Genomic DNA, 113,261 nt, shown 5'->3' on the forward strand with positions numbered 1-113,261 from the left:
TGCTGCCATCGGCGCAGGTCTCTTTCTTGCTGGTACTCTCTTTGATTCCGGCCATTGGCTTGGTCGTATTATTCGGGCGACGCATTGCGCTCAGACGAGCGGCGGGCAGCACGGCCCGCCTACACGTCAGACTCGTGTTCTTTTTCTCTCTATTGGCTGCGGTTCCGACTATTTTGGTGGCAGGCTTTGCTGCTTTTCTGTTCCAGTCCGGGGTTGATTTCTGGTTTTCTGACGAGCCTCGGAATCTGATGGATAACGCCAATGAACTGGCTCAAGGGTACTACGATCAGAACCAACGACAGGTTGCCGCTGAAACAGTTGCCATGGCAGGTGACATTCGGTTCTATCTTCAGCAAGGCGGTGCAGTCACCGAAGATCAATTCGGAGACTTCTACGCCCTGCAAATGACCGGCCGGGAACTGACTGAAAGTGCAATATATCAATTGGTGAATGACGGGTCGATCCGTACGGCGGCCATGTCAAACCTTTCGCAAGACAATGATACCAGCGATGCCATTGCAGCCGCGTTGCCAGCCATCGACCAGGGCGAACTGGTATGGGTGAACGGCACTCCTGAAAGGATCGAGGCGCTTGCCCCGGTTGATCGCGAGGCAGGCATATATCTCTATAATGCTCGAAGCGCTGAAGCGGGGCCTTTTGAATATTGGGAGAATGCGCAGCGCGTGGCCAACAGTTTTGAAGCGTTGACCGCGGAGGCGCGAACACTGCAGCTCCGGTTCAACCTTGCATTGTTTGTTGCCAGTCTTGCTTTGGTCAGTCTCGCGGTCTGGTTTGCGCTGCGATTTGCTGATCGTCAGGTAGAGCCGCTGACGGATTTGGTCGTAGCTGCCAATAAAGTGGGGGCTGGCAATTTTGCATTGCGGGTTGAGGGGCGGACCGGTGCAGATGAAATCGGGATGCTCAACCGCGCATTCAACCGCATGACGCAGCAACTCGACAAACAAACCCGCGCATTGGTCGATGCCAATAGCCAACTTGATGAGAGGCGCGCATTTATGGAGGCCGTACTTGAATCGGTCACCGCGGGTGTCATCTCGATTGATGCGGATCACAAGGTCTTGCTGATCAATGGTTCGGGGCAAACGCTGCTTTTCGACGAGGCGACGCCGAGCGAAGCATTCGGCATGAAACTGGGAGATGTCTCTCCTCAGATCGATGCAATGATTGACGCCGGTCTGTCGAGCGGCATCGTTACGCATTCCAAGGGCACCGAACTGCTGACCCTTGCCGTCAAGATCGCGCCGGAGAATGACGGTCATGTGATCACATTTGAGGACATTACGCGGCAACTGCTGGATCAACGTCAGGCGGCATGGTCTGATGTGGCGCGGCGCATTGCGCATGAAATCAAGAACCCGCTTACACCGATCCAGCTTGCAACCGAACGTCTCAAGCGACGCTATCGTCGACAGATCGAAAGCGATGGTGATTTGTTTGACGAACTCACCAACACCATTGTTCGTCAAGTAGGTGACCTTCGCAAGATGGTCGATGAGTTTAGCTCGTTTGCTCGGCTACCAAAGCCTACCTTCCGGCATGAGGATGCATTGGACCTCTTGCGCCAGTCGCTTTTTCTTCAAGAGGTCGCCCACTCAAATATCGACTTCGATCTTTCTGTAGAAGACATGGATACACCGGTCATCAATTGCGACAGGCACCAATTTGGGCAGGCGATGACAAATGTGCTCAAGAACGCCGTCGAGGCGGTCGAGGCGCGAGCAAAGACGGAAGAGCCGGATTATCGCGGCAATATATCGGTGCGGATGTCTGGAGACCTTAGCCACGTCACGGTCGCGATCGAAGACAATGGCGTTGGACTGCCGCAAGAGCGCGAGCGAATAACCGAACCCTATATGACGACGCGTGAGAAGGGCACAGGCCTTGGACTCGCAATCGTCAATAAGATCGTCGACGAGCACGGCGGCGAGATGAGTTTTTCCAGTGGGGCAGATGGCGGTACGCGCGTTGTCATGCGCTTTGCGCGCGACCCGCTGGAAAAGGGCGTCGACCATCCACATGAAACGATTACCAAAGAGGGACAGCCCTGATGGCGCTTGAAATCCTTGTAGTTGATGATGAACGTGACATCCGAGACCTGGTTTCGGGCGTGTTGAGTGATGAAGGGTACGAATGCCGCACCGCCGGCGACAGCGCGAGTGCGCTCGCCGCCATAGATGAGCGTCGGCCCAGCCTCGTTCTGCTCGATGTTTGGCTCCACGGCAGTGATATGGATGGCCTTGAAGTGCTCGACGCGATCAAGCAGCGCGAACCGGAGCTGCCGGTGATTATCTTCTCCGGCCACGGTAACATCGATACAGCTGTGTCGGCTGTTAGCCGCGGGGCTATGGATTTCATTGAGAAACCCTTCGAAGCTGAACGCCTTTTGCTCTTGGTCGCGCGTGCGACAGAAACTGAGCGCTTACGTCGCGAGAACACTCAATTGCGCGAGGGCTTTTCGCGGGGTGAAGAATTCACCGGAAACTCATCTGCGATTAATGCGGTCAGGGCGACGCTTAAGCGAGTGGCAAATACCGGCAGTCGGGTCTTGATCTCAGGCCCCGCTGGGGCGGGGAAGGAAGTGGCGGCTCGACTGCTCCACAGCTGGAGCCCGCGTGCCGACCACGCATTTGTAATCGTCAATTCCGCCCGAATCACACCGGAACGGTTCGAGCAAGAGCTCTTCGGCGAAGAGAATGATGGCAAATTGGTGCGCCCCGGATTGCTCGAGTTGGCGGATGGTGGAACCCTTTACCTTGACGAAGTGGCTGACATGCCACTTTCGACCCAGGCACGCATCCTACGTGTTCTGACAGATCAAAGCTTCGTGCGCGTTGGTGGAAGTCGGCAAATCGGTGTCGATGTGCGCGTTGTCTCGTCAACGTCGCGAGATCTTGCCAGTGAAATGGAGGAAAAGCGCTTTCGCGAGGATTTGTTCTACCGCCTCAACGTTGTGCCTGTTGAAATACCTTCACTGGCTGACAGGCGCGATGATATTCCTGCTTTGGCTGAACATTTCTTCACGCGTTATGCCAGTGATCAGGGGTTGCCGGCACCTGGAATTAGCGATCAGGCGATGGCCGCGCTTCAGGCATATGATTGGCCCGGAAACGTGCGTGAGCTCCGCAATTTGGTCGAGCGCACGATTATCATGACGCCGCGCGAAGAGTTGGAGAACATTGAGCCTAACATGCTTCCTCCGGAGATCACCGGTGAGAATTCAGCGGTTGAGCCTGACACTCCGACCTTGGGCGGTGTGATGGGGGTTCCCTTGCGCGAAGCTCGCGAGAGTTTCGAGCGTGAGTATCTTTCAGTGCAGATTCGTCGTTTTTCAGGAAATATCTCCAAGACTGCGACCTTCATCGGAATGGAGCGCTCTGCCTTGCATCGAAAGCTCAAGTTGCTTGGCATGACCGACCGAAAGACGAAATCAACGGAAGAGTAGCCTCTCGAACTGCCAAGTCGCGAGATTGGCATTGCAGGTGGCGCGTGAACTCGCCATGATAGAGGCAGGACAGACGGGAAAACACGCTGGCCTGCGGACTGCAAAGGTGGCCGCCAACAAATTATAGGAGACACAACGATGTCTGAAGGGCGTACCCTCTCTGCCCGCCCGCGTAATGATGCTGCTGCACCACAGTCAGGTGGAAAGCAGGCAAAGCTTCAAGACGCGTTTCTTAATCTTTTGCGCCGCAACAAGACGACTGTGACGGTCTTCTTGGTCAAAGGCGTTAAGCTGCAAGGCATTGTCACGTGGTTTGACAATTTTTCTTTGCTGCTTCGCCGCGATGGCCAGTCACAGCTGGTGTACAAGCACGCGATCAGCACAATTATGCCTGGTCAGCCGGTCGATGCAGAACAGTTCGCGAATCAAGGCGGTAACAATCGGCAACGACTATTGCAGGATGTGTTCCTTTCGCGTGTGAGCGAGAGCGAAGTCGAAGTAACGATGTTCCTGGTCAATGGCGTAATGCTGCAAGGCAGGATCGCGGCTTATGATCTGTTCTGCGTCTTGCTGGAACGTGATGGCTTCGTGCAACTCGCATATAAGCATGCGGTTTCCACGATCCAGCCCGCTTCGAATGTTGATCTCAGCGTTGATTGGGAAGGCGAGGAAGACTGAGTTTCGACGACAATTTGCTGGACGATGTTACTCGTGGTGCACGGGCTATTGTCCTTTGCCCGGATATCCGCGGGCAAGCCTATGTGATCGATGCGGCAGAGCGGCTTGAAGAAGCCTGCGGTCTAGCGCTTGCTATTGGTGTGGTGGTCGAAGACGCGCGGATCATTCCTGTCCGCACTGTGCGTCCGAACACTCTGTTTGGTTCCGGGCAGGTAGATCAGATCGCGACAGATTGTGAACTTCACGAAGCAGAGTTGGTCATTGTCGACGGTGCGCTGTCACCGATTCAGCAGCGCAACCTTGAAGAGAAACTCAAGCGTAAGGTGATTGATCGCACCGGTTTGATCCTTGAGATCTTTGGCGAGCGCGCCGCGACTGCCGAAGGCAGGTTGCAAGTTGAACTTGCGCATCTCGACTATCAACAAAGTCGACTGGTGCGCAGTTGGACTCACCTCGAACGGCAGCGTGGTGGCTTTGGCTTTCTTGGCGGTCCCGGTGAGACGCAGATTGAAGCCGACCGGCGAATGATTCGTCAGCGCATGGCTCGCCTGCGTAAGGAGTTGGAGCAAGTGCGCAAGACGCGGACCTTGCACCGAGCGCGTCGGGGAAGGGCACCCTGGCCGGTGATCGCTTTGGTTGGCTATACTAATGCCGGGAAATCAACGCTGTTTAATCGCCTCACAGGGGCGGATGTGATGGCAGAGGACCTTTTGTTCGCCACGCTAGATCCAACTATGCGCGCAATCGAACTTCCAGGGATCGAAAAGGCGATCCTTTCCGACACCGTCGGCTTCATTTCTGACCTTCCAACCCAGCTCGTGGCTGCCTTTCGCGCAACCCTTGAGGAAGTAACCGGTGCGGACATCATCGTGCACGTGCGCGACATGTCCAATCCCGCGCATGAAGCGCAGAAGAAACAAGTCCTCTCAGTTCTTGCGGACCTTGGTGTTGTGGACGCCGAGGGCCAAGTATCCGGAATTCCGATAGTGGAAGCTTGGAACAAGCTGGATCTGGTTACGACAGAACGTGCGAATGAATTGCACGAAATGGCAAACGCGCAAGGCGACGCCATAGTTCTATCCGCGCTCACGGGTGAAGGCGTAGACATGCTGCTTCAACTCATTGGTGAGATGCTTAAAGTAGAGGCAACAGTACTCGAGATTGAATTGCCAGCAAGTGACGGGCGCAGGATCGCGTGGTTGCATGCACATGGAGAGGTTCTGGGAGACGTCGAGGTCGGGGAAGGGGAGAAGGGGCCACTTCGGCGCTTAACCGTTCGGCTCAATCCCAAGCAACGGGGTCAGTTCGAGCAATTATGAGCGGGCCTCAGCAACTTTGACCTGTTGCCAAAGTTCTTCCTGCTCTTCCAACGACAGTTTATTGAATCTTCCGTCGCCAAGCGTTTCCATCGCACGAAAACGACGTTCAAACTTGGAATTTGCCGCGCGCAATGCGTCTTCTGCGTCAACACCGTAAGCGCGCACCAGATTGACCGCCGCAAACAGCAAATCGCCAGCTTCCTCGGCTTTCTCTTTGTCCGAAGTGGCGTTGGCAAGTTCCTCACTTTCCTCGTAAACTTTGGCAGTTGGACCTTTCGTGTCGGGCCAGTCAAACCCAGTCCGTGCGGCACGCTTTTGTAGTTTTTGGGCCCGCATCAAAGCTGGAAGAGCTTTTGCAACACCATCCATAGCGCTTGTTGCGCCTTTTTCGTTACGTTCCGCGGCCTTGATCGCTTCCCATCGGGTTTCGCCCATGGTTCCGCTCTCGTCACCGAAGATGTGTGGGTGGCGGGCTTCCATTTTGTCAGAGATGGATCTGGCAACATCTTCAAAGGTGAATTGTCCATATTCTTCAGCCATCCTGGCGTGAAAGACCACCTGTAATAGAAGATCGCCAAGCTCGTCTCTTAGATCTGCCAGATCCTCGCGCTCGATGGCGTCGGCAACTTCGTAGGCTTCCTCGATTGTGTATGGCGCAATCGTTTTGAAATTTTGGGCAAGATCCCATTTGCATCCATTTTCCGGATCGCGCAGTCGCGCCATGATTGCCAGGAGACGATGGAGTTGGGCGTGGTCATTTTTTGAGGGGGATTGGGACATGGTGACGATTGCGATACCAGTGATATATGAGAATGATAATATATATTATGTTAAATAAAGCATCGGAGTTACAGTGTCATTCCCCTTTACTGACGAAACTCTATGATGCTGAAAAATAGAGCTACCGCGCAGAAAATAGCCCCCCAAATCAGCGTCATACGTAACGCTTTTGACCAACTTAGCCTGAACGATGCGAGAGCGCTGCCAGCTAGAACAAGAAATCCAAGCAGACTGACAATTCGAACCACTTCATATTCGTTCATGCGACAAGCTCCAGGCCGTCATAGCCAACGATGACATGATCGGGCGTCTCTGCGGCTAATGTGGCGTAGTCCATGCTCTTATCCAAGTGGCTTAGAACCAGTTTTCCGGCGTCTGAACGCTCTGAAAGTTCGATCGCCATGGCGAGATTGGCGTGCGTAGGATGAGGATCGCGTCGCAAGCAATCGCTCACTAGAATATCAACACCCTCGCAAAGATCGATCATGTCTTCAGTTATTTCTGAATAATCAGTCATATATGCGAGACTCTTTCCATCGGATTCAAAGCGAAATCCGGTGGTTTCGCCAGGGCCATGCGGCATCTGACACCATTCCACACCAAATCCAGCGTGCATTCTTAATCTATCAAGCGTCTCAAGTGTCGCGATAGTCGGATAGCCGTGCTGACCTGCAAAGATATATCCGAAGCGCTGACGCAGCCGATAAGCAGTATCTTTAGAAGCAAAGCCAGGGATCGGTCCACCTCGCCCGTACCTCAGGACGCGCAGATCATCGATGCCGTGGCAATGGTCAGCGTGATCATGCGTCCAGAACACGCCATCAAGTCGGTCAATCCCGTTAGTGAGCAACTGCTGCCGCAAATCCGTCGATGTGTCGACGAGAACCCTAGCGCCGTCATTGCTCTCGACAACTATCGAAACCCGTGTTCTACGATTGCGTGGCTCATTGGGGTTACAATCACCCCAGTCGTTGCCGACCCTTGGTACGCCAGTCGACGTACCTGAACCGAGCATAATCAGCTTCAAAACTTAGCCTTGCTGAACAATTTCCGGAAGTTTTCTGTCGTATAGTCAGCAAGATCACTGACATCATCACCACGCAGGCCAGCCACGAATTGCGCAGTATTGGCTACAAACGCAGGCTCACAAGGTCTCCCGCGATGCGGAACAGGCGCGAGAAAAGGACTGTCGGTTTCTACCAATAGGCGATCACGCGGAATTTCCTTCGCAATTTCCTGCAGTTCCTTGGCATTCTTGAAAGTCACGATCCCCGACAAAGAGATGGTGAGGCCCATCCCTAGTACACGCCTTCCAAACTCGGCCGAAGCGGTGAAACAATGGATGAGGGCAGGGAATGCCCCCTTCCCCAGCTCATCTTCAAGGATCTTGAGCGTATCTTCTTCGGCGTCGCGGGTATGGATGATCAGCGGAAGGCCGGTCTCACGCGCCACGCCGATATGCATGCGAAACAAGTCGCGTTGCGTCTCTCGCTCCGAATTGTCGTAATAATAGTCGAGTCCGGTCTCGCCAATTGCAATCACGCGCGGGTTCTCGGTCGCGCCGAGCAGCACATCCCGGCCCAGATCAGCATGCTCATCCGCCTCATGCGGGTGAATGCCGACGCTGGCCCAAACGTCTAGCTCTCGTTCGGCGGTGCCAACCACCTTATCCCATTCGCTTTGACGGGTCGAAATGTTGAGAAACTGCCCTACCCCAGCTTCGCGAGCCCGAGCTAGAACGCCTGCCTGGTCTTCGACGAGACCTTTGTACTCAAGGTGGCAATGGCTATCGACCAGCATCAGGCGGCGCTTTCTTCCTCTGATAGTTCCAAACGCGGGAAGATCGGGGTCGGTTTCCCGATGGTGAAGCCGCTTTCTACAAGCCGTGCATACCAAGTGTTGTCATTCAGGCTTTGGTAGCTGCGCTCATCGTCAGGGATACCGATTTGATCAAGCAAAGCCTTTGCTTTCTCAGGAACGACTGGCTGGATCGCGATTGCAAGATCGCGCAACGCCATGAACAGAGTTTGCAGAACTACTTTCATGCGTTCAAAATCAGTCTTGCGCAGCGCCCAAGGAGCTTGCTCATCGACATATTGATTGCAGGCATAGACGGCTCGCAGCCAGGCTTCGATGCCTTGCGAGAAAGCTAGCCGCTCGAAATCACGGGGTAGTTCCGTGAGGCACGTGTCGCGGACAATGCCCATCAGGCTCCTGTCGGGTGCCGCCGGGGTCAATTCTTCAAGCTTGCCATCCATATTCTTCGCGATCATCGACAGTGTACGCTGCGCCAGATTGCCAAAGCTGTTGGCGAGCTCGGCATTGGCGCGCGTCACGATAGCTTCAGGTGAATAGCTGCCGTCTTGTCCAAACGCGATTTCGCGCATGAAGAAGTAGCGTAGATTGTCGACGCCGAACTGCTCCGCGAGCGCCATCGGGTCCACCACATTGCCCGCGCTCTTGCTCATCTTTTCCCCGCCGCGCGCCAGCAGGAAACCGTGCCCGAATACCTGCTTAGGCAAAGGCAGGCCTGCACTAATCAAAAATGCGGGCCAATACACCGTGTGGAAACGCACGATGTCCTTGCCGATCATGTGAATGTTGGCCGGCCAGTAGCGCTGGAACATTTCGCCGTCAGCGTCAGGGAAACCGACGCCGGTCATATACGTCGTGAGCGCATCCACCCAGACGTACATCACATGGCCTTCGCTATCTGGCACGGGAACGCCCCAGTCAAAGCTGGTGCGAGAGACGCTCAGGTCCTTGAGGCCGCCTTCGACAAAGCGCATCACTTCATTGCGGCGGCTTTCCGGTCGGATGAAGCCTGGATTGTCGCGGTATAGCGCGAGCAGTTTGTCTTGATACTTCGACAGGCGGAAAAACCAGGTTTCTTCAGCGGTCCATTCCACAGGCGTGCCCTGCGGGGAAAGCTTTTCGCCACCCTCGCTCTCTGCGAGCTCACTCTCGTCGTAGAATGCCTCGTCGCGAACCGAGTACCAGCCTTCATAGCGATCAAGATAGAGGTCGCCATTGGCCTCCATGCGCTTCCACAGCTCGATGCTGGCTGCGTGATGGCGTGGTTCAGTCGTCCGTACAAACTCGTCGTAGGATAGGTTGAGCTTATCAGCCATGTCGCGAAAATGACCTGACATTTCGTTGGCCAGATCGATCGTTTCACGGCCTATGTTTCGCGCGGTCTGATCCATCTTGAGACCGTGCTCATCGGTGCCCGTGACGAAACGGACATCGCGGCCCATCAAGCGTTGGAAGCGCGCCATAACATCCGTAGCGATACCCTCATACGCATGTCCGATATGCGGCCGTCCGTTGGGATAGTTGATCGCAGTAGTAATATAGAATGGTTTAGCCATATGCCGGCTCGCTAGCGGCACCTGCGCTGGCAAGCAAGCTGGCTATTTCACCCACCAGCAAGCCATTGTCGAAATTATAAGTGGGTGCTTTGGCCGCAAGCTCGACCAAAGCGCTATGGGCGTCGATTATGGCCGTTCGTTTTTGGGCCGGCGCATCGGCGACTTGCTTTGCCAAGATTGTACGTCCCAACTCTATCACCGCTTGAATGCGTTCGCGGCTCGGGCGGGCTCCGATGGCTGCAGTTAACTCGGACCGCAAAGCCATACCTGGATCGCTCATAGTAACGAGCTTTTGCATGACCTGCGCCACAGGTCCTAGCTTCATTTCGGAAAACCTCATTGCGGCACCAAGTGACCCGCCTGCGAAGGCAATTGCCGGATCAGAGGGGTCGCTTACCCCTAGATGTTCCGCAATTCTGTCACGACTGAGCAGGGGGAAGCGCAATACGCGGCAGCGCGAACGGATCGTTGGAAGCAAACCTGCAGGGCGGTGAGTGACGAGCAAGAAGAAGGTCCCCTGCGGAGGTTCTTCCAGGCTCTTCAAAAGCGCGTTTGAGGCTGGCCGCTCCATATCATCTGCGGGGTATATGATCACCACTCGACGCGAACCGAGCGTAGGACGTGTGGTCAACCGCTGCTGCATCATACGGATCTGATCAACAGCGATATTACGCTTCACCTCGTAGGGTTTGCCCTCATCGCGTTTCTTTTCTTCGCTCTTATCCTTGGGAAGATGTGTAAGAATCAGGATATCGGGGTGATCGCCTTTTGGTTGCTGGACACCTTCTTCAGCCACCAATTCTTTTGCGGCGGTCAACGCAAAGTCGTGTTTGCCCAGGCCTTCCTTACCGGCAAGGATCCAGCCGTGATGCATCCGCCTGCCTGCAGCAGCGTCGCGCCATTCACGCCAGGCATCGGTATGATTGGGCCATTCCATCGCGCTCAAGCGTCCAGCAAGGTGGTCAGCGCGTGCATAACTCGTCCATGCACTTCATCAGGAGAGCCGCTGGCGTCAATCACCGCGAACCCGTCAGGATCCTCTGCAGCATACCGACGGAATGCATCAGCGACTGCACGATGATACTCGGCGTCTCGGCCACCAATGGCATCTGAATTGTCACCGTCGCGTTCCGCCAGACGCGCCGCAACCTGATCTTCCGCCGCTCCCAAAAGGATTGTGAGATCGGGCCGCAATCCCTTGCTCCCAATTTGATGTAGCGCGGAGATTGCCTCGTCGCCCAACTCTCCCGCCCCGCCTTGATAGGCTCTGCTTGAATCAACAAATCGATCTGACACGACCCATTCGCCACGTTCGAGCGCTGGAACAATTCGGCGGGCCACATGATCTGACCGGGCCGCGGCAAAAAGCAAAGCCTCGGCTTCAGCACCCCACCCCTCGCCCGGTGGATCAAGCAAAAGGGAACGAATAGCCTCAGCTCCGGGCGTTCCGCCCGGTTCCCGGGTCAGGTCAGTGGTGATGCCACGTGCACGCAATGCCTCGACAAGCAGGCGCGCTTGAGTGGATTTTCCGGCGCCTTCGCCGCCTTCCAGTGCAATGAACTTCCCGCGGATCATAAGAACCAACCGATAATACCGTTTATGATGCGCGCAAGAGGGCCAGCCTTTCCCACGTCTTCAGAAGCGTAGAGTGGGATTCGCGAAGTCGCCATCCCTTCGACCGCGATTTCCAGCTCTGCAATCTCTTGACCCTGGGCAACCGGCGCACGAATTGGGCCATCATAGCGGATGGAGAGCTTTATTTGCGCTTCGGCGCCCTTGGGGAAGGCTGCTGCCACGAGCCGCGGGTTTACCAGTGAAACATGGCGTGTGTTACCGCCTTGAATGCGCGCTGTGCCTATAACTTCGCCAGGTTCAAAAAGCTTCTTACTTTCGAAGTTGGAGAATCCCCACTCCATATAGCTCCGGGCTGCTCGTGCTCTGACCGAACCGGATCGAGTTCCAGCTACGACCAGTATCAACCGCCTGCCATTACGCTCCGCAGAACCCAGCACTCCATAACCTGCTTCGTTGGTGAAACCGGTCTTTATCCCGTCACCACCATTGAGACGTCCGGTGAACGGTTCATGGTTTGCTTGTGTGATCCCACGGTAGGTCAGCTCTCGCTTCCCGAAGTACTGGCGATAAAACCCGGGATATTCCTGCACCATGGCTTGCCCAAGCAGCGCCAGATCACGCGCGGTTGTGAATGTCCGGCCCTCATCCGGCCATCCGTTTGGGGTCCCAAAGTGGCTGTCTTTCATCTTCAAAGACCGCGCAGAAGCATTCATCAATTCTAACCACTTACCAATGGATCCCGCCGCCCCTTCCGCCAATACCGCGGACGCATCGTTGGCCGATACAGTTGTGATGCCCAGCAACAATTGCGAGACCGTGGGCCTTTCGTTGGCGTTTAAGAACATTGTGGAGCCGCGTCCGCCCCACTCTTCAAATGCTGGGCGAGAAAACCGCAATCTCTGGCCTGCCCGCAATTCTCCACTTTCGAGCAGTTCGAACGCGACGTAGGCGGTCATTACCTTGGTGATTGATGCCGGCATGAACCGGCGGCCTTCGTTGCGCGCGTGCAAGATTTGCCCGCTAGACAAATCAACCAACATCGCAATGGGCACGTCAGTTTCTGACGGGATTTCACCAGCATCTTGTGCCGAGAGGTGCGTTGGTGAGGCGAACAAGAGCAGCAGTGATCCAAACCTGCCGGCAATTGTTGAAAATATGCTCAAGAATCCGCTCCATACCGCTTTGCTCAGCCTATAATGGGTTCGCGATCGACAAGCGATCGATTGCGCTAGGCTTTCCCCCTTATAAGTTCGTACTGAACTAACGCGCGATTTCGTCCGCCAGAAGGCCAACGCTCATCGCGTAATAATTGGAGCAGTTGTACTCCAGGATTGCACGGTAGTTGCTTGTCAGCAGCCATGCCGGTGTACCGGGACCGTCCGGCTGGAACAGCGATGCCAACACATCGTCACCGATTACCCTTTGTGGGCGCACGCCCAATGCGCGCCATTCGTTCACCGTTTTCCATTCGCTATGACGTTCGTGAACGCGCGAACAAACCGGCGATAAAAGCTTGGTTCGAAGTGAATCGACATCAAATCCAGCCGGAACTGTAGCAGGAACACCCCATGGCTGCCCTTCCCGCCACCCCGCGTATTTCAGATAGTTACCGATGGACGCGAAAGTGTCCGCACGATTAGTGAAGATGTTGGCCCGCCCGTCACCGTCACCATCTTGTGCCAGACGCAAGTAAACACTGGGCAGGAACTGCGGGTTGCCGAATGCGCCGGCATAGCTTCCGACGAGCTCCTGCCGCGAATACCCCTTGTCAGCCACCTTCATTAAAGATATGAATTCGTTGGAAAAAAGCTCCCTTCGGCGTCCCTCCCATGCTAGGGTAGCAAGCGACCTCGCGAGGTCAAAACTACCCCGGATACGCCCATAGCTGGTTTCATGCCCGAAGATTGCGACGATAATTTCCGCAGGAACGCCGTACTCTGCCTCAGCAGCCATCAAGGCCGATCGATTTTCGGCAAATACCTCGCGTCCACCTCTGATTCGAACACTGTTTACGTGGGTATTGATGTAGGGAGCGAGCGCGGGATAGCCTCGTCGCGTTGGGCGGCCCGGCTGGCCGCGATCAAGCCGAATGACACGATCATTAGGTGTCAGGCCCTCAGTCATTCTTTGCAGTGTTGCCTCGCTGACTCCTTCAGTGCGCGCGCGCGCAATCAAAAGCTGAAGATATGCATCGAATGATATCTCGCCCAGTTCGCTTTCAGGGGCGGGCGCTGTTTGCCCTAGGGCGGGCTCTGCCAGAAGAGATGAAAGCACGGCTGTCGCGGCCAGGAGCAAGGGCTTCAGAGTCATAAGGTTACAATGTCATATGACATTTGAACCGTCCATGATTCTGGTAGCAGATCAGCGCGCGCGGCATGGATTTCAACGGGTTTTTCGCACGAATGATGCTGGACCCCTCGTTTGCAGGTGACAACGCTGAATTCACACGCTAGCGGGGGCATCGAGCGGACAGGTGGCAGAGCGGTTGAATGCACCGGTCTTGAAAACCGGCAAGGGTGCAAGCCCTTCGTGGGTTCGAATCCCACCCTGTCCGCCATTACTTTCAAGGAAAGTTCAACGGCCCCGTTTGATGATCTCATCCATCATCTGGCGCAGTTTCGGATCCCAATCCTTGCGCAACTCACGCACTTTGGCGATCAACTCGTCGTTTTCCCAAGCAGGAACGTCGATCTTATAGACATTCGCAAATTCGATCATCGTGCTACGATCTGCTTCCTCAAATGTATCGGCCATTGCTTGTGCAGCCTGCCGGTCGTGGCCCAGCGCCTCGTAGGCTGAACGCCCGATCCGGATTGCGCCGTCGTAGGTTTCGCGAATGATGTCGCGGCAGCCGATGGCCCACAGTTTAAACACGTGATCACGGTCAACAGCGCGGGCGATAACATGAACCTTCGGAAAATTCTGGACGACGTAGCTTACCAGCTTGTCAATCTGTTCCTTGTCATCAAGCGCGACGATCAGGAGTTTTGCCTTTGCAATGCCTGCGCTTGCGAGCAGATCGGGGCGTGTCGCATCGCCGAAGTAAGCGCGCGTACCGAACTTCTCCATATTGGCGATATGGCGCGAATCGTAGTCGATCACTGTCGCTTTGTATCCGGCCGCTTCAAGCATGCGATCAACGATGCCGCCAACACGACCACGCCCTGCTAGGATGATATCGTTGGCTTCATGGATGTCGTCCGCTTCTCGCTGTGAACCGCTTGCGTACCGCGGCGCGATGACTCGCTCATGCAATATGAACAAAAGCGGTGTCAGCAACATCGAGAACGCGATCACCAGCAGTAGTAGACTTGCCCCTTCTTGAGAGAGTACCGCATTGCCCAAGGCGAAGCTGATCAAAACGAAGCCAAATTCGCCTGACTGTGCCAGACCCAATGTAAAGAGCCACCGATCCTGGCCATGCAGTTTGAACGCTTTGCCGATCACGAACAGGATCGCCATCTTGGTCGCAAGCAGCACGGCAGTCCAAAACACCACTGCGCCTGCCAAATCATAGGCCAACGCAAAATCTATTCCCGCACCGACGGTGATGAAAAACAGGCCCAGCAACAGTCCCTTGAACGGATTGATGTCAGCCTCAAGCTCATGCCGGTATTCGCTGTTCGCAAGCACAACACCCGCGATGAATGCCCCCAAAGCCGGTGAAAGCCCCACCAGATACATCAACAAGGCGATACCAACCACGAACATCAAAGCAGCAGCGGTGAAAAGCTCGCGCAGTCCTGCCATGGCGATAAAGCGGAAAATGGGGCGCGTCAGATATGTTCCGATTAGAACAACCACACCGACCGATCCGAGAGTCACGATCCCGGCAAGCCATGCGGGAAGCCCTTCGACCAGACTTGGACCATGCGAGCCTTCTTCGCCGCCTTGTCCTGCAGCTTGCGCCACCAACTCTGGTGCGGCGAGCAGCGGCAAGACCGCGAGTATGAAGATCACCGCTACATCTTGGACAAGCAACACAGAGAAGCTTGCCTCACCGCCTTGCGTCTTGAGCAACCCTTTCTCTTCGAGCGTTTGAAGCACGATTGCCGTGGATGACAATGCAAGTATCATCCCGATAGCAAGCGCAGTGCGCCATTCATTGCCGCTGAGCATCGAGATACCAGCCAAGATCAGCGTGGTCAGGACCACTTGCCCGCCACCAAGTCCAATCAGACGTTTACGCATGGCCCACAGTCGCTTCGGTTCAAGCTCGAGGCCAATGATGAACAGCATCATGACTACGCCGAATTCGGCGAAATGTTGAAGTTGGATTACGTCGACACTCAAGAATCCGAGCAATGGCGAGAGCGCCATGCCGGCAAGCAAATATCCAAGTACCGATCCAAGCCCAAATCGGCTAGCGATCGGTACAGAGACAACCCCTGCTACGAGCAGGATAAAAGCGAGCAAGAGGAATTCGGTCATACTCCGCTATTCCTCACGTTCGCGTCAAAGGTCAAATGTGGAGCGCCTTGCCATAGGCTGCCAGCACGCTTTCATGCATACTCTCGCTGATCGTCGGATGCGGGAATACGGTTTGCATCAGTTCGGCTTCGGTTGTTTCGAGAGTTTTGCCCACAGTGTAACCCTGGATCATCTCGGTCACTTCCGCGCCAACCATATGCGCGCCCAGCAGCTCGCCAGTCTTTGCATCGAACACGGTTTTTGTGAAACCTTCCGCTTCACCCAAGGCAATCGCCTTGCCATTGCCGATGAAGGGGAAATTTCCGACCTTCACGTCGTAGCCAGCCTCTTTGGCCTTTGCTTCGGTCAAGCCAACGCTGGCGATCTGCGGATGGCAATAGGTGCATCCCGGGATTGCATCACGGTTGAGCGGGTGTGGGTGAACGTCTTTGTTGCCCAGCTCCTGTGCGATTGCCTCGGCCGCAGTCACACCTTCATGCGAAGCCTTGTGTGCGAGCCATGGCCCAGGCGTGCAGTCGCCGATTGCCCAAAGGCCCTTTGACTTGGTGCGGCCATAGGGATCGATCTGGATGAAACCGCGATCCATGTCGGCCAGCTTTTCCAGCCCGATGTTCTCGGTGTTGGGCACGATGCCGATGGCGACGATGCAGTGACTGAACTCCTGCTCGCTGACCTTGCCATCCTTGGCTTTGATCTTCGCTTTCACGCCGCTGGCAGTGGCTTTCAGGTCCTCTACTCCTGCCCCAGTCATGATCGTCATGCCCTGCTTGGTCAGGCTCTTTTCGAGGAATGTCGAGACATCCGCATCTTCGACCGGCACGATCCGGTCGAGCATTTCGACTACGGTCACGTCTGCACCCATGTCGTTGTAGAAGCTGGCGAACTCAATCCCGATGGCGCCGCTGCCAATTACCAGCAGCTTTTTTGGCATTTCGGGCGGAGTCATAGCGGTGCGGTACGTCCAGATGTGGTTGCCATCTGCGGGTGCAAACGGCAGATCGCGGGCCCGTGCGCCGGTGGCGACGATGATGTGTTTTGCGTTGAGCTTTTCCTCACTCTTCTCGCCTTTTACAGTTAGCGAAGTCGGTCCGGTCAGCGTCCCCTCACCCATATGCACGGTGATCTTGTTTTTCTTCATCAGATGCGTGACGCCCTGATTGAGCTGTTTCGCAACGCCGCGGCTGCGTGCCACAACGGCTTCCAGATCAGCTTCGATCGCGCCGGCAATCTTAAGACCGTAATCCTTAGCATGCTGCGCATAGTGCAGGATCTCTGCCGAACGCAGCAGCGCCTTGGTCGGGATACAGCCCCAATTGAGGCAGATCCCGCCCAGGTTTTCGCGCTCGACGATAGCTGTCTTTAGGCCCAACTGCGCGCAGCGAATTGCCGCCACATAGCCCCCAGGTCCGGAGCCCAATACGATTACATCATAAGAATTGTCAGCCATCTCTATTTCCTTGGAGAGGTTCTATTGAATGTTCTGTGTCATCCGGACCGGGCGCGGATTGCCGTCATCATCGGCCAGCACAAACACGAAGGTGCCTCTGCAGACTAACTGGGTTGTCTCGCCATTGCGCTCGCGAGAGATGCCCTCTGCGGCGATGGTGATCGAGGTGTTTCCCTCACGCACAATCTCGCAATAAATGCTCAACTCGTCACCGAGTGCCATGGCCGCAGGAAAGGCAAAGTCACTGGCGGCGACGACATTCGCACGCCCCTGCCCCGTGCGGCTTGCAAGCGAGCCAGCGCCCAGCGCCATTTGGCTCATCAACCAGCCGCCGAAAATCCCGTTATAGGGATTAAGGTTTTCCGGCATTGCTGTGACACGGATTTGGAGTTCGCCTTGCGGCATGGCGCTAAACCACCAGCCCCATGGGGTTTTCGCACAGCTGCTGGAAGGCCTGCATCAGCTGCGCACCGTCTGCGCCGTCAATTGCGCGGTGGTCAAAGCTGCCCGTTGCGCTCATGACAGTTGCGACTGCGAGCGCGCCATCCTTCACCACGGGGCGCTGCTCACCAGCGCCGACCGCCAGGATCATGCCCTGCGGCGGGTTGATTACCGCGTCGAATTGTTTCGTGCCGAACATGCCTAGGTTGGAAAGCGAGGCCGTGCCGCCCTGATACTCGTGCGGCTGCAGCTTGCCGTCGCGTGCCTTGTTCGCGAGTTCCTTCATCTCGGTGCTGATCTCGGCGAGACCCTTGCGCCCAGCATCGCGAATGATTGGCGTGATCAGGCCCGAAGGCGCCGCGACCGCAACCGACACGTCCTCGCGAGTGTATTGATGCAGCGTATCGCCCTGGAAGCTGACATTGCACTTCGGCACGCGTTTCAGCGCACGTGCGAGCGCCTTGATCAACAAGTCGTTGACCGACAGTTTCACGCCATCCGGCTCAAGCGAGGCATTCAACTGGCTACGCAGCTTGAGCAGCGCGTCGAGCTGCACATCCACAGTCAGGTAGATATGCGGTACCGTCTGCTTCGCTTCGGTCAGGCGGCGCGCGATGACCTTACGCACATTGTTGAGCTTCTGCTCTTCGTAGGGCGCATCCAGATCGCCACCGAGCTGCGGCGTCGGTGCTGGAGTTGGCGCAGCCGCTGAAGCAGCAGGTGCCGCTGCGGGCGCCGCGCCTGGCTGCGCACTTTCGACATCTCCCTTAACGATGCGGCCGTTCGGCCCACTCCCAGTGACGGTTGAAAGGTCTATTCCTCTTTGCGCGGCAATGCGCTTTGCCAGTGGAGATGCGACAATGCGGTCACCTGATGCAGCGGGAGCTGGAGTGGGTGCAGGAGCTGCCGCGGCTTCTGGCGCGCTGCCTCCGCCCGCTGCCTCAACATCACCCTTTGTGATCTTTCCGCCCGGTCCAGTTCCGGTGATCGAACTCAGATCGATGCCGTTTGCTTCCGCTAGTTTGCGCGCAGTGGGCGTTGCAGCCGGTCCGTCATCAGAAGGTGCAGGCGCTGGCGTGGCTGCGGGAGCTGCCGCAGCTGCTTCGGCATCTTCGCCCTCTTCCGCCAGCACAGCGATAACCGTCCCGACCTTGACGTTCTCTGTCCCCTCTTCAACCGAGATCGAAACCAGCGTGCCTTCATCGACGGCTTCGAATTCCATCGTCGCCTTGTCAGTTTCGATTTCGGCCATGATATCGCCGGCCTGAATCCCGTCACCAGGCTTTACAAGCCACTTGGCGAGCGTCCCTTCTTCCATGGTGGGCGAGAGGGCTGGCATCTTGATTTCGATCGGCATCGCGAGAGAGATTCCCTTTCCTTTACGCAACGGAAAGCCTCTGCCTAATTCACAGGCTTGGGGCAAGGACCTTGCGAAGAATACGTTTTCAGATGATACCCTAGGGCAAAGGAGTGCCGGGGTCATGCGGGTCTTTTTGGTAGTTATTGACGAGACTGACGAAGCGCGATCCGCATTGCGATACGCTGCACGTCGAGCTGCAGCCGTTGAAGGCGCAGTGCATATACTGGCGCTGGTACCTCAACAGAATATCAGCGCGTTTGGCGGCGTTCAGGACACTATTGAACAAGAAGCCCGCGATCGCGCGGAGATGCTTGCGCATGGTGCGGCCGGTAGCCTGATGGCGGAGATCGGCATTATGCCGTCAATCTCGGTTGTTATGGGCGGTGGTCAGCGCGTTATCCGGGAATTTCTGGACCAGCATGACGAAGTAGCTGCACTGGTTTTGGGGGCCGCGCGGGACAGTAACCCTGGGCCGCTTGTCACCCATTTCTCTACACATGCGGGCACTCTGCCGTGTCCGCTTTATGTCATTCCCGAAGGGTATGATGAAGCAGCCAAAAGGGCTGACCGCTAGCGCTTTCGGCGCCCTTGATGCCGAATATTTGCAGGGCGTCCGCGCTTGTTGGTCATGAACTTGCCCTTCTTTTTATGTCCGTATCTTGGCGCCGGACGCGCCCCGCGCGGTTCGATTTCCTGCCCGTCAGCGTCAACAGTCACGAACTTCAATGAGCCGGTCAATGGATTGGCTTCAGCGAGCTTGAGCTGCAGCGTGTCACCCATGGCATAACGAGTGCCGCTGTCTTCACCGACAAGCGCCTGCGCAGCCTCTTCAAAACGGAAATGTTCGCGACCAAGTGTGGAGACAGGGACCAGCCCATCACCGCCCAAGCCGATGATGGTCGCGAAGAAGCCGAAGCCCTGGACGCCCGTTATTCTGGTCTCGAATATTTCCCCGACCCGCGCAGACAGCCACGCAGCGACGTAGCGGTCGATTGTTTCGCGCTCCGCTTCCATTGCGCGGCGTTCGGTCTGGCTAATTGCATCGGTAATCTGTTGGAGATTGCTGCGATCGCGGTCCGACAATCCGGTGAAATCGGGCACGTCCAGATCAGTTTCTGGCTGTTCCAGCTTGTACGCATCAACCAGCGCGCGGTGAACCAAAAGGTCTGAATAGCGGCGGATCGGCGATGTGAAATGGGCATAACTGCCAAGCGCCAACCCGAAGTGTCCAGCGTTCTGCGGCCCATAGTACGCCTGCATCTGGCTGCGCAGAACCGCTTCCATCACTTGTGCCTTCTCGCCCTCGTCGCTCACGTCCTTGAGCATCCGATTGAAGAGTGAGGGTGTGATGACCTGCCCCAGAGCAAGCTTACGCCCGAAGGTGGCGAGGTAATCGCGCAAGGCGATCAGCTTCTCGCGCGCGGGTGGTTCGTGCACGCGGTAAACTACCGGTGCGGTCTTGGCCTCCAGCGCCCTTGCCGCCGCGACATTGGCTGCGATCATGAAATCTTCGACCACACGGTGCGCGTCGAGCCGTTCGCGCACAGCGATCTCGGCAATCTGGCCTTTTTCATTGAGGACCACGCGGCGCTCTGGCAGTTCAAGTTCCAGCGGGTCGCGTGCATGGCGCGCCTTCTCCAGCGCGCGCCAGCAACTCCAGAGATCGACAAGATGCCGGGGTGCCGAGCCATCATCGATAGAAGCCTGCGCGTTTTCGTATGCGATATTGTGATGAATGCGCACGATCGCTCGCGTGAAGCGCGTCTTGTCGACGGCCCCATCTTTGTCGACGTGCAAATGGCAAACCATCGCTGCCCGATCTTCACCTTCCTTCAAAGAACAGACATTTGCGCTTAGAACCTCTGGCAGCATCGGAACAACCCGATCAGGGAAATAGACCGAATTGCCACGTTTGCGTGCTTCCTTGTCCAGTGCGGTTCCTGGTCGGACGTAGAAAGAGACATCGGCAATCGCGACAATTGCGTTGAAGCCGCCCTTACCGTCTGGCTCCGCCCAGATGGCATCATCATGATCGCGTGCGTCCGCTGGATCAATGGCGACAATGGGTATCTCGCGTAGATCCTCCCGGTACTCCTCGCTCAATCTGAGCTGAGCAGCCACCTCCGCTTCGCGCAGCGTATCTTCTGCGAAGACATACGGAATGCCATGCTTGGCAATGGCAATCAGACTGAAGCTTCGTGGAGCGAGCGGATCACCGATCACTTCAATGACTTTGACACCCGAACGTTCAGAACGCCCCACTCTCTCCGCAATTACCAGCTGTCCTTCTTCGGCCTCGCCCAAATCAGCGATAGGGGAGGAATTGCGAATGCGTTTGTCGACTGGCGCGAGCCAAGCCTTACCGCGACCGTCGATTTCAACAACGCCCATTAGGCCCTCGGTGCGCACGGGCAGCTTCTTCATCGGGTGCGCAATCCAACCGCGCTCGGTTTCCTCGGTCCGTGACAGTACGCGATCACCGCGCTTCAGCGCAGGCATACGTTTCCCGCCGCGACCCTTCATCTCCCGCATGGTGAGACGCGGCGGTTTGCCCGGCGCATCGGGAGACCAGTTGTCAGGGATGGCAATTGCTTCGCCATCCTCGATCTCGACCACACGCAGCACGGTCACCTTGGGTACTCCACCCATCCGGTGATAGGCGGTCTTCTTGCCATCAATCAGGCCTTCTTCGGCCATATCCTTGAGTAGTCGCTTAAGCGCGATCTTTTCCTGACCTTTAAGCCCGAACGCCTTGGCCAACTCGCGCTTGCCCGCTGGCGTATCGGACGTTTGCAGGAACTCGAGAACCTGTTCCTTGCTGGGAAGGCCTGAAGGTCGCCTGGCAGGTCGCTTCGCCAAATCAATAAGCCTTGGCGATCAGTATCCGCTCGACCGCAGGGTCACCGGTGAAGATACAGATGCCATCTGCTGGCTCTGCCTCGCGCGGAACATTGCGGATCGTCAGCTTGTGCGCCTTCAATGTCTCTACCACCTTCTCCAGCGCATCGCCGGTGGGCTTCGACCATTGGACTTCAAGCCAGCCGGGGTACTTGGTTGAGCCATCGTAGAACGCCGCGACCTCGTCGAGCGAAGTCACACCTCGAGTGATGTTCGCATCGCGGCACGCGGCCGCTTCATCGAAAAGTGATTGCTGGATGTTTTCAAGGAGCGTTGCCAATCCGGCCACGGCCTCATCGCGCGGAGTGAAAGCGAAATTGGCCTTGCCATTTTCCATGTTCCACAAATTGTCGCGGCGGATCATCGCGACCTTGCTGTCGTTCATGTCTCGCGGGCCCACTTCCATGATGACAGGCGCGCCCTTGCGCACCCAGTCCCAACGCTTGGCGGCGGCTTGCCCTGGCTTTTTGTCGAGCAGCACACGAACCGGCTCGCCCAAGGAATGTAGCGCAGCAATCTCCGCGCGCAGGCTCTCACAATAGGCGAGAACGGCTTCGTCTTCATCCTTGCCGCGCAGCATGGGCAAGATCACAACCTGATGCGGCGCAATGCGTGGAGGAACCCGCAAACCGTCGTCATCGCCGTGCGTCATGATTACGCCGCCAATCATGCGCGTCGACACACCCCAACTGGTAGTGTGGCAGTATTGTTCGGTGCCTTCACGGTCCTGATACTTGATCCCTGCTGCATGCGCGAAATTGGTACCAAGGTAATGTGACGTGCCGGCCTGCAGGGCCTTGCCATCCTGCATCATGGCTTCAATCGACCAGGTCTCTACAGCACCGGGGAAGCGCTCGTTTTCCGGCTTCTCACCAGCGATGACAGGCAACGCCATGTCTTCCTCGGCGCAAGCACGATACATTTCCAGCGCGCGGTGCGTTTCCTCTAGCGCCTGCTCGCGGCTCTCGTGCGCGGTATGGCCTTCCTGCCAAAGAAACTCGCTGGTGCGCAGAAACATCCGCGTACGCATTTCCCAGCGCACGACGTTGGCCCATTGGTTGGTCAGCAGCGGCAGATCCCGCCAACTTTGCACCCAGCGCGCCATTGCATCGCCGATGATCGTTTCAGAGGTTGGACGAACGACCAATGGCTCTTCAAGTTTGGCCTCCGGGTCCGGCACAAGCCCGCCCTTCCCATCGGCGATCAGGCGGTGATGTGTAACCACCGCCATTTCCTTGGCAAAGCCTTCGACATGCTCGGCTTCGCGCTCAAAGTTCTTGAGTGGAATGAAGATCGGGAAATAGCAGTTCTGTACGCCTGCTGCCTTGATCCGGTCATCCATTAAGCGCTGGATGCGCTCCCAAATGCCGTATCCCCATGGCTTGATCACCATGCACCCGCGCACGCCCGATTCCTCGGCCATGTCGGCTGCTGAAATGACTTCCTGATACCAGGCAGCGAAATCGTCTTCACGCTTGGTGTTGAGGGCGTGGCGGATATTGGACACGTGTTTGGTATTCCTGCTGCGGCGACGGCTCTTTCCGACGCGCGATTGTTCTCACTTGCTCAGTTCGTCGAGCTTCTTTTGCATTTCGGCCATCTGTTTGCGCAGCGCATCAATTTCAGAGCCTGCGTTCTCTTTCGCCTTGCCACCACTCTTGCTTGATCCTGGCATTAGCACATCAGTAGCGGCGCGCATCATGGCCATGTTGGTTTCGTGAATCTTTGCGAAAGGCGTATTGCTGATCCCCTTCTCAAACGCCTCGCGGATCTTACCCTGGTTCTCGCGGAAATTGGTCATCGCCGCTTCGAGGTAGCTTGGCATCATCGATTGCATCGAATTGCCATACATGCTGATCAGTTGGCGCAGGAAATTCACTGGCAGCATCTGCTCGCCACCGCTCGCTTCCTCATCCATGATAATCTGAGTCAGAATGGAATGGGTGATGTCTTCGCCGGTCTTAGCATCCAGTACTTGAAAATCGACATCCTCGCGCACCATCCCGGCAAGGTCGTCGAGCGTAATGTAGCTAGAGGTACTGGTATTGTAGAGACGCCTGTTGGCGTACTTTTTAACGATGACTGTATCGCCATCTGCTGATTTTTTCTTAGCCATTATGCTGCGGCCCCCATTCTAATTATGCTGCGCCTTAGCACTTGCAGCATGTGCAGCGCAACATGGCGCGGTCACGGTTTAAACCGCTGTCCCAAATTGGTGAGCAATTCGTATTGCGGGATGCCGCTTTGCTGTGCTGCTTCAGGCAGCGAGTAGGGTAGCGAGACCCAGTCGCCCTCTTGTAACGAAGGAGCTTGTTCCAGACTGATGACGATCATGTCCATAGAGATCTTTCCAAGAACCGGCAGCATTCGATCCTCATGCATCAGGGCCCCCTTTTCGCGCCAAGCTTGTAGGTAACCGTCTGCATAACCAAGCGATACAACACCAACAGTCAAATCTGTGCTTGCTGTGAACGTTGCGTTGTAGCCAATGCTTTCGCCCGCTTTGATCTCGCGCGTTTGAATGATCGCGGCTTCAGGATAGGCAACTTGGCGAATCTGGCCGCGCAGCTCCTTGCGTTGGCATCCGCCAAACAACGAGAGGCCTGGGCGGGTAAGGTCGAAGTGGTAGTCGCTGCCCAGCGCGATACCCGCGCTGTTTGCCAGGCTTGTCATTTGGTGGGTAACCGATGGTATCACATCTCGAAATTTGGCGAGCTGCTGCACATTCATTTCGTGATCTTCGTCAGCGCAGGCAAGATGCGACATGAGTATACGCACATCGAGCTTCCCCACGATTGGATCACCGACTTCTTTCGGAGACAGCCCAAGACGGTTGATACCCGTGTCAATCATCAGGTCGCAAACCCCTCCTCCGGTATCAATCCAGCGCTTTGCTTGGCCTATCGAGTTGATCGTTGGGATTGCGCCGATGTTACGCGCGTACGCTGCATCTGCATCTGTTGCGGGGCCGTGCAGAACAGAGACGCTCTCTGGTGGCACATGACGTGACACAGCTTCGACTTCGCTCCAATGCGCTACAAAGAATTGTCGGCAGCCGGTGTCGCGAAGTATTGGCACGCATGTGTCGACTCCCAAACCATAGGCTTCGGCTTTGACTGCTGCTCCTGTAATGGTTTTACCCGACAATGCATCAAGAGCACGCCAGTTTTGTGCTAATGCATCAGAGTCGATTGTCAGCCGCAGGCTTGGCGGAGGTCTGTCAGCCATGCTCGTCTTCGAAATCACGCGGCGGGCCGTCAGGTATTCCCCACCAAAGCACCAATACGCCAAACGCAACGACCACCCATGTGTACCAAAGGCCGGAGTATATATTGCCTGTGCTTGCCACGATTACACCAGCGATCAGGGGTAGGAAGCCGCCTAGGTAGCCTGCTCCGATGTGATAGGGAATCGACATCGAACTGTAACGAATGTTGGGCGGAAACATTTCTGACAAGAGCGCTGCAACCGAACCGTATGTTAGCGCCGAAAGCATGCCGAGTCCCAGCAAGATGGCTACGATACCGAGGATATTGGCCGCGCTGGGTTGTTGTTTGCTGAAGTCGAAACCGAATTCTGACAGAGCGCCGCGAATACCCGCTGTACGTGCGCTGCCATCGTCAAACCACTCTTGCTCTAGCGTTACATTCTCGCCGCCGGCAAGCAAGCGCAGGTCAGTTGCGGGCTCGACGGTATATGCAACACCGGCAGCCGTCAGTGTTTCAAGCACCTTTCCGCACTCTGTCTGATCGCGGTTGAACATCTCTGCAAACGGATCGGTGGTGCATCCACTGCCCTGAACCACAATCGGCGTCTCCTGCGCCGCGCGCGAGAGGCCCGGATTGGCAAGGCTTCCCATGCTCCAGAAAGCGGGAAACAACAGAACAAGCGTTAGAACTGCGCCGATCATGATCGGTTTCTTGCGCCCGACAGAATCCGACCATTTCCCGATCAGGACGTAAAAAGTCATTGCGATCAGGCCAGAGAAAAACAGAATCAATTCCACTGTCAGATCATCAACGTGCATCGGCCCGCGCAAGAAGCTCATGCCTGAGAAAAATGCGGTGTACCAAATCGTAGTAAGAATGCCGGTAACACCGAACAATGCGACAAAGATGCGTTTCTTGTTTCCAGGGTAGGTAAAACTTTCCTTGAACGGATTTCCGGAAATCTTGCCCTCTGCTTTCATCGCCTGGAAGACAGGGCTCTCTGACAGCATAAGGCGCATCCACAGCGAGATGACCAGCAGAATAATCGACAGCAGGAATGGCACACGCCAGCCCCATGCCTGGAAATCATCTTCGGGGATCAAAAAGCGGCACGCCAAGACGACGGCGATGGACAGAACAAATCCGCCTGCGACGCTGGCTTGAATAAAGCTGGTGTAAAAACCGCGCTTCTCTGGAGGGGCATGCTCGGCAACGTAAATCGCAGCACCGCCATATTCTCCGCCAAGGGCAAGCCCTTGTATAACACGCAGGAGAATGACGATAATCGGCGCGGCAATTCCGATAGTTTCGATTGTTGGGATCAGGCCTACGCCGGCAGTCGCAATGCCCATCAGCGTAACGGTGACAAGAAAGGTATATTTACGCCCCAGCTTGTCGCCCAGAAATCCGAACAGCACTGCGCCAATCGGGCGGAATGCAAAACCTACAGCGAACGTGGACCAAACCAGCAAAAGACCCAGTGTTTCATTATCGGTATCGTAGAATGCATCCTTGAGGATGTAGGCGAGAGTGCCGTAGATAAAGAAATCATACCATTCGAAAACCGTTCCGGCGGAACTGGCCCCGATTACTAGCTTGATTTCCTTTTCGGACGGTTCGCGTATCGTCGCACTCGCGCTTTCTGACATGGCTGCTGCACTCTCCCCAGTTCATGTGCGGGGCAAAGCTCTAGCGCGTGTCTCGCTCCTTTGAAAGCGCCTGAATTGACGCCTTCCACGGCAGGACAATGGCGCCATGGCGACCAGTGTGTTCCCGAGCCGGGGAAAGTGCTTGGATAGCCGGCCAATCAGGCAAGTCGGCTTTTTCTTGCAACCACCTTTCGATAGCGTTCAATGAAACTGTCGCGGCCTCTAAATTCAAACCTGCTGCAGAGCGCGCGAAAATTGCGGCGGCTGCTTGGCCAACTGCACAAGCCGAAACGGATAAGCCCAGTCTTCCAATTGCGTCTCCGCTGTCGAGATCTATACCCAGGCGAAGCATGCCCCCACATGTTCGCGATCGTACTTCGGTCAACAGGTCCCAGTTGCCCGAAAGGGAATATTGCGCCAATTCCGTTGCCAACGAAAGCAAGTCTGGAGTGTAAAGCTTTGCCGCCTGGTTTGGGGGCATTATTCGCGCTCTGCATCCTGGCGCAGCTTTTCGCGGCGTTCCGCAATAATGTTGACCAGATCGCTCGAAGCTGAATCAATCACCGGGTATGTACGTGCAGTCGTGATCCAGACAGGACGGCCTTTGTATCCCCACATGCTGTCAAAACCGAGCGCGATGACCGAGAACGCAAATACCATGATAAGAGCGCCTTTGATTACGCCAAAGCCAAATCCTAAAACCCGATCAATTGGGCCCAGAATCGAATTGCGCGATGCCTCGCCCACATTGTTTGCGATCACTTTCATGGCCGCATAGGGGATCAGCAAAAGCAGTGCGAATGCCAGGATCGAAGTCGCCGGTTCGACGTCAAGGTACTCGTAAAGGGCCTCTGTCAAAGGTGTGTGCAAATAATAGATAGCAGCCGCAGCCAATGCCCAAGCCGCGAGCGAAAGCACTTCCTGCACTAGACCACGCAAAAAACCGCCAACCGCCGCAACTCCGACGATAATCAGCACGATGATATCAAACCCGTTCATGGGCTCACGAACTATGCTTTTGACATCACGCGGTCAACGAGGTTCGCGACTTGTCCCACGCCTTGATAGGAAAGCTTTGGTGAACCGGTTTTTGCATCGGATGGACCGAATGCAGCCGAAAATCCAAGCTTCTGAGCCTCTTTGACCCTCAACGCCGCGTGGGCAACCGGGCGTACCTCACCTGATAAGGAAATCTCGCCAAACCATACTGACTTATCTGGCAGCGGTTGATCTGCCAGTGCGCTTACCAATGCGGCCGCTACGGCCAAGTCTGCGGCGGGATCCGAAAGTCGGTATCCACCCGCGATGTTGAGATAGACCTCTGCTGAGCTGAAATTGAGCCCACATCTTGATTCCAGTACTGCGAGCAGCATCGCTAGCCGGCTATTGTCCCAGCCCACCACGGCCCGACGGGGCGTTGCTCCAGATTGTAGCCGTACGATGAGTGCCTGAATTTCGACAAGCACCGGGCGCGTACCCTCAAGCGCGGGAAAAACCGCGCTGCCGGCCAGAGGTTGATCGCGGCCCGAAAGGAATAGCATTGACGGGTTGGCGACTTCCTCCAGCCCTTGTTGCTCCATTGAGAAAACACCGATCTCGTCGACTGCACCAAAGCGGTTCTTGAGCGCGCGAAGTATACGATACTGGTGACTACGCTCACCTTCGAAGCTCATCACCACGTCGACCATATGTTCCAGAACACGGGGGCCGGCAATGTTCCCATCTTTGGTGACGTGACCCACGAGCATCAACGCTACGCCGTTTTCTTTCGCGTATCGGATCAGTTCGAATGCGCAGCCTCGAACCTGACTGACTGTCCCCGGCGCACCTTCGATCGTGTCGGAATACATCGTCTGGATCGAGTCAATAACGAGTAGCGTTGGTGCGTCCATCTTACCCAGTGTGGTCAGGATGTTGCGCACCGAGGTCTCAGATGCGAGCTGGATCGGAGCATCCGAAAGCCCGAGCCTGGCAGCGCGCATTCGGACCTGCCCCGCAGCTTCTTCACCGCTGACATAAACGACGCTGCCTCCATTCTTTGCGATGGTTGCAGAAGTTTGAAGCAAAAGAGTCGATTTACCGATTCCGGGATCACCGCCCATAAGCACAGCTGATCCGGGAACCAACCCTCCCCCAAGTGCTCGATCAAATTCAGCTAACCCGGTCGTACGGCGTTGAGGCAATTTAGTCGGTGCATTCAGTTCTTCAAAGGCGAAAGCCCGACCTCCGCTGGAAAGGTCATGCTTTTGTGAGAAGACTGTTGCGTGAGCATCCTCAACCATTGTGTTCCATTCCGCGCAATCAGGACATTGTCCTTGCCAACGGTGCGCTACGCTGCCGCATGCCTGACACACAAATCGCTTTTTCGCTTTCGCCATGACTTAGCTGTTAGCGAGAACATAAGCGGAACGCAATTGCTATCGCGCGCCAATCCCGTAAGAATATCAATATGCACCAGAAGGAACTTCGCATCGCATTGGTCTGCTATGGCGGCGTGAGCCTGGCGGTTTACATGCATGGGGTAACAAAAGAGCTATGGCATCTCGCGCGAGCTAGCCGTGCGTATAATTCAGCAGAGGTTCCAGACGGTAAGGTTGCGAAGGTTTATCGTGACCTCTTGGCTGAGATCGAAACAAGTCAGAATCTGCGGTTACGCGTTCTCCCCGATATTCTAACCGGCGCCAGCGCAGGTGGGATCAACGCCGTGTTTCTATCGCAAGCTATCTATGCTGGTCATTCGCTTGAACCGCTTACGGATCTATGGCTCGAGAACGCAGACGTAGAGAAGCTGCTTGATCCTGATGCGCGCCCAATGTGGAAGTTCGCAAAGTTTTGGGCGCAACCGATCGCATGGTGGCTGTTTAAGCGACCAGGCAACGTTGTGTCTGAAAGCGTCGCACCGGAGACACGTGACGAAGTGCGGCGCAAAGTTTCGCGCTTTGTGCGCGGTCGATGGTTTCAGCCACCCTTCTCAGGCGACAACTTCTCCCAGCTACTGTTCGATGCGCTCAAGGCTATGTCCGACGAGGAGCCTGGACCTCCGCTCCTTCCGCCGGGCCATCCGCTTGATCTTCTAGTGACCGCGACCGATTTTCATGGGCATGTCGAGTTGTTGCGGTTGAACAGTCCGAAAGTCGTCGAAGAGAGCGAGCATCGCCTTCCTATCGGTTTTCGAGCAACAACGCCTATCACCAGTGGGCCATCGCTGGCTGACCCCCTAGAGTTGACTATGGCCGCTCGTGCGACCGCGAGTTTTCCCGGCGCATTCCCTGCCTTCACTTTAGATGAGATTGATCGTCTGGCTCAGAAACGAGATCACCCTTGGGTTTCCCGCAGCTCTTTTCTGGAGCGAATTATGCCGACGCATATACGGCATGGCACGATGGAACACGTCGCGCTGATCGACGGCTCAGTTTTAGTAAATGCTCCCTTCGAAAGTGCGATCGAAGCCCTGCACGCTCGGCCATCGCATCGCGAAGTTGATCGCCGATTTGTCTATATTGATCCGAGACCAGACCGAATCGCGAGCATGAAGGATGCGGATAAGCAGCCTGTCGGATTCTTTGCAGCGATATTCGGGTCGATATCCAGCCTTCCTCGCGAACAACCCATCCGGGATAACCTCGAGCAGCTTGAGCAGCAGTCGCGTGATGCCGAGCGTTTGCAGCGAATTATCGGTGGGATGCGACCAGAGGTAGACCGCGTGGTCGAAAAACTGTTCGGGATGACCTTCTTTCTTGATAGCCCCACCCCGGGGCGGCTAGCCTCTTGGCGCAACAAGGCACAGCAGGCCGCAGCAATGCAAGCTGGCTTTGCATACCATTCCTATGCCCGGACAAAATTTAGCGGGATTGTCGAACGAGTCGCACAGTTGGCCTATGAGGCCGCACCTCAGCTGGGGCTGCCTGACTCTCGACCGATAGAAGATGCCTTGAGGCGGGAGCTCAAGGCCAGGGGACTTGAAACTCTCTCTGATCCAAAAGGCGGTGCCAACGAAGACGCGATAAACTTCTTTCGCTCTTTTGATCTTGGCTTCCGCATTCGCCGACTTCGTTTGCTCATCCGGCGTTTGTCGCGTGATTGGGAACGAGATCCCGACATTCCCGACGATGCTCTCGATCTGGCACGCGAGCGAATGTATGACATTTTGGGGTTCTATTTGGACCAGGATGCTTTCGAGATGTTCGGGCAAAGGTTTAACGACCTTGCAGCTGATGTAATTGCCAACCCGGGTACTCTGCTCGATTATTTGGAGAGCGCGCAACACCTTCCATCAGTTGATGTTCGTGCAGAGTTACTTCTCTGCGAGTCTCTGCAAGAGATGCCGAAGTCACTGCGCCGGCGAATGCTGCTGACGTACTTGGGTTATCCATTCTACGATATCGCGACCTTGCCCCTGCTCCGGCATGAGAACCTCAATGAATATGATCCGATCAAGGTTGACCGTATTTCACCAGATGATGCGCCGTCCATCAGAGATGGAGGAGCACGTTCAACTTTGCGCGGAATCGAGTTTTACAATTTCGGCGCCTTTTTCAGCCGAGCCTATCGCGAGAATGACTATATTTGGGGGCGGTTGCATGGTGCCGAACGGATGATCGATCTCGTTTGTTCAACGCTTGAGGGAACGATCGATGCCAGCAAATGCCGAGCCTTCAAGCGGGCAGCTTTCGAGGCGGTTATTGAAGAAGAACTAGAGGCAAAGCGTTGCCGACAAAGCCTGCTTCACAATTTACAAAACGAAATTTCCGAGAAGTTCGGCGAGAATTGAATATCGGTCTAGTTCAGACTCTTCCAAACCGCCTCGATGAAGCGATCCTCGCTGATGAAACCTTCACCGCGTTCAAAGCTGTCAAGTGGTCGTAAAGCCTGAGCTTCTTCAAGCGTAGATCCAGAATCGCGAAGCGCGCGAATCCGGGTTACAGCCTCACCGACTGTGTTTCTGAACGCCACCAACTCTGACTTGTCGGACATGGGACCATGGCCTGGAATAACCTTCGTTTCCGCGTCCATCATGTTGATTGCTGCGTCGAGTGAGAAAAGCATGTCTTCAATATCGCCGCCTGATTCAACATCGACAAACGGCCATCCGGGAATCTTGAAATACAGATCGCCCATATGAACGATATTCTTCTCTCGCCAGCGGACGATGCTGTCACCGTCGGTATGACCACCCCCAACAAACACGACATCAATCGTGTCCCCGTTGAGATGGAGTGTGACGCCGCGGTCATAAGTTACGACCGGTAGTGCAGCTCTGGGTGAAGGCGGTATGACCCGCTCGCCGCGTGTCTGTTCATTGGACATGCGGACACGGACATTGTCATGCGCGAAGATAGTCGCACCGGTACTTCCGAAATGCTCATTCCCGCCGGTATGATCGCCATGCCAATGCGTGTTGACGACATATTTGACCGGAGATGCTCCCAGATAGGCGACTGCTGTTTCAATCTTTTCCGACAATGGTGCGAATTGGTCATCGATGAGGACCGTTCCATCCTCGCCATGACTGACTGCCATATTTCCACCGGCACCAAAGAGCACGGCAACTCCTGGAGCAAGCTCCTCAGAGGTGATCTCAACTTCACTGAAGTCACGCTGGGCCACCAAAGGCGAGACCACAATGAGCGATGCTGTTATCAGTGCTGCAGCGATGGTGCGTTTCATGACTAATCCCCTCTGTTTGCCAGAGGCTTAGGCTTGAAACTGTTGAGAGTCGAGGAACCTGAAAGGGTTAGCCGCCGAAGGCCTCTTTCATCCGATCAAAAAAGCCTTTGCTTTCGGGACATTCGTCACCTGTTTCGGTTTCGCGGAACTGTTGCAGCAATTCCTTCTGCTTCTTCGAGAGTTTGGTCGGGGTTTCGACCGAAATTTCCACCACCAGATCGCCGCGTCCACGCCCTTGTAACACCGGCATCCCGGCGCCGCGCACGCGCAATTGCTTGCCCGACTGGATCCCTGCGGGAATTTCGACCTTGTTGTCGTCTCCGCCAAGATCGGGGATTTCGACTGACCCACCCAACGCGGCGGTCGTAAAGCTGATCGGAACGCGCGTAAGCAGCGTCGTCCCTTCGCGTTGGAATACTGCGTGGGGTTTCACATGCACAAATATATACAGGTCGCCTGCCGGCGCACCACGGGGTCCGGCTTCGCCCTTCCCGGACAAACGAATGCGTGTGCCCGTATCAACGCCAGCAGGAATTTCCACTTCCAGCGCGCGAGGTTTGTCAACGACGCCTTCGCCTCGGCAGTCCCCGCAAGGATCTTCGATAACGGCGCCGCGCCCGTGACACGTTGGGCATGGCCGCTCAACCACGAAGAATCCCTGCTTCGCGCGCACTTTTCCGTGACCATCGCACATGCGGCATTCGCGTTCGCTGGTTCCCGGGGATGCGCCGGAACCATCGCAAGTTTCGCAACTTTGGGAGACTTCGATTTCCAACTCGACGGTTTTTCCGTGGAAGGCATCGTCCAAGCTGACTTCAAGGTCATACCGAAGGTCTGCCCCACGACGAGGTTGAGCTCGCTGTCTTCCTCCGCCGCCGAACGCGCTGCCAAATATAGTCTCGAAGATATCGCCTATGTCGCCGAAATCGCCTTGGGCTCCGCGGCTTCCACCCCCACCCGACATGCCCTGAGTATAGGCCGCATGGCCATATCGGTCATATGCCGCACGTTTCTGCGGGTCCTTTAAGCAATCGTACGCTTCGTTGATGGCTTTGAACTTCGCCTCGCATTCAGCATCGCCCGGATTTCGATCTGGGTGATATTGCATTGCGAGCTTGCGATATGAGCTCTTCAACGTGCTGCCATCAGCATTCCGGCTAACGCCAAGCAGCTCGTAATAATCGATATCAGTGGCTGACATTCTACTTTTCCCTGCCCAAACCTGTGCCGCCACCAGCGCAATAAGCGCCAGTGGCGGTCAGATTTTCCATCAGGACATCAGCCCTTGTCTTCGTCTTTTTCTTCGCTTGAGCTTTCATCGACTTCTGAGAACTCAGCGTCGACAACCTCTTCGTCTGCAGAACTGTCAGAAGCCGCTTCAGCGCTCGCATCCGGACCCGCAGCCTGCTCTTTTTCGTAGATCTGCTGACCCATCTTCATTGCAGCTTCAGTCAATGCTTGAGCCTTGGCATTGATCGCATCCACATCATCGCCTTCAAGCGCGGTCTTGGCTTCCGCCAGCGCCGCTTCGACTGCGGACTTGGTATCGGCATCAATGCTGCCACCATGTTCTTCAAGCTGCTTCTCAGTCGCATGCACCAGACTGTCTGCCTGATTGCGTGCTTCTGCAGATTCACGACGCTTCTTGTCTTCTTCCGCGAACTTCTCTGCGTCCTGCACCATCTGGTCGATATCGGAGTCAGAAAGGCCGCCTGAAGCCTGAATCTTGATCTGCTGTTCTTTGCCAGTGCCCTTGTCTTTTGCCGACACGTTAACAATCCCGTTTGCATCGATATCAAACGTGACTTCGATTTGCGGAACGCCGCGTGGTGCAGGCGGGATACCAAGCAGATCAAATTGACCGAGAAGCTTGTTATCAGCGGCCATCTCACGCTCGCCCTGGAACACCCGGATCGTCACGGCATTCTGGTTGTCCTCGGCAGTTGAGTAGACTTGTGTCTTCTTGGTCGGGATCGTCGTATTGCGATCAATCATACGGGTGAAGACACCGCCGAGTGTTTCGATACCCAGTGATAGCGGAGTAACGTCAAGCAGCAGAACGTCTTTCACGTCACCCTGCAGGACGCCAGCCTGAATGGCGGCACCCATTGCAACCACTTCGTCGGGGTTCACACCGGTGTGAGGCTTCTTGCCAAAGAACTCTTCTACGACTTCGCGTACTTTGGGCATACGGGTCATGCCGCCGACCAGAATCACCTCATCGACGCCGCCCTTGTCCATACCGGCGTCAGCGAGCGCTTTCTTACAGGGTTCCAGTGTGCGCTTAACCAGATCGCCAACCATCTTCTCAAGGCCTGAACGAGTGATCGTTTCAACCAGGTGAAGCGGTGTGGAAGAACCATCTTCCATGCGTGCGGTGATGAACGGCAGGTTCACTTCGGTTTGCTGCGAGCTCGAAAGTTCGATTTTCGCTTTCTCAGCTGCTTCTTTCAGACGCTGCAGCGCAAGCTTGTCCTTGCGCAGGTCCATGTTCTCTTTTGTTTTGAACTGGTCTGCCAGCCATTCGACAATCGCGCTGTCAAAATCTTCACCGCCAAGGAAAGTATCGCCATTGGTCGATTTCACTTCAAAAACGCCATCACCAATCTCAAGGATCGAGATGTCGAAAGTGCCGCCACCAAGGTCATAAACCGCGATGGTCTTACCGTCGTCTTTATCAAGACCGTAGGCCAAAGCAGCAGCAGTTGGTTCATTGATGATACGCAGGACTTCGAGACCAGCGATCTTGCCAGCATCCTTTGTCGCCTGACGCTGTGCATCGTTGAAGTAAGCCGGGACGGTGATCACCGCCTGCTCAACTTTCTCGCCGAGATACTCTTCTGCGGTTTCCTTCATCTTTTGAAGAATGAAAGCTGAAATCTGCGAAGGCGAGTAATCTTCACCGCCTGCTTTCACCCATGCATCGCCGTTGCTGCCTTTGACGATATTATATGGGACGAGTTCCATGTCCTTCTTGGTCATTGGATCGTCGAAGCGGCGCCCAATCAGGCGCTTTACCGCATAAACGGTGTTGTCAGGGTTGGTAACAGCCTGACGCTTTGCCGGCTGTCCAATCAGTCGCTCACCATCCTTGGTGAAGGCGACAATTGAAGGTGTTGTGCGTGCACCCTCAGAGTTTTCGATGACCTTGGGTTTGCCCCCATCCATTACCGACACACAAGAGTTGGTGGTGCCGAGGTCGATACCGATTACTTTACCCATCTTTATACGTTCCCATCAGTTCAATTCATGGACACCGCGCATTGTGCTTTCCAATATAGGCAAAACAGCTCGGCGGCTCAGTCCGTCAGGTGTGTTACTCGGGTGATATAGGTGCGGTTTTGCTTGGCACAAGGGAGCAGGCGCACTAGTTTTTGCATGTTTTGACGGGAGAATTCTCACATGAAATTTCAGAATTTGGCCTCCGCGGCGTTGCTGGCATCCAGTCTTGCTCTTGTGGCCTGCAGTCCCGAGCCTGAGGCAGTCGCAGAAGCAGAGCCCGAAGGTATTCCTGGAATGAGCGTAGAAAACGCGCGGCTTGTGCTGGCCCCAGTCAGTGGTAATCCCGCGGCGGTTTATTTCGACCTGAAGTACGATGGCGATAAAGGTCTGTCGATCCGCCGCGCGGATGTATCAGGGGCTAGCGAAGCTCAGTTGCACGCTTATGGCGAATGGGAAGGCAAGATGCAGATGGCAGAAGCCATGCCGATCGCTATTACCAAAGGTACTGAGATAGCGTTCAAGCCAGGCGATTATCACGTGATGGCATTCGGCCTTCCGGACACGCTTGCTGCGGGCGACACTGTTGAGGTCACACTGACTGTATCGGGCGGTGATAAATACAGTTTCGATGCAGAGGTTCGCGCAGCAGGGGATGAGCGCTGAACCATTCGGGCGCAGTTATAAATTTGAGCACAGAAAACGCCAGCTGCCCTGTGGGCGGCGAACGTGATCTCACTCCCGGCGAAGTGAAACTGGCACAGTCGGTTTTTGGCACTGCAATTGACTATGATGCGGTAACTATACGCCGCCGCAAATGGTTTCCATTTCAGCCACGTCATGTCACGATGGCACCGAGCGGCCATTTGCATTTTCATCCCGAGGGCAATGCCTACTGTGCCGACTTTTCGAGTGAGTGCCTGACCCGCCAGGGTTTCTTTATTCACGAGATGTCGCATGTGTGGCAGACACAAACGCGCGGAAAGTGGCATCTGATCTTCAATCGGATGCCATGGGCACGTTACGATTACACGCTCAAGCCCGGATGGCAGCTGACTCGATACGGCATTGAGCAGCAGGCAGAGATCATTAAGCACGCCTTCTGGTTGCGGAATGGAGCCAAGGTAGCTGGTGTTAGCGACGCATCCGCGTATGATCTGTTGGTGAACTTTCCGGGAGCAGGGACAAAATGACATCTGACAGTTGGACAATCCGGCCCTTTGCGCCTGCAGACGCTCCTGCATTTGCCGCTTTGAACCGGCGCTGGATCGAAGAGATGTTCGGGATGGAAGAGAAGGATGTTCGTCAGCTCGAACATCCCAAGGATGCCATCCTCGATCCGGGCGGGTTTATCGTTGTGGCCGATGCGAATGGCTGGATCATGGGGACAGGTGCTATCCTGCCGGCTGCCAATCCGCCTGATGACGGCCGCAATTGGATGGAAGTGATCAAGATGGCGACTGATGTCGCAACACAGGGCCGTGGTATTGGTTCAGCGGTTCTCGCCAAGTTGCTGGAATTCGCGCGGGAGCAAGGTGCCGATGCGGTGTGGCTTGAGACCAACGAGAAACTGGAGGTGGCCACCGCGCTTTATGAAAAGTTCGGTTTCAGCAAGCTTGAGGGAGAGGATGTTTGGCCCTCACCGTATGACCGCTGCAACCTGCAGATGGTTCTGGAGCTCTAGTTTTCCACCGTGCATGCTTGAGTGATCAAGTTTCAATTGATACCATTTACTTGTCCAGTCGGCCCAACCCGCGACTGGCCAATGAGTCACTCAAATGGAGATCAAAGACTACGGTTTAAGCCGCGAGCGCGGCTACCTTTCGCACTATGAAATCGACGAGATCACTTTGCCTTCGCGCTTCGAGGGTGTCACACAGGCAGCTGGTAATCTTTCAGCACTGATATCAAGCGGGCGCGTGCGCCATTGGCTGGATCAGCTTGATGATCCAAAACTCGAAGAATGGGCGCTTGAAGCCGCCGAAGAGGAGGTCCGCACCGCGATGGTGCATTACTCCTTCCTCGTGCAGAGCTACGTTTGGGGCGAAGCAACGCCGCCCGTTTCTCTTCCGGCCAATCTGGCCCGGCCGATGGTAGCGATATCCGACCGTCTGGGCCAAGCTCCACTGCTTCCCTATTCCGGCTATGTTCTCGATAACTGGGCGCGGCTCGACAAGTCCGGCCCGATCACGCTCGACAACATCTACATGTACCAGAACTTCGTTGGCGGCGATGACGAGAACTGGTTCGTGATGATCCATGTCGCAATCGAAGCCGAAGCCGGGGTTCTGCTCGACAATGCGGCGAAACTTGTAACGGTTGCGAAGAACGGCGATGCCGCAGAAGCAGAGCGTTTGCTCATCGAAATGGATGAGGCTTGGGAGCGCATCTACACACATTTTGCGCGTATGACCGAGCGCTGCGATCCCTACTGCTATTTCCACCGCGTGCGGCCCTACATCCACGGCTGGGCGAACAATCCAGCGCTTAAAGGCGGCGGACTGATCTACGAAGGCGTCGAGAAGCTTGGTGGGAAACCCCAGGCGCTACGCGGCCAAACCGGTAGTCAATCCAGCATTGTCCCGGCAATGGACGCGCTTTTCAACGTCGGTCACTCGGACGATCCGCTGAAGAGCTTTCTTGACGAACTCCACCATTACCGCCCGGTGCAGCACCGCCGCTTTATCGAAGATCTGGCGGCGCAATCGACCTTGAGAGCGTTCGTGTCAGCGTCAGGTTCGCAATCTTTGAAGGATGCATTCAACGCATGCGTCGAGCAAGCTGCTCGTTTCCGCACGCGGCATCTGGAATATGCCGCAAGCTACATCAACAAACAGGCGGGCAGCATCGCTGGCAATGATCCCGATGTCGGCACCGGCGGCACACCCTTCATGAAATATCTGAAGAAACACCGCGACGAAAACCGCGAGCAAGTTGTCGCCTGACGCAAAAGAGGCCGCCCCAACGTTGGAGCGGCCCCTTTTTTGTCCGGAGTTAAGCTCAAAGAATGAAAGTCAATCCGGCGCTGATTGTCCACGGGTCGAGATTGTGCTTGGTGCGGATGATCTCGTCATCGCCCACGCGGAAAGTCGCATCGGTACCGATGAAATAGCGCTTCACGTCGACGGAGACGCCAAATCCGGCTTCTTCGATCGGGATGTCGAACCCGGCTTGCAGCGCAAAACCGAACTCGTTCGAAAGATCGGCATCGGTCACGCCAAGTCCGACCAGGTCACTGCCCTCGTCTTCACCGAAGAACATGAAATAGGCCACGCCAGCGCCGACATAAGGTTTCACACCGCCCAAGTCGAAATGCGCCTTGGCTGTCACCGTACCCGGGATAAGGCGCAGGTCGTCGACCAGTTCGACACCGTCAAGCGCCCCAGTGCCGTCGACGTCGTGTCGCGCCATGCCAGCGATCGTTTCAATCGAGAAATTGTCTGCGACAAAGTACTCGATCGCAAAGGTTGGAATGAACTCGTCGGTTGCGCGTGTGTTTGCACCTGCAGGCAGACCGAAATCGTCAAGTTCGACTTCATCGATTTCACCGTCCGGCAGAACCGCCGTACCCAAAACCTTGATCTGGATATCACCTGCATCTTGGGCCATTGCCGGCGCCGAAACACTGGCCGCAAGTGCAGCTAAGAACGTCAAAGAAACTTTCTTCATTGTAGAAAATACTCCTGGAGAAAATGCCGCGAGCGGCACTCAAACTCCCTTTCCGGAGCATTCAACGTGATATGCTATATCATGTTCCCGAAAATCGGATCTCGTTCTCGAGGTATTGAAGGTTAATCCAGCTTCTTCGCCACGCCTACCATGGCCGGACGAAGCAAGCGATCCTTGATCATATAGCCGCTCTGCATTTCCTGAACGATAGTGCCTTCCTCGGCCTCATCGGTCGGGACTTCCATCATTGCCTGATGCTGGTTCGGGTCGAGCGGCAGGCCGACCGACGCGATACGTTTCACGCCATGCTGGCCAAAAACCTTCTCCAACTCGCGCTGAGTGGCTTCGATACCCGCGACAAGACCTTTCATCTTCTCGTCTTCGCGCAAGCTCTCAGGAATCGCCGCAATGGCACGTTCAAGGTTATCTGACACGCTCAGGATGTCGCGAGCAAAACCGGTCGCGGCATAGGCACGCGCGTCCTGCACATCCTTCTCGGCACGGCGACGAACATTCTGCGCTTCGGCCTTTGCATAAAGAATGTCCTGTTTGGCGGTTTCCAGATCGGCTTTGAGTGCATCCAATGCCTTCTCGAAGCCGTCTTCAAATGCTTCGTCTTCACCGTTGTCCAGAAACTCTTCCGGCACGCCTTCGAGCTCTTTCTTCACCGCATCATCGTCTGCTTGCGATTTGTCGTTGTCGATCATGTTCTCAAAATTCCAAAGCTATCCGATAAGCTTGCCCAGCGATCGGGCGGTCAGGTCAATCATGGGAATGACGCGGGCGTAATTCAACCGCGTGGGGCCGATTACACCGAGCACGCCGACCACCCTTCCCTCACGGTCACGATAGGGCGACGCGATAACCGAAGAGCCAGACAATGCAAACAGTCTGTTCTCGCTGCCAATAAAAATCCGCGTGGCTTCGGCTTCGCGCGCGCTTTCGAGCAACTCAGCCACGGACTGCTTGCTCTCAAGGTCTTCAATCAGGCTGCGCACACGATCAATATCCTGCATTGCCGCATCGTCGAGCAGGTTTGCTTGCCCACGCACGATCAGTACGGGCCGCTGCGATGCATCTTCGCTAAGCACAGCTAGTCCGCGTTCGACCAAGCTCTCACTGGCTTTGTCCAGTTGACTCTTGCCTGCCGCGATTTCCGCAAGGATCGAAGCGCCGGCTTCGCTCAGTGTCCGGCCTGCAAGCTTTGCATTGATGTAGTTGCTTGCTTGCTCGAGCAGCCCGGGCCCGATTGTCCAGCCCAGTTCTATTACGCGATTTTCGACATTGCCGTCTTCGCTCACGAGGACGGCAAGCGCGCGGCCTTGACCCAGATCGACAAGGCTGAATTGCGCTAGTTTCTGGTCGCGCGTGGGCACCATCACCATGCCGGCCGCGCCGGACAGGTCGGACAGGATGGCACTTGTTTGTTCCAGTGCCTGCTCGATCGGGCCGTTTCCGTTCAGCCGCCCTTCGATTGCGGCACGTTCCTCTGCGGTGGGTTCGGAGACGCGCATCATGCCGTCAACGAACAGACGCAGGCCCGTTTCCGTGGGCATGCGGCCTGCGCTAGTGTGCGGCGCAGATAAAAGCCCGGTCGACTCCAGGTCAGCCAGAACTACACGGATTGAGGCAGGCGAGAGATTGAGTCCTGTATCGCCTGCAAGAGTTTTTGAACCGACCGGCTGCCCGCTTTCCAGATACCCCTCCACGACGAGGCGGAAGATATCCCGCGCGCGGTCAGTCAATTCTGAGATGGGCGGTGAGGACATGTCTGACTATCTAGCGCTTTGCTCCACAGCCTCAAGTCTTGCGGGCAATACCGCGCACAGCCTATCGCACAGGCAACGAATCGAAACACAAGGATTTTTCATGCGACCTTCCGGCCGCGCGCCTGATGAAATGCGCGCTATCTCTATCGAAACCGGCTTTACCAAGCACGCTGAAGGCAGTGTGCTGATCAGCTGTGGCGACACCCGTGTGCTGTGCACCGCCAGCATCGAAGAACGCATTCCGCCTTGGCTGCGCGGCAAAGGCGAAGGCTGGGTAACAGGCGAATATTCAATGCTCCCCCGCGCGACGCACACCCGCGGAAGCCGAGAAGCCGCACGTGGAAAACAATCGGGCCGTACGCAAGAGATCCAGCGACTGATCGGCCGGTCTCTGCGTGCTGTTGTCGACCTGAAGAAGCTCGGAGAGCGCCAGATCACGCTCGACTGCGACGTTCTTCAGGCGGACGGCGGAACTCGCACAGCGTCGATCTCAGGAGCTTGGGTGGCATTGCGGCTCGCTGTGAACAGCCTCATTGCCTCTGGCGATCTGAAAGAAGATCCGATCACCGGCCAAGTCGCAGCGATCAGCTGCGGCATTTACAACGGCACGCCTGTCCTTGACCTCGATTATGACGAAGATTCCAGCGCCGATGCGGACGCGAACTTCGTGCTGATCACTGGCGGACAAATCGCAGAGGTTCAGGCGACGGCTGAAGGCGCAACCTATGATGAGGAAGGCCTGCTTCGCTTGCTGCGCTTGGCCAAGATTGGCTGTGACGGCATCTTCAAGGCTCAGTTGGAAGCATCAAAATGACGCGCAAGCTGGGCGGAGGATCGCTGGTCATTGCCACACACAATGAAGGCAAACTGCGCGAGATTTCCGCCCTGCTCGAACCCTACGGCCTGAAATGTATTTCGGCGGGCTCGCTGGGCCTGCCTGAGCCGCCAGAAGACGGAAAGACATTCGTAGAGAACGCTCTGATCAAAGCGCGCGCCGCAGCTGAAGCGTCAGGTCTTGCGGCACTTGCCGATGATAGCGGGTTGGCGGTCGACGCACTTGGCGGTCGCCCTGGCGTTTACACTGCAGACTGGGCCGAACGGCAATGGTTCGAAGGCGATCCCGGCCGTGATTGGTACATGGCTATGGGCAAGGTCGAAGGGATGCTGCAACAACTTGGCTCCGACACAGACCGCAGCGCGGCATTCCATTGTGTGCTGGCGATTGCTTGGCCCGGCGGCGAACACGCGGTTTACGAAGGTAAGTGTGCGGGCTCGCTGACGTGGCCACCACGCGGCGAGATGGGCTTCGGCTATGATCCGGTATTTGTCCCTCAAGGGCGTGATCAGACATTTGCTGAAATCGATCCTGAGGAAAAGCACGCCATGAGCCACCGCGCAGATGCCTTTGCCAAGCTGGTCGCGGACCAGTTTGGCAGCTAGTATGGGCGCATGGCGCGCGCTCTCTACATCCACTGGCCCTTCTGCGCGAAGAAATGCCCCTATTGCGACTTCAATAGCCATGTGCGCGAGCGCGTGGACGCGGCGGCGTGGCGTGATGCCTTGTTGGCGGATATACGGCATGAGGCAGAGATGGCAGGCGGAGCGCCGCTGCATTCGATCTTCTTTGGCGGCGGAACGCCGTCACTGATGCCGCCAAGCCTGGTCGAGGCATTGCTTCAGGAGGCAGAGGCGTTGTGGGGTTTTGACGCCAATATCGAGATCACGCTGGAGGCCAATCCAAGCTCGGTCGAGGCTGCGAACTTCAACGAATTGGCGCAGGCGGGTGTGAATCGAGTTTCGCTGGGTGTTCAGTCACTTGAAGGCGATACCTTGCAGTTCTTGGGACGTCTGCATGGCGCAGATGAGGCACTACAAGCTGTCGAGACTGCGCAGCAGAATTTTGACCGCGTCAGTGTCGACTTGATTTATGCGCGCCCGGGGCAATCGGCTGAGCAATGGACGGCGGAGCTAAAACGCGCGCTGGCGTTGGGCACGGATCACATGTCGCTCTATCAGCTGACCATCGAGCCAAACACGCGCTTTGCCACCGATGTCCGGCGCGGTGCGTTCACCCCGTTGGACGACGATCCCGCAGGCGATTTGTATGCTTTGACGCAAGAGATCATGAACGCGGCGGGCCTTCCGGCTTACGAGATCAGCAACCACGCCAAACCGGAACAGGAAAGCCGCCACAACCTGACCTATTGGCGGTATCAGGACTATTGCGGAATTGGGCCCGGCGCGCACGGGCGGCGGGGTGGAGTGGCTACGGAGCGGCACAAGAAGCCGGAGAATTATTTGAGCGCGGTCGGCGAGGATGGCCACGGCATCAAGCATCAACGCGCACTTTCGGTGGGCGAACAGGCATCCGAAGCGCTGCTGATGGGCTTGCGCCTTGCCGAAGGGGTGGATTTGAGCCAATTGGAAGCGCGGTTTGGAATTCCACGCGCCGATCTGATCGATGCGGATCGCCTTGCGCTGCACAGTGATCTTCGCCTGCTCACTCGCGATGGAGACCGAATTACCGTTAAGCCTGCCGGAATGCCGCTGCTCGACGCATTGCTGGGCGAGATCGTTGCAGACGGGCTGGTCACCGCATGAGCGCGGCCGATCTCCTTGAAGCGTGGCGTAACGAGCTGACCAATTCGCGCCGACGCAGTCCGCACACCGTGCGTGCGTACCTCGGCTGTGCCGAGCGGCTGTTAGAGGCGCGCGGGCTAGAGGATTGGGAAGGTGTCGCTTCGCTCGAGGCGCAAGACCTACGCCGTCATCTTGCCGGGCGACGCGCGGAAGGGATCGGCAATGCCAGCGCCGCGCGCGAACTCTCGGCGCTCAAGAGCTTTATCGCCTATGCGCGTCAGCAATCGGGGGACCCTGAGCCTAGCGCGCCACGGCTGCGTGGGCCACGTGTCAAGAAGGGTTTGCCCCGCCCCGTCACTCCCGATGAAGCGAGCAATCTCGCCGATCTGGTCGCGGGCAATGCCAAGGCCGAGTGGCTCGGTGCGCGCGACCGCGCAGTTCTGCTTCTGCTCTATGGTTCAGGCTTGCGGATTGCCGAAGCGCTCTCACTCACCGGCAATGATGTGCCGCTGGGCGACGTGCTGCAAGTCACTGGCAAAGGCGGCAAGCAACGCATGGTGCCGGTGCTGCCGATTACCCGCGCGGCGGTGGCGGAGTATTGCGCGAAATGCCCCTGGCCGCTGTCGGGAAATGAGCCGCTTTTTCGCGGAGAGAAAGGCGGGCCCCTCTCACCCGGCATGGTGCAAAAGGCTACGGCGCAAGCCCGCCTAGCCTTGGGCTTACCTGAAACCGCTACCCCGCATGCGCTGCGTCACAGTTTCGCTACGCATTTGCTGGGCGCGGGAGCCGATCTCAGGAGCCTGCAGGAATTGCTCGGCCACGCCTCGCTGGGCTCAACGCAGATCTACACCAAGGTCGATGCAGCCACGATGCTGGAAAACTACCGCGACGCACATCCACGGGCGAAGAAGAGGTAGCTCAATCGACTTTCTTTTAATGGCTCGGATCTTTCTAATTGAGATGTGAACCACAATTGTCGCAACTGTCAGGTATCGATCGAAAAATGTTTGTCTTTAGGAGATCGGTTGCGGGCGCGTCTGGATCGAAGAAAACTGATCTTGCACAATGTTGGCATTTCGAAAGTCTCAACACCAAAATCGTTACAATCGCTCCAAGGATTCCAAACAATATATACTAATAAGCTTCGGTTAGAATGAAGGGCGAGAGCAAGACGATAGGTATCAAGCCGAGATACAGGACATGAAGCAGTTTCGCGCGCGCTTTCACATTGTCAATCATGCGCCCACCCGAGCCTCAATCACATCCCAGATCATGCCGGCGGTATCGGTGCCGTTGAACTTGTCGATGGCAACAATCCCGGTCGGCGATGTCACATTGATCTCGGTCAGGTATTTCCCGCCGATCACATCGATGCCGACGAATGTCAGCCCTAGCCGCTTCAGCTCCGGTCCCATGGCGTCGCAGATTTCCTGCTCGCGCTCAGTCAATTCGGTCGCCTCTGCGCTGCCGCCCATGGCAAGGTTACTGCGGAACTCGCCCTCGCCCGGCTTGCGGTTGATCGCGCCCGCGACCACGCCGTCGACCAGCACGATGCGCTTGTCGCCCTCGGCCACCTCGGGAAGGAACGGCTGAACCATATGCGGTTCAGGCCAGGTCTGGTTGAACACTTCGAACAGCGCGGAAAGATTCTCGCCATTTTCCGGAATGCGGAAGATCGCCTTGCCGCCATTCCCGTGGATCGGCTTCACCACAACCGCGCCATGCTCGGCCATAAAGCGCCGCACTTCGTCAACGCTGCGCGTTACCAGTGTGGGCGGCATGAAGCGGCGATAGTTCAGCACCATCACCTTTTCCGGCGCGTTGCGCACGCTGACCGGATCATTGACCACCAGCGTCTCGTCCTTGATCCGCTCAAGCATATGGGTGGCAGTGATATAGCCCATGTGGAACGGCGGATCCTGCCGCATCAGAACAACGTCGATATCCTTGCCCAGATCAAGCCGCTCAGCCGCGCCCTTGGTCACATGGTCGCCTTCCACGCGCTGGACGGTGATCGGATGGCATTCAGCAAACAAGCGGTCGTCGGCATCCAATGTGAGGCTCTCGACATGATATTCATAGCAGGTGTGTCCGCGCGCCTGCGCCGCCTCGATCAACGCAAAGGACGAATCCCCGGCGATATTGACGCTTTCAATCGGGTCCATCTGAACGGCGACGCGTAGGCTCATTCTGTATTCCTAAATCTCACCCTGCTCAGGGCATCCCATGCATTGGTGATGTGGCGAGGGATGCTCGCGGGTGCAAGCAGGATTACATCAATTCGCATATCATCGCCGTCGCGAACATATTGATGTGCAACCGCTTCCGCAGCGGCCGCAACCCTGCGCAAACGGTATTCGTCGATCGCATGATCCAGGTCTTCACGGCGTTTGCGCCATTTCACTTCTGTGAACGCGACCACGCCGTTGCGCCGCGCGATCAGGTCAATCTCGCCCAGCGGGGTTTTCACGCGTTCGGCGATGATCTGCCAGCCCTGCAGGCGCAGGAACATAGCGGCGCGGAATTCGCCTTGCCGCCCTGCCCGTTCGGTCTTCTGCCGCTTCATCCGGCCTTGAGTTCCATTGCGCGGGCATAGAGTGCCTTGCGATCAAGGCCGGTCGCCTTCGCGACGCTAGCGGCGGCTTGAGAAGTCTTCATAGTTCTTAGCGCCTCCCGCAGCAGTGCGTCCGGATCGGCATCGGAGGCACTCGTGACAGGTGGGCCTGCCATCAGCACAATCTCACCCTTGGGCGGGTTGGCGGTGTAATGAACGGCCAGTTCAGCCGCTGTCCCACTGCGGCATTCTTCGTACAGCTTGGTTAGCTCACGGGCGACCGCCACCTCGCGGTTTGGCCAGATGTCAGCGATTGCTTTCAATGACTTAACCAGGCGAGGCCCGCTCTCATAGAAAATCAGCGTGGTATCAATGTCAGCAAGCTCCGCCAATGCGTCTGCGCGCGCTTTCTCTTTGGTCGGCAGGAAACCAGCAAACAGAAAGCGATCATTGGGCAATCCAGATATGGTCAGCCCCGCAATCGCTGCGCAGGCACCCGGCAGAGTCGTGACTGGCACACCCGCCTCGCGCGCAGCCGTGACCAAGCGATAGCCCGGATCGGATATCAGAGGCGTTCCTGCATCGCTGACCAGCGCAATCGCTTCGCTGCGGGCCCGCTCGACCAGGCTCTCGCAGATCTGTTCGCTCGCGTGATCATCGTACCGAATGAGTGGCTTGCGAATATTCAGGTGCTTCAACAGCTTGCCCGTTACCCGCGTATCTTCGCAGGCGACAGCGTCGCATTTGCGCATTATATCGACCGCACGGAGCGTTATATCGCCTAAATTGCCAATTGGCGTAGCGACGATATAGAGGCCTGCAGAGAGAGGTTCAGACAGGGTTGGTTCAGGGGCGCTGGTGTTCACAAGTGTCTCTTTGGAACAGCCGAGACGGGGTCGGCAAGTATGAAGCGTGGATTGTTCAGTACTCGTGGTATTATTGTAGCTGCGGCGGCGTTGTTTCTGGCAGGCTGTCAGGTCATTCCGAAGACGGGGCCTGACACGACTACAGCACCTGTAGACGCTCCGACAGATGAGCCGAGCGCCGATGTATTGCCAACTGACGAGACACGCCATCGAATTGCGATTCTGGTACCTATGTCCGGGCGCAACGGCGCGGTTGGAGAATCGATCGCAAACGCTGCCAATATGGCGATTCTTGACACGAGCGCGGATAACATCCGCATCACGACCTATGACACGTCGAGCGGGGCCGCTGCTGCGGCCGCACAAGCTGTGGCAGACGGCAACCGTCTGATTCTTGGTCCGATGTTGGCCGACAACGTCGAGGCCGTACGCGGAGAGGCGGCGCGCGCAGGCATCCCGCTTATTTCGTTCTCGAACAATACCAGCGTGGCTCGCCCAGACGTCTTTGTGATGGGTCACATTCCGGAACAGTCGATCACACGTTCGGTCGCCTATGCTCGATCGCGAGGTGCTGTGAACTTTGCTGCGCTGTTGCCAAATGGCGATTACGGGGATCGCGCAGCCAGCGCCCTGGACAATGCCTTGGCAGATTATGGCGGGCTTCTGGCGCAGACGCAGCGCTACAATCGAGGGAGCAGCGCTGTTATCGGAGCGGCAACCCGCATGCGGGAGGCCGGCGGATATGACACCGTGCTGATTGCAGACGGCGTTCAATTGGCATCGCAAGCGGCCAACGCGCTGCGCGATGATGAGACTGGTACGCCGCCCAAGCTAATCGGAACCGAGCTATGGAGTGGCGAGAGTGCTGTTACACGCACAAGCGCTCTGCGAGGTGCGATTTTCTCGGCGGTATCGAACCAACGCTTTCAGCGCTTCCGTGACAGCTATCAAAATCGGTTCGGTGGCGCACCCTATCGTATTTCAACCTTGGGTTATGATGCCGTCCTTCTCACTTTGCGCGTGGCAAGAGACTGGCAAGTGGGGCGGCCGTTCCCTACACGCCAATTGACCGCAAGCGATGGTTTTCTGGGGCTCGACGGCGCTTTCCGCTTTAAGAGCAACGGAGTGATTGAGCGTGCCATGGAAGTGCGCGAAGTGCGGGAAGGAAATGTCGTTGTTGTCGACGCCGCTCCTGCCCGGTTTGAGGACTGAGCAAAACCTTTGGCCCCCGCTTGTCGCCGTGATCGCACGCGGCATATAGGCTGATTAATGTCTGACGACCTGTTTGAAAATGCGCCAGCGTCCAGCGGCGACTATGATTCCTCTTCCATTGAAGTTTTGGAGGGGCTTGAGCCTGTCCGCCGCCGCCCTGGCATGTATATCGGCGGCACGGATGACCGTGCCCTGCATCACTTGGCCGCAGAAGTTCTCGACAACTCGATGGACGAAGCGGTTGCGGGCCATGCCAACCGAATCGAGGTCCGACTGGAGAAAGGAAACCGACTTTCGATCAGCGACAACGGGCGCGGAATTCCGGTTGATGAGCACCCCAAGTTTCCGGGCAAGTCCACGCTTGAAGTGATTCTTTCGACTTTGCACTCAGGCGGCAAATTCTCAGGTAAGGCCTACGCGACTTCAGGCGGTTTGCACGGGGTTGGTGTTAGTGTTGTCAATGCGCTCAGCGAACATACGCGCGTCGAAGTTGCACGGGACAAGCAGCTCTACGCCCAAGAATTTGCCAAGGGGCAAACGCTGGGCAAGATTGAGAATCTGGGCGCGACCCCCAACCGGCGTGGAACGACCGTCACATTCAAACCTGACCCAGAGATTTTCGGTGATCGCCAGTACAAACCAGCGCGATTGTTCAAGCTCGCGCGCTCCAAAGCATATCTATTCGCTGGTGTAGAGATCCGCTGGAAATGTACACCCTCACTTGCCAGCGAAGATGTACCTGAAGAGGCGACCTTCAAATTCCCGGGCGGCCTGGCGGATCACCTGGCCGAGCAAATTGGCGCTCGCGAATGCGTGACTGCAGAAGCCTTCACCGGCAATCAGGACTTCCCTGAGGAGAAAGGTCGTGTGGAATGGGCGATTGCGTGGCCGCTCTACTCCGATGGATCAACCAGCTGGTACTGTAATACGGTCCCCACGCCAGATGGCGGTACGCATGAACAAGGCCTGCGCGCCGCTTTGACCAAGGCTCTACGAGCGTTTGGCGAGCTGACGGGACAGAAGAAGTCCAAGGACATCTCCGCGGACGACGTGATGACCGGCGCAGAGGTTATGCTGTCTGTCTTTATTCGTGACCCGCAGTTTCAGTCGCAAACGAAGGATCGTCTGACGTCGCCAGAGGCATCACGCCTTGTTGAAAACGCTGTTCGCGATCACTTCGATCATTTCCTCACCGCCAATATGGAGCGCGGCAAGGCCCTGCTGGGCAGTGTGATGGAACGCATGGATGAGCGTTTGCGGCGCAAGCAGGAACGCGAGATCAAGCGCAAGACTGCGACCAACGCCAAGAAGCTGCGTCTGCCGGGCAAATTGACCGATTGCAGCGGCGAAGGTGATCGCGAGACTGAGCTTTTCATCGTTGAAGGCGATTCTGCCGGTGGCAGTGCCAAACAGGCGCGTGATCGCAAGAGCCAGGCAATCCTGCCGATCCGTGGCAAGATCCTGAACGTCGCCAGCGCCACAGCTGACAAGATTCGCGCAAATCAAGAAATCGCCGATCTCTCGCTCGCGCTTGGGTGCGGAACACGCAAAGACTGCGATCCTGAACAGCTGCGCTATGACCGCATAATCATCATGACCGACGCGGATGTTGACGGCGCGCATATCGCGACGCTGCTGATGACATTCTTTTTCCAGGAGATGGCGCCGGTTGTACGGGCCGGTAATCTCTATCTGGCACAGCCTCCGCTCTACAAATTGAGTGCCGGGAAAGAGACGCGCTATGCCCGCGACGATGCGCATCGCGCCGAGCTGGAAGAGACGGTATTCAAGGGCAAGAAGGTGGAAGTCGGGCGGTTCAAAGGCCTTGGCGAAATGAACCCTCAGCAGCTGCGTGAGACAACAATGAACCCCGAAACGCGCTCACTGATCCGCATTACGTTGCCTGAACAGAATGAGCAGCGATTTGCGGTGAAGGAACTGGTCGATCGGCTTATGGGACGCAACCCGGAACACAGGTTCAACTTCATCCAGAACCACGCCAGCGATGTGGATCGCGACTTGATTGACGCTTAGAAAGGCGCGCCTTCTATGGTATCAGCTGCGTAAATCGCTATTTCAGGCGGCGCGCTGGCCAAGGCGGCAACCTCGCGGACGAACTCACCGGATTCCGGGACAGCAAAGTGCGCCTTGACCGCATCCATATCGCGCCATTGCTCAAAGAAGTGCATTCGGTTCGCGTCTTCTGCGTCAAGGTAACAATTGTGCGAGATGCAGCCATCTTCCGCACGTGATCTGGCGGAGTGTTCGCAACCCAGGTTGATGGCCTCATCGCGCTTCGCTGGGTCGAGCGAGACTGTTCCTGTGATTATAATCATCCCGCCGCCTCCGTATGAATATGCAAGTGCCCTTCCAGCGTGCGGTGGACCGGGCATTTGTCAGCAATTTCGATCAGCTTCGCCCGTTGTTCATCATCTAGCGAGTCACCCAAAATCTCTATCTTTCGGTTGAGCGCCTGAACTTGCACATTCTCATCCAGAATGTGGCCGCAATCCTCCGCATGGTCGCGTTCGTGGGTCACGTGGATACGCGTTCCCTCAAATGGCCATTTCTTGCGATCGGCATACATCTTCAGCGTCATCGCAGTGCACGTACCGAGCGCGGCATTGAGTAGATCGTATGGTGTCGGGCCTGTATCATCTCCGCCGTAGCTGATTGGCTCATCGGCAACGAAACGATGGCTGACGGTGTGGACTTCGGTACCAAACTTGCCATTCCCGGTCTGCACAACAACACCCTCTTCCGGCATTGGCAACGCTTCCTTTTGCGGCAAGTAGCGCCCCGCCCAGGCCGCGATCATCCGTGCCGCAAACTGGGCATCCGCTTCATTCAGCAATAAGTGGTCCGCGCCAGCAAGGCTGACGAAACTCTTGGGATGCTTTGCCGCTTCGAACAGGTTGGAAGCATGCTCCACGCCGACAGTATCATCGGTCGGTGAATGCATGATCAATAACGGAGTGCGCAGGCCTTTGATCCGTTGCACCAGATCAAATTCGCGTGTCTTGTCGAGAAAATGCTTGCTGAGTTTGAAGGGGCGACCGCCGATCGTCACATCACCCTCGCCTTCGCGTTCAATCTCGTCCAGATCACCTTTGATATTGTGGACGACATGCGGAACGTCGCTTGGCGCGCCAATGGTCGCCACCGCGGCCACCTTCTCGCGACCCAAGTCAGCTGCAGCGGCCAAAACAGCTGCACCTCCTAGGCTATGCCCCACCAGGAGTATCTGACAATCAAACCGCTCAATCAGGTACTGTGCAGAGGCGATCAGATCTTCGACATCGCTCGTAAAGCCAGCGCGGCCGAATTCACCCCCGCTCGCCCCCAGTCCCGTAAAATCGAACCTAAGTGATGCGATGCCTTCGCGCGCTAAAGCCTGTGATACCGCCCTTGCTGCCTTCGATTGCTTGGTACAGGTAAAACAATGCGCAAACACCGCCGCACCTCGAACTAGCCCCGTAGGCATCTCGAGTGCACCCGACAGCTCATGCCCCTCTGACGTCGTGATCTTCAAGCTTTCGGTTGGCATCCTGCTCTCCTTCGCGCTCGCGTTCTAACCGCATATTCGCACTTGCGCTCAAAAAGTTTCAGGTATCGCGATGACGCACCCTCGCCAATTCGATAGCTTACGCAGCGTCACCCTTGCGCGCAGCCGCGCGGTAACTTAACGCGCACGGAAAGTTTCAAAGGGATACTCATGACTGACCAGCCGCAACGTTTTGAAGGCACCAATGATTATATCGCCACCGATGATCTGAAAGTGGCCGTCGATGCAGCAGTAACGCTGCGTCGCCCGCTTCTCGTCAAGGGTGAACCGGGCACAGGAAAAACCGTGTTGGCCCATGAAATTGCAAAGGCGATTGGAGCCCCCCTGATCGAATGGAACGTCAAGTCGACCACCAAAGCGCAGCAGGGCCTTTACGAATATGACGCAGTTGCCCGCTTGCGTGATGGCCAACTGGGTGACGAGCGCGTTCATGACATCTCGAATTACATCAAGAAGGGTAAGCTGTGGGAAGCGTTTACTTCCGAACAGCTGCCCGTGCTGCTGATTGACGAGATCGACAAAGCTGACATCGAGTTTCCTAACGACCTGCTTCAGGAACTCGACCGGATGAGCTTCGATGTCTATGAGACTCACGAAACGATCAGCGCGAAAGAGCGGCCGATTGTTGTCATTACTTCGAACAATGAGAAGGAATTGCCCGACGCGTTTTTGCGCCGTTGTTTCTTCCACTACATCAAGTTCCCTGACCGGGACACAATGCGTGAGATCATCGAAGTCCATTATCCGGGCATTCAGAAGACATTGGTGACCAAAGCTATGGACATCTTTTATGAGCTTCGCGAAGTTCCCGGCCTGAAGAAAAAGCCGTCGACCAGCGAACTGCTTGACTGGCTAAAGCTGCTTCTTAACGAAGACATGCCGATGGAAGTATTGGCGGACAGCAATCCGAACAGTGCAATTCCGCCGTTGCATGGCGCGCTGCTCAAAAACGAGCAGGATGTAATGATGTTCGAGCGGCTCGCTTTTATGGCCCGGCGTAACCCGAGCTAAGGCAAACTGTTAGCTTTAGTCAAAGCTGTAAGCCAGTTCGTAGTCACCCCAACGCTCTCCGTTTATGTAGAGCGGAACATAGACGTTGCGAACAACGATGTATTTCTCTCCATCGCCCTCCTGGCGATAGACAGCCATCGTGTACGGCGCATTGCTGACCTTCGCTTTCTTGTCGACCCCGTCAAAAATGATGCGGCCATTGCGACAAAAGGCGGTGTCATGCGCCAGATTTCCGGTCGGCTGCTTCGAACGCGCAGTCAGGTGTGTTGGTAGAAATCCGTTCACATCGGTGCAGGCTGCGGCAAGCAAGCGACTATCACTAGCTTGAGCCTTGTCCAGCAATGGGCGCCAGTTCGCGTGAATCCAATTTGTCCCTACGGTCGAGAAGCGCGGCGGATTGCTGCCTTCAATCGATTGATAGTTGCGATCAAACAATGCGGCTTTGTCCACCTTGTTTTCCGCAATCGCATGCTCCGTAAACTCTACAAGTTCGCGGGCAAATGCCTGCGCTTGCTCCACCATGACGCTGTCTTCAGGTGAGAGCCCGGCATGGACGATGCTGTCAAACATATCGCTGGCAGTCAGTTCGAGTTCTTCCATCCGACGGTGAGCTCGCTGCAGCTTGTCTTCGTTGTCAGTTGCGGCCTTGTCGAAGCTGTCCAGAACATCACGCACGCTAACCACATGATCGCTGATCGTTGTGGTTGATCGTGCGATCTGGTCATTCTGCTTGTCGACCTCCTCAACCAGCTCGCCCACGCTCAGAATTGTGCTTTCGATTTGAGCGACAGACGATTTTGCCTGCCCACTGGCGCTTGACCCGGCTTCAATCCGTTCAATCACCTGTTGAGCTTCGGTTCCCAAGGCTTCGACCGTAGCGGTGATTTCCTCGGTCGCCACGCGAGTATCGTTGGCCAAGCTTTTTACCTCGCTTGCAACAACGGCGAAGGTTCGTCCCGCTTCGCCAGCACGCATTGCCTCAATGGTGGCGTTGAGCGCCAAGATATTGGTTGTTTCGGCAATATCCTCGATATCCTTCGAGCAACGACGCACCTGATCCATGGCCGCCGCAAAACTTGTCACGTGCTGCGCGAGCGCTTCGACCAGTTCGAGCACCTCATTGATCTGGCCCAGCGACGAGTGGATCAGTGTAGTGCCCTCACCCAGCCGCTCAATCGCGCGTTCGGACAGGAGCCGAGCTTCATCGCTGGCTTCTGCAACCTTGTTCTGATCTGCTTCAAGCGCGGTGACAGTGGCACGCAGGGAGTTGTGTTCCTCGCGCAGGGTTTCGGATGACTTCAAAACGGCTTCGACAATACCGGCAACGTCGGTGCAACCGACGGTTACATCGCCGCAGCTATCCGGAATCTTGTCGATTGCCGATGCTCCCGCGGTATCAATTTCGATTGGCTTCATGCCCCTGCATTCCCCACAATTATGTTCGGGGAGCTTCGGTAACTACCTATGGTTATCGTCTGGTTAAATTGACTAGGATTGTTTCAACGGGGCTGGTGGCGGCGACATAGGTGCGCTATCGCAACCTTTATGTTCTTCAATTTCGTAGATGAGTTACGCGCTGCGGGTATTTCCGCGAGCTTTAAAGAGCACCTTACTTTGTTGGAGGCGCTGGATAAGGACGTAATCGAGCAAACGCCCGAGGCCTTCTATTACCTGTCACGCGCAACCTTCGTAAAGGATGAAGGCCTGATCGACCGCTTTGATCAGGTCTTCAACAAGGTCTTCAAGGGCATCCTGTCCGATTATGGCCAGAACCCCGTTGAAATCCCCGAAGACTGGCTGAAAGCCGTTGCAGAGAAGTTCTTATCCGAAGAGGAAATGGAAAAGATCAAGTCGCTGGGGGACTGGGACGAGATCATGGGTACGCTGAAGAAGCGTCTTGAAGAGCAGCAGAAGCGCCATGAAGGTGGCAATAAATGGATCGGTACAGGCGGGACCTCTCCGTTTGGGCATTCGGGCTACAATCCCGAAGGCGTTCGTATCGGCGGTGAAAGCAAGCACAAGCGCGCAATCAAGGTTTGGGAGAAACGCGAGTTCAAGAACCTCGACAGCACCAAAGAACTGGGCACGCGCAATATCAAGATGGCGCTGCGCCGTCTGCGGCGTTTCGCGCGAGAGGGTAATCCTGATCAGCTTGATTTGGACGCAACGATTGATGGAACTGCGAAACAAGGCTGGCTCGACATTCACATGCGTCCGGAGCGGCGAAATGCGGTAAAGCTACTGCTTTTCTTGGATGTGGGCGGATCGATGGACCCATTCATCAAGCTTTGTGAAGAGTTGTTCAGCGCGGCTACCAGCGAGTTCAAAAATCTGGAATTCTTCTACTTCCACAACTGCCTGTATGAGGGTGTATGGAAGGACAACAAGCGCCGCTGGCAAGAACGCACAAAGGTTTGGGATGTGCTGCACAAGTATGGCCACGACTATAAGGTTATCTTTGTCGGTGATGCTGCAATGAGCCCGTATGAAATCACACATCCGGGCGGCAGTGTAGAGCATATGAACGAAGAAGCCGGCGCAGTCTGGATGCAACGTGTAACCAACACTTACCCAGCTACGGTTTGGCTCAATCCGGTGCCTGAAAAGCAGTGGGGTTATTCACAGAGCACAAAGATCATGAAGCAACTGGTCAATGACCGGATGTATCCTCTTACATTGGATGGGCTTGATGATGCGATGCGCGAGTTGAGCCGGAAACAGGGGCATTAAGTCGGTAGGCGCCGACTGCCAAAACTGTTGAGTTTGCAGTTTACCTCGCTGCTGCTAGATTCCTCCGATGATTTTGTGATGGGGGAAACCAATGCGTAAATTGATGATTATTGCTGCGCCGCTGGCCTTGATGGCATGTGCTGAACAAGCGGCGGAGGTTGAGGAAGAAGTGGTCGAGACCGAACCTGCTGGCATGACCACAGCTAACGGTACCGCACCTGGTACCTATGCGGTTTCAAACGATGAGGGGCCTGCGGGAACTTCAGTCTTGAACGGCGACGGTACCTATCAAGACCTTGCGGCCGACGGATCAGTAGCAGATGAGGGGACTTGGGAAGTCGTCGACGGCAAGACGTGCTTCACCTCTAACGAAGATGGTGCCGAGGCTTTGTGCTGGACTGAAAGCGAACCAGCAGAAGATGGATCGTTCACAGCCACTTCCGATGCTGGTGAAACAGTGACTGTTAGCCCGGCAGTAGTTGAAGCCGAGGGCGAGGCAGAAGAATAAGCCTCTCATATTGTTGAGTCAGAATGGGGCGGCCTAGTTGGTCGCCCCATTCATTTTTCAGTACAGAATTAGTTCTCGCACATCTGCGATCCATGTCGCCTCATCGGCTGAAGCGATAGCGTCAAGGTCGGCGGGCTTTGCGGACGGATCGTCGACCCATTTGCGCAATCCCGGCCCGCCATTAATCACATCGATGGCGAGCACGTCGTCTGTGTATTCGTATTTGAATTCTGTCCCACGCCAGAGCCGGTAGTCTGGATAGAGTCTCCGGATTGCTTTAAATGCCAGAGCTTGCAGCCGCCACGGCTTGAACTGCTGATGGTCGTAGTACGGACCTTCTGCGTGGATCATCAATGCGTTACACAGCTTCCCTGTGTGCTTATGGAAAGTTGGTTCAAACCAGCATTCACGGATCGCGCAACCCTGCATCCAATCGGGTGCAAGGTTCCTCATTTCCGCCAGCACTGCCTTTGCATCAATGTCAGGCGCACCGAACAGCACTTCCAAGGGGCGCGTGGTGCCCCTGCCCTCGCTCACTGTCGCTCCTTCGATCATTACCGTACCGGCATAGGCGCGCGCCATATTCACATTGGCGGCATTGGGTGACGGATTGATCCAGATCCGATCCGCCGGCCAGCCATGACCGCGACCATCAGGCTCCCAGCCCTGCATCTCGACTACACGATAATCGACGTCGAGATTAAAGTGGTGAATGAACCAGTGGCCCATTTCGCCCATTGTGAGGCCGTGCCGCATCGGCATGGGGGCGGCACCAACAAAGCTCTCATTGCCTGGAATCAGCAGAGTGCCTTCAACCGGCCTTCCCGCCGGGTTTGGCCTATCCAGCACCCAGACTGATTTGCCGGATTTTGCCGCTTCCTCAAGAAGATAGAGCAAAGTTGTGACAAAGGTATAGATGCGGCAGCCGAGGTCCTGAAGATCAAAAAGGAACACATCCGCAGAAGACATCATTTGCCCCGTCGGGCGGCGGACTTCTCCATAGAGCGAAAAAACAGGGATACCGAATTCTGGGTCAGTCTCGTCCGCCGTCTCGACCATGTTATCTTGTTTGTCGCCTTTAAGGCCATGCTGTGGCCCAAAGGCACTGCTCACATTCAAGCCGGCAGCGAACAGAGCATCCAAGCTATGAGTAAGATCCTGCGTGACAGACGCTGGATGCGCCACCAGCGCGACGCGTTTCCCTTCGAGTTCGGACAATAGCGACGGGTCAGCCAGCAGACGGTCGATGCCGAATTGGACGCTCATGCACCTCTCTCCACACGCAGCTTGCGACAGACGACACTGTGAAACTCCGGCTTTCCATCAGGGAATGCCAGAGCCCAGAACTGAATATTGCCATCAAGGTCTTCGACAATTGCGTTAAGCGCGACTTGTGCTGGGTCATGCAGCTCAGATGATATGTTCGCGCGCAACACCAATTCATTGGCCGAATGGGTACACGCCACCTCGATCGCCCTGACCGGGCCGTCGCGTGAATTGAGGCGGAAATCATCAAAATCATAGCAAGCCCATTTCGAAGAGGGCGACAAATTGAATTCGCGATACCAATCACCTCCGTCGGGTTGCCAGAAGATCTCAAAACAGGTTGTTTTCCATAGGAAATCTTCGCGCATCGATGCCGCATGCTCGGGCACCTTTATCTTGCCAATCTCTCCGTGGAGGCGAAACTCTGCGGTGCCGCCATCTGCAGTTGGCTCGACACTTGCCGAAACCGCTGTAATCGGGCCAGGTTTACCATCGGGATGAAGAACCAGCGTGTGCATATATTTCAGCCCTATGTCTGTGCGAACGGGCAAGCAAGAGGCTTACGTTCCGCAAAATGCATTGCTAGAGGCCTCTCCACAATGAGCACATACAAATCCGATCTTCTGAGCGTTCTGCATGAGCGCGGCTATATCCACCAGACCACCGATGCGCAGGGCTTGGACCAACTCGCCTGTGAAGGAGTGATCTCTGGTTACATAGGCTTTGACGCAACCGCCCCTTCACTGCACGTCGGCTCGCTGGTTCAGATCATGATGCTGCGCCGATTGCAGCAGGCGGGGCACAAGCCGATCGTCGTGATGGGCGGAGGCACTACCAAGATCGGCGACCCCTCTGGCAAGGACGAGAGCCGAAAGCTGCTTACAGCTGAACTCATCGACGAGAACATTGCCGGTATACGCAAAGTTTTCGAGCGTCTCTTGACCTTTGGTGATGGCCCGACGGACGCCATTATGGTCAACAATGATGAGTGGCTTAGCTCGCTTGGTTACATTGAGTTGCTGCGCGATGTTGGCCCGCATTTCACGATCAATCGCATGCTGACCTTCGATTCGGTAAAACTCCGACTTGAGCGCGAACAGCCGCTGACGTTCCTCGAATTCAACTACATGATCCTGCAGGCCTATGATTTTCTGGAGCTGGCAAGGCGCTATGAATGCCGATTGCAGATGGGCGGCAGTGACCAATGGGGCAACATCGTAAACGGTATGGAGTTGGCCCGTCGCAAAGATGGTCGAGAGCTTTTCGGAGTGACGACCCCGTTGTTGACGACTGCCGATGGAGCCAAAATGGGCAAGACCGCGGCAGGTGCGGTCTGGCTCAATGAAGAACAGCTGCCCGGATATGATTTCTGGCAATACTGGCGCAATTGCGATGACCGAGACGTCGGGCGCTTCCTGCGATTGTTCACCGATCTGCCATTGGATGAGATTGCCCGGCTCGAAGCGCTTGAAGGCGCGCAGATCAATGATGCCAAGGTCGTGCTTGCCAATGAGGTGACCACATTGGTCCGCGGCGAAGATGCCGCCAAGGCGGCGGAGGCCACCGCTGCGCAAACTTTTGCTGGTGGTGGTACCGGGGATGATTTGCCCAGCGTGGCTGTTGGACCCGAAGGGATGCGCATTGCGGCATTGCTGACAGAGATCGGCTTCACTGCTTCGAATGGCGAAGCAAAGCGGAAGATTGCCGAAGGCGCTGTACGCCTCGACGGATTGCCTATTATAGATCCAGGTACGCTGGTCGAGGTGGGTGAAGGCGATCAACGCAAGCTGAGCCTCGGTAAAAAGAAGCACGGCATTGTGACGCGTTAACCTCTGTAAACCGCTGAAATGTCATGAAGTTGTGAATGCGCTGCACGAAAATGCGACGAAAAGTGTCGAATTGATCCAATTCATCTTTACCAAATATCAGCCTTTCGCCGGCATACGACCTAGTCAGAAAAATAACTGGAGGTTGTGTTGTGAGTGCCGGAGCCAATCTGAGCGTAACTGATCTGCGTCGTGCGGCGCGTCACCCGGTAGATTTTCCGGTGATTGCCGAGCATCGCCGCTTGGGTGATATCGAGCTGCACGTAGCCAACCTGTCAGCCCATGGTTTCATGGTCGACAATGCTGATGGCCTGCAACGCGGAGATCGGGTGATCATCCGCCTGCCAGTTGTCGGACGCATTGAAGCCTATGTTATCTGGACGCGGGATGAGCGAGCGGGCTTCCAGTTCGAACGTATCGTGCGCCTGGATGATTTCTTGGCCATCATTGACGAACTTCAGCCGAACCCTCGTTTGCGCAGACTTCGTTAAAACGAACGCTTAGTTCCCGAATAGCTTTTGATATCTTGGCACGGGGCATTCGCCCTGCCATGGCGGTTGCGTGAATGAAGCAACCTCCCCCTCACCGCAAGAATTGAGCGAGCCTTCGCATCCGTTCGGCGTCGCCAACTTCCGGTATTACTGGGTCAGCCGTCTCAGTATGACCCTTGCCCAATATGCGATGCTGCTCATCATCGGTTGGCAGACGTATAACATTGCCCGCGACGACGGGATGACCATGGCCGAAGCATCAGGACAACTCGCTCTGATCGGCTTGCTACAGTTCCTGCCGCTATTTGTCCTAACGCCGTTTAGCGGGCTGGCTGCTGACCGGTTTGACCGACGCAAGCTCGGGCGCCTTACAGTGCTGCTTCAACTCGCTTGCGCGGCAATCTTGGGCTGGTTCAGCTGGAACGATGAAATTTCATTGCCAATCCTGTTTGGTGTGGCTGTGATTCTTGGCGTCGCAAGGGGCTTTGCCGGCCCCGCACTGTCTGCGCTTTCGCCAAACCTCGTCCCTAAGAATATCTTGCCAACCGCTATCGCGTTATCATCGATTTCCTGGCAGGTCGGGATGATTGCCGGACCGGCGCTGGGCGGCTTTCTCTACCGCGTCGCGCCTGCCCTACCCTATGCCGCTGCATCAGGTCTGTTTCTCGTCTCTGCCATAGCGCTCACGTTGATTGGCAAGGTCCCTCAACCGGCTGTGCGCAAAGACCAGCGTCCGATTGGCGCGATCGTTGACGGCCTGGCATATGTCGTGCGCAACAAGATGGTGCTCGGTGCGATAACGCTCGATCTGTTTGCCGTATTTCTTGCAGGTGCGACGGCACTATTTCCTGTTTATGCGAGAGATATCCTGCAGGTGGGAGAGGTTGGATTGTCCTTCCTTGCGGCCGCTCCCGCAACTGGTGCAGCGCTTACCGCGTTTTATTTCAGCTTCCGCCCTCTCAGGACAAATGTTGGTCCAAAGATGCTATGGGCAGTCGCCATATTCGGTGTTGCGACGATCATATTTGGGCTGTCGACCAACATGGCATTGAGCCTTGCTATGCTCTTCATAGTCGGAGCCGCTGATATGTTCAGTGTTTATATCCGTCAGTCGCTGATCCAGCTCCACACACCCGATGACAAGCGTGGCCGTGTATCTTCTGTCAGCCTGCTAACCATCAGCGCATCCAACGAAGGCGGTGATGCCTTTTCCGGTAGTCTGGCGTTTTTGATCGGGCCAGTGGCCGCAGTGGTTGCAGGAGGTCTCGGTGCGATTGTAACCGTTGGCCTTTGGAGTCGAATATTCCCGGTGTTGCGAACGACAAAGACATTCGATCCGCCTGAAGACGTGCTACAAGCAGAACGACAGACAAAATCCCAGGAGGCCTAGATGAAAGCCGCAAATATCCTCGAAACCATCGGAAATACGCCGCACATTCGCCTTTCGCGTATGTTCCCGGATCACGAAGTCTGGATTAAGAGTGAGCGGGCAAACCCCGGTGGATCCATCAAAGACCGTATCGCTTTGGCCATGGTTGAAGATGCAGAGGCTTCAGGTGCATTGAAGCCCGGCGGAACAATCATTGAGCCAACCAGTGGCAATACCGGTATTGGTCTGGCTATGGTCGCGGCCGTCAAGGGCTATAATCTGGTGTTGGTCATGCCTGAGAGCATGTCATTGGAGCGCCGGCGACTGATGTTGGCCTATGGCGCGACTTTCGATCTCACACCGAAAGAGAAAGGCATGAAGGGCGCGATAGAGCGCGCTCATGAGCTTGTCGCGAGTACAGACAACTCCTGGATGCCGAGCCAGTTTGACAATCCTGCGAACGTGGCGGTCCATGTGAAAACTACTGCGAAGGAGATACTGGCTGACTTCGCGGACTGCCCGATTGATGTCATGGTTACCGGGGTCGGCACTGGTGGACACCTGACTGGTTCCGCAGAGGAGTTGAAGCGCCATTGGCCGGGCATGAAGGCTTATGCGGTTGAACCTACTCTCTCGCCGGTCATCAGCGGCGGTCAGCCAGGCCCGCACCCGATCCAGGGGATTGGCGCCGGCTTCATTCCTGGGAATTTGCACACGCAAGCGATCGACGGTGCCATTCAGGTGGATCCCGAAGATGCGAAGGAGATGGCGCGGCGGGCCGCTCGGGAAGAAGGTATGTTGATTGGTATCTCTTCCGGCGCAACGTTGGCTGCAATTTCTCAGAAATTGAGTGAGCTGCCGGCCGGCGCGCGCGTTCTTGGGTTCAACTATGATACCGGCGAACGATACCTTTCAGTGCCGGATTTCTTGCCGGTCGAGTAGCACCCCCGCTGAAAAGAAAGGCCCGAAGGATTTCTCCTCCGGGCCTTCCTGATTCTAATTCGGCCTGGCTTATGCCGCGGTCGCAAACGCCTCTTCACCCAAAGCCATCATGCTCTCACTGCCGGCTTCGAGTTTGCGACGCAGAGCACCCGCATCAGGCAGGAAGCGCTCTGCATAATAGCGGGCGGACGTGAGCTTGGCTTCATAATAAGCTGCATCACTGGGAGAGTTGCCGAGGGCCTTGGTCGCGGTCTTTGCCATACGAAGCCACATCCAGCCGAGCGTAACTATACCCATGATGTGCATATAATGATGCGCACCGGCCCCGAGATGATTGGGGTTCTGCATTGCATTGTTCATGAACCACATTGTCGCGGCCTGCTGTTGACCAAGGGCCTTTTCTAGCATCTCTGCAATGTCTTTTAGTTCATCGATTTCCTTGGCTGAGGCGATGTCCTCTCCCACAATCTTGAAGAAAGCCTGTATGGCGGCCCCGCCCTTGCTGGCCAGCTTGCGGCCACACAGGTCCATGGCCTGAACACCATTAGTGCCTTCATAGATCTGAGCGATACGGGCATCTCGCACGAACTGGCTCATGCCCCATTCTTCGACATAGCCGTGACCGCCAAACACCTGCTGCATGTTGGTGGCGATGTCATAACCCTTGTCAGTGCCGTAACCCTTGATGACCGGAGTAAGCAAGCCGATCAGCGCGTCTGCTTGCTGACGCTCTTCTTCGGTCTGCGCCTTGTGTGTCAGATCCACCTGAAGAGCTCCCCACAAGCACAGTGCTCGCATGCCTTCAGTGAAAACCTTTGCATCCATCAGCATCCGTCGGACATCAGGATGGACAAAGATTGGATCTGCCCTCTCGTCTGGTTGTGCCGGTCCTGTGAGCGCGCGGCCCTGACGGCGATCAAGTGCATAAACTACAGCGTTTTGATAGGCTGCTTCAGCCTGAGCCAGGCCTTGGATGCCAACACCCAGACGAGCGGCATTCATCATGACGAACATTGCCGCGAGGCCTTTGTTCTCCTCACCGACCATCCAGCCTTTGGCACCATCATAATTCAGCACGCAGGTGGCGTTGCCATGGATTCCCATCTTGTGTTCGATCGAACCGCAGGACACTCCGTTGCGCTCACCAAGCGAGCCATCGTCATTGACCAGCACCTTGGGAACCACGAAGAGGGAAATACCTTTTGAACTGTCGGGCGCACCCGGTGTCTTTGCCAATACCAGATGGATGATATTGTCGGTGAGGTCATGCTCACCTGCGGAAATAAAGATCTTCGTTCCTGTGATTGAGTAACTTCCGTCAGCCTGTGGTTCGGCCTTTGTACGGATCATGCCCAAGTCGGTGCCGCAATGTGGCTCTGTCAGGTTCATGGTCCCCAGCCATTCGCCTGAGACCATTTTGTGGACGTACTTCTCTTTCTGTTCGTCTGTGCCGGCAGCAATCAGAGCAGCAATGGCGCCGGTTGTAAGCCCCGGATACATGCCGAATGCCTGATTGGCAGAAGCGACGAATTCTTCAATCACGAAACCCAGAACGTGTGGCATGCCCTGACCACCAAATTCCTCTGGGGCAGAGATCGTGCCCCAGCCCGCTTCGCGATACTGTTCGAACGCCTCCTTGAAGCCGTCAGGTGTGGTCACGCTGCCATCTTCATGACGTGTGCAACCTTGCTGGTCCCCAGTCTGATTGAGCGGAGCCAGAACTTCAGAGCAGAACTTGCCTGCCTCGTTCACAACCGCTTCGACCATGTCGGGTGTTGCCATCTCGAACCCGGGCAAGTTTCCATAACTTTCGAGCTCGAGCATTTCATTGATCACGAAACGTGTATCGCGCGAAGGGGCATTATAGATTGGCATCTAGAGGTCCTTGTTAAGAATAAGGGCTTGTTAGGAATAGGGGTTGGACAGAGTTACTGTTCGAGAATTAGTGTTTCGATCTGCTTTATGAAATCGGAAAGTTCTTTGATCGAGGAATCAATATCCGCTCGCTGTCGGCGCAATTTTGCGACATGTGCTTTGCACTTTTCGACCGTGACCCGGCGCTGTTCAACGCGGCCGTCATCGAGATCGTAAAGGTCAATCATCTCGCGGATTTCCACGAGACTGAAACCAACGTTCTTTGCCCGCATGATCCACGCGAGCCGTGCACGATCGCGTTTCGAATAGACCCGAGTCAAACCCACTCGCGCGGGTGAGATAAGTCCTTCATCCTCATAAAAACGAAGCGCACGCGCTGTGCACCCGAATTCGGTCGTGAGATCCGAAATCGAATATTGCTCACGTGCTAGCTTGTCCGGGCGATCTAGGTGAGCGCCTGACAGCTTGTCGTTGTCGCCATGATTTGAGTTGGTTGCAGGAGATGTACCCATACGACGGGCATAACTTACCTTTACGTTAGCGTCAAGAATTGACCTTTACGAGAGTATCACCCGATAGCTGGCGGTAGAAACAGGAACGCTCTCCTGTGTGGCAGGCTGGCCCTGAGGGCTCGACAAAAAGCAAAACGGCGTCCTGATCGCAGTCGACACGGATATCTGTGACGTTCATGACATTCCCCGAAGTTTCGCCTTTCTTCCACAACTGCTGACGCGAGCGGGACCAGAAATGTGCGACGTGGGTGCGCTGGGTTTCGTCAATCGCCTCCTGATTCATGTGGGCGACCATCAGGATATCCTTTGTCTGACCGTCGATTACGATGGCTGTTATCAAGCCGTTTGCGTCAAACTTGGGATTGAAGGTTCGCGTCGTGTCGCGAGGTTCGCCGGCGATTGAAGAACTAGGCAATGCATTTCCTTCGATGAATAGGTTCTGGCGTACGATGATTTGTTGCAGGATAACCACATTGAGTTTCTAAAATCCATCTCTGTTCAACTTCTTACTTTAAGTTTTTTCCCCGCAGTGAGACGAAGACGCTTCGGGCTTCGGCCCGACCACCGAACAAAGGTGCAAAAAGCGCCAGGTTCAGGGGCAGTCAGGACGCAGCTCTCCAGCAACGATGAGCGCTTCTGACATGAACGATGAGGGATAGGACCTGAGTGGCCAAATTAGGGGGTGGCTGCTCTAGCTTCTTGGAAGTGGGTTCGTTTAAATTCGTCACGTGGCGCCCGGGGTCTTTTGACCTCGGGCGTTATGTTTTGGTCTCCCTTAAGGCTGCGGCATCTCCGTGCAGCACTTCGTTCATCACCCGAGCAAAGCAGGCAATCGAGACAGATGTTGCGCCCGCTTTCAGCAAAGCTTTTGTGCACGCGTCGCTGGTGGCACCACTCGTCAGCACATCATCAACCAAGACCACATCACGGCCACTGATCTTTTCAATGCGCTTTGCGTTTGTCTGGATAGCACCAGATTTTGTCTGGATAGCACCAGATAATGCGCGCTCGCGCGCGGATCTGTGCAATCCACCAAGCATGGGTGTGTGCTTCCGGCGAACCAGACCATCTGCCAGTGCTTTGCTGCATCCCAATTTCTCCAATTCAGCGGCAAGCAGAGAAGACTGATTATAGCCACGGCGCCAAAGCCTCCATCGATGCAAGGGTACAGGAATCAGGATTGCAGCCCGCCCTGATTGTGGTGGGATTTTTGCAGCGATTAGCCGGGCAAGATGCCTCGCCAACACAATCTTCCCACCATGCTTGAAGGCCAGCAGGAGTTTTCGCGATGCATCGTTATAGATCGTTGCTGCGCAGATACCCGAATGTCTTGGGGCTTGGCCAGACATTGAGCGCACTGAATTTCGTCGTCCTTCAAAAAATCAGGAGGAAACGGTCTAGAGAAGCTGGCGCAAGATGGCTCACCCGGGATCACTAGCGAACTCTTGCATGGTGCACAGAGTCCGCCCTGTTCTGCTGTCGCTGCGCCGCAAAGCGGACAGCGCGGCGGATAAACCAGATCAATCAGTGGCACGATTGATTGCGCCACCGACTTAGCGAAACTGGAGCCAGATGCCATATCTCTTGCGCTGCACCTCTTGCCTTGTTTGGGTAAGCACGGCAGTGGTCGCACGATGTCCGGGCAACAGGTACCTGCTATATTCTCAATGGCTCGTCGTGCACTGCGTAGCGAGCGCGCTGCCTCCGCCGGGGGCACGAATTGGCTCTACGATGCGATGCAGGAGGATATTGCCGAACGGCTCGACTTCATGCGCTTTGACCCGCAGACGGCTCTTTTGATTGGTGCAGAAACTGGTCAGCTTGCACACCTTGTCGAAGCGCAGGGCACCAGGGTTAGAACTTTTCCAGAGTTGGATGAGGAGCAACCGCTACCTGTCGAAGGGGTAGAACTGCTTATCAGTCTGGCGCGGCTCGACACCGTCAACGATTTGCCCGGCGCTCTTATTCATTCACGAAATGCGCTGTCGCCGGGTGGCTTGATGATAGCGCAGATAGTCGGCGCAGGTAGCCTGCTGACCTTGCGCCAAATCATGCTCGCCGCCGACGGCGATCTACCGGCTGCCCGTATCCATCCGCAGATTGATGACAGAGCCGCAACCGCATTGTTGCAACGTGCCGGTTTCAGCAAACAGGTCGTCGATACACACAAGCTGACTGTGCGGTACAGTTCCCTTGATAGATTGGTGAGCGACTTGAGAGAGCAAGCGCTTACTTCTGTGCTCAGGTCACCTGCGCCACAGATCGGCAAGGCTGCTCTTGCCCGCGCCAAGGCAAGGTTCGAGGAAATGCGCAAAGACGACGGGAAGGTCACTGAGACCTTCAATATCCTGACGCTAACCGCTTGGCGTTAGCCCTGCAAAGCAGCTTGCGCCGCAGCGAGACGCGCGATTGGCACGCGATATGGCGATGCGCTGACGTAATCGAGGCCCGTTTGCTCGCAGAAGGCGATACTGGCCGGATCACCGCCATGTTCGCCGCAGATGCCCAGCTTGATATCCGGGCGGGTTGCCCTGCTCCGATCTGCTGCAAGCTCGACCAACTGGCCCACGCCTTCGATGTCGAGGCTGACGAACGGATCTCGAGGAAATATGCCCTTGTCGACATACGGTGCGAGGAAACGTGCACTGTCATCGCGTGAGACACCCAGTGTCGTCTGCGTCAGGTCATTTGTGCCAAAGCTGAAGAAGGCACCTTCTTCCGCGATTTCTCCCGCCATCAAGGCCGCGCGTGGCAGCTCGATCATGGTGCCAACTAGATAATCAACGTTTGCGCCTTGCTCTTCGAAAACCTTCGCTGCCGTTGTGTCAACAAGCGCCTTGAGAATTTCCAGTTCGCGCTTCGTTGCGACCAGCGGGATCATGATCTCTGGCACTGGCGCTTCGCCAGTTGCCTTGGTCACTCCGCACGCCGCCTCAAAGATTGCGCGCGCCTGCATCTCGTAAATCTCAGGAAAGGTGATCCCAAGGCGGCAGCCGCGATGGCCGAGCATGGGGTTGAATTCATGCAGTTCGTTCGCGCGCCGTTTCAGGTGGTCAACCCCCAAGCCAGTCGCGTCGGCCAGCTCGGCAAAGTCGGCATCTTCATGCGGCACAAACTCGTGCAACGGCGGATCAAGCAAACGGATCGTGCAGGGCAGCCCGCTCATTACTTCAAAGATTTCGCGGAAGTCGGCCCGCTGTTCTGGCAGCAGCTTCTTGAGCGCTGCCGCGCGCGTTGTCTCGTCCTCGGCCAGGATCATCTGCCGGACGGCGGTGATACGGCTTGCGTCGAAGAACATATGCTCTGTGCGGCACAGTCCGATGCCTTCCGCACCAAACTGACGCGCCATTTTGCAGTCTGCGGGCGTTTCGGCGTTGGTCCGCACCCGCATACGGCGATATTTGTCTGCCCATTCCATCAGCGTGCCGAAGTCACCAGCAAGCTCTGGTTCGATCGTGCGCACTTCGCCGGCCATAATCTGGCCATTGGCGCCATCGATAGTGATTGTATCACCCTCTTTCAGCTCGCGGTTGCCGATACGCAGTGTCTTGGATGCACGATCGATCGAAACGGACGAGGCACCGGAAACACATGGCCGGCCCATGCCGCGTGCAACCACGGCCGCGTGCGAAGTCATGCCGCCACGCGCGGTCAGAATGCCTTGGGCAGCGTGCATTCCGTGGATGTCCTCAGGCGAGGTTTCGACGCGCACCAAGATCACTTTCTCACCGCGCCCGGACCACTGCTCTGCCGTGTCTGCATCCAGCACAATCTTGCCTGAAGCTGCGCCCGGTGAAGCTGGTAGCCCCGTTCCAATTATATCGCGGTGCGCCTTCGGATCGAGCGTGGGGTGCAGCAGTTGATCCAGCGCCATCGGATCGACCCGCAGGATCGCGGTCTTCTCGTCGATAAGGCCTTCACCCACCATATCAACCGCCATCTTCAGTGCGGCCTTTGCGGTGCGCTTGCCCGAACGGGTTTGCAACATCCACAGCGTGCCCTGCTGCACGGTGAATTCGATGTCCTGCATGTCCTTGTAATGCGTTTCCAGCAGGTCGAATACGTGGGCTAGCTCGCCGTAAGCGTCCGGCATTGCCTCTTCCATCGATAGCGGCTTGGCATTCGCTTTCTCGCGCGCGGCCTTGGTGAGGTATTGCGGGGTGCGGATTCCCGCCACCACGTCCTCGCCCTGCGCGTTGATCAGATATTCGCCGTAGTATGCGCGCTCACCGGTTGCAGGATCGCGGGTGAAGGCAACTCCGGTGGCCGATGTATCGCCCATATTTCCGAACACCATCGCCTGCACGTTGACGGCGGTGCCCCAATCGGCCGGAATGTCGTTCAAGCGGCGATAGACCTTTGCACGGTCGCTGTCCCAGCTGTCAAACACAGCGCGGATCGCGCCCCATAGCTGCTCGGTCACATCCTGCGGGAATGGATGCCCCAGTTCCTTCTCGGCGATGGATTTGTACTCGGCGACCAGTTCTTTCCAGTCCTCCGCCTCCATCTCGGTATCGGCGTATAGGCCCTTGTCCTCCTTTGCGATTTCCAGCGCTTCCTCGAACAGTCCGTGGTCCAGGCCGAGCACAACATCGGCATACATCTGGATGAACCGCCGATAGCTGTCCCACGCAAAGCGTTCGTCACCCGATGCGCTGACGAGACCAGCAACAGTGTCATCGTTGAGCCCAAGGTTGAGGACGGTATCCATCATGCCCGGCATGGAAACCCGTGCGCCGGAGCGGACCGAGACCAGCAGCGGGTCGCCCGCATCGCCAAAGCTTTTGCCCACAGTCGCTTCGATATGTTTCAGTGCGTCAGCTACCTGCGCGCGCAATTCATCCCCGAATTCAGCACCTTCTTGCAGGTACTTCACACACTCTTCAGTGGTGATGGTGAAGCCTGGCGGCACTGGCAGCCCGATGCTGGCCATCTCTGCCAGATTGGCGCCCTTCCCGCCGGTAACGGTCTTGTCCTTTTGGCGTTCATCCGAGTGATCTGCCGATCCGCCGAAAGTGTAAACCGTTTGAACCATCAGCCTTCAATCCTTGAGAAATCTGCTACTTGATGCACCGCATCGCGGAAGCGCGATAGCAGCGTCAGGCGCGCCGCGCGCACATGCTTTTCTTCAGCGTTGACAATCACGTCTTCAAAGAAGCGGTCGATTGGAGCGCGAAGGCTCGCAAGAGCGGACATGGCAGCGGCAAAGTCTTCGCTTTCAATCGCCGCGACAGCCTTGGGCTGCGCCGCTTGAAGTGCATCGATCAGTGCCCTTTCCGCCTTCTCAGGAGAATGCGAAGGCTCAGTCGGCTCGAACTCCTCTTTCTTGAGGATATTGGCAGCGCGCTTGTATCCCGCGAGCAGGTTTGCGCCGTCCTCGGTTTCGATGAAGCTTTGCAGCGCCTTTACGCGGGCGAGCAGACGGACAAGATCATCTTCACCGCCGAGAGCCAAGACTGCATCGATCAGATCGTGACGAACGCCTGCTTCGCGTTGCTGGACCTTGAGACGGTCCGCGAAGAATTCGAGCAAATCTCCTTCTGCAACTCCAAGGCGCAATCCGTTCCCGTCAATAGTCCGGATCACGCCAAGTGCTGCTCTACGCAGCGCGAATGGGTCTTTCGAGCCAGTCGGCTTCTCGTCAATCGAGAAAAAGCTACGCAGGGTGTCCAACTTATCCGCCAGAGACACCGCCACCGTCGCGGGCGCGGTCGGCACTTCGTCGCCCTGCCCGACCGGCTTGTAGTGATCGCGGATAGCGTCGCTGACTTCCTGAGGCAGGCCTTCCTTCTCGGCGTAATAACCGCCCATCAGGCCTTGCAGCTCGGGAAATTCGCCGACCATTTCAGTAACGAGGTCCGCCTTGCACAGCCGCGCGGCCTGTTCGGCCAAGTCTGCGTCCGCCTTGACGATGTCTTCTTCGCATAGCCAGCGCGCCAGCTTCGCCACACGCTCAACCTTGTCGGCAACCGTGCCCAGCTTCTCGTGGAAGGTAATCCGCTCCAACTTTTTGGCGTGTTCGGCCAGCGGTGTCTTTTGATCAAGCTCCCAGAAGAACCGCGCATCGCTCAAACGCGCCGCGAGCACCTTGCGGTTGCCATCCACCACCACAGCGGGGTCTTCCGCCATAATGTTGGCAGTGCACACAAAAGCATTGGCGAGTTTGCCGTTCTGGTCTTCGCAGACGAAATACTTCTGGTTCACCCGAGCGGTGAGCTGAATAACTTCGGGCGGAACGTCGAGATATTCCTCGTCAAATCGCCCGAGCAGCGGCACCGGCCATTCGGTCAGGCCGGCATTCTCGATCACCAGACCTTCGTCTTCGACCAGTGTCAGGCCAGCTTCCTCTGCGGCCTTTTTCGCGCCAGCGCGAACGGCATCCTGCCGCTCTTCATGATCGACGATCACATGCGCTGCGCGCAGCTTGTCCGCATAGTCGTCAGCCGAACCGATTGTGATCACACCATCCGAGTGGAAGCGGTGGCCAACGGTTGTATTGCCGCTCGACACATCGCCAGCACTGCATCCGACCACTTCATTGCCCAGCAGCGCAACGATTCCCGACAATGGTCGGACCCATCGTGTGCTTTCGGTGCTGATCGAGGCATCGCCCCATCGCATTGATTTGGGCCAAGCGAAATCGCGGATGATCGCCGGGATCGCCTCGGCGAGCAGATCCTTTACCGCCCTGCCCGGCTTTTCGATTACCGCGAAATAGGTATTGCGCCCTTTGACGTCGCGCACCTCCAGCTGGTCGCGCGCCACGCCGTTTTTTCGGCAGAAACCGTCGACCGCCTGATCGGGCGCGCCCTCGGGCGGGCCTTTGGCTTCTTCGCGCACCGCTTCGGTCTCAGTCGGCAGATCGCGTGCAATCAGCGCCAGCCTGCGCGGCGTTGAGTAAACGGTCAGATCACCGACTGATACGCCGGCAGCATCCATCTCGCGGCGGAAGAGTTTTTCCAGTTCGGCACGCGCACCGGCCTGCATCCGCGCAGGAATTTCTTCGGAACGAAGTTCTAGGAGGAAGTCAGAAGCGTTCATTTCGACCACTCCGGATACTTCTCCGCCCAGCCAGCGGCCTCTTTCTCCATATGCGCTTCGCACGAACCACGCGCCAGATCGCGTACACGCCCCATATAGCTCGCGCGCTCTTGAACGCTGATCACGCCGCGCGCTTGCAGCAGATTGAAGATGTGGCTCGCCTCGACCGCCTGTTCATAGGCGGCAATCGGCACATTGGCCGCCAGCGCGTTCTTGCACTCCGCCTCCGCCTTGTTGAACAGGTCAAACAGCGCATCGGTATCGGCGACTTCGAAGTTCCACTTCGACATCTGTTTCTCGTTTTCGAGGAAGACTTCGCCGTAACTGACCCCACGACCGTTGAAATCGAGGTCGTACACATTGTCGACGCCCTGAATATACATAGCGAGGCGCTCAAGGCCGTAGGTCAGTTCGCCCGCGACGGGTTTGCAGTCAAACCCTCCCATCTGCTGGAAGTAAGTGAATTGCGTGACTTCCATTCCGTCACACCAAACTTCCCAGCCCAGGCCCCACGCGCCCAATGTAGGACTTTCCCAGTCATCCTCGACGAACCGGATATCATGCTTGAGCGGATCGATCCCGATCACTTTCAGACTGTCGAGATACCATTGCTGGATCTCGGGCGGGCTTGGCTTCAGTATCACCTGATACTGATAGTAATGCTGCAGGCGATTGGGGTTCTCACCATAGCGGCCATCAGTCGGGCGGCGGCATGGCTGAACGAAAGCTGCGTTCCATGGCTCGGGCCCTAGCGCACGCAAGGTCGTCGCCGTGTGAAAGGTACCCGCGCCCATGCGCATGTCATAGGGTTGTAGGATCAGACACCCCTTCGAACTCCAGAAATCATGGAGCGCAAGGATCATGTCCTGAAACGACCTCTTGGGATCGCGTGGCGACGGTGTGAAACTCATGGGCGTGGCCCATGGCGTAACCCCTCGCCAGCGTCAATGCTGCGCTGCAGCGGTTGCCAGCAAAGTGAGGATATCTCTACGCCAAAGGGCAAGATTTCATTGCCTATTCAGGGAGGCTACGGATAGATTCACCCAGAAAGTTCTTACGGATAGGAATAGTAATGCATTTTCCCCGAGTTACCGCCGCTTTGGCCTGCGCGTCATTCCTTTATGGAGGCGCTGCTTTGGCGCAGGACGGGGCAGATGCCGCACAAGAAGAGCCCGCCGCAATCGAAACGGCAGCGGAACAGGGCGTGCTTGGCGCACCCGCGCTTTGGAAAGTGGCCGACGAAGATACAACGATCTATCTATTTGGTACGGTACACGCCCTGCCCAAGGGCATCGAGTGGTCGTCGAATATGCTCGACAACGCTTTGGCCGAATCTGACTCCATCGTAACCGAGATCAAGATGGGGCCTGAGATGGCGCAAGAGATGCAAAGCCTTGTGATGAGCAAGGGTGTTTTGCCGCCGGGAACAACGCTGCGCAGCCTTCTCACCGAAGAGCAAAACGCTGCATACGAAGAAGCAATGGCCAAGCTGTCGATGCCGCCTGCTGCCTTTGATCAGTATGAGCCCTGGTACGCCGGCATGTTGATGAGCATGCTACCGCTGCTGCAGCAAGGGTATTCACCTGACGATGGCGTTGAGAAGTTATTGCTGACCAAGGCTGGCGGCAAACAACAAGAGGCACTCGAAACAATCGCATTTCAGATCAGTGTCTTTGATGAGTTGCCTCAGGATTCGCAGATCGGCTTTTTGGTTGATGCAGCCGAAGGGATCGATCAGATCAAACCTCTGCTCGACCAGATGGTTGCCGAATGGGTTGAGGGTGACGCTCATGCGCTTGCGACACTTATGAATGACGGTTTGACCGATCCTGCCCTGGCCGAAAGTCTGCTCTACAAGCGTAATCGCAATTGGGCCGATTGGATCGACACGCGGCTTGGTGAACCCGGTACCGTCTTTATCGCGGTGGGTGCTGGCCACCTTGCAGGTGACAAGAGCGTTCAGGAATATCTGAAGGCGCGCGAGATCGAGACGGTTCGCGTCCAGTGATCAAACGCATGGTATGTCTGCTGGCAGGCGTGTTTGCTCTTGCCAGTTGCGCATCTGAACCGCAGGAACCAGAGGCCAGCGATACGCCGCCGCCCTCGCCGATCCTTTACGAGATTGCAGACTCTGACGGAGCAGCCAGAGGCTGGCTGTTCGGTACCATGCACGCCCTGCCTGACGGGGTGGAATGGCGCACACAGACTCTTGGTGATGTGATCGATAGCGCAGACACGCTCGTCGTCGAAATTGGCGATCTGGCAGACCGGCGCGCGATCAGTACGACATTCACAAGACTGGCGACCTCTCCGCGCCAGACCGATATACGTTCCAGAGTCTCGGCCGGTGACCTTCCTGTGCTGGACGACCTGATGAAAAAGGGGAACTTTTCATCGCGCGACTTCGCGAATGTCGAGACATGGGCTGCCGCCCTGATGTTGGCACAGGTGACAAGTACTGGCTCAACCAGGAACGGCGTTGATGGTGCTCTGATAAATGAATTTCCCGCTGATCGGGTGCGCGAGCTTGAAGGCCCGTTTGTTCAGCTCAGCATTTTTGACCGCTTGGCCCCGCAAGATCAGCGTGATCTGCTCGCTGGTGTAATTGATGAATACCGCATCCTTCAGGAAGATCCAGAGCGACTTCGAAGGGCCTGGCTAAAGGGTGAAGAGCAGGCCCTCATTCAAGCAACACAAAGCGGTATCCTGGCTGATCCCGAACTCAAGCAAGCGCTCCTGGTAGAGCGCAACCGTGCATGGATCGATGACATCGATGTGCTTATCCGCGATGGTCGTAGACCTTTGGTGGCGGTTGGCGCGGCCCACCTGGTAGGTGAAGAAGGCCTCGCGGTGTTGCTAGAGGCGCAGGGGTACAGTCTGGAACGCCTGCAATAGCGCTTGCCAATCACGTTCTCGCTCTCTAAAGGCCCGCGCTTCGGCGTCATGGTCATCCCTGGAGGTGTGGCGCGCGAAAAACTCTAATAACGCATTTCGAAAGGTAAGCGACATGAGCGATGCTCTGACACTTCCGGCCGAGGCGCGCGAACGGGCTGGCAAGGGAGCCTCCCGTGCACTGCGTCGTGAAGGCCGCGTCCCCGCCGTAATCTATGGCGGCAAGGAACAAGCAACCACCATCCACGTGGAAGAGAAAGAACTGGTCAAGCAATTGATGACCGGTCACTTCATGAACTCGATCGTAGAAATCGATCTGGGTGGCAAGACCATCAAAACCTTGCCTAAGGACGTGTCGCTTCATCCCGTCACTGACCGCCCTGTGCACGCTGACTTCCTGCGCCTTGCCAAAGGCGCCAAGGTTGAAGTTTCTGTACCGGTTGTATTTGTCAATGAAGACGCATCACCGGGCCTCAAGAAGGGCGGCGTTCTCAACGTTGTCCGCCACGAGCTCGAGCTGGTTTGCGAAGCAGACAGAATCCCGGGCGAGATCGAGATCGACGTCACTGGCAAGGAAGTCGGGGATTCGGTTCACATCAGCGAGCTGACGCTGCCAGAAGGCAGTGAGAGCGCGATTACCGATCGTGACTTCACCATCGCAACTCTGGTTGCTCCATCCGCACTCAAGAAGAGTGAGGAAGAGAGCGCCGAGGGCGATGAAGAAGCAGTTGAAGGTGAAGAAGGCACAGAAGCTGAAGGCGGCGATGAAGCTGCTGACGGCGAAGAAAGTGGCGACGAATAAGTCACTGCTTCCATTTCTCACATTGAGAAATCACCAAGGCGCCGGCCCATTATTGGGTCGGCGTTTTTGCATCGGGTCACAATATGTCACAAACAGAAAACTTCGTAGAGGTATCGCAAGCGCAGGGCGCTCGCTTCTTCTCCTCAAATGACGGTAACGGTCCTGTCTTCATGCTGAATTTGCTGAAGTTCAGAGATATAGCTGATTACGAACATGCGCCTGAACTGACGCCTGATACCCCAATCAGTGGTAAAGAATCTTACGCCATCTACATGGCCGAGATAGAGCCTTTGCTGAATGCGACCGGTGGTGAGGTTATCTTCTCTGGGAACGCACGCGAATATCTTATCGGACCAGAGCATGAGGGGTGGGACTTCGTGATGCTGGTAAAGCAAGCGAGCAAGCAGGACTTCCTTGCATTTGCCTCTGATCCGAATGCCCAGCGTATCACGCAGCATCGCACGGCAGCTGTGCTGGATTCTCGCCTGTTACCAGTTCACTCCGATGCTTGAGCGCTACAAGAAAACTATCTAACGCCCCAGCCATGCAAATTTGGGCTGGCCTCGGAAATCCTGGACCGCGCTATGCGATGAACCGGCATAATGTCGGCTTCATGGCGTGTGACGTCCTGGCTGAAATGCACGGTTTCGGTCCAGTTCAGAAGAAGTTTCAAGGTTGGGTGCAGGAAGGGCGGATTGGCGCATACAAGGTCCTACTCCTGAAACCTGCGACTTTCATGAATGAAAGCGGGCGCTCGATCGGGGAAGCGCTGCGTTACTACAAGCTTGGCCCTCAAGACCTGACCGTATTCTATGACGAACTGGATCTCGAGCCGTTCAAGATCAAGGTAAAGCGCGGAGGCGGTGCAGCCGGGCATAACGGAATTCGTTCAACCATTCAGCATGTGGGAGCCGATTTCCGCCGTGTGCGGATCGGGATTGGTCACCCCGGGCACAAGGAACGGGTCCATGGACATGTCTTGGGCAACTACGCCAAGGCCGAACAGGATGACTTGGTTGAGATGCTGGGAGCGATCGGCAGCGAAGCCGAATGGCTGGCGAAGGGAGATGATGCACGGTTTATGAGCGACTACGCGTTGCGCATGAACGGCTGATGCTATGCAAAGAGTTTTGGTCATTGGCCCATGCGGAGCTGGCAAGAGCACGGCATCTCATCGGATCGCGTCTGCGCTAGACCTGCCAATCTATCACCTCGACAAACTCCATTGGAGTGCCGGGTGGGTAGAAGGATCCAAAGATGAATTGCGCGCTGCCTTGGCACCGATTGTTGCGAGCGATTGCTGGCTGATCGATGGCAATTATGGCAGCACGATGGAAGCACGCCTTAAGCGCGCCGATACCGTTGTTTACTTGGACTACCCAATCACCCTGTGCCTTTGGCGAGCAGCAAAACGAGTGTGGCTTTACCGCGGGCGATCACGACCGGAAATGGCTGAAGATTGCCCCGAGAGGTTCGATCTGGACTTCTTCTGGTACATTGCGAACTGGAACAAGCACGCTCGACCGCGGACCGAAAACTTGATCCAGGGATCGGAAGCAAGCATCCTGCGTTTCAAGACTCCACGACAACTTGATCGGTGGCTGTCGAAACTGGAGAGTAGATCATGAGCCATATTTCCCGTCGCGGCCTTCTTGCCGGTGGCGCAGCAGTTGGAACTTTCGCAGCGACCGCATCGCTCGCTCAGCCAGACCAAATTGCCGCAGATATTGATCTTCAGGGCAAGAATATTCTTGTGACTGGGTGTTCATCCGGTTTCGGACGCTTGATGGCAGAAGATTTTGCGCGCAAGGGCGCGACGGTGTTCGCAACGATGCGGAATATGCCTAGACCGGAAGCCGAAGAGCTGGAGACGCTTGCGGAAACCGAAGGCCTCGATCTGCATGTCATCGAGATCGATGTTATGTCTGATGAGCAAGTTTCATCGGGTGTAGCCAAAGCTGAAGAGATCGCAGGCGGCGCGATTGACGTGCTGATCAATAATGCAGGCATCGGTTATGCCGGCCCGATCGAGCTTCAGGACATGCAGGCGACACAGCTGATTTTCGATACCAATGTCTATGGCCCCCACCGTATGTCGCGCGCTGCCCTGCCCGCGATGCGCCGCGCCAAGGGTGGTTTGATATTTAACATTTCCTCTCAACTTGGGCGGGTGATCGTACCTTCAGCGGGACATTATTCGCCAACCAAATTTGCGCTCGAAGCAATGAGTGAAGCTATGGCCTACGAGTTGGTCCCGCATGGCGTCGAGGTCTGCGTGATCGAGCCCGGTGGCTATCCCACCAAGGTCTGGGTCAACCGCAACAGGTTGGCAAATGAATTGAAAGAGCGACTGAATTTTGACGAGCGTGCCGCCTACCCGCAACTTGTGGCGCGCATGGGCGAGGAAGATGGGACACGTCGTACCGCAGATCCGATGGATGTCCCCAATGCAATTGCCGAAATCATCGCGATGCCGCCGGGCACACGCCCGCTGCGAAAGGCGGTTCATCCGGGCAACAAGCCGCAGGTCCCGATCAATGAGCTAACCGCGAAGGTTCAGGTCGATTGGCTGGGACAGTCAGGCTTCGGTCCATGGATCAAGGACGTGCACAACGTCTGACGAATCAGATCGGACTGCCAGGAGGCACGTCAGGCAACAGCGCTTTGTTCCTGATCGCTGTATCAAGCGCCTGACGATCGGATAGGAGTGAGCCGAGCCCCCTCGCCCAGTCTCCTGCTGCACCACTCGCGCGGCTGCCACTCAGTTCCTTTGTCCAGGCTGCCAATCGGCCGTCAACCTGCATGGCCAAGGCACGCGAAAGGGCATTGTCGCGCGAAACCTTTGCCAGCGAAAGCGCGATGGTAGTGGCAATGCGTCGGCCCAACGCGCTGTCGGCTGCTGAAGTGTTGGCGTGAGAGATCAATCGACTCAGAACGCGATCTACATCGGGAGCTGAGATCCCGCTTGCCTGCTGGATATCGAGCCGATTCAGGCGTTCCGGTGCGAGCAGGTTTTCCAAGACAGAGACAGCACCGATCTCAGCTGCGCGCATCGGATCAAACACCGATCCACCGGCTGTTGGCATGATTTCAATTGCCGTTGCATAGTCGCCGGTCGTGCGCGGGCCGTATGAAAGGACGGGGCGCAGTTGTTGTGGCACGGTCAATGCTTCTACCGACAGCGCATGCATCAGGCTGTCGAGGGCGGCCGTTTGCTGATTTGCGGGCACGGGCTTGACCTCTACATCGTCACCTGAAAGCCCGATTGGTGTATAGACTCCGCCCAACAGTTTCGCGCTCGCCTCCGCCTGGTAGCGATGGAGCAGCCAGATAGGAACGAAGGCGCGCCGAAGGCTGGCCAGATCCTGCCCGGCCGGCACGGCGTCGATATCGAACCTTGCCAAGGCGGCCTTTCGAACATCCAGCACTCGATTGAGCTCAGCAACAGGATCTATCCCGTCGTCCCAAAGGCCGCCGTGCGGGTTCGCAGCACCAGTGCCATCAGTATCTGCGTTGGAGACGAACCTGAGGCCCCTCGCCTGCGCTTCCTGGACCATTGCGCGCGCTTCTTCGTCAGTCTTGGCGGCATAGAGATATCGGATCGCGAACTTGTCCCACTCGCCCACGCCCACGCCATAGGCATTGGCGATCGAGAGCTTGCCATCGACCAGTTCCACCCGCGGCGCAGGGTAATCCATTACCGAGTAGCGATCCTGTGTGCTGGCGGCGAAGTTGTGCGCCAACCCCAAAGTATGGCCAACTTCATGGGCCCCCAGCTGACGAATTCGCGCGAGCGCCACGGGTACCGGATCGTTCGGATCACCGGTATCGGTCAGCCCCGCCCCCATCAGAGCCTGAAAGATCATGATGTCTTGCCGCACTCGTAGCGAGCCGAGCATGACGCTGCCCTTGAGAATCTCGCCTGTACGCGGGTCGACGATGCTTGGGCCGTATGACCAACCCCGTGTTGCGCGGTTGACCCAATTGACAACGTTATAGCGCATATCGAATGGATCAACATCAGCGGGCAGTACTTCGACGCGGAATGCGTCGATAAAGCCCGCATCCTCGAATGCCTCTGCCCACCAACCAACACCGTCTATCAGCGCTTGCCGTACAGGCTCCGGCGCGGCACCGTCGACATAATAGACAATGGGTTCCTTGACCGGACTGCGCTCTGCATCAGGGTCTACCTTTTCCAGACGGTGACGCTCTGCCAATTGCACCAGCATCGATTGGCCCAGGGGAGCGGAAAAGTCATAGGTCGGCGTTGTAAAAGCGAAGCCGTATGGATCGGTGCGGCGCGGCATCTGATCATCGGGTAAGTCGACCAAAGAATGGCGCACCCACAGAGAAATATCGCTACCATTCGGCGATACGTTACGCAGCGATGGGTTCGGCTTCTTAGACGTGAAACTCAGCAATGCCGAGAACTCGACATTTTCCGGGAAAGCCTTCACTCTCGCCGGGTCTGCCAAGGAATACTCACCTTGGAGCGCATACCCTTCACCCAGCTGCTCCGCGAATCCGAAATGGTCCTTGGCCAGGAATGGCGCGAAATCGAAGCTGAAGCTGCCGTCATCAGACGTATCTTTGATATCTCCGACCCACATTGTCGCATTGGAGAAACTATTTGCGATCGAGTCCTGTTGAGCCTGCGAACCATTGGGTGCAATGAACTTGGTATTCTCAAGCTCAGCCACCACTTTCTTGCCAACGCGTCGGAACCGCAGAATTCCCGTTCGCAATGGTGCACCGCGATCTACACCAGTCGCAGCCGAGCCTACACCGGTTTCTATCTGCGCTACATAAAGATAACGTCCTGCTACACCGTCTTCATCAGGAGCCGGCATGGTTAGAGTAATCGTCCCATCTTCTGTATCGGCAGCAACCGGCACCAGAGTTTCCTGTGCGCTTAGCGGGCCCAGAGGCATAGCGGTCGCCAGCAAAGCAGATAGGATGAGTTTGCGCATCGTATTCCCCCAGTTGTTAGACCAAGAGTTAGCAGCTTCGCGAAATCTGTCGAGCATCACGCTTCCCTGCGGCGCGCTTACCCGCTAAGGCGCCCGAAAATTCAAGATAACCGGAGTTTTGCGATGGGTTTCCGTTGCGGGATCGTCGGTTTGCCAAACGTCGGCAAATCGACCCTCTTTAATGCATTGACTGAAACGCAGGCTGCTCAGGCTGCGAACTATCCATTTTGCACGATTGAGCCGAACGTCGGTCAGGTAGCAGTTCCTGACGAACGTCTCGATAAGATCGCTGCAATCGCCAAGAGCGCGAAGGTGATCCCGACACAGCTTGCGTTTGTCGACATCGCCGGCCTCGTCAAAGGTGCGAGCCAAGGCGAAGGCCTCGGCAACCAGTTCCTCGGTAATATCCGCGAGGTTGATGCCATCGTGCACGTACTACGTTGCTTCGAGGATGATGACATCCAGCATGTTGCAAACAAAGTCGATCCGCTCGCCGACGCTGAAGTGGTTGAGACTGAGCTGATGCTGGCTGACTTGGAGAGCTTGGAGAAACGTGTGCCAAACGCGCAAAAGCGCGCAACTGGCGGGGATAAGGAAGCCAAGATCATGGCTTCTGTTCTTGGGCAAGCACTAGAGCTCCTGCGCGACGGCAAGCCAGCACGGCTCACCGAACCCAACGACGAAGAAGAGGCGCGGGTCTTTGCGCAGGCGCAACTGCTGACGGCAAAACCGGTCCTTTACGTGTGCAACGTGGCCGAAGAAGATGCGGCTGACGGCAATGAATTATCCGCAAAGGTGTTTGCCAAGGCCGAGGCCGAAGGCGCGCAAGCTGTGGTGGTTTCGGCTGCAATCGAAGCTGAGTTGGTCGCCATGCCGATGGAAGATCGTGCGGAGTATCTTGAAGCCTTGGGCCTTTCCGAAAGCGGCCTCGCACGCGTGATCAAGGCTGGATATGAACTACTTGGCCTGCAAACCTTTTTCACCGCAGGGCCGAAGGAATCTCGCGCATGGACATTCCCGAAAGGTGCGAAGGCCCCTCAAGCCGCTGGTGAAATTCACACGGATTTCGAGAAGGGGTTCATCCGCGCCGAGACGATTGCCTATGACGACTACATCGCGCTGAACGGTGAAGCGGGTGCGAAGGAAGCGGGCAAAATGCGACAGGAGGGCAAGGAATACCTTGTCCAGGATGGTGACGTAATGCTGTTCAAATTCAACGTGTGAGGCGCTCCGGATGATCTATTACGAAGACCTCGAGATCGGGAAGCGTGCGTCATTCGGTCGGTACGAAGTAACGCGCGAGGAAGTGATCGAGTTTGCCAGCAAGTACGATCCCCAAGCCTTTCATCTCGACGATGAAACAGCCGCCAAAACACATTTCGGGCGTGTTTCCGCCAGCGGTTGGCACACCTGCGCCATGACCATGGCGATGATGGTTGAGAACATGAAGAACGTGCAACAGGCAGGCCTTGGCTCGCCCGGTGTCGACCAACTGATGTGGAAAAAGCCGGTTTATCCCGGCGATACTTTGCGCGTCGAAAGCGAAGTGACCGAAAAACGCCGCAGCAAATCGAGGCGCGAAATGGGTATCTTCAAGAGCCGTGCGCAAGTCTTCAATCAGAACGACGAAGTCGTGCTGGAAATGACCTCAAACGGGCTAATCGCTGTTCGCGATCCAGATGCGCCGATCGAAGGCTAGTGCCGCCCAAACAGCCTTTCGACATCTTCCATGCTCAGTTTCACCCACGTGGGGCGGCCGTGATTGCACTGGCCTGAGCGCGGCGTGCGCTCCATCTCGCGTAGCAGGGCATTCATCTCCTCAACCCGAAGCACGCGCCCTGCCCGCACTGATCCATGACATGCCATGGTCGCAAGCACATGCTCGAGCTTTTCCTCAAGCAATAGCGCCTGCCCATGCTTGGCGATGTCATCCGCCAAATCGGTAAGCAGTGCCCGTGGATCACCCTTGCGAAGGGAATGCGGCATCGCGCGGACCAGCATTGCAGCCGGCCCAAAGCGTTCAATCACCAGGCCAAACTTCGCAAAACCTTGGGCCGCTTCTTCAAGCCGGTCGCAATCAACTTCGTCCAGTTCGACAACATCGGGTACAAGTAGCGCTTGCGAACGCGCCACTGCATCACCTGCTCCCGCTGCACGTAATCTCTCCAGCACAAGCCGTTCATGCGCCGCATGCTGATCGACCAAAACCAGTCCGTCGGCAGCTTCTGCGACGATATAGGTGTTGGCGACCTGCCCACGCGCAATACCAAGCGGGAAGTCTTTGGGTGCATCGTGCTCATCAGCCTCGGTCACCCTGCCCTGCGGCGCATAGTCATCTCGCGCCATAACCTCACCTTCGTACGTGCGATAGGCCTGGCCCGCCTCGCTAACGCGCGTGCTGCGTGCAGTCCAATCGCGCCCCTCGAAGATTGACCGCAACGCCGGTGAAGGCTCTGCACCAGAAACAGGTTCTTGTTGCCAGCGCTCCATTGCGCCGCGATCCGGTCCTTGCGCGCTCCGTCTGTCACCGGTCCCGAGTGCTTGCCGAAGCCCTGAAACGATGAACCCGCGTACGCTATTGGCATCACGAAAGCGCACCTCAGTCTTGGCCGGGTGAACGTTTACGTCGACGTCTTCGGGTGGGAGCTCAAGAAACAGCGCCAGAACCGCATGCCGGTCGCGGGCGAGCATATCAGCATAGGCACCGCGCACAGCCCCGACGAGCAAGCGGTCCTTCACTGGACGACCATTGACGAAAAGATACTGGTGATCTGCTACACCGCGATTGTAGGTCGGCAAACCTGCAATCCCAGTTAGCCTCATCACACCAGACTGACTTGGCCGCTTCAGATCGATCTTGACGCTGTTGTCCTTAAGTTCGCGCGCGATGATGCCGGAGACGCGATCTGCCAGCGGCTCATCGGTCTGAAGTCCGAATATCCGACGCTCCCCATGCGTCAGTGAAATCGCGATATCCGGCCGCGCCATGGCCAGCCTGCGCACCACATCCAGACAGGCGGCGTATTCACTGCGCGGCGTACGCAGGAATTTGCGCCGCGCAGGGACTTTAGCGAAGAGCTGTTCCACTCTAACGCGAGTGCCCGGTGGAAGCGCAGCAGGCCCTTCTTCTATGACCTCCCCGTGATCGACAACTCTCCGCCATCCGTCAGCCTCCCCCCTGACGTGGCTCTCAATTGTGAATTGCGCGACGCTGGCGATCGACGGCAGCGCCTCACCGCGAAACCCAAGCGTTGAGACAAGCTCGATCGCTTCATCGGGCAGCTTGGATGTGGCGTGGCGCTCGAGTGCGATGGACATCTCCCCGGGGCTCATTCCGCAGCCGTCATCGGCAACTTCGATCTTGCCCAGCCCGCCTTCGACCAGTTTTATGTCGATCCGACTCGCGCCAGCATCAATTGCATTTTCGACCAATTCCTTGAGCGCAGCTGCAGGTCGTTCCACCACTTCACCTGCCGCAATGCGGTTGATCAGGCTCTCGGGAAGGCGACGAATTGACGGCATTTTGCCAAGCTAGCGATCAAGCGCTGCAAATTCGAGGCCAGCGGTGGAAAATCCTGTGTGGATCGAACAAATTTTTTGGCCTTTTTAGCCGCGTTGCAGTAGACCGTCTCAATCCTGTCAAATTGTGATCGCAGGGGAGGCGCCGCGGGGGTTGCCAAAGCGATCCGCACACACGAATTGCACGGTCAAATGAGCTTCTTTTCCAATCTTCTGAAATTCGGTTCACACAACATGGCTATCGATCTGGGTACAGCCAATACGCTGGTCTATGTCGAGGATCAGGGCATTATCCTTGATGAACCATCGGTTGTCGCGATTGAGACAATCAACGGCATCGAACGGGTCAAGGCCGTTGGTGATGATGCAAAGATGATGATGGGTAAAACACCAGATACGATCAAGGCAGTTCGGCCGCTTCGTGATGGTGTTATCGCTGACATTGAAGTTGCCGAGAAGATGATCGAGCATTTCATCCGCAAGGTTCATGGCAAGCGCACTCTGTTTCGTTACCCTGAGATCACCATCTGTGTCCCTTCAGGCGCAACCTCGGTAGAGAAACGCGCAATTCGCGATGCAGCGTCCAATGCGGGCGCAGCGGAGGTGTATCTCATTCTCGAACCGATGGCAGCGGCCATTGGCGCGGATATGCCGGTAACTGAACCCGTCGGTTCAATGGTTGTCGATATCGGCGGCGGTACGACGGAGGTCGCTGTGCTCTCGCTTCGCGGTCTAGCCTACACCACGTCAGTCCGTACCGGCGGTGACAAGATGGACGAGGCGATCGTCTCTTACGTTCGCCGACATCACAACCTGCTGATCGGTGAAACAACTGCGGAGCGGATCAAGAAGGACTACGGAATCGCAATCGTACCTGAAGACGGTGTTGGCGAGACGTTTACGCTCAAAGGCCGGGATCTCGTGAATGGGGTGCCTAAAGAGATTACAATCAACCAGGCACATATCGCTGAGGCTCTTTCTGAACCGATTGGCGCAATTGTGGAAGGCGTTCGCATCGCGCTTGAAAATACTGCTCCGGAACTTGCGGCTGATATCGTTGATCAAGGTATCGTTCTTACGGGCGGCGGTGCGCTGATCCGGAAGCTTGACGAGCACCTTCGTGAAGAAACAGGCCTCCCGGTTAGCATTGCGGAAGATCCGCTTTCTTGCGTGGCGATAGGGACAGGGCGTGCGATGGAGGACCCGATCTATCGCGGCGTTCTGCTGACAGCTTAGGTCATGGCGCCGCCTTCGTCCCGGCGCTCTGGCCATTCGCGCAAGGCGCAATATTCACGTTTCACCGCTTACGTGATCGCTTCGGTTGGCGCGGCCATTGGCGCTGTATTTCTGGGCATTTCGCTTTTACAGACAAGTTCTTTCGGATCGCTTCGTGGCATGGCGGGGAATGCCGGAGAGCCAGGTGGACGGGTCGTCTCAGCATCGCGCGATGGCAGCGCAACTGTGTTTGATCACATTGCTGCATATTGGAATGCAGGTAATCAGAACGTCGAGCTGCGTGATGAGCTGGAAATCTCCCGGATCAGAATGGAAGAGTTGGAAGCGGTCAAGCAAGAGAACGCTCGGCTCAAGGCACTGTTGAATTTGGCTGAAGATGATGGCGAGCCCGTTACCGTAACCCGTATCATCGGTTCCAGCGCAGTAAGCGCGCGCCGGTTTGGCTATATCGGTGCGGGAACAGCTGACGGAGTGCAAGTCGGCATGCCGGTTCGATCGGAGCGCGGCATTCTTGGGCGGGTCCTGGAGACGGCTTCGTCTACTTCACGTGTTCTGCTGCTCACAGACAGTGAGAGTGTAATCCCGGTCAGGCGCGCGCAGGACGACTTGATCGCCTTCGCCGAAGGCCGCGGCGACGGACTGATCCGCATTCGACTGATCAATTTAGGCATCAATCCCATCGAAGTTGGTGATGTATTCGTTACCAGCGGTGCTGGAGGCTATTTCAAACCCGGTCTGGCTGTTGCGGTGGTTCACGAAATCACCGGTGACGGAGGACTCGCCAGAATGATCGCAGACCCTGCTGGCGCAGATTTCGTGCGTGTAGAGAAGTTTTCCGAAGCCGAAACCATTGTTGCTGCACAAGAATCGCCCGATCGAGTGTTAGGGGAAACTGGTGCAGGCGAATGATCCGGAGTGAATTACAAATAGGTCGTAAGCGTACTCAATTCCGCCGACAGATCAATCGCGAACCTTCGCCATTGCTTGCAGGGGCGGTACTATACGGCTCAATCATTATCGCGTCGTGGCTGCCGACATTTTTTGTAACAGCCAGCATGCCCTTGCTTCCGCCATTTGGTTACTTGCTGCTCGTGGCATGGCGATTGATGCGGCCGGGGACATTGCCAAGCTGGGTTGGTTTCCCGCTCGGTGCATTCGATGATCTCGTGAGCGGGCAACCTTTCGGAAGCGCCATTCTTTTGTGGTCACTCACCATGCTTATCTTTGAATGGATCGAAGCGCGTTTCCCGTGGCGGGGCTTCCTGCAAGATTGGATGGCCAGTGCAATTGCGGCCGGGTCCTACGTCATTCTATCTATTGCCGTTTCAGGAGCTACTTTGAGTTTACCGCTTCTTGTAGCGAGCACGCCGCAACTCTTGCTGTCCATGGCGCTGTACCCCATTATCGCGGCCATGGTCGCACTGCTTGATCGTTTTCGCCTTATCCGCATCAGGGAAGTTCGCTGATGGTCCAGCGCGGCACGCGGATTAACCTAAACCCGACGAAGCTGAGGAATACCTTCGATCGACGTAGCTTTGTAATCAGCACAGCAATGGGGGGGATCGGTGTGCTCTTGGCCGCGCGAATGGCCTACCTGTCGATTGGGGAGAACGAAAGGTATCGGACAGAAGCCGAGAGCAATCGTGTCAATTTGACCCTCATTCCGCCAAGACGCGGATGGATATTGGATCGCAACGGGGCACCGTTGGCGTCAAACCGCGCTGACTTTCGTGTTGATATTATACCAGAGCGGATGAGTGATCCGAACGCGACGATCGATCGTATTGGAGAGCTGCTGGGCCTGGAGGCTGATCGCATCAGCGACTTAAAATCCAAGGTTGAGAATTCGCGTAAATTTCGCCCGATCGAGATAGCAAGCGGGCTTGACTACGAAGCATTTGCAGCCGTCAGTGTCCGCTTACCCGATCTGCAAGGGGTTGTGCCACAACGCGGCTTTTCGCGGTACTATCCCACGGCGTCGAGTGTAGGGCATTTGATTGGTTATGTTGGTCCCGCTTCGGCAGAGGAATACGAGCTGGATCGAAATCCGCTGCTCATTACTCCCGGTTACAAGATCGGGAAAGACGGTCTCGAGAAACAATTTGAACAAACACTTCGCGGGGTGCCCGGTGCACGCCGTGTAGAGGTAACTGCATCCGGGCGGATCGTGCGCGATCTTGAAACCCGCGAAGATATCCAGGGCGATGCAGTTCGACTAACAATCGACGGTCCTCTGCAAGACTATGCGGCAAGGCGTATTGGGTTGGAAAGCGGGTCAGTCGTTGTGATGGACTGCCTCACTGGCGATCTGTTGTGCATGGCATCGATGCCTAGCTTCGACCCAAACAGCTTTTCGGATGGCATTGGCAGCATCGAGTATTCAATGCTGCGGGATGACGAGCGGGTTCCGCTCAGAAACAAGGTCCTGAAAGGACTTTACCCGCCCGGGTCAACGGTCAAACCCATGCACTGCATGTCGTTCCTGAAGCAGGGGGTCGATCCTGAAGAAACGATCGTTTGCGGCGGAGGCAGACGCATCGGGAATCGTTTTTTTCGATGCCATAGCAATCACGGCGTCGTGAACATGACAAAGGCGATCGCTCAAAGTTGCGATAGCTATTTCTATCACTTCGCGCAGCAGGTCGGCTTCGACAACCTCGCAATCCTGGCAAAAGATCTTGGTCTTGGCCAGCAATACCCTCTTCCTGTGACAAGCCAGTTTTTTGGAACCGTCCCGACGTCTGAATGGAAGCTCGACAAGTTTGGTCGGGAATGGCAGCCGTATGACACGGTCAATGCCTCAATCGGCCAAGGATACTACCTTACAAGCCCGCTGCAATTGGCGGTGATGACTGCGCGGCTCGCAACAGGGCAGCGCATCAACCCAAGGTTGGTCCTGAACGGCGCAACTGAGACCTTCAGTTCCTACAATTTCGGCGGTCAGGAAATCCAATACATCCGAAGCGCAATGAACGAAGTGGTAAACGGTGCCGGCACGGCCCGCCGGGCCCAGTTGCCGATTCCGGGAGTACAGTTGGCCGGCAAGACAGGAACAGCGCAAGTCGTGTCCTTAAGTGTATCCGACGGGCGTTCTGGTCCCTGGAAATATCGTGACCACGGGCTGTTCGTCTTTTTCGCACCATTCGAAAATCCACGCTATGCCGGCGCTGTAGTAATCGAACACGGTGGTGGATCGGGAGCCGCATACCCAATAGCGCGTGACGTGATGACATTCATGTTCGATCCGCAGAAAGGCCTCGAAGCCTTGCAGGCTCTCGAACAACAATGGGGCGGAACGGCACATGAGCGGCTTGAAGCCCGCTATGCCGCTTATGCTGCCGAGCGCGGGGAGGCACTTTTAAAGCCACCGCGCCGCGATGAAGATATTTTTGCCCGTGTCGACGCTGAGGCACGGATTGCAGCGGCCCAGTCCGAAACCATTGCTGATGACGCCATTATACCGCGTGAAGACCAAACCGCTGTCGGGACGACACCACCGGGTACATCGCTTGATCCAGCAGCGGAGATTGAGTGATGAACCGGTTCGGAAAGACCAGCAACAATTCGCTCATTCCCGCTCCGATTGCTCGCCAACCGTGGGAAATGTTGATCCCTTTGCTGACGCTGGTCCTGTTTGGGGCAGCGGTACTTTATTCCGCCGCGGGTGGTGCGATACAACCATTCGCCGCATCGCATATTGTCAGGTTCACAGTTTTCATGGTCATGGCAGCAATAATAGCATCGCTTCCGCAGCCACTTGTGAAATTCCTGACTTACCCGGCATACGTTACGGTGCTTTTGATGCTTCTTGCAGTCGAGGTCGTTGGAGCGATTGGTGGAGGTAGTCAGCGGTGGCTTGATCTGGGGTTCATGCGATTGCAACCGTCTGAAATCATGAAGCCGGTTGTGGTTCTGGCGCTTGCGCGATTCTATTCTTCGCTGCCACCGGGAATGGTCGGAAACTGGCAGGCTCTGGTTCTACCCGGCGCTTTGATCGCCATGCCGATGTCGTTGGTTTTATTGCAGCCAGATCTGGGAACGTCGCTCGCAATTGCATTCGGCGGTGCGATAGTGATGCTGTTGGCAGGCCTCCCGGTCCGGTGGTTTGCTATCGGTGGTGCGATCGCCGCTGTTTTAGCACCCCTCGCCTTCTTCTTCGGCCTTCAAGAATATCAGCAGCGGCGCGTGACGACATTTATGGACCCGGAAAGTGATCCGCTTGGGGCGGGTTACCACATTACCCAGTCGAAAATCGCAATCGGGTCAGGCGGCTTGACAGGCAAAGGCTTCAATCAAGGCTCGCAAAGTCATCTGGACTACCTTCCTGAGCCTCACACAGACTTTGTTTTTGCAACCATGGCTGAGGAATGGGGACTAATCGGCGGCTTGTTCGTCATCGTGATGTTCAGCTTGATATTGCGCTGGGGTTGGCGAGTTGCGCGGGCGTCTAACGATCGGTTCGCCATGCTGCTGGCTGGTGGAGCAACGGCGACAGTATTCTTCTACATCGCGATCAATCTGATGATGGTCATGGGATTGGCGCCTGTTGTAGGCATTCCGCTGCCATGGATGAGCCATGGCGGTTCTTCCATGCTGACCAACATGATCTGCGTAGGATTACTTATGATGGTCAACCGCTGGAACAGAGAGGCACCCCGGCGCGGTCTGCATTGACCAACTCAATCGAGTAACAAAGGCTTTCAATTCCAAGCAGCAGCGCTATATGAGCGCCTCTTCCGATTCGGAACCGCGCAGAACGCGCGTCGTTATCTGAACAAAGTGGACGCATAGCTCAGTTGGTAGAGCAGCTGACTCTTAATCAGCGGGTCCTAGGTTCGAACCCTAGTGCGTCCACCATTTTCTCCGCCCAAGCCGTTAGATCATCCTCTCTTTAGGCCAAGAACACATTTCTATGTGTTTAGATGCTTTAGATAAGCACTTTTCTAGCTTGAAATCACATCACAATGTGATATCGCTGGCTTATGAGCACATCTACAATCACACGCGTACGCGATCTCATATCATCGGGCGAGATGTCCCGCGCTGGTCTGGCCAGAGCTGCCGGTCTGCATGCCAACACGTTGCGGGATTGCGCGGAAGCCAGTTGGAATCCAACTGCAGAGACCCTCTCGAAACTGGAGAACTTCCTCACAGGTAATGATGACCGCCCTGCACTCGTCGGAATCGAAGAGATCATCGACGAAGCGCGGAACGGCCGTATGTACATTTTGGTAGATGACGAAGATCGCGAGAACGAAGGCGATCTCATCATCCCTGCTCAAATGGCGACACCGAACGCCATCAACTTCATGGCCACACACGGTCGCGGATTGATTTGCCTTGCTCTTAGCCGCAAGCGCGTTGAAGCGCTTGGCCTTGAGCAAATGACAGCGAATAATTCTGAAAGCATGCAGACCGCTTTCACGATCTCAATCGAAGCGAAGGAAGGGGTGACAACCGGTATTTCAGCAGCTGATCGCGCTCGAACTGTATCAGTGGCGATTGATGCGACCAAGGGACCCAATGATATCGTAAAACCAGGGCATGTCTTCCCGTTGACAGCCAGGGATGGCGGGGTGCTAGTGCGCGCTGGCCATACCGAAGCAGCGGTCGACATCTCTCGGCTCGCTGGCTTGAACCCGTCAGGTGTGATCTGCGAGATCATGAATGAAGATGGCAGTATGGCACGGTTGGACGACTTGATCGGTTTTGCCCGAAAGCATGACCTCAAGATCGGCACAATCCGCGACCTGATCGAATATCGCCGCCGCAATGACCATCTGGTTGAACGTGTCAGCGAACGGAGCTTTGAGTCTGATTACGGCGGTCAGTGGCGTCTGATTACCTACCGGAACACCGTTGATGGCAGCGAGGCATTGGTCTTGCAAAAGGGACACGTCGTGCCCGGTGAGCCCACCCTCGCCCGTGTACATCCGGTTTCGGTGCTCGACGATGTTCTTGGCCAGCCGGGAGAGCGCAAGCGTGTTCTGCAACGCTCTATGGAAGCGGTCGGCAAACACGGCTCCGGCGTGATCGTTGTGCTCCGCGATCGTCCTGCCACAAACAATTATAGCGAGGAAGACGAACTTAGGAATGTGGGCATCGGCTCACAAATCCTTGCGGACTTGAAGATCCATGACATGATCCTTTTGAGCAATTCCCAACCTAATGTTGTCGCGATCGAAGGTTATGGCCTGAATATCGTAGATCACATGCCCATCCCGGAGTGACCCGATAAATGGCCAAAATCCTGATAGTCGAAGCCCGTTTCTACGGACACTTGAATGATATGCTCATTCGCGGCGCAAGAGCCGCCATCGAAGCTGCAGGTCACGAAGTGGAAGTTCTAACCGTCCCAGGAGCGCTCGAGATACCGGGTGCTATCGCCCTCGCGCTTGAGAGCGATCAATATGATGGGTTCGTTGCGATTGGCGTGGTAATCCGCGGTGAAACCTATCACTTCGAGATTGTGGCCGGAGAGAGTGCACGCGCGATTATGGCGCTGACTATGGACGGCATTGCAATCGGCAATGGCATTCTGACCGTTGAGAACGAGGAGCAGGCACTTGTCCGTGCGGACCCCGCTCAAAAGAATAAGGGTGGCGAGGCTGCCGTAGCAGCGCTCGCCCTACTCAAGATTCAGGAACGTTTCGCCGGTTGATCAGCTCAGGCGGCCAAAACAGGCTGTACCCGCATAAACCGCGTTGGCACCCAACTCTTCTTCGATCCTGATCAACTGATTATACTTGGCCAGCCTGTCTGACCGGGCAAGCGAGCCTGTTTTAATCTGCCCGCAATTAGTCGCCACAGCCAAATCGGCAATAGTCGAATCTTCCGTCTCGCCGGAGCGGTGACTCATCACAGAGGTGTAGCTGGCGCGATGGGCCATATCGACGGCCGCCAGCGTTTCAGTAAGGGTACCGATCTGATTGACCTTGACCAACAGCGAATTCGCCAAACCTTGCGCAATCCCGTCAGACAAGCGTGAAGGATTGGTCACAAAAAGATCATCGCCAACGAGCTGAACCTTATTTCCGATGGCATCGGTCACAGCCTTCCATCCTTCAAAATCGTCTTCACTCATCCCGTCTTCAATCGATTTGATTGGATAGTCATCGCAAAGTTTAGCGAGATATTCAGCCATCCCGTTACCGTCCAAGCTCAGGCCTTCGCCGGAAATCTCGTACTTGCCATCCCTGTAGAATTCGGTGGCTGCGCAATCGAGTGCCAACACAATGTCAGCGCCAGGTTTGAATCCAGCCTCTTCGATCGACGCCATTATGAAATCCAATGCCGCCCGCGTGCTGGCAAGATCTGGAGCAAAACCGCCTTCGTCACCGACGCTTGTTGCCAGGCCTTTTGCCGACAAGCCTGATTTCAAGGTGTGGAACACTTCGCTACCCCAACGAACCGCTTCGGCCAAACTTTCGGCGCCTACCGGCATGATCATAAATTCCTGAATATCGATCGGATTGTCGGCATGCTCGCCCCCGTTGATAATATTCATCATCGGAACGGGCAGAACATGTGTCGCAACACCGCCAAGATAGGAATAAAGCGGAAGGCCGCGTGCATTGGCAGCTGCTTTGGCCACGGCAAGGCTGGTGCCCAGAATGGCGTTCGCACCGATCCGACCCTTGTTCGGCGTGCCATCAAGTTCGATCATTGCCATATCAACGTCGCGTTGATCTTCTGCGTCGAAACCAAGGATGGTGTCTGCGATCTCGGTGTTTACGGCATCAACCGCTTTCAGGACACCTTTGCCTTTGTAGCGCCTCTTGTCGCCATCGCGTAGTTCGACTGCTTCGTGTGCACCGGTCGAAGCGCCTGACGGCACGGCTGCCCGACCGAAACTGCCATCTTCCAAAAGGACGTCGACTTCCACGGTCGGGTTACCTCGGCTATCAAGAATTTCACGGCCGTGAAGATCGATAATGGTAGTCATTTTCAGGCTCCTGGATCGGACTGTTGTAATCGGGTAAAACACCACCATATGGAGTGCATCAGCGCTGTATTGCGCGGAACACCAGCGCGCAAGCAGCGTTGAAAATTTAGTAACCTCGGCAGACGTATTCAGGCCGAAATTGAACAAACTAACAGGCAAAGGACGGATCATGGCAGAGACCAGCAAGACCAAGACCCGCAAAACTGCCGCCAAAAAGCCGGCAGCGAAGAAATCAACCAAGGCCGCAGCGCCTCAGAGCCATACGGCCGAGGCAAAATCGCGCTTCAATGCCGCGCTTGATGAAGCGAAGGCAGGTGCTGCCGCGCTGAAGGCGGAAGCCGGCGAGCGTGCCGACGTATATCGCAATCAAGCCCGTGAGAAAGGAACCGACCTCGTGGCAGAAGCAAAGAACTACGGACAGGAAGCCAAGGCTAAAGCTGGCGATCTGGCGGTAGAGGGTAAGGCACGCGCAAGCGATGCATTGTCTTCATTTGGAAAGATCGTGGCAGACGCTGCACCTCAGATCGACGAGAAGGTCGGTGAGCAATACGGTGACTACGCCCGCAAGGCCTCGCGCAGCCTTCAGGAAGCTTCGGCAAAGCTGGAGTCCAAGAGCATCGATGAGATCGGTGACGATGCCCGGGAATTCGTTCGCAAGAGCCCCGGTACTGCACTTGGTATTGCGGCTATTGCAGGATTCATCATCGCTCGTCTATTCCGTGGGAGCAAGTAAGACGCCGCACGGAAGGGGCTGACTATGGATGATCCGGATCGGGCTCAACGTAGCCCGGCCGAAGTGGATGAGGAATTGGACGCTGCGGTTCGCGGCGACAATGATTCTGCGCCTACGCGATCTTCTATTGTTGATGACCTCACAGCTTTGGCGGAAGACGGCAAAACGCTATTTCAGGCCGAAATTGGCTTTCAGAAGACGCGCTTGGCTTTTGCGGCCAACCGCAGCAAGTCTGCCCTATTCTCAGGGCTAATGGCATTTGGCTTCTTGCATCTCGCGTTAATTGCGCTGGTTGTTGGTATGGTGATCGCTCTGACACCATATGTCACAGCATTTGGTGCGACCGCCATTGTTGTAAGCTTATTATTGATCGGGGCCTATTTGCTGGCGCTTCGTGTACGCAATTCAACGCGTGAAATCGGCGAAGTCTTCGACAGCACTTCGGACGAAGATGAGAATGGCTGATCTGAAACAACAGCTAAAGGAAGACAAGGCGATCCGTGGCGCTGCACGATCAATTGTGGCAGCGCAAATCGCGCAGGTACGCCAGGGATTGTCAGGCCAACGGATCGGGTCGCAATTGGCCGATAGTTTAGGCGAGCCTGCGATTGACAAGTTGGACAAGCTGGGCCTGCCGGCCAAGGTAATTGCCGCTGCCGCTGCAGGGGCAGCAGGAGTTCTCGCAATTGCATTGGCATGGAAGCCAGTCGCAGCTTTGCTTGCTTCAGACAACGAGGCAACCTCAACGGAGGTCGATAATGACGCGTGAACAAAAGAGAGAGGCTCTGAAAGAACGGATCGCTGCCGCTCAAGCGCGTTTCGGTGATCGCTCGCCCGAAGATATCGCTTCAGATGCTGCAAGCGCGGCATTCCAATACGCGAAACAAAACCCTGTCGTAGTGATCGGCGGAGCACTGGCACTGGGGCTTGCGCTGGGTAGCTTTACGCGCCGTGGAAGAAAGGCCGCCGCCGCTGGTGGCTTGTTTACCCGATTGGCAACAGATGTTGCGATTGGTTTCGCGGTGGCGATGTATGAGAAGGCCCATCACGCGAAGAGCGAGGTTGGATTGGCAAAAGGTCAGGAACTGATCGAGCAGAATTCCGATCAGGAATAGGAATTCGTTGCCCTCACGCACTTGCCTCCACGGCATAGTCGTTTATTGGGCGCCGCAATTGCTATAGCGAACAGGAATAATCATGGCGGAACTCGAAACCAAGCAGCGCCTGCACCTTGTTATGGGTGGCCGGGTCAAAGACCCTAGGTCGCATGAATTTCAGGACCCTGAAAGCATTCACGTGGTCGGCGTTTTCAGTAATTATGACGACGCGGTTGAGGCATGGCGCGGACAGGCACAGCGCACCGTTGACGATGCTGAAATGAAGTATGTTGTCGTCCACATACACAAGCTGCTGGAACCGGACGAATAATTCCCCCGGCGACCATGTATGCTTTTCGCCGATTCAGGCGTAGCGATGCAGAACGGCTTGAGCAGGTCTTTGTAGACGCAGTCTCAGTGATCGGGTTGCGGGCTTATTCAGCATCGCAGGTTGCAGCTTGGGTGGCTCGGTCGCCTGCCGCGAAAGATCGTATTATTGAACGCGCCGAGTTGGGCCATTGGGTAATCGTTGCCGCCGAGGAGAGCGGTATGCCGGTTGCCTACGCCCTGCTGGAACAAGATGGCCATCTCGACCATCTTTACTGCCATCCCGATCATACCCGAAATGGACTGGCTGATCGGCTGCTTGAAGCTGCGGAAGAACAGGCGCTGACTTGGGATTGTAAACGGCTGTACACTGAGGCGAGCGAGCTGGCGCGCCCGTCATTCGAACGCGCCGGCTATGGCGTTACGCAAAGGCGGGACTTCACAATCGAACACGAAGGCAAGCTCGTGCCGATCCACAACTATGCTATGGAAAAGACGCTCGGTTGAGCGTCCCTTCTGTAAAAATCAGATAAATTCGATCTTGTCGACGAGGTAGAACTTATCGCCTGAAGGGACAGTCACTTCGATCTCTTCGCCAACTTCCTTGCCGATCAGCGCACGGGCAATCGGAGAGTTGTAGGAAATGCGTCCCTTGTTGGCATTTGCTTCGGTCTGACCGACTATCTGGTATTTTACCGGTTTGTCGTCTTCATCAAGCAAAGTCACAGTTGCGCCGAAAACCACCCGGTCGCCGGACAAGGTAGCAGGGTCGATGATCTGTGCGCGGCTGACCTTGTCTTCCAACTCGGCGATTTGGGCTTCAACCTGCCCCTGACGCTCTTTGGCGGCGTGATATTCGGCGTTCTCCGATAGATCGCCGTGCGCACGAGCTTCCTCGATTGCATCAACAATTTTTGGTCGCTCCGTGCGCAATGCCTTCAGGTCAGCAGTCAACTGCTCATAACCTTCTGCCAGCATTGGAACCTTTTCCATCGTAGCCATCTCTTCTTTCCTTTGGCGCTTATCCCCATGAAAAAACGGTCATTTCAAACGAGGCCGCATCTAAAGAAGCGGCCAAATCTCGTTTAAAATGTCGGGAAAAAGCTTGTGTTCGCTAGCTATAATAGTCCTGCAACGAGCGGACTTCAAGATCAGTTGCATTTACCGCACGAATTGTGTTGGCAACTGCCAATGAAGCTGCTGCTGTTGTATAGTACGGCAGTTTGGCCTCCAGGGCCGATGCACGGATCGATTTTGAGTCCAGCAAAGACTGCCAACCTTCCGTAGTATTGAAGATCAGATCGACCTCGCCGTCTATAATCTTGTCCACGATATGTGGCTGACCCTCGGCCACCTTGTTGATCCGTTCAACAGGCAAACCTTGTGCGCTGAGATATGTTTGTGTGCCGCCTGTCGCGATCGCTTTGAAGCCTTGATCAATCAGAGACTGCACCGCCGGCACTATATGCACCTTGTCGCTGTCTTTCACCGATACAAACAATGTCCCTTTCGCAGGCAGTTTCATTCCCGCTGCCAATTGCGATTTGAGGAAAGCTGCCTCGAAACCCGTGTCGATGCCCATGACTTCGCCGGTCGACTTCATTTCCGGTGAAAGGATCGGATCAGCCCCCGGGAAACGGTTGAATGGGAAGACCGCTTCCTTAACCGCCATGTAGGGCAATTCGCGCTTGAATGGCTCGAAATTGGAAAGCGGCTCGCCTGCCATCACCCGCGCGGCAATCTTGGCTACCGGCTGACCGATTGCCTTCGCGACAAATGGTACCGTGCGGGAGGCGCGTGGATTAACTTCGATCAGGTAGACTTCGCCGTCCTTAACCGCGAATTGCACGTTCATCAGACCTACGACATTTAGCGCCTTTGCCAAGGCTTCCGCCTGCCGTTCCATCTCTGCAACAATGTCGGCGGGCAGCGAGTATGGCGGCAGTGTGCAGGCACTATCGCCCGAATGGACACCGGCTTCCTCGATATGTTGCATCACGCCCGCGATGCGCACTTCCTTGCCATCGCACAGCGCATCGACATCACATTCGACCGCGTCGCGCAGATATTGATCGACCAGAACCGGGCTGTCGCCTGACACGTTCACAGCCGTGCGGATGTAGTCATCCAGTTGCGCCTCACTGTCGACGATTTCCATCGCGCGGCCACCCAGCACGTAGGACGGGCGCAACAACACCGGATAGCCGATCCGTGCGGCAACAGCTGCGGCTTCATCTCGACTGTAGGCAATGCCGTTATCCGGTTGCTTGAGCTTCAGCTGATTGACGAGCTTCGCAAACCGCTCTCGGTCCTCGGCCAAGTCGATTGCATTTGGGGAAGTTCCCAAAATCGGCACCCCGGCATCTTCCAGCGCTTGCGCGAGTTTCAGCGGAGTCTGTCCACCGAACTGCACGATTACGCCTGCCAATGTCCCCTTGGACATCTCTACGCGCATGATTTCCAGCACGTCTTCCGCCGTCAGCGGTTCAAAATAGAGCCTGTCCGAAGTGTCATAGTCGGTGGAAACCGTTTCCGGATTGCAGTTGACCATGATCGTTTCATAGCCAGCCTCTTCCAGCGCAAAACAGGCATGCACGCAGCAGTAATCGAACTCGATGCCCTGTCCGATCCGGTTCGGGCCGCCGCCCAGGATCACTACCTTCTTGCGGTCAGACGGATCGGCCTCACACTCAGGCTCGCCAAAGCTTGGCGCTTCATAGGTTGAGTACATGTAAGGTGTGATCGCTTCGAATTCGGCGGCGCAGCTGTCAATGCGTTTGAAGACAGGACGCACGCCAAGCTTTTCACGCAGTGCGCGGACTTCGTCTTCGCTGGTCGCACCAGCCATCGCCTGCAAGGCATCATGCAGTAGGCCTGAGCGCTTGGCTTGCGTCTCACCCAGCCCGCCTGCAACACCCACCGAGCGTACAGCCAATGTAGCGAGGCGCTTGTCCGAAAAGCCCATCGATTTGAGCTTGCGCAATTCCGCCGCATCGCGCGGCAGACCGTCTGCGGCAATCCGTTTTTCAGCCGCAATAATCTCTTCGATCTGGCGGAGGAACCAGGGATCGTAGGATGTAACAGCGTGGATATCTTCCACACTCATGCCTTCGCGAAATGCCTGTCCTACATTCAGCAAACGATCCGGTGTCCGCTTGCTGAGCGCGGCAGTCAGCACTTCGCGCGAAACACCTTCCAGCGCAGGCACGCGATTGAACCCGTCCAGATCGGTTTCTAGCCCGCGTAGAGCCTTCTGCATCGATTCCTGGAGGTTCCGGCCAATCGCCATGACTTCGCCGACCGACTTCATCGCGGTGGCCAGCTCTGGCTTCGCGCCTTTGAACTTCTCGAAAGCGAAGCGCGGGATCTTGGTCACCACGTAATCGATTGTAGGCTCGAAGGATGCCGGTGTAGCGCCAGTAATCTCGTTGGTAATCTCGTCCAGCGTGTAGCCCACGGCCAGCTTTGCTGCGACCCGCGCAATCGGGAAACCGGTGGCTTTGGATGCCAGAGCGGACGAACGTGACACGCGCGGGTTCATCTCGATCACGATCAAGCGACCGTCCGCCGGGTTGACCGCAAACTGGACGTTGGAGCCTCCGGTTTCGACGCCAATCTCGCGCAGCACCTCGAGCGAGGCGGTGCGCATGATCTGATATTCCTTGTCCGTCAGCGTCAGCGCGGGCGCGACAGTGATGCTGTCACCGGTGTGGACGCCCATCGGATCGACATTCTCGATCGAGCAGATGATGATGCAGTTATCGTGCTTATCGCGCACAACCTCCATCTCATACTCTTTCCACCCCAGCAGCGATTCCTCGATCAGCACTTCTGTGGTGGGCGACGCGTCGAGGCCTTCGCGAACAATCCGCTCAAACTCGGCCTTGTTGTAGGCAATGCCGCCGCCCGTACCGCCCAACGTAAAGCTGGGGCGGATGATCGCGGGGAGCTTGGTGCGCTCCAGAACTTTCAGCGCGTCGTCCAATGAATGCGCAATGCCGCTGCGCGCGCTTTCCAGCCCGATCTTGTCCATCGCCTCACGGAACTTCTGGCGATCCTCGGCCTTGTCGATGGCTTCGGCGTCGGCGCCGATCATCTGCACGCCATACTTGTCGAGCACACCCATCTTGTTGAGCGAGAGCGCGCAGTTCAGCGCGGTCTGCCCGCCCATCGTCGGCAGCACGGCATCGGGCCGTTCTTTGGCGATGATCTTCTCGACGATTTCGGGCGTGATCGGCTCGATATAGGTCGCATCGGCAAACTCGGGATCGGTCATGATCGTGGCCGGGTTCGAGTTGACCAGGATGACGCGATAGCCCTCTTCCTTCAGGGCCTTGATCGCTTGCGTGCCGGAATAGTCGAACTCGCACGCCTGGCCGATGATGATTGGGCCAGCGCCAATTACGAGGATCGAGGAAATGTCAGTGCGTTTGGGCATCTTGGTCCGATATCATCTGTATATGGAGGGGGTAGCCTGCGACCCGCGCACGCTCGAACACGCAGTGGATCGCTATGTCATTTTCTTTATTGATTTTGATCAGCGAGAAAGGAACGCCATCCAGACCGTTCGCATCTTTCATATAGAACTGCTTGGCTCCGCATTCTCTGAGCAATGCGCCGCTTGTTTGTGCAATCGCTTCAAACTGGTCGATTTCTTCCAGAGTGAGTACCCGCTCAGATACGCTAAGATAGGGCTGAAGTTTGTCTCCGCTCGAAAAAGCGACGGATGTGGCGATTGAAGCTATTGCAGACGTCGCTGCCCCCAAAGCGAACCAAGTAAGCCTAGTACGCCTCACCCCAACATCCCCACGAATTTCTCGAACAGGTAGAAGCTGTCCTGCGGGCCGGGTGAGGCCTCTGGGTGGTATTGCACGCCGAAGGCTTGCTTGCCTTTGATGGAAATCCCGCAATTGCTGCCATCGAACAGGCTGACGTGGGTTTGCTCGACATTGTCAGGCAGGCTGTCTGCATCCACCGCAAAGCCGTGGTTCATGCTGGTAATCTCGACGAGCGTTTCGCTGTCGCCCCAGCCCGCGCCAACACGCTGAACCGGGTGGTTCGCGCCGCGGTGTCCCTGGTGCATCTTCACTGTCTTCGCGCCCGCTGCCAGCGCCAGCATTTGGTGACCGAGGCATATCCCGAACAGCGGAATATCACGATCAAGCAGTCCCTTGATCACTGGCACAGCATATTCGCCCGTCGCCGCCGGATCGCCCGGTCCGTTGGACAGGAACACACCCGCCGGCTCCAGCTCCAGCACATCCTCCAGCGAGGTCTTGGCCGGAACCACTGTGACCTTCGCACCTGCGCGCACCAGATTGCGGAAGATGTTGTCCTTCGCGCCGTAGTCGATCGCCACGATGTGTGGGCGCGCATCGCCCTCACCCGTCCCATAGCCATGACCAAGCTGCCAGTAAGAGCCGCTCCAGTCTTCGTGAGCCTCACGGGTCACGACCTTCGCCAGATCCATCCCTTCCAGCCCGGCCCAGCCTTGCGCCTTCTCAACCAGAGCCGGGATATCGAACTTTCCATCGGGCGAATGTGCGATCACCGCATTGGGTGCGCCGCCCAGGCGAATGCGCCGCGTCAGCGCGCGGGTATCGACACCAGACAGGCCAATCTTGCCATTGGCCGCCATCCAATCGGTGAAGCCTTCGATACTGCGGAAATTGCTTGGCCGCGTTACGTCTTCGCGCACCACGCATCCCACCGCGCCCTCAACCTTGCTTTCGATGTCTTCAGGGTTCGCGCCAACATTGCCGATATGCGGAAAAGTGAAGGTGACGATCTGCGCGGCATAGCTGGGATCGGTCATCACTTCCTGATAACCGGTCATGGCAGTGTTGAAGCACACTTCACCCACCGCATCGCCACTCGCGCCGAAGCCCCTGCCCCAAATCACACTGCCATCGGCCAGAACAAGGACTCCTGTGCTCCCTTTGGGTTGCGCAGGATGAGAGGCAGCAGAGGCCATTTCGGTGCTCCGAGTAAAAGGTTTTCCGGCGATGTCGCTAAGACCCATCCGCTAGGCTTGCGGATCGGGTCCGTCAACCTATCTGTGCATTGTATTTTGCGCTATCCGCGCATGCATTCGAATCCATCCACAAGAAAGACTGTAATCATGCTCCGCGATGATATCAAAGCCGCCACGATCACTGCCATGAAGGCAAAGGATAAGGACCGCACCGCTGCGCTTCGCCTGATCGCTGCGAAGATCAAGGATCGCGATATTGAGGCCCGGACTGGCAAGGCGCCGGAAAATGACGACGAGCTGGTGACCGAAGTGCTGCAGAAGATGGCGAAGCAGCGCAAGGAATCGATCCAGATGTATGACGATGGCGACCGCAAGGAGCTGGCGGATCAGGAACGCGCGGAGCTGGCTGTCATCGAAGAGTTCTTGCCTGCCATGATGGACGAGGCCGCGACCAAGGCCGCTATCGAAGCAGTGAAGGCGGACATTGGCGCCGAATCGATCAAGGACATGGGACGCGTTATGGGTGAGCTGAAGAAGCGCCACGGCGCTGAGCTAGACATGGGTCTTGCCAGCGGATTGGTGAAAGCCGCACTTTCTTGAGATTGGCACAGGCTGGTCCACAGCCAACGCTTGAACATGGCGCCGATCCCGCGCATTGATAACCCATGTCGATCACCCCGCAATGGAAGGATGAACTGCGTGCGCGCGTGACGCTGTCATCCGTCATCATGCGGACGACCAAGCTGCAGCGTGCGGGACGCGAATGGAAGGCGTGCTGCCCGTTCCACAACGAAAAGACGCCCAGCTTCACCGTAAACGATCAAAAGGGTTTCTATCACTGCTTCGGCTGTGGTGCGCATGGCGATGTCATTTCATGGATGACTGATCAGCGCGGTTTGCCGTTCATGGATGCAATCAAGGAATTGGCCGTGCAGGCGGGGATGGAGGTCCCTCGCCCCGATCCTGTTGCGGCTCAACGCGCGGAAAAACGAGCTAGCCTGGTCGATGTAACCGAAGCTGCGCAGCACTGGTTTGTGGAAATGCTGGGCTCGCCAGGTGGGGCGCGAGCGCGTGATTATCTCGCTTCTCGTGGATTTTCGCCCCAGGTCATTCGCGAATTCGGCTTTGGCTATGCGCCTGACAGTAAAGTTGCGTTGAAAGGCGCGCTGTCGGATTTTGAGGAAGGCATGCTGGTGGAAAGCGGCATGCAGATCAGCGTGGACGACAAAGCGCCTTATGACCGCTTCCGGGACCGGCTAATGCTGCCCATTCAGGACCAACGCGGACGCGTGATCGCGTTCGGCGGGCGAATTCTTGAGAGCCGCGACGGCGTTGCGAAATACCTCAATTCTCCCGATACCCCGCTGTTCGACAAGGGGCGCACGCTATACAATCTGCACCGCGCCGGCCCTGCAAGCCGCCATACGAACCGTATGGTCGTTGTCGAAGGCTATATGGATGTGATCGCTCTGGCCCATGCTGGCATAAGCGATGCGGTGGCGCCTTTAGGTACAGCGCTCACTGAGAACCAGCTGACATTGCTGTGGCGTCTGGTCGACGCACCAGTGCTCTGTTTCGATGGTGATAATGCCGGACAACGCGCGGCAATGCGTGCAATTGAGCGAGCGCTTCCGATGCTTCAGCCGGGCAAGACTTTGTCGATTGTGCGATTGCCTTCCGGGCTGGATCCGGACGACCTGATCAACCAGCAAGGCGCCGGCGCGATGCAGAAGCTGCTGGCGGAGCCCGCTAGTCTGCTGGATACGCTCTGGTCCTTTGAACGCGACGCGCAGGAACTGCGTACACCGGAAGACAAGGCCGGCTTGAAGTCCCGTTTGCTTCAGCATGTCGATGCGATCCAGCACCCCGATATCCGCGCACTTTATAAACGCGAATTGCTGGAGCGTTTTTCCGGTTTCGCTTTTCCACCTCGCCCGCAGCGCGAATGGAAGCCCGGGGCACGTTCAACCTGGCAGCCCGCCCCGCGACTTTCCAGCGATGCCGCCGCGAAACTGCGTCACGCCATATCCGGCGGTGCGCGTGACGAATTCACCCGGGCGGTTGTCCATGGATTGCTGCAGCATCCAGGCGAGATTCTTCGCCACGCAGAAGCGCTCGGTAAGCTTGCCCAATTTGATGCAAAAATGACAGAAACTGTCGAAAGCCTGCTTGAACTGTCAGAAACGCTTGATTCGCGCGGCCAAGTCGCCATATCAGCATCGGAAGGCATTCCCGCCCCACCGGATAACAGACGCTACGCTTTCCTGAGAGAAAGCACCAACCCGGTAGATGCGCGCGAGGAATTGGCTGAAGCCGTTGCTTTGCTGGTCGAAAGGCCGGCGCTTTTGTCCGCTCTTGAGGCGACAAAGGTCCGGTTCAATGAAGACCCGGAGGGCGCATTTGCAGAACAAACGCGGCTGCGTGAACGGCTCACTTCTTTGAATCTACGCTTGAAGGAATTCGGGCGACGAAAGGCCGGTATATCGGCCGGGGCAGAAATTTCTCGAGAGAGCGCCGACGATGAAGCACTCTCCGACATGAAAACGGACTGATTTGGACCTATGGCGTCGAAAACCAAAAGCGCACCGAACAAAGACGATGACGCACCGCTGATCGATCTCAACGAAGCATCGATCAAGAAGCTCATGACCAAGGGCAAGAAGAAGGGCTACATCACCTATGATGAGCTCAATGCGGCCTTGCCCTCGGGTGAGATGAGCCCTGACCAGATCGAAGATATCCAGACTGCGCTTTCCGAAATGGGTGTGCAGATCGTCGAGAATGACGAAGAGGCCGAGGCTGAGGCAGAACAGGACGCCGAAGTTGAGGAAATGCAGGTAGGCGAAGGCGCGAAGAAAGACGCAAAGAAAACTGCCGCTGCAACTCCCGCCAAAAAGACAACGACCGGTGATCGCACAGACGATCCGGTGCGCATGTATCTGCGCGAAATGGGCGCAGTCGAGTTGCTCAGCCGTGAAGGCGAAATTGCAATCGCCAAACGTATCGAGGCAGGCCGCGACATGATGATCATGGGCCTGTGTCAAAGTCCGATTACTTTCCACGCCATCATCCAATGGTCTGAAGCGCTGAACAACGAAGAAATGCAGCTTCGCGAGATTCTGGATCTTGACGCCATGCTTTCGAAAGAGCCGCCGGCTGAAAAGCTGGAAGAAGGCGCTGAAGACGACGATGATGACGAGATCTCCGAAGAAACCGCTGGCCCGACAATTCGCGATGACGACGATGATGTCGAGGATGAAGACGACGGCGAAGAAGGCGAAGACGGCGAAGGCAAGAAGCGCGAGGACGATGATGAGGAGGACAACACCATGTCGCTCGCTCAGATGGAAGCCGCACTGAAGCCCGACGCGATTGAGCGTTTCGCCCGAATCACCAAGACCTTCAAAACTTTTGAGAAGCTGCAGAACGAGCGCGTTGAAACACTCGCTGCGGGTAAGGAATTCCCGAAGGCGAAGGAAAACAAGTACGAGAAGCTGGGCGAAGAACTGACCGGCGAAGTGGAAAGTATGCAGTTCCACGCGACCAAGATCGAATTCCTGGTCGATAATCTCTATGCCTTCAACCGCCGCCTCACGGCTTTGGGCGGGCAGATGCTGCGCCTGGCAGAGCGGCATAAGGTCAAACGGATCGACTTCCTCAAGGCCTACGTCGGCAATGAGCTGGATGAGAGTTGGCTGACTGACAACGCCAAGAAAGATAAGAAATGGGCGGCCTTTGCTGAGAAGGAAGAAGCGGCGATTGACCGTATCCGTGCCGAAATCGCGGATATCGCCAGCCAGACCGGTATGGCGCTGCCTGAGCTACGCCGCATTGTGAACATGGTGCAAAAGGGCGAGCGCGAAGCACGTATCGCGAAGAAGGAAATGGTTGAGGCCAACCTTCGTCTCGTTATCTCGATCGCCAAGAAATACACCAATCGCGGCCTGCAATTCCTCGACCTTATTCAGGAAGGCAACATCGGCCTGATGAAGGCAGTCGACAAGTTCGAATATCGCCGCGGTTACAAGTTCAGCACTTACGCAACCTGGTGGATCCGTCAGGCAATTACGCGATCTATCGCAGACCAGGCGCGAACAATCCGTATCCCGGTCCACATGATCGAGACGATCAACAAGCTGGTCCGCACTTCGCGGCAATTCTTGCACGAGGAAGGGCGTGAACCTACTCCAGAAGAGATGGCAGCTCGCCTCTCCATGCCACTGGAAAAGGTTCGGAAGGTGATGAAGATCGCCAAGGAGCCGATTTCGCTAGAAACACCAATCGGTGACGAGGAAGATTCACACCTTGGCGATTTCATCGAGGACAAGAACGCGATTATCCCTGTGGATGCCGCCATTCAGGCGAACCTCAAGGAAACAGTCACCCGAGTCCTCGCATCGCTTACTCCGCGTGAAGAACGCGTTCTACGCATGCGCTTCGGCATCGGCATGAATACTGACCATACGCTAGAGGAAGTTGGCCAACAGTTCTCGGTGACCCGCGAACGTATCCGTCAGATCGAGGCGAAGGCGCTACGCAAACTCAAGCACCCGAGCCGCAGCCGCAAAATGCGCTCGTTCCTGGATCAGTAGGTCGGTTTTCCCCATAAAGGCGCATTCCGCTCTCGCGTTCTAGCTTGAATTGCGATACCCATTGTGCAGTGCAGCATTTTGGGGTTCGAACCATGCCAACCATTGCCATCATCAGCCAAAAGGGCGGGTCGGGTAAAACCACTATCGCCCTGCACTTGGCCGCGAGCGCTACGCAGGCGAAGCAACCCGCCTGCGTCATCGATACAGACCCACAAGCCACCGCGGCGGCGTGGGGCGACTGGCGCGGGGATTTTTATCCGTTGGTGGTAACCAGCCCCCCTGCCCGCCTCGCGAAGACCATCGAGCGTGCGCACAAACAGGACGAGGTAGACGTGGTGGTCATCGATACACCTCCACACGCCGAAGCTGCAATGCGTGAAGCGATCAAGGCGGCCGACCTTGTCCTCATCCCGTCGCGCCCGCGCGCCTTCGATCTCCATGCTCTGGAGGCCGTGGCCGAGATGATCGAATTCGCCGGAAAGCCAGCATATGTCGTTCTCAACGCCGTACCGGCGGGCGCCACTCGCCAAATTGAAGAAGCCAAGGAAACGGCGAGAAAGTTCGGCCTCAAAACCTGCCCCGTAAACTTCGGCGAGCGCGCAGACTTCCACCGGTCATCTGCGAAGGGAGAAGTTGCGGCAGAGATCGACGCAACCGGCAAGGCTGCGGCCGAGGCCAAGAAACTGTGGACCTGGGTACGCAAACAGATCAGCTAACCCCAAATCACCGTCGAAAAGCCTGTATTCGGGGTGGAGAGAATCGTTCACGCTCCCTATGTGAAGCCCATGCGTATAGCGATTGCATCTGACCACGCCGCCACTGAGCTCAAGTCCGAGCTAGCAGAATGGCTGATGGAAGCCGGGCATGAAGTTGCCGACCTTGGCCCGCATTCGACCGACAGCGTTGACTATCCAGATTATGGCTACAAGCTGGCTGAGGTTGTGGCTGATGGCACTGCAGAACGCGGCATCGCCTTATGCGGTAGCGGGATCGGTATCTCGATCAGCGTGAACCGCAATCCGGCGGTACGTTGCGCGCTGGTCTCGGAACCCCTGTCTGCCGCCCTGTGTCGCGAACACAATGACGCGAATTGTATCGCTATGGGCGCACGACTGATCGGGATCGAAATGGCAAAGTCCTGCGTTGCGACATTTCTAGATACTGACTTCGCCGGCGGTCGGCACCAGCGCCGCGTCGACAAGCTTTCCAACCCGCCCACTGACACCGATACGATTGAGCCTCTCCAATGAGCACAGCACCATCCACTGAAACCAACATCATGCACCGCTTCTGGCACGATGACCTGGCAACTGCTGACCCCGAAGTCGCTGCGGCGATCGGCAAAGAGTTGAAGCGCCAACAGGACAAGATTGAGCTGATCGCTTCTGAAAATATTGCCTCAAAGGCTGTCCTCGAAGCGACCGGTAGTGTCTTCACCAACAAATACGCGGAGGGTTATCCGGGCAAGCGATACTACGGCGGCTGTGACTACGCCGACGTAGTGGAAACGCTCGCGATCGAGCGCGCGAAAGAGCTGTTCGGGTGCAATTTCGCGAATGTTCAGCCCAATTCCGGCAGTCAGATGAATCAGGCAGTGTTCCTGGCGCTCTTGCAGCCAGGTGACACTTTCATGGGTCTGGATTTGAATTCAGGCGGTCACCTGACCCACGGCTCACCCGTCAACATGAGCGGAAAATGGTTCAATCCGGTCAGCTATGGTGTCCGCAAGGATGACGAGTTGATCGACATGGATGAAGTCGCGGCGATTGCGCGCGAACACAAGCCCAAGCTTATTATCTGCGGAGGAACAGCCTATTCACGCACCTGGGATTTCCCGCGGTTCCGTGAGATCGCGGATGAAGTAGGTGCGTATCTGCTTTGCGACATGAGCCACATCTCAGGCCTCGTCGCAGGCGGCGCACACCCATCCCCCTTCCCGCATGCACATGTGGTGACCAGCACGACGCACAAAAGCCTGCGCGGCCCGCGGTCGGGCATTATCCTTTGGAATGACGAGGAACTGACCAAGCCATTGAACATGGCGGTGTTTCCCGGACTCCAGGGCGGCCCGCTCATGCATGTTGTGGCGGCCAAGGCCGTTGCATTCCGCGAAGCGCTGCGGCCTGAGTTCAAGACTTACGCGCATGCTGTGGTTGAAAACGCCCGCGCACTGGCTGCCAGCATTGAAGAGAACGGTCTGCGGATCGTTTCGGGCGGCACAGACAACCACTCTATGCTGGTTGATCTGACCGCCAAGGATGTGACGGGCAAGTCTGCCGAAGCCGGCCTCGACCGGGCTTGGCTGACGTGCAACAAGAACGGCATTCCTTACGACACGCGCAGCCCGTTTGTGACAAGTGGCATTCGCCTTGGTACACCAGCGGGCACCACGCGCGGTTTTGGACCGGCTGAGTTCCGCAAAGTAGGCAAGCTGATCACCGAAGTGGTCGATGGGCTTGCCAAAAACGGTCCTGAAGGCGATGCTCAGATCGAGGAAGCCGTGCGCGGCCAGGTATCTGAGCTGTGTGCAGCTTTCCCTGTCTATCCGGAGAGCTGAAATATGACTGACAAATCCCCCCAGGAAAGCAACGTCTTCGACGATGTGAAAGACGAAGTCATCGGTATCGCAAAAAGTGGCGTCAAACACCCGGGAACGAAACCTGTTCTTACAGGCGCAGCCGTTGGAGCAGTCGCGGGCGCGGTTTTGCCGGTTGTTACATGGCCGGTTGGCCTTCTCGCGGGCGTAGGCATTGCGATCTACAGCCGCGTCAAGAAATAGCGGGATAACGCAAACAACTCATGCGCTGCCCGTTTTGCGCCCATGATGACACGCAGGTCAAAGATAGCCGCCCGACCGAGGATAACACCTCGATCAGGCGCCGGCGCCAATGCTCAAGCTGTGGCGCCCGTTTCACGACGTTTGAACGTGTTCAGCTACGCGAGGTAATTGTCGTAAAGTCGGGTGACCGACGTGAAGCTTTCGAGCGCAGCAAGCTGGAGCAATCGGTTGCTCTCGCGTGCCGGAAGCGCGGCGTAGACCAGGAACGGATCGATCAGCTGGTCTCCGGAATTCAGCGTCAGGTCGAGACTGCCGGAGATTCGGAAGTGGCATCCTCGCGAATTGGCGAAATGGTGATGGACGGCCTGCGGCAGATCGATAGCGTCGCCTATATCCGGTTTGCCAGCGTCTATCGCGACTTTTCCGAAGCAAAGGACTTCGAAGAGTTTGCCAGCACCGTGCAGGAAGCTGCTCAAAATGGGGCAAAATAACCAACCGATCTTCGTGCTTGTTCGCCCTCAACTTGGGGAAAATATCGGCAAGGCCGCGCGCGCTATGCTCAATTTCGGTCTAACCGAAATGCGGATTGTGGCGCCACGGGATGGCTGGCCCAATCCAGACGCTGGGCCCTCTGCTGCTGGCGCAGATATTGTTCTGGAGAACGCGAAGGTATTCGATACCACGGCCGACGCCGTTGCAGATTGTGCTCATGTGTACGCGACGACCGTGCGGAAGCGCGGTGTGACCAAGCCCGTGGTGGGCCCCGATGAGGCTGGTGCTGCGATCCATGCGGAATCGGGTAAAAGCGCTATACTATTCGGCCCCGAACGGTCAGGCCTCGAAACTGAGGATGTGGCCCTTGCCCGGAGCATTCTGACGGTCCCGATTAACCCCGAGTTCGGCTCGCTCAATCTCGCACAAGCAGTAATCCTATGTGCCTATGAGTGGTCTAAACAGGCCGACCTGGTGCAGCCGACAGCGGAAGACGAAGCGCTTCCCCCTGCTCCACAGGCGGATCTTGACGGACTTATCGCCCATTTTGAGCGCATGCTGGAACCAAAGGGATATTTCCTGCCGGAACCGCGCGCGGATGCCACGCGGCGCACATTGCGCACCGTATTGACCAAGCCTGGGTGGGATCACTTGCAAGTGCGCACCTTGCGCGGGGTGTTGTCTTCGCTTGAACGCGGTGATCGGAAGTAAAGCGGAACGCTTGAGAAATCTGTGAGTTCTACTCTGTACATCGGTATAGACGTGTGGCTAGTGCACCAAAACCCCCAACCCTCTCAATTCATAGGATTCCCTTCATGATTTCGACCTTGTTTGCTTTCGCGTTGGTCGCGCAAGCGCAACCCACTCCGCCAGCAGAGCAGAACTCGGAACAAACTGCCGAGCAAGTTCAGGAAGAGAAAGCCGAAGATAAACGTATCTGCCGCCGTATCAGCACGGGCATGGGTTCTCGCAAGAAAGAGCGTGTCTGTATGACAAGCGAAGAGTGGCGCGAATTCAACCGCGGCAACTGACCTAGATCTGAGTTTGGAGCGCCGCGGGGCTTAGTTCCGCGTAGCGTCCCAGATTTCGAATTCATACGCGATCGAGTTCTCCACCAGCAATTCCCATATTGCTTCGATGCGATCCCGGGGCATGCTACGCGCTTCTGCTGCTTTGCCAGCTGCTTGAATTACTGCGGCTTTGCGGGCTTCATCGCGGACGGTTTCACGAGATGGCTTTATGCGCGCTGCCGCGCGCATATAGCCAAAACGTCGCTCAAGCAGAGCGACAAGCTCTTGATCGGTTGCGTCTACGCCGGCGCGCACCTCGCTCATTGTGGTGCATTCGTCTGGCATAAGGATTGTGTCGGTCATGGCCCGCGCTCTTAGCCTCTGGGGCGCGTTTGTCGAGACCAGTTAGGCAGCCACCGCGCTTTCGGCTATTGAATGGTCTTCCTTGATAAGGTCCGAAGCCCGTTCACCGATCATGATGCAAGGCGCATTGATGTTCCCGCTTGGGATCTCTGGCATGATGCTGGCATCTGCAATTCGTAAATTCTTGACGCCTTTAACGCGAAGTCTTTCATCAACCACGTCGCCTATCCGGCATGTGCAGCTGAGATGGTAGATCGTATTGCCAAAATGCAGGGCATGGTTTTCCAATAGTGCGTCGCTTGGCTCGTCACCTGGCTTGTAGCCGTGCTTGCGGGCGAGCTCCGGCGAAACCATCCAGTCTCCTAGCCCTTCGACGGGCCAGTTTTTGGCAATCTCCAGCGACTTTCGCATGAGCGCGACCATCACCTTGAGGTCATGCGGATCGGCGAAGTAATTGAAATCGATCTTTGGGGCGACATGCGGGTCGCTTGATTGAAGAACGATTTCGCCTTCGCTGTGCGGCACACAATTGCTGGGCAGAATGATGATGTTTTCCGCTTCTGGTGCAAGGTCCCTTTCCGCGTCATCGAACATACGCGAGATGTCGCTGTTTGCTTGCTCCCGAAAGAAATCGACAGTGTTCGTGGCTGTCAGAAATCCGATTTGTCCGTCATGGGTGAAATCATCATCGAGCCCAGTTGAGTAGAAACACACTCCGTCATAGGTGCTGGAGGAGGCAAGGCTACTCCCGGTTCTCAACCACTCATCGTGTTGACGTTCGGCTTCGGCTTTCAACTCTTTCAGGTCATCGCTCATCGAATCATCGTCAGCAGGATCCTCTGGCAGTGGTCCATCGGGCCCACGCAGCATGTCGGGCCCGATCGCAACCGCAATTTCGCCCACAGATTGGCCGATACCCGGCGCTGGGAAAATCATGCCGACCAGGAAATGATCCTTCAGATGCTTGCCGACATGCTCGTTATGCAGTCGGCATACCACTCCCGCTTCTTCGAGCTCGCGGCGTGGGCCGATGCCGGAAAGCATCAGCAAATGCGGCGAACCTACGGCCCCTGCGGACAGGATTGTTTCGAGCGCCGCTGTCACTTGCTGGAGCTCGCCATTCGCGTCGCGGTATTCAATGCCTCGAGCGATCAATTCACCTTCTGATTCGTCAAGGATGATACGCTCTGCATGAACATTTGTGATGATGGTTAGATTGGGCCGGTTCTCAGCCGCGTTCTTCAGATAGCCGTGATAGGTGCTGGAACGCTTTCCATCACGTGTGTTGGTCTGCACCAAAGATGACACGCCGCCTTCCTGAAACCGTCCGCTGCCGTTGTAATCCCCCTCTGGCATGCCGGTACGTGTCGCAGCGATCACGAATTGCCGCGAACATGGTAGCACGGGCGAACGGATGCCCACTCCGATCGGGCCTGCCTGCCCTCGCCCCTCCCCATCGATTGCAGCTTCATTGGTTTGCGATACCTCTTCCAGCCTTTCGAATGCATATTCAACATCAGAAAAGCTCCAGCCCTTCGCGCCCTTGGCTTCCCAATTGTCAAAATCCCCCGGATGTCCGCGCACAAAAACCATATAGTTCATGGCAGATGACCCACCCAGCATCTTGCCGCGCGGTACCGGTATCTTGTTGTTGCGCAGCCCGCGACCTGCCTTTCCGGCCTCCCCCTGAAACATCCAGTCGCATTCAGGATCAAGTTGCAGCGACGCACAAGCTGCCGGGATTTCCTCTCGCGCAGGTGGTTTTCCGCCCGCCTCAAGCAATGCCACCCTTACACTCGGGTTCTCGCTCAGCCTAGCAGCTAGAGCGGCGCCCGATGAGCCAGCTCCAACGATTACGAAATCAAACTCTTTAGACACGCGGCAAACCCCCAAACTACGTTGTGGCGTGCGACCGCAAATCAAAGCTTACACATAAGCTCTAAAACCGCCAAGCGTCTTGACGCGGTGCACAATCCTGCTATCTGCGCGCCTTCGCAAATTGGCTCCGCACCCCGGTGAAGCGGAAGCCGCGTTGGATATCCTATCCGACGGTGCGACGCCGGGTTAAATGGTCACCGTGAGGGTGACCCAGCAAACTGAAGGAAAGACTTATGTCAAAGCGCAAGAGCGCCAAGTACAAACTCGACCGCCGGATGGGCGAAAACATCTGGGGTCGTCCCAATTCTCCGGTAAACAAGCGTTCCTACGGCCCGGGCCAGCATGGTCAGCGTCGCAAGGGCAAGATGAGCGACTTCGGCCTGCAGCTTCGCGCAAAGCAGAAGCTGAAGGGCTATTACGGCGATGTAACCGAGAAGCAGTTCCGCTCAACCTATAAGGACGCAACCCGCATGAAGGGTGACACCGGTCAGAACCTGATCGGTCTGCTTGAGCGCCGCCTCGACATGATCGTGTATCGCGCCAAGTTCGCACCGACGATCTTTGCTGCGCGTCAGATCGTTTCACACGGTCACATCTATGTGAACGGTGTGAAGTGTAACATTGCATCGCGCCGCTGTGACGTTGGCGATGTGATCAGCCTCGGCAAGAAGGCGCAGGAGATGGCTCTGGTCATCGAAGCGCAAAGCCTGCCCGAGCGTGACATTCCTGACTACGTTGCACCAGATGGCAATGACAAGGTTCAGTTCACCCGCGTACCGAAACTGGATGAAGTCCCATATCCGGTCACAATGGAACCGAACCTGGTGGTCGAATTCTACTCGCGGTAATTGGCCGGAACATTACCTAATCGAAAAAGGGCGGTCCGTTTGGGCCGCCCTTTTTGTATTTGCACGCAACCCTTTGCCGAGCCTATCCTGCGTGAAATGCATATCCTGATCCTTGACGGGCACCCTGATGCCAACCGGCTTACCAGCCATCTTCTCGACATGTATCAGGCAGGTGTAGCGCCCGGTAATGAAGTCGATCGGATTGCGGTTCGTGACCTGCAATTCGATCCTGTTCTGCATCATGGCTATGCCAAGCGAACCGAGTGGGAGCCGGACTTGCATCGTATCGCTGCCTTGCTGGACGCTTGCGATCATTTGGTTGTCGCATTCCCAATGTGGTGGGGCAGCGAGCCAGCTTACCTTAAGGGCTTGCTTGATCGCCTACTCCTGCCCGGCCTAACCTTCGCTTATCATGATGACGACAATTGGTGGGACAAGCTGATGGAGGGGCGCTCCGCCGATGTTATCGCAACTATGGACACGCCACCGCTGTTCTTGCGGATGATGT

At 56.3% G+C, this 113,261-nt stretch carries 108 protein-coding genes and 2 tRNA genes (2 of these 110 cut by a window edge); 60 read left to right on the top strand and 50 right to left on the bottom strand.

Features of this window, described 5'->3' with window-relative positions:
• From A6F69_RS08095 to hflX, 4 genes are all read left to right on the top strand, one after another.
• Positions 1–2,069, top strand: partial view of a sensor histidine kinase gene (locus A6F69_RS08095; protein ID WP_067599647.1) — the 3' portion only. The gene continues 178 nt to the left of window position 1, outside the view; the window shows 2,069 of its 2,247 coding nt (coding positions 179–2,247); the start codon falls outside the window, past its left edge; it ends in the stop codon at positions 2,067–2,069.
• Positions 2,069–3,463: a nitrogen assimilation response regulator NtrX gene (gene ntrX / locus A6F69_RS08100; protein WP_067599649.1), complete on the top strand. Its 1,395-nt coding sequence runs from the start codon at positions 2,069–2,071 to the stop codon at positions 3,461–3,463. Before A6F69_RS08095 ends, ntrX begins: the two co-directional genes overlap by 1 nt.
• A 138-nt stretch (positions 3,464–3,601) precedes the next feature.
• On the top strand, positions 3,602–4,141 hold the full coding sequence (hfq, locus tag A6F69_RS08105; protein WP_067599653.1) for an RNA chaperone Hfq: 540 nt from the start codon (positions 3,602–3,604) through the stop codon (positions 4,139–4,141).
• A 17-nt stretch (positions 4,142–4,158) separates the two neighbouring features.
• Complete coding sequence (hflX, locus tag A6F69_RS08110) at positions 4,159–5,460, top strand: GTPase HflX (RefSeq protein ID WP_083984851.1); 1,302 nt, start codon at positions 4,159–4,161, stop codon at positions 5,458–5,460.
• On the opposite strand, the gene mazG is transcribed toward hflX, so the two are convergent.
• The 8 genes from mazG to A6F69_RS08150 all read right to left on the bottom strand — a co-directional run bounded on the left by mazG (position 5,455) and on the right by A6F69_RS08150 (position 13,496).
• Positions 5,455–6,183, bottom strand: a complete 729-nt coding sequence (gene mazG, locus A6F69_RS08115; RefSeq protein ID WP_245638214.1) for a nucleoside triphosphate pyrophosphohydrolase — start codon at positions 6,181–6,183, stop codon at positions 5,455–5,457. The two genes, hflX and mazG, sit on opposite strands and share 6 nt — an antisense overlap.
• Before the next feature lie 316 nt (positions 6,184–6,499).
• Positions 6,500–7,267, bottom strand: a complete 768-nt coding sequence (locus A6F69_RS08120) for an MBL fold metallo-hydrolase (protein ID WP_067599661.1) — start codon at positions 7,265–7,267, stop codon at positions 6,500–6,502.
• Complete coding sequence (locus A6F69_RS08125) at positions 7,264–8,040, bottom strand: TatD family hydrolase (RefSeq protein WP_067599664.1); 777 nt, start codon at positions 8,038–8,040, stop codon at positions 7,264–7,266. Before A6F69_RS08125 ends, A6F69_RS08120 begins: the two co-directional genes overlap by 4 nt.
• A complete protein-coding gene (metG, locus tag A6F69_RS08130; protein WP_067599667.1) occupies positions 8,040–9,611 on the bottom strand; it encodes a methionine--tRNA ligase in 1,572 nt (523 codons plus the stop codon). Before metG ends, A6F69_RS08125 begins: the two co-directional genes overlap by 1 nt.
• Complete coding sequence (locus tag A6F69_RS08135; protein WP_067599670.1) at positions 9,604–10,548, bottom strand: DNA polymerase III subunit delta'; 945 nt, start codon at positions 10,546–10,548, stop codon at positions 9,604–9,606. The genes metG and A6F69_RS08135 overlap by 8 nt, the downstream gene beginning before the upstream one ends.
• A 5-nt stretch (positions 10,549–10,553) precedes the next feature.
• Positions 10,554–11,186 carry a dTMP kinase gene (gene tmk, locus A6F69_RS08140; RefSeq protein ID WP_067599672.1) on the bottom strand — a complete coding sequence of 211 codons (633 nt, stop codon included), beginning with the start codon at positions 11,184–11,186 and terminating at the stop codon, positions 10,554–10,556.
• On the bottom strand, positions 11,183–12,349 hold the full coding sequence (locus tag A6F69_RS08145; RefSeq protein ID WP_245638215.1) for a D-alanyl-D-alanine carboxypeptidase family protein: 1,167 nt from the start codon (positions 12,347–12,349) through the stop codon (positions 11,183–11,185). Before A6F69_RS08145 ends, tmk begins: the two co-directional genes overlap by 4 nt.
• Before the next feature lie 97 nt (positions 12,350–12,446).
• Positions 12,447–13,496, bottom strand: coding sequence for a lytic murein transglycosylase (locus A6F69_RS08150; RefSeq protein WP_067599674.1), 1,050 nt, complete (start codon positions 13,494–13,496; stop codon positions 12,447–12,449).
• A gap of 157 nt (positions 13,497–13,653) precedes the next feature.
• On the opposite strand from A6F69_RS08150, the gene A6F69_RS08155 reads away from it, so the two are divergent.
• Positions 13,654–13,743, top strand: a tRNA-Ser gene (locus A6F69_RS08155).
• A 17-nt stretch (positions 13,744–13,760) separates the two neighbouring features.
• Here the strand turns inward: A6F69_RS08155 and A6F69_RS08160 are convergent.
• The 4 genes from A6F69_RS08160 to A6F69_RS08175 are packed head-to-tail and all read right to left on the bottom strand — an operon-like array spanning position 13,761 to position 18,862.
• On the bottom strand, positions 13,761–15,617 hold the full coding sequence (locus A6F69_RS08160) for a cation:proton antiporter domain-containing protein (protein ID WP_067599677.1): 1,857 nt from the start codon (positions 15,615–15,617) through the stop codon (positions 13,761–13,763).
• A 31-nt stretch (positions 15,618–15,648) separates the two neighbouring features.
• Positions 15,649–17,064 carry a dihydrolipoyl dehydrogenase gene (lpdA, locus tag A6F69_RS08165; protein WP_067599680.1) on the bottom strand — a complete coding sequence of 472 codons (1,416 nt, stop codon included), beginning with the start codon at positions 17,062–17,064 and terminating at the stop codon, positions 15,649–15,651.
• A 21-nt stretch (positions 17,065–17,085) separates the two neighbouring features.
• A complete protein-coding gene (locus A6F69_RS08170; RefSeq protein ID WP_067599683.1) occupies positions 17,086–17,469 on the bottom strand; it encodes an acyl-CoA thioesterase in 384 nt (127 codons plus the stop codon).
• A gap of 4 nt (positions 17,470–17,473) precedes the next feature.
• Complete coding sequence (locus tag A6F69_RS08175; protein ID WP_067599686.1) at positions 17,474–18,862, bottom strand: 2-oxo acid dehydrogenase subunit E2; 1,389 nt, start codon at positions 18,860–18,862, stop codon at positions 17,474–17,476.
• 124 nt (positions 18,863–18,986) lie between these two features.
• Between A6F69_RS08175 and A6F69_RS08180 the strand changes: the two genes are divergently transcribed.
• Positions 18,987–19,439 (top strand): universal stress protein, encoded by a 453-nt coding sequence (locus tag A6F69_RS08180; RefSeq protein WP_067599690.1) that lies wholly within the window; start codon positions 18,987–18,989, stop codon positions 19,437–19,439.
• Here the strand turns inward: A6F69_RS08180 and rnr are convergent.
• The 7 genes from rnr to radA form a co-directional block, all read right to left on the bottom strand.
• Positions 19,436–21,724, bottom strand: a complete 2,289-nt coding sequence (gene rnr / locus A6F69_RS08185; RefSeq protein WP_067599693.1) for a ribonuclease R — start codon at positions 21,722–21,724, stop codon at positions 19,436–19,438. The genes A6F69_RS08180 and rnr overlap by 4 nt on opposite strands.
• 1 nt (position 21,725) lies before the next feature.
• Complete coding sequence (gene proS / locus A6F69_RS08190) at positions 21,726–23,270, bottom strand: proline--tRNA ligase (protein ID WP_067599697.1); 1,545 nt, start codon at positions 23,268–23,270, stop codon at positions 21,726–21,728.
• A 51-nt stretch (positions 23,271–23,321) separates the two neighbouring features.
• Positions 23,322–23,879, bottom strand: a complete 558-nt coding sequence (gene phaR, locus A6F69_RS08195) for a polyhydroxyalkanoate synthesis repressor PhaR (RefSeq protein WP_067599699.1) — start codon at positions 23,877–23,879, stop codon at positions 23,322–23,324.
• Positions 23,880–23,950: 71 nt separating this feature from the next.
• On the bottom strand, positions 23,951–24,991 hold the full coding sequence (gene alr / locus A6F69_RS08200; RefSeq protein ID WP_067599701.1) for an alanine racemase: 1,041 nt from the start codon (positions 24,989–24,991) through the stop codon (positions 23,951–23,953).
• Positions 24,984–26,621: an MFS transporter gene (locus tag A6F69_RS08205; RefSeq protein ID WP_067599703.1), complete on the bottom strand. Its 1,638-nt coding sequence runs from the start codon at positions 26,619–26,621 to the stop codon at positions 24,984–24,986. The genes alr and A6F69_RS08205 overlap by 8 nt, the downstream gene beginning before the upstream one ends.
• Before the next feature lie 480 nt (positions 26,622–27,101).
• Entirely contained in the window at positions 27,102–27,620 is a 519-nt protein-coding gene (locus A6F69_RS08215; protein WP_067599705.1) for a CvpA family protein, read from the bottom strand.
• Positions 27,621–27,631: 11 nt separating this feature from the next.
• Positions 27,632–28,999 (bottom strand): DNA repair protein RadA, encoded by a 1,368-nt coding sequence (gene radA, locus A6F69_RS08220; RefSeq protein ID WP_067599707.1) that lies wholly within the window; start codon positions 28,997–28,999, stop codon positions 27,632–27,634.
• A 71-nt stretch (positions 29,000–29,070) separates the two neighbouring features.
• On the opposite strand from radA, the gene A6F69_RS08225 reads away from it, so the two are divergent.
• On the top strand, positions 29,071–31,392 hold the full coding sequence (locus A6F69_RS08225; RefSeq protein WP_067599708.1) for a patatin-like protein: 2,322 nt from the start codon (positions 29,071–29,073) through the stop codon (positions 31,390–31,392).
• Positions 31,393–31,400: 8 nt separating this feature from the next.
• Here A6F69_RS08225 and A6F69_RS08230 read toward each other — a convergent pair whose 3' ends face one another.
• The 3 genes from A6F69_RS08230 to dnaK all read right to left on the bottom strand — a co-directional run bounded on the left by A6F69_RS08230 (position 31,401) and on the right by dnaK (position 35,510).
• Positions 31,401–32,288, bottom strand: coding sequence for an MBL fold metallo-hydrolase (locus tag A6F69_RS08230; protein WP_067599709.1), 888 nt, complete (start codon positions 32,286–32,288; stop codon positions 31,401–31,403).
• Between the two features lie 67 nt (positions 32,289–32,355).
• Positions 32,356–33,489 (bottom strand): molecular chaperone DnaJ, encoded by a 1,134-nt coding sequence (gene dnaJ / locus A6F69_RS08235; protein WP_067599710.1) that lies wholly within the window; start codon positions 33,487–33,489, stop codon positions 32,356–32,358.
• A gap of 77 nt (positions 33,490–33,566) precedes the next feature.
• The gene (gene dnaK, locus A6F69_RS08240) at positions 33,567–35,510 is read right to left on the bottom strand and encodes a molecular chaperone DnaK (RefSeq protein ID WP_067599713.1); all 1,944 of its coding nucleotides are present in this window, start codon (positions 35,508–35,510) and stop codon (positions 33,567–33,569) included.
• Positions 35,511–35,690: 180 nt separating this feature from the next.
• Between dnaK and A6F69_RS08245 the strand changes: the two genes are divergently transcribed.
• From A6F69_RS08245 to A6F69_RS08260, 4 genes are all read left to right on the top strand, one after another.
• A complete protein-coding gene (locus tag A6F69_RS08245; RefSeq protein ID WP_067599716.1) occupies positions 35,691–36,173 on the top strand; it encodes a copper chaperone PCu(A)C in 483 nt (160 codons plus the stop codon).
• A 23-nt stretch (positions 36,174–36,196) separates the two neighbouring features.
• Entirely contained in the window at positions 36,197–36,700 is a 504-nt protein-coding gene (locus A6F69_RS08250; protein WP_245638216.1) for a vgr related protein, read from the top strand.
• Positions 36,697–37,191, top strand: coding sequence for a GNAT family N-acetyltransferase (locus A6F69_RS08255; RefSeq protein WP_067599722.1), 495 nt, complete (start codon positions 36,697–36,699; stop codon positions 37,189–37,191). Before A6F69_RS08250 ends, A6F69_RS08255 begins: the two co-directional genes overlap by 4 nt.
• A gap of 94 nt (positions 37,192–37,285) precedes the next feature.
• On the top strand, positions 37,286–38,452 hold the full coding sequence (locus A6F69_RS08260; protein ID WP_067599733.1) for a PrnB family protein: 1,167 nt from the start codon (positions 37,286–37,288) through the stop codon (positions 38,450–38,452).
• A 55-nt stretch (positions 38,453–38,507) separates the two neighbouring features.
• On the opposite strand, the gene A6F69_RS08265 is transcribed toward A6F69_RS08260, so the two are convergent.
• From A6F69_RS08265 to hrcA, 3 genes are all read right to left on the bottom strand, one after another.
• The gene (locus A6F69_RS08265; RefSeq protein ID WP_067599736.1) at positions 38,508–39,176 is read right to left on the bottom strand and encodes an OmpW/AlkL family protein; all 669 of its coding nucleotides are present in this window, start codon (positions 39,174–39,176) and stop codon (positions 38,508–38,510) included.
• A gap of 122 nt (positions 39,177–39,298) precedes the next feature.
• On the bottom strand, positions 39,299–39,883 hold the full coding sequence (grpE, locus tag A6F69_RS08270) for a nucleotide exchange factor GrpE (RefSeq protein WP_067599739.1): 585 nt from the start codon (positions 39,881–39,883) through the stop codon (positions 39,299–39,301).
• Between the two features lie 18 nt (positions 39,884–39,901).
• A complete protein-coding gene (gene hrcA, locus A6F69_RS08275) occupies positions 39,902–40,945 on the bottom strand; it encodes a heat-inducible transcriptional repressor HrcA (protein WP_067599742.1) in 1,044 nt (347 codons plus the stop codon).
• Positions 40,946–41,045: 100 nt separating this feature from the next.
• Between hrcA and rph the strand changes: the two genes are divergently transcribed.
• From rph to A6F69_RS08295, 4 genes are read left to right on the top strand one after another with little or no spacing between them, the layout of a single operon-like run.
• Entirely contained in the window at positions 41,046–41,759 is a 714-nt protein-coding gene (gene rph / locus A6F69_RS08280; protein WP_067602833.1) for a ribonuclease PH, read from the top strand.
• Complete coding sequence (rdgB, locus tag A6F69_RS08285; protein ID WP_067599745.1) at positions 41,756–42,385, top strand: RdgB/HAM1 family non-canonical purine NTP pyrophosphatase; 630 nt, start codon at positions 41,756–41,758, stop codon at positions 42,383–42,385. The genes rph and rdgB overlap by 4 nt, the downstream gene beginning before the upstream one ends.
• 9 nt (positions 42,386–42,394) lie before the next feature.
• Positions 42,395–43,546 carry a radical SAM family heme chaperone HemW gene (gene hemW, locus A6F69_RS08290; protein ID WP_067599748.1) on the top strand — a complete coding sequence of 384 codons (1,152 nt, stop codon included), beginning with the start codon at positions 42,395–42,397 and terminating at the stop codon, positions 43,544–43,546.
• Positions 43,543–44,442, top strand: coding sequence for a tyrosine recombinase XerC (locus A6F69_RS08295; RefSeq protein ID WP_067599760.1), 900 nt, complete (start codon positions 43,543–43,545; stop codon positions 44,440–44,442). Before hemW ends, A6F69_RS08295 begins: the two co-directional genes overlap by 4 nt.
• A gap of 318 nt (positions 44,443–44,760) precedes the next feature.
• Here A6F69_RS08295 and gshB read toward each other — a convergent pair whose 3' ends face one another.
• The 3 genes from gshB to rsmI are packed head-to-tail and all read right to left on the bottom strand — an operon-like array spanning position 44,761 to position 46,945.
• A complete protein-coding gene (gene gshB / locus A6F69_RS08300) occupies positions 44,761–45,714 on the bottom strand; it encodes a glutathione synthase (RefSeq protein WP_067599763.1) in 954 nt (317 codons plus the stop codon).
• Complete coding sequence (locus tag A6F69_RS08305; protein WP_067599766.1) at positions 45,711–46,091, bottom strand: YraN family protein; 381 nt, start codon at positions 46,089–46,091, stop codon at positions 45,711–45,713. Before A6F69_RS08305 ends, gshB begins: the two co-directional genes overlap by 4 nt.
• Positions 46,088–46,945, bottom strand: coding sequence for a 16S rRNA (cytidine(1402)-2'-O)-methyltransferase (rsmI, locus tag A6F69_RS08310; RefSeq protein ID WP_067599769.1), 858 nt, complete (start codon positions 46,943–46,945; stop codon positions 46,088–46,090). The genes A6F69_RS08305 and rsmI overlap by 4 nt, the downstream gene beginning before the upstream one ends.
• Before the next feature lie 39 nt (positions 46,946–46,984).
• Between rsmI and A6F69_RS08315 the strand changes: the two genes are divergently transcribed.
• Positions 46,985–48,157, top strand: coding sequence for a penicillin-binding protein activator (locus A6F69_RS08315; protein WP_067599772.1), 1,173 nt, complete (start codon positions 46,985–46,987; stop codon positions 48,155–48,157).
• A 57-nt stretch (positions 48,158–48,214) separates the two neighbouring features.
• Positions 48,215–50,191, top strand: a complete 1,977-nt coding sequence (parE, locus tag A6F69_RS08320; protein ID WP_067599774.1) for a DNA topoisomerase IV subunit B — start codon at positions 48,215–48,217, stop codon at positions 50,189–50,191.
• Here parE and A6F69_RS08325 read toward each other — a convergent pair.
• Together A6F69_RS08325 and A6F69_RS08330 are read right to left on the bottom strand one after the other, a co-directional pair.
• Entirely contained in the window at positions 50,188–50,493 is a 306-nt protein-coding gene (locus tag A6F69_RS08325) for a putative quinol monooxygenase (RefSeq protein WP_067599777.1), read from the bottom strand. The genes parE and A6F69_RS08325 overlap by 4 nt on opposite strands.
• The gene (locus tag A6F69_RS08330) at positions 50,490–51,704 is read right to left on the bottom strand and encodes a bifunctional alpha/beta hydrolase/OsmC family protein (protein WP_067599781.1); all 1,215 of its coding nucleotides are present in this window, start codon (positions 51,702–51,704) and stop codon (positions 50,490–50,492) included. The genes A6F69_RS08325 and A6F69_RS08330 overlap by 4 nt, the downstream gene beginning before the upstream one ends.
• A 168-nt stretch (positions 51,705–51,872) precedes the next feature.
• Between A6F69_RS08330 and A6F69_RS08335 the strand changes: the two genes are divergently transcribed.
• Positions 51,873–52,733: an AAA family ATPase gene (locus tag A6F69_RS08335; RefSeq protein ID WP_067599784.1), complete on the top strand. Its 861-nt coding sequence runs from the start codon at positions 51,873–51,875 to the stop codon at positions 52,731–52,733.
• 15 nt (positions 52,734–52,748) lie between these two features.
• On the opposite strand, the gene A6F69_RS08340 is transcribed toward A6F69_RS08335, so the two are convergent.
• The gene (locus A6F69_RS08340; protein ID WP_067599787.1) at positions 52,749–54,149 is read right to left on the bottom strand and encodes a methyl-accepting chemotaxis protein; all 1,401 of its coding nucleotides are present in this window, start codon (positions 54,147–54,149) and stop codon (positions 52,749–52,751) included.
• A 129-nt stretch (positions 54,150–54,278) separates the two neighbouring features.
• On the opposite strand from A6F69_RS08340, the gene A6F69_RS08345 reads away from it, so the two are divergent.
• Positions 54,279–55,463 carry a vWA domain-containing protein gene (locus A6F69_RS08345; RefSeq protein WP_067599791.1) on the top strand — a complete coding sequence of 395 codons (1,185 nt, stop codon included), beginning with the start codon at positions 54,279–54,281 and terminating at the stop codon, positions 55,461–55,463.
• Positions 55,464–55,554: 91 nt separating this feature from the next.
• Positions 55,555–55,971, top strand: coding sequence for a hypothetical protein (locus tag A6F69_RS08350; protein ID WP_067599794.1), 417 nt, complete (start codon positions 55,555–55,557; stop codon positions 55,969–55,971).
• Positions 55,972–56,028: 57 nt separating this feature from the next.
• Here the strand turns inward: A6F69_RS08350 and A6F69_RS08355 are convergent, their stop codons facing one another.
• Positions 56,029–57,237, bottom strand: coding sequence for an exo-beta-N-acetylmuramidase NamZ family protein (locus A6F69_RS08355; RefSeq protein WP_067599797.1), 1,209 nt, complete (start codon positions 57,235–57,237; stop codon positions 56,029–56,031).
• Positions 57,234–57,755, bottom strand: coding sequence for a DOMON domain-containing protein (locus tag A6F69_RS08360; RefSeq protein ID WP_067599800.1), 522 nt, complete (start codon positions 57,753–57,755; stop codon positions 57,234–57,236). The genes A6F69_RS08355 and A6F69_RS08360 overlap by 4 nt, the downstream gene beginning before the upstream one ends.
• Positions 57,756–57,836: 81 nt before the next feature.
• On the opposite strand from A6F69_RS08360, the gene tyrS reads away from it, so the two are divergent.
• From tyrS to cysK, 4 genes are all read left to right on the top strand, one after another.
• A complete protein-coding gene (gene tyrS, locus A6F69_RS08365; protein ID WP_067599802.1) occupies positions 57,837–59,066 on the top strand; it encodes a tyrosine--tRNA ligase in 1,230 nt (409 codons plus the stop codon).
• Between the two features lie 149 nt (positions 59,067–59,215).
• On the top strand, positions 59,216–59,554 hold the full coding sequence (locus tag A6F69_RS08370) for a PilZ domain-containing protein (protein ID WP_067599805.1): 339 nt from the start codon (positions 59,216–59,218) through the stop codon (positions 59,552–59,554).
• Between the two features lie 169 nt (positions 59,555–59,723).
• A complete protein-coding gene (locus A6F69_RS08375) occupies positions 59,724–60,944 on the top strand; it encodes an MFS transporter (protein WP_067602836.1) in 1,221 nt (406 codons plus the stop codon).
• A complete protein-coding gene (gene cysK / locus A6F69_RS08380; RefSeq protein ID WP_067599808.1) occupies positions 60,945–61,865 on the top strand; it encodes a cysteine synthase A in 921 nt (306 codons plus the stop codon). It begins immediately after the preceding gene.
• A gap of 69 nt (positions 61,866–61,934) precedes the next feature.
• Here cysK and A6F69_RS08385 read toward each other — a convergent pair whose 3' ends face one another.
• The 5 genes from A6F69_RS08385 to A6F69_RS13280 all read right to left on the bottom strand — a co-directional run bounded on the left by A6F69_RS08385 (position 61,935) and on the right by A6F69_RS13280 (position 65,831).
• Positions 61,935–63,740: an acyl-CoA dehydrogenase C-terminal domain-containing protein gene (locus A6F69_RS08385; protein ID WP_067599811.1), complete on the bottom strand. Its 1,806-nt coding sequence runs from the start codon at positions 63,738–63,740 to the stop codon at positions 61,935–61,937.
• A 53-nt stretch (positions 63,741–63,793) separates the two neighbouring features.
• On the bottom strand, positions 63,794–64,252 hold the full coding sequence (locus A6F69_RS08390; RefSeq protein ID WP_067599814.1) for a MerR family transcriptional regulator: 459 nt from the start codon (positions 64,250–64,252) through the stop codon (positions 63,794–63,796).
• Positions 64,253–64,283: 31 nt separating this feature from the next.
• A complete protein-coding gene (hisI, locus tag A6F69_RS08395; protein ID WP_245638217.1) occupies positions 64,284–64,667 on the bottom strand; it encodes a phosphoribosyl-AMP cyclohydrolase in 384 nt (127 codons plus the stop codon).
• Between the two features lie 343 nt (positions 64,668–65,010).
• A complete protein-coding gene (locus A6F69_RS13275; RefSeq protein WP_342669850.1) occupies positions 65,011–65,292 on the bottom strand; it encodes a ComF family protein in 282 nt (93 codons plus the stop codon).
• Between the two features lie 179 nt (positions 65,293–65,471).
• On the bottom strand, positions 65,472–65,831 hold the full coding sequence (locus A6F69_RS13280; RefSeq protein ID WP_342669851.1) for a double zinc ribbon domain-containing protein: 360 nt from the start codon (positions 65,829–65,831) through the stop codon (positions 65,472–65,474).
• Positions 65,832–65,919: 88 nt separating this feature from the next.
• Between A6F69_RS13280 and A6F69_RS08405 the strand changes: the two genes are divergently transcribed.
• Positions 65,920–66,624 carry a methyltransferase gene (locus A6F69_RS08405; RefSeq protein ID WP_144573634.1) on the top strand — a complete coding sequence of 235 codons (705 nt, stop codon included), beginning with the start codon at positions 65,920–65,922 and terminating at the stop codon, positions 66,622–66,624.
• Here A6F69_RS08405 and ppdK read toward each other — a convergent pair.
• The 3 genes from ppdK to A6F69_RS08420 are packed head-to-tail and all read right to left on the bottom strand — an operon-like array spanning position 66,621 to position 72,204.
• Positions 66,621–69,287 (bottom strand): pyruvate, phosphate dikinase, encoded by a 2,667-nt coding sequence (ppdK, locus tag A6F69_RS08410; protein WP_067599819.1) that lies wholly within the window; start codon positions 69,285–69,287, stop codon positions 66,621–66,623. The genes A6F69_RS08405 and ppdK overlap by 4 nt on opposite strands.
• Positions 69,287–71,293 (bottom strand): glycine--tRNA ligase subunit beta, encoded by a 2,007-nt coding sequence (gene glyS / locus A6F69_RS08415; protein ID WP_067599822.1) that lies wholly within the window; start codon positions 71,291–71,293, stop codon positions 69,287–69,289. Before glyS ends, ppdK begins: the two co-directional genes overlap by 1 nt.
• Positions 71,290–72,204, bottom strand: a complete 915-nt coding sequence (locus A6F69_RS08420; protein WP_067599825.1) for a glycine--tRNA ligase subunit alpha — start codon at positions 72,202–72,204, stop codon at positions 71,290–71,292. Before A6F69_RS08420 ends, glyS begins: the two co-directional genes overlap by 4 nt.
• A gap of 161 nt (positions 72,205–72,365) precedes the next feature.
• Between A6F69_RS08420 and A6F69_RS08425 the strand changes: the two genes are divergently transcribed.
• From A6F69_RS08425 to A6F69_RS08455, 7 genes are all read left to right on the top strand, one after another.
• Positions 72,366–73,301, top strand: a complete 936-nt coding sequence (locus tag A6F69_RS08425) for a TraB/GumN family protein (RefSeq protein WP_067599828.1) — start codon at positions 72,366–72,368, stop codon at positions 73,299–73,301.
• Positions 73,298–74,188, top strand: a complete 891-nt coding sequence (locus A6F69_RS08430) for a TraB/GumN family protein (protein ID WP_083984743.1) — start codon at positions 73,298–73,300, stop codon at positions 74,186–74,188. Before A6F69_RS08425 ends, A6F69_RS08430 begins: the two co-directional genes overlap by 4 nt.
• Before the next feature lie 112 nt (positions 74,189–74,300).
• Positions 74,301–74,987 (top strand): 50S ribosomal protein L25/general stress protein Ctc, encoded by a 687-nt coding sequence (locus A6F69_RS08435; RefSeq protein WP_067599831.1) that lies wholly within the window; start codon positions 74,301–74,303, stop codon positions 74,985–74,987.
• A gap of 83 nt (positions 74,988–75,070) precedes the next feature.
• Positions 75,071–75,499, top strand: a complete 429-nt coding sequence (locus tag A6F69_RS08440) for a DUF1330 domain-containing protein (protein WP_067599833.1) — start codon at positions 75,071–75,073, stop codon at positions 75,497–75,499.
• A 32-nt stretch (positions 75,500–75,531) separates the two neighbouring features.
• Positions 75,532–76,101: an aminoacyl-tRNA hydrolase gene (gene pth / locus A6F69_RS08445; protein WP_067599836.1), complete on the top strand. Its 570-nt coding sequence runs from the start codon at positions 75,532–75,534 to the stop codon at positions 76,099–76,101.
• Positions 76,102–76,261: 160 nt separating this feature from the next.
• Positions 76,262–76,615 carry a P-loop NTPase family protein gene (locus tag A6F69_RS08450; protein ID WP_245638218.1) on the top strand — a complete coding sequence of 118 codons (354 nt, stop codon included), beginning with the start codon at positions 76,262–76,264 and terminating at the stop codon, positions 76,613–76,615.
• Positions 76,612–77,607, top strand: a complete 996-nt coding sequence (locus tag A6F69_RS08455) for an SDR family oxidoreductase (RefSeq protein WP_067599842.1) — start codon at positions 76,612–76,614, stop codon at positions 77,605–77,607. The genes A6F69_RS08450 and A6F69_RS08455 overlap by 4 nt, the downstream gene beginning before the upstream one ends.
• Positions 77,608–77,611: 4 nt before the next feature.
• Here the strand turns inward: A6F69_RS08455 and A6F69_RS08460 are convergent, their stop codons facing one another.
• On the bottom strand, positions 77,612–79,960 hold the full coding sequence (locus A6F69_RS08460) for a zinc-dependent metalloprotease (RefSeq protein ID WP_067599845.1): 2,349 nt from the start codon (positions 79,958–79,960) through the stop codon (positions 77,612–77,614).
• A gap of 123 nt (positions 79,961–80,083) precedes the next feature.
• On the opposite strand from A6F69_RS08460, the gene ychF reads away from it, so the two are divergent.
• On the top strand, positions 80,084–81,184 hold the full coding sequence (gene ychF / locus A6F69_RS08465) for a redox-regulated ATPase YchF (protein ID WP_067599848.1): 1,101 nt from the start codon (positions 80,084–80,086) through the stop codon (positions 81,182–81,184).
• 10 nt (positions 81,185–81,194) lie between these two features.
• The gene (locus A6F69_RS08470) at positions 81,195–81,659 is read left to right on the top strand and encodes a MaoC family dehydratase (RefSeq protein WP_067599851.1); all 465 of its coding nucleotides are present in this window, start codon (positions 81,195–81,197) and stop codon (positions 81,657–81,659) included.
• Here A6F69_RS08470 and mutL read toward each other — a convergent pair.
• Positions 81,656–83,482, bottom strand: coding sequence for a DNA mismatch repair endonuclease MutL (gene mutL / locus A6F69_RS08475; RefSeq protein WP_067599854.1), 1,827 nt, complete (start codon positions 83,480–83,482; stop codon positions 81,656–81,658). The genes A6F69_RS08470 and mutL overlap by 4 nt on opposite strands.
• Before the next feature lie 189 nt (positions 83,483–83,671).
• On the opposite strand from mutL, the gene A6F69_RS08480 reads away from it, so the two are divergent.
• From A6F69_RS08480 to ribH, 8 genes are all read left to right on the top strand, one after another.
• Positions 83,672–84,715 carry a rod shape-determining protein gene (locus A6F69_RS08480; protein ID WP_067599857.1) on the top strand — a complete coding sequence of 348 codons (1,044 nt, stop codon included), beginning with the start codon at positions 83,672–83,674 and terminating at the stop codon, positions 84,713–84,715.
• Between the two features lie 3 nt (positions 84,716–84,718).
• The gene (gene mreC / locus A6F69_RS08485) at positions 84,719–85,624 is read left to right on the top strand and encodes a rod shape-determining protein MreC (RefSeq protein WP_067599860.1); all 906 of its coding nucleotides are present in this window, start codon (positions 84,719–84,721) and stop codon (positions 85,622–85,624) included.
• Positions 85,621–86,181 carry a rod shape-determining protein MreD gene (gene mreD / locus A6F69_RS08490; protein WP_067599863.1) on the top strand — a complete coding sequence of 187 codons (561 nt, stop codon included), beginning with the start codon at positions 85,621–85,623 and terminating at the stop codon, positions 86,179–86,181. The genes mreC and mreD overlap by 4 nt, the downstream gene beginning before the upstream one ends.
• Complete coding sequence (gene mrdA, locus A6F69_RS08495; RefSeq protein ID WP_067599866.1) at positions 86,181–88,250, top strand: penicillin-binding protein 2; 2,070 nt, start codon at positions 86,181–86,183, stop codon at positions 88,248–88,250. The genes mreD and mrdA overlap by 1 nt, the downstream gene beginning before the upstream one ends.
• Complete coding sequence (gene rodA, locus A6F69_RS08500) at positions 88,250–89,389, top strand: rod shape-determining protein RodA (RefSeq protein WP_067599869.1); 1,140 nt, start codon at positions 88,250–88,252, stop codon at positions 89,387–89,389. Before mrdA ends, rodA begins: the two co-directional genes overlap by 1 nt.
• Before the next feature lie 107 nt (positions 89,390–89,496).
• A tRNA-Lys gene (locus A6F69_RS08505) sits at positions 89,497–89,572 on the top strand.
• Positions 89,573–89,697: 125 nt separating this feature from the next.
• Positions 89,698–90,945, top strand: a complete 1,248-nt coding sequence (ribB, locus tag A6F69_RS08510) for a 3,4-dihydroxy-2-butanone-4-phosphate synthase (protein ID WP_067599872.1) — start codon at positions 89,698–89,700, stop codon at positions 90,943–90,945.
• Between the two features lie 8 nt (positions 90,946–90,953).
• Positions 90,954–91,376, top strand: coding sequence for a 6,7-dimethyl-8-ribityllumazine synthase (gene ribH, locus A6F69_RS08515; protein ID WP_067599875.1), 423 nt, complete (start codon positions 90,954–90,956; stop codon positions 91,374–91,376).
• On the opposite strand, the gene eno is transcribed toward ribH, so the two are convergent.
• Positions 91,377–92,660 carry a phosphopyruvate hydratase gene (gene eno, locus A6F69_RS08520; RefSeq protein WP_067602843.1) on the bottom strand — a complete coding sequence of 428 codons (1,284 nt, stop codon included), beginning with the start codon at positions 92,658–92,660 and terminating at the stop codon, positions 91,377–91,379. It lies immediately after the preceding gene.
• Between the two features lie 139 nt (positions 92,661–92,799).
• Between eno and A6F69_RS08525 the strand changes: the two genes are divergently transcribed.
• The 6 genes from A6F69_RS08525 to A6F69_RS08550 all read left to right on the top strand — a co-directional run bounded on the left by A6F69_RS08525 (position 92,800) and on the right by A6F69_RS08550 (position 95,324).
• Positions 92,800–93,393, top strand: coding sequence for a hypothetical protein (locus A6F69_RS08525; RefSeq protein WP_245638219.1), 594 nt, complete (start codon positions 92,800–92,802; stop codon positions 93,391–93,393).
• Positions 93,394–93,417: 24 nt separating this feature from the next.
• Positions 93,418–93,858 carry a phage holin family protein gene (locus A6F69_RS08530; protein WP_067599880.1) on the top strand — a complete coding sequence of 147 codons (441 nt, stop codon included), beginning with the start codon at positions 93,418–93,420 and terminating at the stop codon, positions 93,856–93,858.
• The gene (locus tag A6F69_RS08535) at positions 93,851–94,162 is read left to right on the top strand and encodes a hypothetical protein (RefSeq protein WP_067599883.1); all 312 of its coding nucleotides are present in this window, start codon (positions 93,851–93,853) and stop codon (positions 94,160–94,162) included. Before A6F69_RS08530 ends, A6F69_RS08535 begins: the two co-directional genes overlap by 8 nt.
• Positions 94,152–94,508: a hypothetical protein gene (locus A6F69_RS08540; RefSeq protein ID WP_067599886.1), complete on the top strand. Its 357-nt coding sequence runs from the start codon at positions 94,152–94,154 to the stop codon at positions 94,506–94,508. Before A6F69_RS08535 ends, A6F69_RS08540 begins: the two co-directional genes overlap by 11 nt.
• An 82-nt stretch (positions 94,509–94,590) precedes the next feature.
• Positions 94,591–94,821: a DUF4170 domain-containing protein gene (locus A6F69_RS08545; protein WP_067599889.1), complete on the top strand. Its 231-nt coding sequence runs from the start codon at positions 94,591–94,593 to the stop codon at positions 94,819–94,821.
• 14 nt (positions 94,822–94,835) lie between these two features.
• The gene (locus A6F69_RS08550) at positions 94,836–95,324 is read left to right on the top strand and encodes a GNAT family N-acetyltransferase (RefSeq protein WP_067599892.1); all 489 of its coding nucleotides are present in this window, start codon (positions 94,836–94,838) and stop codon (positions 95,322–95,324) included.
• Between the two features lie 18 nt (positions 95,325–95,342).
• On the opposite strand, the gene greA is transcribed toward A6F69_RS08550, so the two are convergent.
• The 4 genes from greA to carA all read right to left on the bottom strand — a co-directional run bounded on the left by greA (position 95,343) and on the right by carA (position 100,791).
• Positions 95,343–95,819, bottom strand: a complete 477-nt coding sequence (greA, locus tag A6F69_RS08555) for a transcription elongation factor GreA (protein ID WP_067599894.1) — start codon at positions 95,817–95,819, stop codon at positions 95,343–95,345.
• Between the two features lie 112 nt (positions 95,820–95,931).
• Positions 95,932–99,255, bottom strand: a complete 3,324-nt coding sequence (gene carB, locus A6F69_RS08560) for a carbamoyl-phosphate synthase large subunit (protein ID WP_067599898.1) — start codon at positions 99,253–99,255, stop codon at positions 95,932–95,934.
• Complete coding sequence (locus tag A6F69_RS08565; protein ID WP_067599901.1) at positions 99,239–99,583, bottom strand: hypothetical protein; 345 nt, start codon at positions 99,581–99,583, stop codon at positions 99,239–99,241. The genes carB and A6F69_RS08565 overlap by 17 nt, the downstream gene beginning before the upstream one ends.
• A gap of 26 nt (positions 99,584–99,609) precedes the next feature.
• Complete coding sequence (gene carA / locus A6F69_RS08570) at positions 99,610–100,791, bottom strand: glutamine-hydrolyzing carbamoyl-phosphate synthase small subunit (protein WP_067599906.1); 1,182 nt, start codon at positions 100,789–100,791, stop codon at positions 99,610–99,612.
• 147 nt (positions 100,792–100,938) lie between these two features.
• Here carA and A6F69_RS08575 point away from each other — a divergent pair, with 147 nt between their 5' ends.
• The 10 genes from A6F69_RS08575 (at position 100,939) to A6F69_RS08620 (ending at position 109,685) form a co-directional block, all read left to right on the top strand.
• Positions 100,939–101,391: a GatB/YqeY domain-containing protein gene (locus A6F69_RS08575; RefSeq protein ID WP_067602846.1), complete on the top strand. Its 453-nt coding sequence runs from the start codon at positions 100,939–100,941 to the stop codon at positions 101,389–101,391.
• A gap of 65 nt (positions 101,392–101,456) precedes the next feature.
• The gene (dnaG, locus tag A6F69_RS08580; RefSeq protein ID WP_083984744.1) at positions 101,457–103,343 is read left to right on the top strand and encodes a DNA primase; all 1,887 of its coding nucleotides are present in this window, start codon (positions 101,457–101,459) and stop codon (positions 103,341–103,343) included.
• A 9-nt stretch (positions 103,344–103,352) separates the two neighbouring features.
• Positions 103,353–105,383 (top strand): RNA polymerase sigma factor RpoD, encoded by a 2,031-nt coding sequence (gene rpoD / locus A6F69_RS08585; protein ID WP_067599909.1) that lies wholly within the window; start codon positions 103,353–103,355, stop codon positions 105,381–105,383.
• A gap of 92 nt (positions 105,384–105,475) precedes the next feature.
• The gene (locus tag A6F69_RS08590; protein WP_067599912.1) at positions 105,476–106,099 is read left to right on the top strand and encodes a ParA family protein; all 624 of its coding nucleotides are present in this window, start codon (positions 105,476–105,478) and stop codon (positions 106,097–106,099) included.
• 69 nt (positions 106,100–106,168) lie between these two features.
• Positions 106,169–106,633: a ribose 5-phosphate isomerase B gene (rpiB, locus tag A6F69_RS08595; RefSeq protein WP_067602849.1), complete on the top strand. Its 465-nt coding sequence runs from the start codon at positions 106,169–106,171 to the stop codon at positions 106,631–106,633.
• Complete coding sequence (gene glyA / locus A6F69_RS08600) at positions 106,630–107,940, top strand: serine hydroxymethyltransferase (RefSeq protein ID WP_067599915.1); 1,311 nt, start codon at positions 106,630–106,632, stop codon at positions 107,938–107,940. Before rpiB ends, glyA begins: the two co-directional genes overlap by 4 nt.
• Before the next feature lie 3 nt (positions 107,941–107,943).
• Complete coding sequence (locus tag A6F69_RS08605; protein ID WP_067599918.1) at positions 107,944–108,162, top strand: hypothetical protein; 219 nt, start codon at positions 107,944–107,946, stop codon at positions 108,160–108,162.
• A 20-nt stretch (positions 108,163–108,182) separates the two neighbouring features.
• Positions 108,183–108,653 (top strand): transcriptional regulator NrdR, encoded by a 471-nt coding sequence (gene nrdR, locus A6F69_RS08610; protein ID WP_067599921.1) that lies wholly within the window; start codon positions 108,183–108,185, stop codon positions 108,651–108,653.
• Positions 108,640–109,365: an RNA methyltransferase gene (locus A6F69_RS08615; protein WP_067599924.1), complete on the top strand. Its 726-nt coding sequence runs from the start codon at positions 108,640–108,642 to the stop codon at positions 109,363–109,365. The genes nrdR and A6F69_RS08615 overlap by 14 nt, the downstream gene beginning before the upstream one ends.
• Before the next feature lie 104 nt (positions 109,366–109,469).
• Entirely contained in the window at positions 109,470–109,685 is a 216-nt protein-coding gene (locus tag A6F69_RS08620; RefSeq protein ID WP_067599927.1) for a hypothetical protein, read from the top strand.
• Positions 109,686–109,715: 30 nt separating this feature from the next.
• Here A6F69_RS08620 and A6F69_RS08625 read toward each other — a convergent pair whose 3' ends face one another.
• Both A6F69_RS08625 and A6F69_RS08630 read right to left on the bottom strand, forming a co-directional pair.
• Entirely contained in the window at positions 109,716–110,027 is a 312-nt protein-coding gene (locus A6F69_RS08625; RefSeq protein ID WP_067599930.1) for a chorismate mutase, read from the bottom strand.
• A 42-nt stretch (positions 110,028–110,069) separates the two neighbouring features.
• Positions 110,070–111,905: a GMC family oxidoreductase gene (locus A6F69_RS08630; RefSeq protein ID WP_169816561.1), complete on the bottom strand. Its 1,836-nt coding sequence runs from the start codon at positions 111,903–111,905 to the stop codon at positions 110,070–110,072.
• 233 nt (positions 111,906–112,138) lie between these two features.
• Here A6F69_RS08630 and rpsD point away from each other — a divergent pair, with 233 nt between their 5' ends.
• Positions 112,139–112,753 (top strand): 30S ribosomal protein S4, encoded by a 615-nt coding sequence (gene rpsD, locus A6F69_RS08635; RefSeq protein WP_067599936.1) that lies wholly within the window; start codon positions 112,139–112,141, stop codon positions 112,751–112,753.
• A 96-nt stretch (positions 112,754–112,849) separates the two neighbouring features.
• Positions 112,850–113,261 carry the 5' portion of an NAD(P)H-dependent oxidoreductase gene (locus A6F69_RS08640; RefSeq protein ID WP_067599939.1) on the top strand. Its footprint extends 215 nt past the window's final position, so only the first 412 of its 627 coding nucleotides appear in the window; its start codon is at positions 112,850–112,852; the stop codon falls past the right edge of the window.

Source organism: Altererythrobacter ishigakiensis (genome assembly GCF_001663155.1).
GTDB classification, from domain to species: Bacteria; Pseudomonadota; Alphaproteobacteria; order Sphingomonadales; family Sphingomonadaceae; genus Erythrobacter; species Erythrobacter ishigakiensis.

What these genes read in the sequence shown, in the direction of transcription:
- ntrX (WP_067599649.1), top strand. Translation starts at nt 2,069, where the DNA reads ATGGCGCTTGAAATCCTTGTAGTTGATGATGAACGTGACATCCGAGAC.
- hfq (WP_067599653.1), top strand. Translation starts at nt 3,602, where the DNA reads ATGTCTGAAGGGCGTACCCTCTCTGCCCGCCCGCGTAATGATGCTGCT.
- mazG (WP_245638214.1), bottom strand. Translation starts at nt 6,183, where the DNA reads ATGGCGCGACTGCGCGATCCGGAAAATGGATGCAAATGGGATCTTGCC.
- A6F69_RS08125 (WP_067599664.1), bottom strand. Translation starts at nt 8,040, where the DNA reads ATGCTGGTCGATAGCCATTGCCACCTTGAGTACAAAGGTCTCGTCGAA.
- metG (WP_067599667.1), bottom strand. Translation starts at nt 9,611, where the DNA reads ATGGCTAAACCATTCTATATTACTACTGCGATCAACTATCCCAACGGA.
- A6F69_RS08135 (WP_067599670.1), bottom strand. Translation starts at nt 10,548, where the DNA reads ATGGAATGGCCCAATCATACCGATGCCTGGCGTGAATGGCGCGACGCT.
- tmk (WP_067599672.1), bottom strand. Translation starts at nt 11,186, where the DNA reads ATGATCCGCGGGAAGTTCATTGCACTGGAAGGCGGCGAAGGCGCCGGA.
- A6F69_RS08150 (WP_067599674.1), bottom strand. Translation starts at nt 13,496, where the DNA reads ATGACTCTGAAGCCCTTGCTCCTGGCCGCGACAGCCGTGCTTTCATCT.
- A6F69_RS08160 (WP_067599677.1), bottom strand. Translation starts at nt 15,617, where the DNA reads ATGACCGAATTCCTCTTGCTCGCTTTTATCCTGCTCGTAGCAGGGGTT.
- lpdA (WP_067599680.1), bottom strand. Translation starts at nt 17,064, where the DNA reads ATGGCTGACAATTCTTATGATGTAATCGTATTGGGCTCCGGACCTGGG.
- A6F69_RS08170 (WP_067599683.1), bottom strand. Translation starts at nt 17,469, where the DNA reads ATGCCGCAAGGCGAACTCCAAATCCGTGTCACAGCAATGCCGGAAAAC.
- A6F69_RS08175 (WP_067599686.1), bottom strand. Translation starts at nt 18,862, where the DNA reads ATGCCGATCGAAATCAAGATGCCAGCCCTCTCGCCCACCATGGAAGAA.
- A6F69_RS08180 (WP_067599690.1), top strand. Translation starts at nt 18,987, where the DNA reads ATGCGGGTCTTTTTGGTAGTTATTGACGAGACTGACGAAGCGCGATCC.
- phaR (WP_067599699.1), bottom strand. Translation starts at nt 23,879, where the DNA reads ATGGCTAAGAAAAAATCAGCAGATGGCGATACAGTCATCGTTAAAAAG.
- alr (WP_067599701.1), bottom strand. Translation starts at nt 24,991, where the DNA reads ATGGCTGACAGACCTCCGCCAAGCCTGCGGCTGACAATCGACTCTGAT.
- A6F69_RS08205 (WP_067599703.1), bottom strand. Translation starts at nt 26,621, where the DNA reads ATGTCAGAAAGCGCGAGTGCGACGATACGCGAACCGTCCGAAAAGGAA.
- A6F69_RS08215 (WP_067599705.1), bottom strand. Translation starts at nt 27,620, where the DNA reads ATGAACGGGTTTGATATCATCGTGCTGATTATCGTCGGAGTTGCGGCG.
- radA (WP_067599707.1), bottom strand. Translation starts at nt 28,999, where the DNA reads ATGGCGAAAGCGAAAAAGCGATTTGTGTGTCAGGCATGCGGCAGCGTA.
- A6F69_RS08225 (WP_067599708.1), top strand. Translation starts at nt 29,071, where the DNA reads ATGCACCAGAAGGAACTTCGCATCGCATTGGTCTGCTATGGCGGCGTG.
- A6F69_RS08230 (WP_067599709.1), bottom strand. Translation starts at nt 32,288, where the DNA reads ATGAAACGCACCATCGCTGCAGCACTGATAACAGCATCGCTCATTGTG.
- dnaJ (WP_067599710.1), bottom strand. Translation starts at nt 33,489, where the DNA reads ATGTCAGCCACTGATATCGATTATTACGAGCTGCTTGGCGTTAGCCGG.
- dnaK (WP_067599713.1), bottom strand. Translation starts at nt 35,510, where the DNA reads ATGGGTAAAGTAATCGGTATCGACCTCGGCACCACCAACTCTTGTGTG.
- A6F69_RS08245 (WP_067599716.1), top strand. Translation starts at nt 35,691, where the DNA reads ATGAAATTTCAGAATTTGGCCTCCGCGGCGTTGCTGGCATCCAGTCTT.
- A6F69_RS08255 (WP_067599722.1), top strand. Translation starts at nt 36,697, where the DNA reads ATGACATCTGACAGTTGGACAATCCGGCCCTTTGCGCCTGCAGACGCT.
- A6F69_RS08260 (WP_067599733.1), top strand. Translation starts at nt 37,286, where the DNA reads ATGGAGATCAAAGACTACGGTTTAAGCCGCGAGCGCGGCTACCTTTCG.
- A6F69_RS08265 (WP_067599736.1), bottom strand. Translation starts at nt 39,176, where the DNA reads ATGAAGAAAGTTTCTTTGACGTTCTTAGCTGCACTTGCGGCCAGTGTT.
- grpE (WP_067599739.1), bottom strand. Translation starts at nt 39,883, where the DNA reads ATGATCGACAACGACAAATCGCAAGCAGACGATGATGCGGTGAAGAAA.
- hrcA (WP_067599742.1), bottom strand. Translation starts at nt 40,945, where the DNA reads ATGTCCTCACCGCCCATCTCAGAATTGACTGACCGCGCGCGGGATATC.
- rph (WP_067602833.1), top strand. Translation starts at nt 41,046, where the DNA reads ATGCGACCTTCCGGCCGCGCGCCTGATGAAATGCGCGCTATCTCTATC.
- rdgB (WP_067599745.1), top strand. Translation starts at nt 41,756, where the DNA reads ATGACGCGCAAGCTGGGCGGAGGATCGCTGGTCATTGCCACACACAAT.
- hemW (WP_067599748.1), top strand. Translation starts at nt 42,395, where the DNA reads ATGGCGCGCGCTCTCTACATCCACTGGCCCTTCTGCGCGAAGAAATGC.
- A6F69_RS08295 (WP_067599760.1), top strand. Translation starts at nt 43,543, where the DNA reads ATGAGCGCGGCCGATCTCCTTGAAGCGTGGCGTAACGAGCTGACCAAT.
- gshB (WP_067599763.1), bottom strand. Translation starts at nt 45,714, where the DNA reads ATGAGCCTACGCGTCGCCGTTCAGATGGACCCGATTGAAAGCGTCAAT.
- A6F69_RS08305 (WP_067599766.1), bottom strand. Translation starts at nt 46,091, where the DNA reads ATGAAGCGGCAGAAGACCGAACGGGCAGGGCGGCAAGGCGAATTCCGC.
- A6F69_RS08315 (WP_067599772.1), top strand. Translation starts at nt 46,985, where the DNA reads ATGAAGCGTGGATTGTTCAGTACTCGTGGTATTATTGTAGCTGCGGCG.
- parE (WP_067599774.1), top strand. Translation starts at nt 48,215, where the DNA reads ATGTCTGACGACCTGTTTGAAAATGCGCCAGCGTCCAGCGGCGACTAT.
- A6F69_RS08325 (WP_067599777.1), bottom strand. Translation starts at nt 50,493, where the DNA reads ATGATTATAATCACAGGAACAGTCTCGCTCGACCCAGCGAAGCGCGAT.
- A6F69_RS08330 (WP_067599781.1), bottom strand. Translation starts at nt 51,704, where the DNA reads ATGCCAACCGAAAGCTTGAAGATCACGACGTCAGAGGGGCATGAGCTG.
- A6F69_RS08335 (WP_067599784.1), top strand. Translation starts at nt 51,873, where the DNA reads ATGACTGACCAGCCGCAACGTTTTGAAGGCACCAATGATTATATCGCC.
- A6F69_RS08340 (WP_067599787.1), bottom strand. Translation starts at nt 54,149, where the DNA reads ATGAAGCCAATCGAAATTGATACCGCGGGAGCATCGGCAATCGACAAG.
- A6F69_RS08345 (WP_067599791.1), top strand. Translation starts at nt 54,279, where the DNA reads ATGTTCTTCAATTTCGTAGATGAGTTACGCGCTGCGGGTATTTCCGCG.
- A6F69_RS08350 (WP_067599794.1), top strand. Translation starts at nt 55,555, where the DNA reads ATGCGTAAATTGATGATTATTGCTGCGCCGCTGGCCTTGATGGCATGT.
- A6F69_RS08355 (WP_067599797.1), bottom strand. Translation starts at nt 57,237, where the DNA reads ATGAGCGTCCAATTCGGCATCGACCGTCTGCTGGCTGACCCGTCGCTA.
- A6F69_RS08360 (WP_067599800.1), bottom strand. Translation starts at nt 57,755, where the DNA reads ATGCACACGCTGGTTCTTCATCCCGATGGTAAACCTGGCCCGATTACA.
- tyrS (WP_067599802.1), top strand. Translation starts at nt 57,837, where the DNA reads ATGAGCACATACAAATCCGATCTTCTGAGCGTTCTGCATGAGCGCGGC.
- A6F69_RS08375 (WP_067602836.1), top strand. Translation starts at nt 59,724, where the DNA reads ATGACCCTTGCCCAATATGCGATGCTGCTCATCATCGGTTGGCAGACG.
- cysK (WP_067599808.1), top strand. Translation starts at nt 60,945, where the DNA reads ATGAAAGCCGCAAATATCCTCGAAACCATCGGAAATACGCCGCACATT.
- A6F69_RS08385 (WP_067599811.1), bottom strand. Translation starts at nt 63,740, where the DNA reads ATGCCAATCTATAATGCCCCTTCGCGCGATACACGTTTCGTGATCAAT.
- A6F69_RS08390 (WP_067599814.1), bottom strand. Translation starts at nt 64,252, where the DNA reads ATGGGTACATCTCCTGCAACCAACTCAAATCATGGCGACAACGACAAG.
- A6F69_RS13275 (WP_342669850.1), bottom strand. Translation starts at nt 65,292, where the DNA reads ATGCTTGGTGGATTGCACAGATCCGCGCGCGAGCGCGCATTATCTGGT.
- A6F69_RS13280 (WP_342669851.1), bottom strand. Translation starts at nt 65,831, where the DNA reads ATGGCATCTGGCTCCAGTTTCGCTAAGTCGGTGGCGCAATCAATCGTG.
- A6F69_RS08405 (WP_144573634.1), top strand. Translation starts at nt 65,920, where the DNA reads ATGGCTCGTCGTGCACTGCGTAGCGAGCGCGCTGCCTCCGCCGGGGGC.
- ppdK (WP_067599819.1), bottom strand. Translation starts at nt 69,287, where the DNA reads ATGGTTCAAACGGTTTACACTTTCGGCGGATCGGCAGATCACTCGGAT.
- glyS (WP_067599822.1), bottom strand. Translation starts at nt 71,293, where the DNA reads ATGAACGCTTCTGACTTCCTCCTAGAACTTCGTTCCGAAGAAATTCCT.
- A6F69_RS08420 (WP_067599825.1), bottom strand. Translation starts at nt 72,204, where the DNA reads ATGAGTTTCACACCGTCGCCACGCGATCCCAAGAGGTCGTTTCAGGAC.
- A6F69_RS08425 (WP_067599828.1), top strand. Translation starts at nt 72,366, where the DNA reads ATGCATTTTCCCCGAGTTACCGCCGCTTTGGCCTGCGCGTCATTCCTT.
- A6F69_RS08435 (WP_067599831.1), top strand. Translation starts at nt 74,301, where the DNA reads ATGAGCGATGCTCTGACACTTCCGGCCGAGGCGCGCGAACGGGCTGGC.
- A6F69_RS08440 (WP_067599833.1), top strand. Translation starts at nt 75,071, where the DNA reads ATGTCACAAACAGAAAACTTCGTAGAGGTATCGCAAGCGCAGGGCGCT.
- pth (WP_067599836.1), top strand. Translation starts at nt 75,532, where the DNA reads ATGCAAATTTGGGCTGGCCTCGGAAATCCTGGACCGCGCTATGCGATG.
- A6F69_RS08455 (WP_067599842.1), top strand. Translation starts at nt 76,612, where the DNA reads ATGAGCCATATTTCCCGTCGCGGCCTTCTTGCCGGTGGCGCAGCAGTT.
- A6F69_RS08460 (WP_067599845.1), bottom strand. Translation starts at nt 79,960, where the DNA reads ATGCGCAAACTCATCCTATCTGCTTTGCTGGCGACCGCTATGCCTCTG.
- ychF (WP_067599848.1), top strand. Translation starts at nt 80,084, where the DNA reads ATGGGTTTCCGTTGCGGGATCGTCGGTTTGCCAAACGTCGGCAAATCG.
- A6F69_RS08470 (WP_067599851.1), top strand. Translation starts at nt 81,195, where the DNA reads ATGATCTATTACGAAGACCTCGAGATCGGGAAGCGTGCGTCATTCGGT.
- mutL (WP_067599854.1), bottom strand. Translation starts at nt 83,482, where the DNA reads ATGCCGTCAATTCGTCGCCTTCCCGAGAGCCTGATCAACCGCATTGCG.
- A6F69_RS08480 (WP_067599857.1), top strand. Translation starts at nt 83,672, where the DNA reads ATGAGCTTCTTTTCCAATCTTCTGAAATTCGGTTCACACAACATGGCT.
- mreC (WP_067599860.1), top strand. Translation starts at nt 84,719, where the DNA reads ATGGCGCCGCCTTCGTCCCGGCGCTCTGGCCATTCGCGCAAGGCGCAA.
- mreD (WP_067599863.1), top strand. Translation starts at nt 85,621, where the DNA reads ATGATCCGGAGTGAATTACAAATAGGTCGTAAGCGTACTCAATTCCGC.
- mrdA (WP_067599866.1), top strand. Translation starts at nt 86,181, where the DNA reads ATGGTCCAGCGCGGCACGCGGATTAACCTAAACCCGACGAAGCTGAGG.
- rodA (WP_067599869.1), top strand. Translation starts at nt 88,250, where the DNA reads ATGAACCGGTTCGGAAAGACCAGCAACAATTCGCTCATTCCCGCTCCG.
- ribB (WP_067599872.1), top strand. Translation starts at nt 89,698, where the DNA reads ATGAGCACATCTACAATCACACGCGTACGCGATCTCATATCATCGGGC.
- ribH (WP_067599875.1), top strand. Translation starts at nt 90,954, where the DNA reads ATGGCCAAAATCCTGATAGTCGAAGCCCGTTTCTACGGACACTTGAAT.
- eno (WP_067602843.1), bottom strand. Translation starts at nt 92,660, where the DNA reads ATGACTACCATTATCGATCTTCACGGCCGTGAAATTCTTGATAGCCGA.
- A6F69_RS08530 (WP_067599880.1), top strand. Translation starts at nt 93,418, where the DNA reads ATGGATGATCCGGATCGGGCTCAACGTAGCCCGGCCGAAGTGGATGAG.
- A6F69_RS08535 (WP_067599883.1), top strand. Translation starts at nt 93,851, where the DNA reads ATGGCTGATCTGAAACAACAGCTAAAGGAAGACAAGGCGATCCGTGGC.
- A6F69_RS08540 (WP_067599886.1), top strand. Translation starts at nt 94,152, where the DNA reads ATGACGCGTGAACAAAAGAGAGAGGCTCTGAAAGAACGGATCGCTGCC.
- A6F69_RS08545 (WP_067599889.1), top strand. Translation starts at nt 94,591, where the DNA reads ATGGCGGAACTCGAAACCAAGCAGCGCCTGCACCTTGTTATGGGTGGC.
- A6F69_RS08550 (WP_067599892.1), top strand. Translation starts at nt 94,836, where the DNA reads ATGTATGCTTTTCGCCGATTCAGGCGTAGCGATGCAGAACGGCTTGAG.
- greA (WP_067599894.1), bottom strand. Translation starts at nt 95,819, where the DNA reads ATGGCTACGATGGAAAAGGTTCCAATGCTGGCAGAAGGTTATGAGCAG.
- carB (WP_067599898.1), bottom strand. Translation starts at nt 99,255, where the DNA reads ATGCCCAAACGCACTGACATTTCCTCGATCCTCGTAATTGGCGCTGGC.
- carA (WP_067599906.1), bottom strand. Translation starts at nt 100,791, where the DNA reads ATGGCCTCTGCTGCCTCTCATCCTGCGCAACCCAAAGGGAGCACAGGA.
- A6F69_RS08575 (WP_067602846.1), top strand. Translation starts at nt 100,939, where the DNA reads ATGCTCCGCGATGATATCAAAGCCGCCACGATCACTGCCATGAAGGCA.
- dnaG (WP_083984744.1), top strand. Translation starts at nt 101,457, where the DNA reads ATGTCGATCACCCCGCAATGGAAGGATGAACTGCGTGCGCGCGTGACG.
- rpoD (WP_067599909.1), top strand. Translation starts at nt 103,353, where the DNA reads ATGGCGTCGAAAACCAAAAGCGCACCGAACAAAGACGATGACGCACCG.
- A6F69_RS08590 (WP_067599912.1), top strand. Translation starts at nt 105,476, where the DNA reads ATGCCAACCATTGCCATCATCAGCCAAAAGGGCGGGTCGGGTAAAACC.
- rpiB (WP_067602849.1), top strand. Translation starts at nt 106,169, where the DNA reads ATGCGTATAGCGATTGCATCTGACCACGCCGCCACTGAGCTCAAGTCC.
- glyA (WP_067599915.1), top strand. Translation starts at nt 106,630, where the DNA reads ATGAGCACAGCACCATCCACTGAAACCAACATCATGCACCGCTTCTGG.
- A6F69_RS08605 (WP_067599918.1), top strand. Translation starts at nt 107,944, where the DNA reads ATGACTGACAAATCCCCCCAGGAAAGCAACGTCTTCGACGATGTGAAA.
- nrdR (WP_067599921.1), top strand. Translation starts at nt 108,183, where the DNA reads ATGCGCTGCCCGTTTTGCGCCCATGATGACACGCAGGTCAAAGATAGC.
- A6F69_RS08615 (WP_067599924.1), top strand. Translation starts at nt 108,640, where the DNA reads ATGGGGCAAAATAACCAACCGATCTTCGTGCTTGTTCGCCCTCAACTT.
- A6F69_RS08620 (WP_067599927.1), top strand. Translation starts at nt 109,470, where the DNA reads ATGATTTCGACCTTGTTTGCTTTCGCGTTGGTCGCGCAAGCGCAACCC.
- A6F69_RS08625 (WP_067599930.1), bottom strand. Translation starts at nt 110,027, where the DNA reads ATGACCGACACAATCCTTATGCCAGACGAATGCACCACAATGAGCGAG.
- rpsD (WP_067599936.1), top strand. Translation starts at nt 112,139, where the DNA reads ATGTCAAAGCGCAAGAGCGCCAAGTACAAACTCGACCGCCGGATGGGC.